This is a genomic window from Puerhibacterium sp. TATVAM-FAB25, from assembly GCF_046535855.1.
GTDB classification, from domain to species: Bacteria; Actinomycetota; Actinomycetes; order Actinomycetales; family Cellulomonadaceae; genus Puerhibacterium; species Puerhibacterium variabilis_A.
In genome coordinates, this window is sequence record NZ_JAXUAK010000002.1 from 171,699 (window position 1) to 284,726 (window position 113,028).

104 protein-coding genes, 3 tRNA genes, 1 other RNA gene, 1 pseudogene and 1 riboswitch (2 of these 110 running past the window's edge) are annotated in these 113,028 nt (G+C 75.4%); of the genes and pseudogenes, 47 read left to right on the top strand and 62 right to left on the bottom strand.

Annotated features, from left to right (window positions below):
- Window positions 1-178 carry the 3' portion of a right-handed parallel beta-helix repeat-containing protein gene (locus U5M74_RS03080; protein WP_410906054.1) on the top strand. It extends 1,793 nt beyond the left edge of the window, so 178 of the gene's 1,971 nt are visible here — the last part of the coding sequence; the start codon falls outside the window, past its left edge; it ends in the stop codon at window positions 176-178.
- 86 nt (window positions 179-264) lie between these two features.
- Window positions 265-1,200, top strand: coding sequence for an SMP-30/gluconolactonase/LRE family protein (locus tag U5M74_RS03085; protein WP_410906056.1), 936 nt, complete (start codon window positions 265-267; stop codon window positions 1,198-1,200).
- Window positions 1,201-1,213: 13 nt separating this feature from the next.
- On the opposite strand, the gene U5M74_RS03090 is transcribed toward U5M74_RS03085, so the two are convergent.
- The gene (locus U5M74_RS03090) at window positions 1,214-1,375 is read right to left on the bottom strand and encodes a hypothetical protein (protein ID WP_410906057.1); all 162 of its coding nucleotides are present in this window, start codon (window positions 1,373-1,375) and stop codon (window positions 1,214-1,216) included.
- 59 nt (window positions 1,376-1,434) lie between these two features.
- Between U5M74_RS03090 and U5M74_RS03095 the strand changes: the two genes are divergently transcribed.
- Both U5M74_RS03095 and U5M74_RS03100 read left to right on the top strand, forming a co-directional pair.
- Window positions 1,435-2,118 carry a hypothetical protein gene (locus tag U5M74_RS03095; RefSeq protein WP_410906059.1) on the top strand — a complete coding sequence of 228 codons (684 nt, stop codon included), beginning with the start codon at window positions 1,435-1,437 and terminating at the stop codon, window positions 2,116-2,118.
- Window positions 2,119-2,169: 51 nt separating this feature from the next.
- Window positions 2,170-2,337, top strand: a pseudogene (locus U5M74_RS03100) (alpha/beta fold hydrolase); the annotation flags it as partial.
- 213 nt (window positions 2,338-2,550) lie between these two features.
- On the opposite strand, the gene U5M74_RS03105 reads toward U5M74_RS03100, so the two are convergent.
- Window positions 2,551-3,174, bottom strand: a complete 624-nt coding sequence (locus U5M74_RS03105) for a GNAT family N-acetyltransferase (protein WP_410906061.1) — start codon at window positions 3,172-3,174, stop codon at window positions 2,551-2,553.
- A 35-nt stretch (window positions 3,175-3,209) separates the two neighbouring features.
- On the bottom strand, window positions 3,210-4,979 hold the full coding sequence (locus tag U5M74_RS03110; RefSeq protein ID WP_410906063.1) for an ABC transporter ATP-binding protein: 1,770 nt from the start codon (window positions 4,977-4,979) through the stop codon (window positions 3,210-3,212).
- A gap of 261 nt (window positions 4,980-5,240) precedes the next feature.
- Between U5M74_RS03110 and U5M74_RS03115 the strand changes: the two genes are divergently transcribed.
- Window positions 5,241-6,062, top strand: a complete 822-nt coding sequence (locus U5M74_RS03115; protein WP_410906065.1) for a hypothetical protein — start codon at window positions 5,241-5,243, stop codon at window positions 6,060-6,062.
- A gap of 14 nt (window positions 6,063-6,076) precedes the next feature.
- On the opposite strand, the gene U5M74_RS03120 is transcribed toward U5M74_RS03115, so the two are convergent.
- Window positions 6,077-6,613 (bottom strand): metallophosphoesterase family protein, encoded by a 537-nt coding sequence (locus U5M74_RS03120; protein ID WP_410906067.1) that lies wholly within the window; start codon window positions 6,611-6,613, stop codon window positions 6,077-6,079.
- Between the two features lie 66 nt (window positions 6,614-6,679).
- Between U5M74_RS03120 and U5M74_RS03125 the strand changes: the two genes are divergently transcribed.
- Complete coding sequence (locus U5M74_RS03125) at window positions 6,680-7,369, top strand: TMEM175 family protein (RefSeq protein ID WP_410906069.1); 690 nt, start codon at window positions 6,680-6,682, stop codon at window positions 7,367-7,369.
- Window positions 7,370-7,378: 9 nt separating this feature from the next.
- A complete protein-coding gene (locus tag U5M74_RS03130; protein WP_410906071.1) occupies window positions 7,379-8,614 on the top strand; it encodes an alpha/beta hydrolase family protein in 1,236 nt (411 codons plus the stop codon).
- On the opposite strand, the gene U5M74_RS03135 is transcribed toward U5M74_RS03130, so the two are convergent.
- From U5M74_RS03135 to U5M74_RS03145, 3 genes are all read right to left on the bottom strand, one after another.
- Complete coding sequence (locus tag U5M74_RS03135; RefSeq protein ID WP_410906072.1) at window positions 8,599-11,754, bottom strand: bifunctional [glutamine synthetase] adenylyltransferase/[glutamine synthetase]-adenylyl-L-tyrosine phosphorylase; 3,156 nt, start codon at window positions 11,752-11,754, stop codon at window positions 8,599-8,601. The genes U5M74_RS03130 and U5M74_RS03135 overlap by 16 nt on opposite strands.
- A gap of 62 nt (window positions 11,755-11,816) precedes the next feature.
- A complete protein-coding gene (glnA, locus tag U5M74_RS03140; RefSeq protein WP_410906073.1) occupies window positions 11,817-13,154 on the bottom strand; it encodes a type I glutamate--ammonia ligase in 1,338 nt (445 codons plus the stop codon).
- 97 nt (window positions 13,155-13,251) lie between these two features.
- Window positions 13,252-13,449, bottom strand: coding sequence for a hypothetical protein (locus U5M74_RS03145; RefSeq protein WP_069984142.1), 198 nt, complete (start codon window positions 13,447-13,449; stop codon window positions 13,252-13,254).
- 27 nt (window positions 13,450-13,476) lie between these two features.
- On the opposite strand from U5M74_RS03145, the gene ppgK reads away from it, so the two are divergent.
- Window positions 13,477-14,265, top strand: coding sequence for a polyphosphate--glucose phosphotransferase (gene ppgK, locus U5M74_RS03150; RefSeq protein WP_410906075.1), 789 nt, complete (start codon window positions 13,477-13,479; stop codon window positions 14,263-14,265).
- A gap of 32 nt (window positions 14,266-14,297) precedes the next feature.
- Here ppgK and U5M74_RS03155 read toward each other — a convergent pair whose 3' ends face one another.
- Window positions 14,298-14,648: an STAS domain-containing protein gene (locus U5M74_RS03155; RefSeq protein WP_410906076.1), complete on the bottom strand. Its 351-nt coding sequence runs from the start codon at window positions 14,646-14,648 to the stop codon at window positions 14,298-14,300.
- 194 nt (window positions 14,649-14,842) lie between these two features.
- An RNA gene (gene rnpB, locus U5M74_RS03160) (RNase P RNA component class A) lies at window positions 14,843-15,241 on the bottom strand.
- A gap of 68 nt (window positions 15,242-15,309) precedes the next feature.
- Here rnpB and U5M74_RS03165 point away from each other — a divergent pair.
- Window positions 15,310-16,851 carry an MFS transporter gene (locus U5M74_RS03165; protein ID WP_410906078.1) on the top strand — a complete coding sequence of 514 codons (1,542 nt, stop codon included), beginning with the start codon at window positions 15,310-15,312 and terminating at the stop codon, window positions 16,849-16,851.
- Window positions 16,852-16,938: 87 nt separating this feature from the next.
- Window positions 16,939-17,772: a YaaA family protein gene (locus U5M74_RS03170; protein ID WP_410906080.1), complete on the top strand. Its 834-nt coding sequence runs from the start codon at window positions 16,939-16,941 to the stop codon at window positions 17,770-17,772.
- A 44-nt stretch (window positions 17,773-17,816) separates the two neighbouring features.
- Here U5M74_RS03170 and U5M74_RS03175 read toward each other — a convergent pair whose 3' ends face one another.
- The 7 genes from U5M74_RS03175 to U5M74_RS03205 all read right to left on the bottom strand — a co-directional run bounded on the left by U5M74_RS03175 (window position 17,817) and on the right by U5M74_RS03205 (window position 25,055).
- Window positions 17,817-19,007, bottom strand: coding sequence for a bifunctional RNase H/acid phosphatase (locus U5M74_RS03175; RefSeq protein WP_410906081.1), 1,191 nt, complete (start codon window positions 19,005-19,007; stop codon window positions 17,817-17,819).
- Complete coding sequence (locus tag U5M74_RS03180) at window positions 19,007-19,753, bottom strand: zinc ribbon domain-containing protein (protein ID WP_410906082.1); 747 nt, start codon at window positions 19,751-19,753, stop codon at window positions 19,007-19,009. Before U5M74_RS03180 ends, U5M74_RS03175 begins: the two co-directional genes overlap by 1 nt.
- 60 nt (window positions 19,754-19,813) lie before the next feature.
- A complete protein-coding gene (locus U5M74_RS03185) occupies window positions 19,814-20,797 on the bottom strand; it encodes a Nif3-like dinuclear metal center hexameric protein (protein WP_410906084.1) in 984 nt (327 codons plus the stop codon).
- Between the two features lie 90 nt (window positions 20,798-20,887).
- On the bottom strand, window positions 20,888-21,457 hold the full coding sequence (locus U5M74_RS03190; RefSeq protein ID WP_410906085.1) for an NADPH-dependent FMN reductase: 570 nt from the start codon (window positions 21,455-21,457) through the stop codon (window positions 20,888-20,890).
- Window positions 21,458-21,562: 105 nt separating this feature from the next.
- Complete coding sequence (locus U5M74_RS03195; RefSeq protein ID WP_410906087.1) at window positions 21,563-22,477, bottom strand: M23 family metallopeptidase; 915 nt, start codon at window positions 22,475-22,477, stop codon at window positions 21,563-21,565.
- Window positions 22,474-23,139, bottom strand: coding sequence for an ArsR/SmtB family transcription factor (locus U5M74_RS03200; protein WP_410906089.1), 666 nt, complete (start codon window positions 23,137-23,139; stop codon window positions 22,474-22,476). The genes U5M74_RS03195 and U5M74_RS03200 overlap by 4 nt, the downstream gene beginning before the upstream one ends.
- 59 nt (window positions 23,140-23,198) lie before the next feature.
- Window positions 23,199-25,055: a bifunctional 3'-5' exonuclease/DNA polymerase gene (locus U5M74_RS03205; RefSeq protein ID WP_410906091.1), complete on the bottom strand. Its 1,857-nt coding sequence runs from the start codon at window positions 25,053-25,055 to the stop codon at window positions 23,199-23,201.
- A gap of 104 nt (window positions 25,056-25,159) precedes the next feature.
- Here U5M74_RS03205 and U5M74_RS03210 point away from each other — a divergent pair, with 104 nt between their 5' ends.
- From U5M74_RS03210 to U5M74_RS03220, 3 genes are all read left to right on the top strand, one after another.
- Entirely contained in the window at window positions 25,160-26,293 is a 1,134-nt protein-coding gene (locus U5M74_RS03210) for an FUSC family protein (protein ID WP_410906093.1), read from the top strand.
- 101 nt (window positions 26,294-26,394) lie between these two features.
- Window positions 26,395-26,994, top strand: a complete 600-nt coding sequence (locus U5M74_RS03215) for an NADPH-dependent FMN reductase (RefSeq protein WP_410906095.1) — start codon at window positions 26,395-26,397, stop codon at window positions 26,992-26,994.
- A 105-nt stretch (window positions 26,995-27,099) separates the two neighbouring features.
- Window positions 27,100-27,255, top strand: a complete 156-nt coding sequence (locus U5M74_RS03220; RefSeq protein WP_410906097.1) for a hypothetical protein — start codon at window positions 27,100-27,102, stop codon at window positions 27,253-27,255.
- 52 nt (window positions 27,256-27,307) lie between these two features.
- On the opposite strand, the gene U5M74_RS03225 is transcribed toward U5M74_RS03220, so the two are convergent.
- Both U5M74_RS03225 and U5M74_RS03230 read right to left on the bottom strand, forming a co-directional pair.
- A complete protein-coding gene (locus U5M74_RS03225) occupies window positions 27,308-27,952 on the bottom strand; it encodes an SDR family oxidoreductase (RefSeq protein WP_410906099.1) in 645 nt (214 codons plus the stop codon).
- Window positions 27,953-28,009: 57 nt separating this feature from the next.
- Entirely contained in the window at window positions 28,010-28,171 is a 162-nt protein-coding gene (locus U5M74_RS03230; protein WP_410906101.1) for a hypothetical protein, read from the bottom strand.
- 255 nt (window positions 28,172-28,426) lie between these two features.
- Here U5M74_RS03230 and U5M74_RS03235 point away from each other — a divergent pair, with 255 nt between their 5' ends.
- The gene (locus U5M74_RS03235) at window positions 28,427-28,900 is read left to right on the top strand and encodes a hypothetical protein (RefSeq protein ID WP_410906103.1); all 474 of its coding nucleotides are present in this window, start codon (window positions 28,427-28,429) and stop codon (window positions 28,898-28,900) included.
- A gap of 438 nt (window positions 28,901-29,338) precedes the next feature.
- Here the strand turns inward: U5M74_RS03235 and U5M74_RS03240 are convergent, their stop codons facing one another.
- From U5M74_RS03240 to U5M74_RS03265, 6 genes are all read right to left on the bottom strand, one after another.
- Complete coding sequence (locus tag U5M74_RS03240) at window positions 29,339-29,542, bottom strand: cold-shock protein (protein ID WP_069982467.1); 204 nt, start codon at window positions 29,540-29,542, stop codon at window positions 29,339-29,341.
- Between the two features lie 874 nt (window positions 29,543-30,416).
- Entirely contained in the window at window positions 30,417-30,704 is a 288-nt protein-coding gene (locus U5M74_RS03245; RefSeq protein WP_410906105.1) for a hypothetical protein, read from the bottom strand.
- Between the two features lie 130 nt (window positions 30,705-30,834).
- On the bottom strand, window positions 30,835-31,191 hold the full coding sequence (locus U5M74_RS03250) for a hypothetical protein (protein ID WP_410906107.1): 357 nt from the start codon (window positions 31,189-31,191) through the stop codon (window positions 30,835-30,837).
- Window positions 31,192-31,536: 345 nt separating this feature from the next.
- Window positions 31,537-31,613, bottom strand: a tRNA-Val gene (locus U5M74_RS03255).
- 96 nt (window positions 31,614-31,709) lie between these two features.
- Window positions 31,710-32,195, bottom strand: coding sequence for a peroxiredoxin (locus U5M74_RS03260; RefSeq protein WP_410906109.1), 486 nt, complete (start codon window positions 32,193-32,195; stop codon window positions 31,710-31,712).
- 28 nt (window positions 32,196-32,223) lie between these two features.
- Window positions 32,224-32,634, bottom strand: coding sequence for a DUF3052 domain-containing protein (locus U5M74_RS03265; protein WP_410906111.1), 411 nt, complete (start codon window positions 32,632-32,634; stop codon window positions 32,224-32,226).
- 404 nt (window positions 32,635-33,038) lie between these two features.
- Between U5M74_RS03265 and aceE the strand changes: the two genes are divergently transcribed.
- Window positions 33,039-35,786 carry a pyruvate dehydrogenase (acetyl-transferring), homodimeric type gene (gene aceE, locus U5M74_RS03270; protein WP_410906113.1) on the top strand — a complete coding sequence of 916 codons (2,748 nt, stop codon included), beginning with the start codon at window positions 33,039-33,041 and terminating at the stop codon, window positions 35,784-35,786.
- 128 nt (window positions 35,787-35,914) lie between these two features.
- Here the strand turns inward: aceE and U5M74_RS03275 are convergent, their stop codons facing one another.
- A complete protein-coding gene (locus U5M74_RS03275) occupies window positions 35,915-36,646 on the bottom strand; it encodes a hypothetical protein (protein ID WP_410906115.1) in 732 nt (243 codons plus the stop codon).
- Between the two features lie 160 nt (window positions 36,647-36,806).
- On the opposite strand from U5M74_RS03275, the gene U5M74_RS03280 reads away from it, so the two are divergent.
- From U5M74_RS03280 to U5M74_RS03300, 5 genes are all read left to right on the top strand, one after another.
- A complete protein-coding gene (locus tag U5M74_RS03280) occupies window positions 36,807-38,027 on the top strand; it encodes a PucR family transcriptional regulator (protein ID WP_410906117.1) in 1,221 nt (406 codons plus the stop codon).
- A 92-nt stretch (window positions 38,028-38,119) separates the two neighbouring features.
- Window positions 38,120-39,088: an ACP S-malonyltransferase gene (locus U5M74_RS03285; RefSeq protein WP_410906119.1), complete on the top strand. Its 969-nt coding sequence runs from the start codon at window positions 38,120-38,122 to the stop codon at window positions 39,086-39,088.
- A gap of 52 nt (window positions 39,089-39,140) precedes the next feature.
- Entirely contained in the window at window positions 39,141-40,145 is a 1,005-nt protein-coding gene (locus U5M74_RS03290; RefSeq protein WP_410906121.1) for a beta-ketoacyl-ACP synthase III, read from the top strand.
- 96 nt (window positions 40,146-40,241) lie between these two features.
- The gene (locus U5M74_RS03295; protein WP_069982448.1) at window positions 40,242-40,490 is read left to right on the top strand and encodes an acyl carrier protein; all 249 of its coding nucleotides are present in this window, start codon (window positions 40,242-40,244) and stop codon (window positions 40,488-40,490) included.
- Window positions 40,491-40,658: 168 nt separating this feature from the next.
- A complete protein-coding gene (locus U5M74_RS03300) occupies window positions 40,659-41,903 on the top strand; it encodes a beta-ketoacyl-[acyl-carrier-protein] synthase family protein (protein WP_410906123.1) in 1,245 nt (414 codons plus the stop codon).
- Between the two features lie 119 nt (window positions 41,904-42,022).
- Here the strand turns inward: U5M74_RS03300 and U5M74_RS03305 are convergent, their stop codons facing one another.
- Both U5M74_RS03305 and def read right to left on the bottom strand, forming a co-directional pair.
- A complete protein-coding gene (locus U5M74_RS03305; protein ID WP_069982446.1) occupies window positions 42,023-42,523 on the bottom strand; it encodes a DUF3145 domain-containing protein in 501 nt (166 codons plus the stop codon).
- A gap of 194 nt (window positions 42,524-42,717) precedes the next feature.
- Window positions 42,718-43,203, bottom strand: coding sequence for a peptide deformylase (gene def, locus U5M74_RS03310; protein ID WP_069982445.1), 486 nt, complete (start codon window positions 43,201-43,203; stop codon window positions 42,718-42,720).
- Between the two features lie 85 nt (window positions 43,204-43,288).
- Between def and U5M74_RS03315 the strand changes: the two genes are divergently transcribed.
- Window positions 43,289-43,365 (top strand) — tRNA-Ile (locus U5M74_RS03315).
- A gap of 76 nt (window positions 43,366-43,441) precedes the next feature.
- On the opposite strand, the gene U5M74_RS03320 is transcribed toward U5M74_RS03315, so the two are convergent.
- Window positions 43,442-44,158: a hypothetical protein gene (locus tag U5M74_RS03320; protein WP_410906125.1), complete on the bottom strand. Its 717-nt coding sequence runs from the start codon at window positions 44,156-44,158 to the stop codon at window positions 43,442-43,444.
- Between the two features lie 172 nt (window positions 44,159-44,330).
- Between U5M74_RS03320 and U5M74_RS03325 the strand changes: the two genes are divergently transcribed.
- From U5M74_RS03325 to U5M74_RS03340, 4 genes are all read left to right on the top strand, one after another.
- Window positions 44,331-45,140 (top strand): alpha/beta fold hydrolase, encoded by an 810-nt coding sequence (locus U5M74_RS03325; protein ID WP_410906127.1) that lies wholly within the window; start codon window positions 44,331-44,333, stop codon window positions 45,138-45,140.
- A gap of 56 nt (window positions 45,141-45,196) precedes the next feature.
- Window positions 45,197-45,706 carry a hypothetical protein gene (locus U5M74_RS03330; RefSeq protein ID WP_410906129.1) on the top strand — a complete coding sequence of 170 codons (510 nt, stop codon included), beginning with the start codon at window positions 45,197-45,199 and terminating at the stop codon, window positions 45,704-45,706.
- A gap of 114 nt (window positions 45,707-45,820) precedes the next feature.
- Window positions 45,821-45,893: transfer RNA gene (locus tag U5M74_RS03335), tRNA-Asn, on the top strand.
- A gap of 168 nt (window positions 45,894-46,061) precedes the next feature.
- A complete protein-coding gene (locus tag U5M74_RS03340) occupies window positions 46,062-47,549 on the top strand; it encodes an MDR family MFS transporter (protein WP_410906131.1) in 1,488 nt (495 codons plus the stop codon).
- A 52-nt stretch (window positions 47,550-47,601) separates the two neighbouring features.
- Here the strand turns inward: U5M74_RS03340 and U5M74_RS03345 are convergent, their stop codons facing one another.
- On the bottom strand, window positions 47,602-48,684 hold the full coding sequence (locus U5M74_RS03345; protein ID WP_410906133.1) for a DNA polymerase IV: 1,083 nt from the start codon (window positions 48,682-48,684) through the stop codon (window positions 47,602-47,604).
- Between the two features lie 47 nt (window positions 48,685-48,731).
- Window positions 48,732-49,841, bottom strand: a complete 1,110-nt coding sequence (locus U5M74_RS03350) for an NAD(P)-dependent alcohol dehydrogenase (protein WP_410906135.1) — start codon at window positions 49,839-49,841, stop codon at window positions 48,732-48,734.
- Window positions 49,842-50,039: 198 nt separating this feature from the next.
- Here U5M74_RS03350 and U5M74_RS03355 point away from each other — a divergent pair, with 198 nt between their 5' ends.
- On the top strand, window positions 50,040-50,639 hold the full coding sequence (locus U5M74_RS03355) for a TetR/AcrR family transcriptional regulator C-terminal domain-containing protein (protein ID WP_410906137.1): 600 nt from the start codon (window positions 50,040-50,042) through the stop codon (window positions 50,637-50,639).
- A gap of 24 nt (window positions 50,640-50,663) precedes the next feature.
- Here U5M74_RS03355 and dnaG read toward each other — a convergent pair whose 3' ends face one another.
- The 5 genes from dnaG to U5M74_RS03380 form a co-directional block, all read right to left on the bottom strand.
- A complete protein-coding gene (gene dnaG, locus U5M74_RS03360; protein WP_410906139.1) occupies window positions 50,664-52,643 on the bottom strand; it encodes a DNA primase in 1,980 nt (659 codons plus the stop codon).
- A gap of 70 nt (window positions 52,644-52,713) precedes the next feature.
- Entirely contained in the window at window positions 52,714-54,006 is a 1,293-nt protein-coding gene (locus tag U5M74_RS03365; protein ID WP_410906379.1) for a deoxyguanosinetriphosphate triphosphohydrolase, read from the bottom strand.
- A gap of 107 nt (window positions 54,007-54,113) precedes the next feature.
- Complete coding sequence (locus tag U5M74_RS03370) at window positions 54,114-55,037, bottom strand: sugar ABC transporter permease (RefSeq protein WP_410906141.1); 924 nt, start codon at window positions 55,035-55,037, stop codon at window positions 54,114-54,116.
- Window positions 55,037-56,638, bottom strand: a complete 1,602-nt coding sequence (locus U5M74_RS03375) for an ABC transporter permease subunit (protein WP_410906143.1) — start codon at window positions 56,636-56,638, stop codon at window positions 55,037-55,039. Before U5M74_RS03375 ends, U5M74_RS03370 begins: the two co-directional genes overlap by 1 nt.
- Before the next feature lie 73 nt (window positions 56,639-56,711).
- Entirely contained in the window at window positions 56,712-57,947 is a 1,236-nt protein-coding gene (locus U5M74_RS03380) for an extracellular solute-binding protein (protein WP_410906145.1), read from the bottom strand.
- A 195-nt stretch (window positions 57,948-58,142) separates the two neighbouring features.
- Here U5M74_RS03380 and U5M74_RS03385 point away from each other — a divergent pair, with 195 nt between their 5' ends.
- The 3 genes from U5M74_RS03385 to U5M74_RS03395 all read left to right on the top strand — a co-directional run bounded on the left by U5M74_RS03385 (window position 58,143) and on the right by U5M74_RS03395 (window position 62,936).
- Window positions 58,143-59,240 (top strand): LacI family DNA-binding transcriptional regulator, encoded by a 1,098-nt coding sequence (locus U5M74_RS03385; protein WP_410906147.1) that lies wholly within the window; start codon window positions 58,143-58,145, stop codon window positions 59,238-59,240.
- Complete coding sequence (locus U5M74_RS03390) at window positions 59,237-60,982, top strand: glycoside hydrolase family 13 protein (RefSeq protein WP_410906149.1); 1,746 nt, start codon at window positions 59,237-59,239, stop codon at window positions 60,980-60,982. The genes U5M74_RS03385 and U5M74_RS03390 overlap by 4 nt, the downstream gene beginning before the upstream one ends.
- Before the next feature lie 175 nt (window positions 60,983-61,157).
- The gene (locus tag U5M74_RS03395) at window positions 61,158-62,936 is read left to right on the top strand and encodes a bifunctional metallophosphatase/5'-nucleotidase (RefSeq protein ID WP_410906151.1); all 1,779 of its coding nucleotides are present in this window, start codon (window positions 61,158-61,160) and stop codon (window positions 62,934-62,936) included.
- A 24-nt stretch (window positions 62,937-62,960) separates the two neighbouring features.
- Here U5M74_RS03395 and dusB read toward each other — a convergent pair whose 3' ends face one another.
- From dusB to U5M74_RS03415, 4 genes are all read right to left on the bottom strand, one after another.
- A complete protein-coding gene (gene dusB, locus U5M74_RS03400) occupies window positions 62,961-64,178 on the bottom strand; it encodes a tRNA dihydrouridine synthase DusB (protein ID WP_410906153.1) in 1,218 nt (405 codons plus the stop codon).
- A 28-nt stretch (window positions 64,179-64,206) separates the two neighbouring features.
- A complete protein-coding gene (locus U5M74_RS03405) occupies window positions 64,207-65,217 on the bottom strand; it encodes an acetamidase/formamidase family protein (protein ID WP_410906155.1) in 1,011 nt (336 codons plus the stop codon).
- The gene (locus U5M74_RS03410) at window positions 65,214-66,656 is read right to left on the bottom strand and encodes an APC family permease (protein WP_410906157.1); all 1,443 of its coding nucleotides are present in this window, start codon (window positions 66,654-66,656) and stop codon (window positions 65,214-65,216) included. Before U5M74_RS03410 ends, U5M74_RS03405 begins: the two co-directional genes overlap by 4 nt.
- Before the next feature lie 98 nt (window positions 66,657-66,754).
- Window positions 66,755-67,786: an ABC transporter substrate-binding protein gene (locus U5M74_RS03415; RefSeq protein ID WP_410906159.1), complete on the bottom strand. Its 1,032-nt coding sequence runs from the start codon at window positions 67,784-67,786 to the stop codon at window positions 66,755-66,757.
- 45 nt (window positions 67,787-67,831) lie between these two features.
- On the opposite strand from U5M74_RS03415, the gene U5M74_RS03420 reads away from it, so the two are divergent.
- The 4 genes from U5M74_RS03420 to U5M74_RS03435 are packed head-to-tail and all read left to right on the top strand — an operon-like array spanning window position 67,832 to window position 70,813.
- Window positions 67,832-68,284, top strand: coding sequence for a MarR family transcriptional regulator (locus U5M74_RS03420; RefSeq protein ID WP_410906161.1), 453 nt, complete (start codon window positions 67,832-67,834; stop codon window positions 68,282-68,284).
- A 56-nt stretch (window positions 68,285-68,340) separates the two neighbouring features.
- Entirely contained in the window at window positions 68,341-69,189 is an 849-nt protein-coding gene (locus tag U5M74_RS03425) for a transporter substrate-binding domain-containing protein (protein ID WP_410906163.1), read from the top strand.
- Window positions 69,186-70,076, top strand: coding sequence for an amino acid ABC transporter permease (locus U5M74_RS03430; protein ID WP_410906164.1), 891 nt, complete (start codon window positions 69,186-69,188; stop codon window positions 70,074-70,076). The genes U5M74_RS03425 and U5M74_RS03430 overlap by 4 nt, the downstream gene beginning before the upstream one ends.
- Window positions 70,077-70,093: 17 nt before the next feature.
- Entirely contained in the window at window positions 70,094-70,813 is a 720-nt protein-coding gene (locus U5M74_RS03435) for an amino acid ABC transporter ATP-binding protein (protein WP_410906381.1), read from the top strand.
- 49 nt (window positions 70,814-70,862) lie between these two features.
- Here U5M74_RS03435 and U5M74_RS03440 read toward each other — a convergent pair whose 3' ends face one another.
- The 3 genes from U5M74_RS03440 to U5M74_RS03450 all read right to left on the bottom strand — a co-directional run bounded on the left by U5M74_RS03440 (window position 70,863) and on the right by U5M74_RS03450 (window position 75,539).
- Window positions 70,863-72,398 carry an aldehyde dehydrogenase family protein gene (locus U5M74_RS03440; protein WP_410906166.1) on the bottom strand — a complete coding sequence of 512 codons (1,536 nt, stop codon included), beginning with the start codon at window positions 72,396-72,398 and terminating at the stop codon, window positions 70,863-70,865.
- Window positions 72,395-73,960 (bottom strand): 2-oxoadipate dioxygenase/decarboxylase family protein, encoded by a 1,566-nt coding sequence (locus U5M74_RS03445; protein WP_410906168.1) that lies wholly within the window; start codon window positions 73,958-73,960, stop codon window positions 72,395-72,397. The genes U5M74_RS03440 and U5M74_RS03445 overlap by 4 nt, the downstream gene beginning before the upstream one ends.
- Before the next feature lie 178 nt (window positions 73,961-74,138).
- Window positions 74,139-75,539 (bottom strand): glycine--tRNA ligase, encoded by a 1,401-nt coding sequence (locus tag U5M74_RS03450; RefSeq protein ID WP_410906170.1) that lies wholly within the window; start codon window positions 75,537-75,539, stop codon window positions 74,139-74,141.
- A 251-nt stretch (window positions 75,540-75,790) separates the two neighbouring features.
- On the opposite strand from U5M74_RS03450, the gene U5M74_RS03455 reads away from it, so the two are divergent.
- The 8 genes from U5M74_RS03455 to U5M74_RS03490 all read left to right on the top strand — a co-directional run bounded on the left by U5M74_RS03455 (window position 75,791) and on the right by U5M74_RS03490 (window position 83,198).
- Window positions 75,791-76,741, top strand: a complete 951-nt coding sequence (locus U5M74_RS03455) for a metal ABC transporter solute-binding protein, Zn/Mn family (RefSeq protein WP_410906172.1) — start codon at window positions 75,791-75,793, stop codon at window positions 76,739-76,741.
- Entirely contained in the window at window positions 76,738-77,568 is an 831-nt protein-coding gene (locus U5M74_RS03460; protein ID WP_410906174.1) for a metal ABC transporter ATP-binding protein, read from the top strand. The genes U5M74_RS03455 and U5M74_RS03460 overlap by 4 nt, the downstream gene beginning before the upstream one ends.
- Window positions 77,569-77,609: 41 nt before the next feature.
- A complete protein-coding gene (locus tag U5M74_RS03465) occupies window positions 77,610-78,509 on the top strand; it encodes a metal ABC transporter permease (RefSeq protein WP_069984723.1) in 900 nt (299 codons plus the stop codon).
- Window positions 78,510-78,517: 8 nt separating this feature from the next.
- Window positions 78,518-78,904, top strand: coding sequence for a Fur family transcriptional regulator (locus U5M74_RS03470; RefSeq protein WP_410906383.1), 387 nt, complete (start codon window positions 78,518-78,520; stop codon window positions 78,902-78,904).
- A 94-nt stretch (window positions 78,905-78,998) separates the two neighbouring features.
- On the top strand, window positions 78,999-80,057 hold the full coding sequence (locus U5M74_RS03475) for a FecCD family ABC transporter permease (RefSeq protein WP_410906176.1): 1,059 nt from the start codon (window positions 78,999-79,001) through the stop codon (window positions 80,055-80,057).
- A gap of 4 nt (window positions 80,058-80,061) precedes the next feature.
- Window positions 80,062-81,144: a FecCD family ABC transporter permease gene (locus U5M74_RS03480; RefSeq protein WP_410906178.1), complete on the top strand. Its 1,083-nt coding sequence runs from the start codon at window positions 80,062-80,064 to the stop codon at window positions 81,142-81,144.
- 98 nt (window positions 81,145-81,242) lie between these two features.
- Window positions 81,243-82,061 (top strand): ABC transporter ATP-binding protein, encoded by an 819-nt coding sequence (locus U5M74_RS03485; RefSeq protein WP_410906385.1) that lies wholly within the window; start codon window positions 81,243-81,245, stop codon window positions 82,059-82,061.
- Window positions 82,062-82,151: 90 nt separating this feature from the next.
- Window positions 82,152-83,198 (top strand): iron-siderophore ABC transporter substrate-binding protein, encoded by a 1,047-nt coding sequence (locus tag U5M74_RS03490; RefSeq protein ID WP_410906179.1) that lies wholly within the window; start codon window positions 82,152-82,154, stop codon window positions 83,196-83,198.
- A 176-nt stretch (window positions 83,199-83,374) separates the two neighbouring features.
- On the opposite strand, the gene U5M74_RS03495 is transcribed toward U5M74_RS03490, so the two are convergent.
- From U5M74_RS03495 to hrcA, 14 genes are all read right to left on the bottom strand, one after another.
- Window positions 83,375-84,772: an enterochelin esterase domain-containing protein gene (locus U5M74_RS03495; RefSeq protein WP_410906180.1), complete on the bottom strand. Its 1,398-nt coding sequence runs from the start codon at window positions 84,770-84,772 to the stop codon at window positions 83,375-83,377.
- A complete protein-coding gene (locus U5M74_RS03500; RefSeq protein WP_410906182.1) occupies window positions 84,769-85,599 on the bottom strand; it encodes an isoprenyl transferase in 831 nt (276 codons plus the stop codon). The genes U5M74_RS03495 and U5M74_RS03500 overlap by 4 nt, the downstream gene beginning before the upstream one ends.
- Window positions 85,599-86,426 (bottom strand): DNA repair protein RecO, encoded by an 828-nt coding sequence (recO, locus tag U5M74_RS03505; RefSeq protein WP_410906184.1) that lies wholly within the window; start codon window positions 86,424-86,426, stop codon window positions 85,599-85,601. Before recO ends, U5M74_RS03500 begins: the two co-directional genes overlap by 1 nt.
- Window positions 86,427-86,628: 202 nt before the next feature.
- Window positions 86,629-88,398: a 2-isopropylmalate synthase gene (gene leuA, locus U5M74_RS03510; protein WP_410906186.1), complete on the bottom strand. Its 1,770-nt coding sequence runs from the start codon at window positions 88,396-88,398 to the stop codon at window positions 86,629-86,631.
- Between the two features lie 255 nt (window positions 88,399-88,653).
- The gene (locus U5M74_RS03515) at window positions 88,654-90,372 is read right to left on the bottom strand and encodes a hypothetical protein (protein ID WP_410906187.1); all 1,719 of its coding nucleotides are present in this window, start codon (window positions 90,370-90,372) and stop codon (window positions 88,654-88,656) included.
- A 210-nt stretch (window positions 90,373-90,582) separates the two neighbouring features.
- Window positions 90,583-92,148 (bottom strand): alpha/beta hydrolase family protein, encoded by a 1,566-nt coding sequence (locus U5M74_RS03520; protein WP_410906188.1) that lies wholly within the window; start codon window positions 92,146-92,148, stop codon window positions 90,583-90,585.
- Window positions 92,149-92,203: 55 nt separating this feature from the next.
- Window positions 92,204-93,169, bottom strand: coding sequence for a GTPase Era (era, locus tag U5M74_RS03525; RefSeq protein ID WP_410906190.1), 966 nt, complete (start codon window positions 93,167-93,169; stop codon window positions 92,204-92,206).
- On the bottom strand, window positions 93,166-94,494 hold the full coding sequence (locus U5M74_RS03530) for a hemolysin family protein (RefSeq protein ID WP_410906192.1): 1,329 nt from the start codon (window positions 94,492-94,494) through the stop codon (window positions 93,166-93,168). Before U5M74_RS03530 ends, era begins: the two co-directional genes overlap by 4 nt.
- A 14-nt stretch (window positions 94,495-94,508) precedes the next feature.
- Window positions 94,509-94,970: an rRNA maturation RNase YbeY gene (ybeY, locus tag U5M74_RS03535; RefSeq protein ID WP_410906194.1), complete on the bottom strand. Its 462-nt coding sequence runs from the start codon at window positions 94,968-94,970 to the stop codon at window positions 94,509-94,511.
- Window positions 94,967-96,109, bottom strand: a complete 1,143-nt coding sequence (locus U5M74_RS03540; RefSeq protein ID WP_410906196.1) for a PhoH family protein — start codon at window positions 96,107-96,109, stop codon at window positions 94,967-94,969. Before U5M74_RS03540 ends, ybeY begins: the two co-directional genes overlap by 4 nt.
- Before the next feature lie 107 nt (window positions 96,110-96,216).
- Complete coding sequence (locus U5M74_RS03545; protein WP_410906198.1) at window positions 96,217-96,567, bottom strand: HIT domain-containing protein; 351 nt, start codon at window positions 96,565-96,567, stop codon at window positions 96,217-96,219.
- 126 nt (window positions 96,568-96,693) lie between these two features.
- Window positions 96,694-97,473 (bottom strand): 16S rRNA (uracil(1498)-N(3))-methyltransferase, encoded by a 780-nt coding sequence (locus U5M74_RS03550; RefSeq protein WP_410906200.1) that lies wholly within the window; start codon window positions 97,471-97,473, stop codon window positions 96,694-96,696.
- A gap of 43 nt (window positions 97,474-97,516) precedes the next feature.
- A complete protein-coding gene (dnaJ, locus tag U5M74_RS03555) occupies window positions 97,517-98,641 on the bottom strand; it encodes a molecular chaperone DnaJ (RefSeq protein ID WP_410906202.1) in 1,125 nt (374 codons plus the stop codon).
- Window positions 98,642-98,663: 22 nt separating this feature from the next.
- Window positions 98,664-99,710 (bottom strand): heat-inducible transcriptional repressor HrcA, encoded by a 1,047-nt coding sequence (gene hrcA, locus U5M74_RS03560; protein WP_410906204.1) that lies wholly within the window; start codon window positions 99,708-99,710, stop codon window positions 98,664-98,666.
- A gap of 253 nt (window positions 99,711-99,963) precedes the next feature.
- On the opposite strand from hrcA, the gene U5M74_RS03565 reads away from it, so the two are divergent.
- The gene (locus tag U5M74_RS03565) at window positions 99,964-100,182 is read left to right on the top strand and encodes a hypothetical protein (RefSeq protein ID WP_410906206.1); all 219 of its coding nucleotides are present in this window, start codon (window positions 99,964-99,966) and stop codon (window positions 100,180-100,182) included.
- A 66-nt stretch (window positions 100,183-100,248) separates the two neighbouring features.
- Window positions 100,249-101,130: a DUF3097 domain-containing protein gene (locus U5M74_RS03570; protein WP_410906208.1), complete on the top strand. Its 882-nt coding sequence runs from the start codon at window positions 100,249-100,251 to the stop codon at window positions 101,128-101,130.
- A gap of 39 nt (window positions 101,131-101,169) precedes the next feature.
- Here the strand turns inward: U5M74_RS03570 and U5M74_RS03575 are convergent, their stop codons facing one another.
- On the bottom strand, window positions 101,170-102,114 hold the full coding sequence (locus U5M74_RS03575) for a hypothetical protein (RefSeq protein ID WP_410906210.1): 945 nt from the start codon (window positions 102,112-102,114) through the stop codon (window positions 101,170-101,172).
- Window positions 102,115-102,325: 211 nt separating this feature from the next.
- Here U5M74_RS03575 and U5M74_RS03580 point away from each other — a divergent pair, with 211 nt between their 5' ends.
- A complete protein-coding gene (locus tag U5M74_RS03580; protein WP_410906212.1) occupies window positions 102,326-102,898 on the top strand; it encodes a DUF4870 domain-containing protein in 573 nt (190 codons plus the stop codon).
- Window positions 102,899-103,007: 109 nt separating this feature from the next.
- Here the strand turns inward: U5M74_RS03580 and U5M74_RS03585 are convergent, their stop codons facing one another.
- The 3 genes from U5M74_RS03585 to lepA form a co-directional block, all read right to left on the bottom strand.
- Window positions 103,008-104,225: a cobalamin-independent methionine synthase II family protein gene (locus tag U5M74_RS03585; RefSeq protein ID WP_410906214.1), complete on the bottom strand. Its 1,218-nt coding sequence runs from the start codon at window positions 104,223-104,225 to the stop codon at window positions 103,008-103,010.
- Window positions 104,226-104,234: 9 nt separating this feature from the next.
- Window positions 104,235-104,333: riboswitch (SAM riboswitch) on the bottom strand.
- 111 nt (window positions 104,334-104,444) lie between these two features.
- Window positions 104,445-105,728, bottom strand: coding sequence for a radical SAM family heme chaperone HemW (gene hemW, locus U5M74_RS03590; protein WP_410906216.1), 1,284 nt, complete (start codon window positions 105,726-105,728; stop codon window positions 104,445-104,447).
- A complete protein-coding gene (gene lepA, locus U5M74_RS03595; RefSeq protein ID WP_410906218.1) occupies window positions 105,728-107,602 on the bottom strand; it encodes a translation elongation factor 4 in 1,875 nt (624 codons plus the stop codon). Before lepA ends, hemW begins: the two co-directional genes overlap by 1 nt.
- Window positions 107,603-107,770: 168 nt before the next feature.
- Between lepA and U5M74_RS03600 the strand changes: the two genes are divergently transcribed.
- The 3 genes from U5M74_RS03600 (at window position 107,771) to rpsT (ending at window position 109,555) form a co-directional block, all read left to right on the top strand.
- Window positions 107,771-108,337: a type 1 glutamine amidotransferase domain-containing protein gene (locus U5M74_RS03600; RefSeq protein ID WP_069984502.1), complete on the top strand. Its 567-nt coding sequence runs from the start codon at window positions 107,771-107,773 to the stop codon at window positions 108,335-108,337.
- 148 nt (window positions 108,338-108,485) lie between these two features.
- Entirely contained in the window at window positions 108,486-109,052 is a 567-nt protein-coding gene (locus U5M74_RS03605) for a type II toxin-antitoxin system PemK/MazF family toxin (RefSeq protein ID WP_410906220.1), read from the top strand.
- Between the two features lie 242 nt (window positions 109,053-109,294).
- Entirely contained in the window at window positions 109,295-109,555 is a 261-nt protein-coding gene (gene rpsT, locus U5M74_RS03610; protein ID WP_410906222.1) for a 30S ribosomal protein S20, read from the top strand.
- 161 nt (window positions 109,556-109,716) lie between these two features.
- On the opposite strand, the gene holA is transcribed toward rpsT, so the two are convergent.
- Window positions 109,717-110,748 (bottom strand): DNA polymerase III subunit delta, encoded by a 1,032-nt coding sequence (holA, locus tag U5M74_RS03615; RefSeq protein ID WP_410906224.1) that lies wholly within the window; start codon window positions 110,746-110,748, stop codon window positions 109,717-109,719.
- 80 nt (window positions 110,749-110,828) lie between these two features.
- Window positions 110,829-113,028 carry the 3' portion of a ComEC/Rec2 family competence protein gene (locus U5M74_RS03620; RefSeq protein WP_410906226.1) on the bottom strand. It continues 347 nt past the right edge of the window, so the window shows 2,200 of its 2,547 coding nt (coding positions 348-2,547); its start codon lies off the right edge, out of view — the gene reads right to left on this strand; its stop codon occupies window positions 110,829-110,831.

Here is a 113,028-nt window from a genome sequence, read left to right on the forward strand (position 1 = left end):
CACGACGGCGGACCTGCCGCCCGTGCGCTTCGCCGACGCCGACTTCGAGGAGCCGGACGGCAGCCCGGTGGTCCTGGACCGCGACCTGCTGGGCGCCCCGAAGGGGGCCGGGACGCTCCACCCGGCCGGGCCGCTGGCCGGCCTCGTCGAGGGCAAGTCACGCATCCGGCTCCGTTGAGCCATGGCCTCGCCCGGCTTTCGAGATCGCCCCTCCCCTGGTGGGATCGGCATCGTCAGGGACACCTACCCGAGGGAGCAGACGACGTGACGACGGCGGTGCAGGTCGCGAACCCGCAGGTCCACGAGCTGGCCGAGGGGCCCGTGTGGGACCCGGTGCGGGAGCGGCTGCTGTGGGTGGACATCCGGCGCGGGCTCGTGTTCTCGGGCGAGCTCCGGGACGACGGCACCGTCGACGTCGTCGACGAGGTGGCCTTCGGGGGCACCGTCGGGGCGGTGGCCGTCTCCGCAGAGGGCGACTGGGTCGTCGCGGGCGGCGAGCAGCTGCTGCTGCGCGACCCCGCCGGGGTGGTGCGCCCCGGACCGCGGATCCTGCCGCCGGGGTCCGGACGGCGGCTGAACGACGGCAAGCCGGACCCGGCCGGCCGGTTCCTCGTGGGGTCGCTGCACCTCGAGGACGACGACCCCACCGAGGAGCTGCTCGCCGTGCTGGACGCCGACGGGACGGTGCGGGTGCTCGACGACGACCTCACGCTGTCCAACGGCCTCGCCTGGACGGCCGACGGCACGCGCATGTACAGCATCGACACCCTGCGACGGACGGTCTACGTGCGCGACTACGGCGCGCGCACCGGGGCGGTCGGGCCGCGGACCACCTTTCTCACCGTCGACGACGGCCACCCCGACGGGATGTGCCTCGACGCCGAGGAGCACCTGTGGATCGCGATGTACGGCCTCGGGCAGGTCCGCCGCTACTCGCCCGCCGGAGAGCTCGTGGCGACCATCGAGGTCCCGGCGCAGAACGTCTCCTGCGTGGCCTTCGCCGGCCCCCGCCTGGACACGCTGGTGATCACGACCGCGACCCAGGACCTCACCCCGGACCAGCTCGCCGAGCTCCCGGACTCCGGCCGGCTGTTCACCGCCACGCCCGGCGTCCGCGGGCTCCCGCTGCCCCTGTGGTCCGGACCGTCGCGCTTCCGCTCCTCCGCAGCCCCGGACGCCGCGAGCGCCCCGCGCGGCTGAGCCCGGCCGCCCGTCAGTCGTCGTCCTCGCCCTCGCCCCCGTCCTCCTCCTGCTCCATCGACGGGCTGTCGCCGTCGTCGTCGCCGCCGGGGCAGCCGGCGAGCAGGAACGCGGACGCGGCCAGCGCGACCCCGGTGGTCGTGACGCGCGCGCGGCGGATGCCTCGGATGGTCATGGTCGCCTCCTGAGGGACGCTGAGGGTCCCTCCCACCGTACGACCGCTACGGTGTCGCCGTGCGGTGCGCGGGCGGGCGGTCCTGGCAGCTGTCGGTCGGCGACGACACGTCGCTCACGGCGGCGCTCGTCGTCCGGGACGCGGCCGGCATCGTCGTGCCGCACGACGGCGGCCGCGCGCCCGCCGACGTCCCGCCGCCGCTGCTCGACCCGCCGCCGCGCGACGACGCCCTCTCCACCGACGAGCGGGCCGCGGCCGGCGCGGACTGGCTGGCCTGGTACCGGGCGCTGCTGGGGCTGACGGTGCGCGACCACCACGACCCGCCGCCGCCGGGCGTCGGCAGGGCCTGGCAGCGCTGGGCGCAGGCACGGTCCGCCGCCCACGACGCCGTCGGGGCGGCGCCGGACTTCGCCGGGCTGGCGACCGCCCCGCTGCTGCGGCGCGCCGCCGTGGCGGCCTTCCGCGGCCCGGCTCGCGCGGACCGTGGCATCGCCGCGTCGCTGCCCGTGGACAGGACCACGTGGGCCGGCCAGCGGGCGATCGCCGACGAGATCGTCGCCCGCCGCCACGCCGACCCCGGCGAGCTGCACGGCGCCGTCGTGCTGCTGCCGGTGGCCGGCGTGTGGTGGCACCTCGCGGCGCCCGGAGTCGTCCTGGCCTCGGGCGCCGCCTACCGCGACGACGACCTCGGGCCGCGGCTGGTGCGGACGGCGCTCGAGTCCTCGCTCCCGTCCGGGATGTGACGGCCGCGGGCCTCCTCGCGGGGCCGCACGCCGGCGTGCCCGGGGCGCAGCGACAAGCCGCACCGCGGCTACACCGACGAGCGGCTCGCCGGGAACCTCGAGGCTCTCCTGACCGGGCTCGACCTGCGCGACGTCACGCTGGTCGGGTTCTCGACGGGCGGCGGCGAGGTCGCCCGCTACGTCACCGACCACGGCACCGACCGGCTCCGGTCGGTCGCGCTGTGCCTGCAGTCCGACAAGGACGCCGCGCTGGCGTGCACGGCGCTGTTCGGCCACACCGACCTCCGCGACGACCTCGCGCGGATCGCGGAGCTAGGCCTGCCCGCGCTCGTGCGGCGCTGCCCGACTTCCTCGCGGACTGACGCGCGCGGCGGCGCCTGGGTGGGCGTGGGTTGCTCAGCGGGCGCGGGTCGCTCAGCGGGCGCGGGCCCCTCAGCGCGCCGGCGTCGCCCCGGCGCCGTCGAGCCGGGCCCGCAGGCCCGCTTCGACCCGCGGCCACTCCTCGCGCAGCACCGAGTACACCGCGGTGTCCCGCCACGACCCGTCGGCCCGCCGCTGCACGTGCCGCAGCACCCCCTCGGGGTGGGCGCCGAGGCGCTCGATCGCGGCGCGGGAGCGCGTGTTGAGCACGTCGGCCTGCAGCCGCACGCGCTCGAACCCGTGGGCGAACGCCGCCGACAGCAGCAGGTGCTTGGCGTCGGCGTTGACCCCGCTGCCCCACACCCGCGGCGCGTACGCGGTCCAGCCGATGTGCGTCGCCTCGTGGCGCAGGTCGAAGTCGCCGAGCGTGGTGGTGCCGACGACGGCGTCGCCGGCGGCGCGCAGGCAGACGGCGTAGACGTTGCCGGTGCCCCACGGCAGGTACCCCCGCGCGAACTCGGCCCACGCGGCGTGGTCGCCGCGGTGCGCGGCCGGGCCGCCGCCCCACCCGCCGGCGAACACCTCGGGGTGGCCGACGGCGTCGAACAGCGCCGGCAGGTCGGCCTCCGTCAGGGCGCGCAGGCGCACCAGGACGCCGTCGAGCGGGGCGGCGGGATCGGGTCGGGTCGCGGGCACGCGGTCATCCTGCCAGCCCACCGGGCCGAGACCGGTCAGCCCAGGCCCGACTGCGTCAGGTGCAGGCGGGCGTAGCGCCCGCCGGCCTCGAGCAGCTCGTCGTGCCGGCCCTGCTCGACGACGCGGCCGTGCTCCAGCACGACGATCCGGTCCGCGCCGCGGATCGTGGACAGCCGGTGGGCGACCACCAGGGTGGTCCGCCCCCTCATCAGCCGCCCGAGGGCGTCCTTCACGAGCTCCTCCGACTCCGGGTCCAGCGCGCTGGTGGCCTCGTCGAGCAGCAGGATGCGCGGGTCGCGCACCAGGGCGCGCGCGATCGCCAGCCGCTGCCGCTGGCCGCCCGACAGGCGTGCCCCGCGCTCGCCGACGACCGTGTCCCAGCCCTGCGGCTGGTCCTGGACGAAGTCCCACGCGTTGGCGTCGCGCAGCGCCTGGGCCACCCGCTCGTCGCTGGCGTGCCGCAGGCCGTAGGCGACGTTCTCCCGGATGGTGCCCTCGAACAGCACCGACTCCTGCGGGACGACCGAGACGAACCGTCGGACCGTGCGCAGGTCGAGCTGCTGCATGTCGGTGCCGTCGAGCAGGATGCGCCCGCCGGTGGGCCGCAGGAAGCCCAGGACGAGGTTGAGCATCGTCGACTTGCCGGACCCCGACGAGCCGACGAACGCCGTCGTGGTCCCGGCGCGGACGTCCAGGTCGATGCGGTGCAGCGCGTCGGCGTCGGCGCCGTCGTACCGGTAGCTGGCCGCCTCCAGGCGGATCGCCCCGGTCACGGCGCCGACCGGGCGGCGGCCCGCGTTCTGCTCGAGGTCCGGCTCCTGCAGCACCTCGGCGATCGAGCGGACCGACTCCAGGCCCTTGGCGCCCACGGGGATGAGCATCAGCAGCTGGGTCAGGCCCTGGGTCAGCAGCGTGAAGTAGGTGGACAGCAGCACCACCTCGCCGGGCGTGATCGGCAGCAGGCCGGTGAGCGAGAAGACCGCGGCGAGCACCAGGCAGCCCACCCCGAGCAGCTGCATCGTGACCCAGGAGATCGACGCGACGTGCCCGTTGAGCATGTCGAGGTGCAGCCCCGCGCGCCGCACGCCGTCGGCACCGCTGGCCACCCGGGTCACGGCGGTCTGCTCCAGGCCGTGGGCGCGCGTGACCGGGATCAGCGACGCCATCTCCCCCACCCGCGCGGCGAGGGCCTCCATCTCCCGGCGGAACTCCTCGTTGCGCGCGCGCGAGCGCCGGCGCATGCCCGCGCGCAGCCCGATGGCGACCGGCACGGCGAACGCGTACACGGGCAGGAACTGCGGCACCGCCGCCGCGGTCATGGCCACCGCCCCGACCAGCACCATGGTGGCGGACAGCAGCGGGTGGGTGACCTGCTGCAGCATCACCTCGACGTTCTCGACGTCGCGCACCACCTTGGTCTGCACGATCGAGGAGCTCACGCGCGAGTGGTAGCCGATCGACAGCGACTGCAGCCGCGCGGCGAGCGCGTTGCGCAGGTCGGCGCCGGTGTCCCGCACCACCGTCATGAAGCAGCGCGTGTACAGCAGGTGGTTCGGGTAGTTCTGCGCGAGCAGCACCGTCGCGAGCCCGAGCCAGCCGAGCACCGCGGACACCTCGCCGTCGTCGGCGACGATGTCGATGATCGCGGCGGTGATCACCGGCAGGAACCACAGCGGGACCTCCTTGAGCGCGAAGGCGGCCACCGCGATCGTCATCCGCCACGGTCGCCGGCCGAGCAGGCGCAGCACCGACCAGGCCGGGCGGGCGCCGTCGACCAGCCCCTCGGAAAGCGCTTGCTCTCGCATGGTCGTCAGCGTACCGGTCGCGGCGGCCGCGCGCCGGGATCCCGAGGGCCCGGGTGTGCGGCCCGGGCCGCGGCGTCCCCCCGGCGCCCGCCCCGCCGGGCGCCGCCTCGACCCGCCGCCGCGGCGGGCCCACCATGGACGCAGGGACGACGCGCGGACGGTTCCCGACGCGGGCTCGTCGAGGGGCCCGCGAGGGCCACGACAAAGGCCACGACGAGGGGCACGAGGGACGGCTTGGGACGGCTTGGGACGGCGAGGATCATGGCCTGGTACACCCAGCACGTGGTCGACGCCGGCCGCGCGCCCACCCTGGTCGCGCTGCTGGCGTTCGTGGTGACGTTCGTCGTCGTGCGCGGCATCACCCGGCGGATCCGCTCGCGGTCGCAGGAGGACGCGGAGCGCGGCCCGGACCCCGCCGGCGGGGCGGCCCCGCGCCGACGCCGGCTGGTCGGCGACGTCACCATCGGCGGCGTCCACGTCCACCACCAGGTGTGGGGCATCCTCCTGGTGCTGACGACCGGCCTGCTGCTGCTGCGCTACGCCCCCGGGCCGCCGGCGTCCTGGCTGCTCGGTCTCTTCTTCGGCGTCGGCGCGGCGCTGGCGCTCGACGAGTTCGCGCTGTGGCTGTACGTGGACGACGTCTACTGGAGCCCCCAGGGCGAGAAGTCGGTCGAGGCGGTGCTCGTCGGCGCCGCCGTCGGCGCGGCGCTGCTGGTCGCCACCTCCCCCGTCGGCGAGACGCCCGACGAGGTCGAGGGCGGCCTGCGGGCCTACGCGGCCTCCGTCGTCGTCCACCTGGTGTGCGCGGTCGTGTGCTTCCTCAAGGGCAAGGTGGCCACGGGGATGGTGGGCATCGTCGTGCCCGTCGTGGCGGCGGTGGGCGCGGTGCGGCTCGCCAAGCCGTCGTCGTGGTGGGCGCGACGGCGGTACGCCGCCCGGCCGCGCCGGCGCGCCCGGGCCCAGGAGCGGTTCGGCGCGCGCTACCACGCCCGCCAGCAGCGGGTGCGGGCGTTCCTCGGCGGGGCGCCCAGCGCACCGGCCGAGGCGACCGGCCGCCCGACCGGCCCTGACCTACCGACCTGACCTACCGACCTGACCTACCGTCCTGACGCCCGCCCCTGGGGCTCCACCCGGCGCGGCACCGGGACGAGCTCCACGTCGTGGAGCCGGTCCCCGGTCACCGTCGCCGTCAGGTACGTCCCGACGGGCTGGCGCCGCCGGTCGGTGGGCGAGCCAGGGTTGAGCAGCCGCATCCCGGCGGGGCTCACCGTGTCCCACGGGATGTGGCTGTGGCCGAAGACGAGCACGTCGGTGTCCGGGAACGCACGGTCGGCGCGGGCCTCCCGCCCCTGCTTCGGCCCCGTCTCGTGCACGACGGCGAGCCGCACGTCCTCGACGGTGACCCGCGCCACCTCGCCGAGCCGGGCGTGCAGCCGCGGGCCGTCGTTGTTGCCGGCGACGCCGACGAGGCGCGCGGCCCGGGCGGCCAGCGCGTCGAGCAGCTCGACGGTCACCCAGTCCCCCGCGTGGACCACCACGTCCGCGGCGTCGACGGCGCGCCACACCTGCTCGGGCAGGGCGCGGGCGCGGGCGGGCACGTGCGTGTCGCTGAGCAGCAGCAGGCGGGTGGGCACGCCGTCACGATAGGCGCCCGCACCGCGGGCCTCGCCCCCGGGCGCGCCCGCCCCTACCGTGGACCCATGGCCGGGACCGAGCCCACCCGCCGGCGCGGGAGCACGCACGGGCTGGACCGTGTCCTGGCGTTCGCCGACGCCGTCGCGGCGATCGCCATCACGCTGGTCGTGCTCCCGCTCGTCGACCAGGCGATGCGCGCGGACTCCGCGCAGGCGTTCTTCGCCGACGGCTGGAGCGACCTGATCTCGGCGGGCATCAGCTTCGCGGTGATCGGCGCGTTCTGGCACGAGCACCACTGGCTCTTCGCGCCGGCCACGGGCTACAGCTCGCGCATCCTCCAGCTCGAGCTGCTGTGGCTGGCCACGATCGTCGCGCTACCCGTCGCCACCGTGCTCGACGTCGTGGTGGCGGACGACGCCGACCGGCTCGCCCTCGGCGTCTACATCGGCACGATGCTCCTCGGGTCGTTGTGCCTGGACGCCGAGGAGACGGCGCTGCGTCGCGGCGGCTTCCTGCCGACCGTGGCACGCGGGGCAGCCGTGGAGAGATGGTCGGTGTCAGGCCTGTTCGGGCTCGCGCTGGTGCTGGCGCTGCTCTTCCCGGGCGGCGGCGCGGCGTGGCTGCTCGTGCTGCTGCTCCAGCGCCCGATCGCGGCAGCGGCGCGCCGGCGCCGCGCCCGGGACCGCGCCCGGGACCGCGCCCGGGACCGCGCCCGGGACCGCCAGGCCGTGCAGGAGGACCGCACGACGACGTGAGGAGCCCTGATGTCCCACCACGACCCGTTCACCGCCGGATTCTCCGGGGACGACGACCACGACTTCGAGATCCGCACCGTCCTGGGCCACGCCTACAGCGGCGCGGCGGACGTCGGCGAGGTCCTGGCCGCGGTCGCCGGCGTCCGCGACGGTGACCCCGACGCCTGGTTCGCCGCGTGGGACGGGCTCGGCGACCGTGTCGCCGCGCTCGCCGAGGCCTCGGCCGCGGCCGGCCAGCACGCGAGCGCCGCCTCCGCCTGGCTGCGCGCGTCGGGCTACTACGGCGTCGCGGTCAACGCCGTGGCCGCCCTGCCGGCGGACGACCCGCTCCTGCCGACGTTCCGCAAGCATCGCGCCGCGTGGGACCGCTGGGTCGACACCGGTGGCCTGGCGGTCGAACGCCTCGCGATCCCGTGCGCCGGCGCGTCGCTGCCCGGCTATCTCTTCCGCGCGCCCGGCGCCGACGGCGAGGCCCGCCCCACGCTGGTCGCCGTGAACGGCTCGGACGGGTCGTTGACGTCGCTGTGGTCCGCGGCCGTGCACGGCGCGCTGCGGCGGGGGTACCACGCGCTGGTCTTCGACGGGCCGGGCCAGCAGTCGATGCTGTTCGAGCACGGCGTGCCGTTCCGGCCCGACTTCGAGGCGGTGCTGACGCCGGTCCTGGACGCCGTGACCGCCCGCGACGACGTCGACCCCGACCGCGTCGTCGTCTACGGCATCAGCCAGGCCGGGTACTGGGTCACGCGCGCGCTGGCGTTCGAGCACCGGCCCGCGGCGGCGGTCGTCGACCCCGGGGTGGTGGACGTGTCGGCCTCGTGGACCGCGCGGATCCCGCACCAGCTGCTCAAGCACCTCGACGCGGGCGACGACCACGCGTTCGACCGGGACATGGCGCTCGGCATGCGCCTGTCCCCGACCGCCGCCCGCACCTGGCGCTTCCGGGCCCGCCCGTACGGCAGCGACGGCTACGCCGCCACGGTGCGCGCCGTGCGCGAGTACGACGCGCGCGACGTCGCGCCGCGCATCACCACGCCGCTGCTGATCACCGACCCCGAGGACGAGCAGTTCTGGCCCGGCCAGCCCGAGCAGCTCGCGTCGCTCGCGCCGGACGTCGCCACGGTCGTGCGGTTCTCGGCCGCCGAGGGCGCCAACTACCACTGCCAGCCGCTGGCCCGCGCGCTCACCGAGCAGCGGATGTTCGACTGGCTCGCGGGCCTGCCCGGGCTCGGTCAACCCGCGTCGTAGAACACGCGGTCCACCACGGCCCGGGCGCGGCGGGCGGTGCGCAGGTAGGTCTCCTCGAGGTCCGCCCCGCCGCCCACGTCGCCCAGCAGCCGGGCGATGCCGGCCAGCGCCTGCCGGTCGTGCGGCAGCACGTCGGCCTGCGCGCCCGTCGAGCGCCCGGACCACAGCACCACCGCCGAGCGCAGCCGCGAGGCGAGGACCCAGGCCTCGCGCAGGTGCACCGCGTCGAGCGGGGCCACGAGCCCGGCCGCCTCGGCGGCGTCGAGCGCCGCGACCGTCCCGGTGGTGCGCAGCCCGGGCACCGCGTGGGCGTGCTGCAGCTGCAGCAGCTGCACGGTCCACTCGACGTCGGACACCCCGCCGGGCCCCAGCTTGAGGTGCCGGGCGGGCTCGACGCCGCGCGGCAGCCGCTCGGCCTCCACGCGCGCCTTGATCCGGCGCACCTCGCGCACGTCGCCGGCGGGCAGCCCGCCGGCGGGGTAGCGCCGCGGGCCGGCCAGGTCGGTGAACCGCTCGCCCAGCCCGTCCGCGCCCGGCGACGTCGCCACGGGTCGGGCCCGCAGCAGCGCCTGCGCCTCCCAGACGCTCGACCAGCGCTCGTAGTACTCCGCGTAGGAGGCCAGCGTGCGCACCAGCGGGCCCTGCCGGCCCTCGGGCCGCAGGTCGGCGTCGACCGGCAGCGACGGCTCCGGCCCGACGGCGCCGAGCAGCTCGCGCAGCCGCGTGGCCACCGTCAGGGCGAACCGGTGCGCGAGCTGGCCGTCCGCGCCGGGGACCGGCTCGTGCGCGAACATCACGTCGGCGTCGGACCCGTAGCCCATCTCCCGCCCGCCGAGGCGGCCCATCGCCACCACCAGCATGCGTGTCGGGCTCGCCGCCGGGTCCTGCGACAGGCCGAGCTCGACGCGGGCCACGTGCTCGGCCACCCGCAGCCCGCCGTGCAGCACGACGTCGGCCGCGTCGCTCACCGCGGCGGCCGCACCCACGGGGTCCAGCCGGCGCAGCAGCTCGGCGGCGCCGGTGCGGGCCAGCTCCCGGCGCCGCAGCGCCCGCAGCAGCACGGCCGCCGCCGCCGGGTCGTCGGCCCGGGTGAGGATCGCGTCGGCCTCGGCGTCGAGCCGCTCGGCGCCGCGCGGCTCGAGGCCGGCCGGGTCGGCGAGCCACTGCACCGACTCCGGCGAGCGGGCCAGCGCGTCCGCCAGGTAGCGCGACGAGGCCAGCACGTGGGCGAGGTTCTGCGCCGCTGACCCGGAGTCGCGCAGCAGCTTGAGGTACCAGTGGGTGCTGCCGAGCTCCTCGGACAGCCGCCGGAACGCGAGCAGCCCGGCGTCGGGGTCGGCGCCCTCGGCGAACCACCCGAGCAGCACCGGCAGCAGCTGCCGCTGCAGCGCCGCGCGGCGCGAGGTGCCCTCGGTCAGCGCCGTGACGTGCCGCATCGCCCCGTCCGGGTCGCGGTAGCCGATGGCGGCGAACCGGTGCCGCGCGGCCTCCGGCGCGAGCGCCACCTCGTCCTCGGACAGCTGGGCCGTGGCCGGCAGCAGCGGTCGGTAGAAGACCTCCTCGTGCAGCGAGCGCACCTCGCGGCGGGTGGCCCGCCACCGCTCGGTGAGCCCCTCGGCGCCCTCGGCCCGCAGGCCGAGCGACCGGGCCAGCCGCCGCAGGTCCTCCTCGCCGGTGGGCAGCAGGTGCGTGCGCCGCAGCCGGTAGAGCTGCACGCGGTGCTCCAGCGCCCGCAGGAACCGGTAGCACACGGCCATGCGGCCGGCGTGGTCGCGGCCCACGAAGCCCGCGGCGGCGAGCGCCGCCAGGGCGCGCAGCGTGTTGGGCGAGCGGATCCCCGGGTCCATCCGGCCGTGCACGAGCTGCAGGAGCTGCACGGTGAACTCGACGTCGCGCAGGCCGCCGCGGCCGAGCTTGATCTGCCGGTCCGCCTCGGCGGGCGGCACGTGCTCCTCGACCCGCCGGCGCATCGCCTGGGCGTCCTCGACGAAGTTCTCGCGCGACACCGCCTTCCACACCAGCGGGTCGACGGCCTCGCGGTAGGCCCGGCCCAGGTCCGCGTCGCCCGCCACCGGGCGGGCCTTGAGCAGGGCCTGGAACTCCCAGGTCTCGGCCCAGCGGTCGTAGTACGCGAGGTGGCTGGACAGGGAGCGCACCAGCGGCCCCTGCTTGCCCTCGGGCCGCAGCGCGGCGTCGACCTGCCACAGCGCCGGCTCGGCGGACGCGCCGGCGCAGACCTTCTGCAGCGTCGAGGCCAGCCGCGCGCCCACGGCCATGGCGTGCGGCTCGTCGACCGGCTGCCCGTCCGGTCCCACGCCCGGCTCGGCGACGTAGACGACGTCGACGTCCGAGACGTAGTTGAGCTCGCGCCCGCCGGTCTTGCCCATGCCGATGACGGCGAGGCGCACCTGCGCGTGGTCCGGGTGCTGGGCGCGCGCGACGGCGAGGGCCGCCTCGAGCGCGGCGGCGGCCAGGTCGGCGAGGGCGGCCGCGACGGCGGGCAGCAGGCCGAGCGGCTCGGCGGTGGTGAGGTCGGTGGCCGCGATGCGCAGCAGGCGGGAGCGGTAGGCCCGGCGCAGCGCGTCCGTCGCGCTGCGGGCCCCGGCGTCCGGCCACCCGTCCGGCTCCGCGCCCGCGACCGGCGCGGCGTCGTCGGGGTCCGCCCCCACGGCCGTCAGCAGCTCGGCGCGCACCTGGCGGGGGTCGACGTCGACGCCCGCGTCGCCGTCGCCGAGGACGTCGAGCAGCTCCGGGCGGCGCACCAGCTCGTCGCCGAGGGCGGACGACGCCCCGAGCACCGCCAGGAGGCGGGCCCGCGGCGCGCCGTCCCGCTCCAGCACGCCCGCGAGCGTGCCGGCGGCCCGGGTGCTCGCTAGGCGCACCAGCTGCAGGAGCGCCATGTCGGGGTCCGCCGTGCCGCCGAGCGCGGCCAGCAGGTCGTCCGCGGCGGACGTCTCCTCGTCGCGGCCCGGGCCCGTGGGCAGGACCGCCTCCAGGGCGGGGTCGGCCCACAGCTGCGCCGAGCGCGTCAGGTCGGCGAAGCCGGCTCGCAGGAGCCTTCGGGTGACGGTCTCGCGCCGCCCCGCGGCGCGGGGCGGGGGCGGCAGGTCCCCGGCTCCCGACGTCGTCGTGGTACCCACGGCCCGACCCTACGCCCGCGCCCGGGACCGGCGGCGGGCCGGTCCCGGGCCGGCGGCGCCGGTCACAGGAACTGCAGGAACCGCTGCAGCTCGAACGGCGTGACCTGCTGGCGGTAGCTCGCCCACTCCTGCTTCTTGTTGGCCAGCACGTAGCGGAACACGTGCTCGCCGAGGGTCTCGGCCACGAGCTCGGAGCGCTCCATCAGGGCGATCGCCTCGTCGAGCGACTGCGGCAGCGGCGCGATGCCGAGCGCGCGGCGCTCGGCGTCGGTGAGCTCCCACACGTCGTCGTCGGTGGCCTCCGGCAGGTCGTAGCCCTCCTCGATGCCCTTGAGCCCGGCCGCCAGCATGACGGCGAACGCGAGGTACGGGTTGGCCGCCGAGTCCAGCGCGCGGTACTCCACGCGCGAGGAGTTGCCCTTGCCCGGCTTGTACATCGGCACGCGCACCAGCGCGGAGCGGTTGTTGTGGCCCCAGCACACGTAGCTGGGCGCCTCGGAGCCGCCCCACAGGCGCTTGTAGGAGTTGACGTACTGGTTGGTGATCGCGGTGATCTCGCCGGCGTGCACCAGCAGGCCGGCGATGAACTGGCGCGCGGTCTTGGACAGCTCGAACTGGGCGCCCGGCTCGTGGAAGGCGTTGCGGTCGCCCTCGAACAGCGACAGGTGCGTGTGCATGCCCGAGCCCGGCTCCTCCGTGAGGGGCTTGGGCATGAACGTGGCGAACACGCCCTGCTCGAGCGCCACCTCCTTGACCACGGTGCGGAAGGTCATGAGGTTGTCCGCGGTGGTCAGGGCGTCGGCGTAGCGCAGGTCGATCTCGTTCTGGCCGGGGCCGGCCTCGTGGTGGGAAAACTCCACCGAGATGCCCATCGACTCGAGCATCGTGATCGCGGCCCGGCGGAAGTCGTGCGTGGAGCCGCGGGCCAGGTGGTCGAAGTAGCCGCCGCGGTCGACCGGCACCAGCGGGGCGTCCGGAGCGGCGAGCTGCTCGAACAGGTAGAACTCGACCTCGGGGTGCGTGTAGAACGTGAACCCCTTGTCGCTCGCCTTGGCCAGCGCCCGCTTGAGCACGTTGCGGGAGTCGGCCAGCGACGGCTCGCCGTCGGGCGTGAGGATGTCGCAGAACATGCGGGCGGTGCCGTGCCGCTCCCCGCGCCAGGGCAGCACCTGGAACGTGGTCGGGTCGGGCTTGGCGATCATGTCGGCCTCGTACACGCGGGTGAGGCCCTCGATCGAGCTGCCGTCGAACCCGATGCCCTCGGCGAACGCCTGCTCCAGCTCCGCCGGCGCGACCGCGACGGACTTCAGCACGCCCAGCACGTCGGTGAACCAGAGCCGGATGAAGCGGATGTCGCGCTCCTCGACCGTGCGGAGCACGAACTCCTGCTGCCTGTCCATGGGCACATCTTGCCCCACGCTTGTTACCGGCGGGTGACGCGCCGCGCACCGGACGGCGGCGGGCCGGCGAGCACCCGCGCGGGCCGGCGACGGCGCCTCAGCGCCGCCACTTCTCGTCGTCGCGGTCCCACGCCTCGGTGCGGGCGCGCGCCTTGTCGAGCGCCGCCTGCGCCTCCTCGCGCGTGGCGTACGGGCCCATGAGGTGGGACCAGCTCGAGAAGTGTCCCTCCTCGACCTGCCCGGTGCGGGTGTTGTACCAGTACTGGGTGCCGCCTGCGGCGTTCTCCTCGCTCATGCACCGATCCTGCCGCAGGATGAGCACATGGCGAAGCATGACCTGGCGTTCGGCATCGACATCGGCGGCTCGGGGATCAAGGGTGCGCCCGTGGACCTCGAGACCGGAGAGCTCGCCGCCGACCGCGTCCGCATCCCGACCCCCGAGGAGTCGACCCCCGACGCCGTGACCCGCGTGGTCGCCGAGCTCGTGGAGTCGTTCGACCTGCCCAAGGACGTCCCCGTCGGCGTGGCGTTCCCGGCACCGCTCGACCACGGCGTCGTGCGGTTCATCGCGAACCTGCACCCGTCGTGGAAGGGCGTGGACCTGCCCGCCGCGCTCAACGCCGCGACGGGCCGGTCGGTGACGGCGATCAACGACGCCGACGCCGCGGGCGTCGGCGAGCAGCGGTACGGCGCGGCGAAGGGCAAGGACGGCGTCGTCCTGCTCGCCACCCTGGGCACGGGCATCGGCTCGGCGCTCCTCGTCGACGGCGTCCTGGTGCCCAACACCGAGCTCGGCCACCTCGAGATCGACGGGCACGACGCCGAGAGCAAGGCGGCGGACTCCGCCCGCGAGCGCGAGAACCTCGACTTCACGCAGTGGGCCAAGCGCCTGCAGCGCTACTTCGAGACCGTCGAGATGCTGCTGTCCCCCGAGCTGATCGTCGTGGGCGGCGGCGTGAGCAAGCACCACGAGCAGTTCCTGCCGCTGCTGGACCTGCGGGCGCCGATCATCCCCGCCAAGCTGCGCAACAAGGCCGGCATCGTGGGCGCGGCCGCGATGGCCGCCTCCGTCGCGGGCCACCACAAGGACAAGAAGCACGCCAAGAAGTAGGGCCCGCGCGACCCCCGGTCAGGCCGGGGCGCTCAGAGCGCGCGCGGCGCGGCCGACGACTCGCCGTCGACGATGACGTCGTCGACGCCCACCATCCGCAGCACGTCGGCGACCACGGCGGGCGGGTTGCGCAGCGAGACCTGGAGCCCCTCGTCGCGCCCGATGGCGCACAGCTGGACGAGGAAGGCCACCCCGGCGGAGTCGATGAACGTCACCCGGGACGCGTCAACCACCACCGGGACGTCCCGCTCGAAGGCGCCGGCCAGTGCCGTGCTCGCCTCGGCCCGCAGGGCCGCGTCGATGTCGCCCCACATCGACACCACGCTGACGCCCGCCCTGGGCTCCAGCTCGATGCCGCCCGTCCTCGCGCTCGTGAGAGTCATGTCGCTCTTCTCCCTGTGCTCCGGCGTGCGACCGGCACCGATTCTTGGTACCGGACCCCTGGAGCTTGGCGACGGCTTCGTCGCCTGGTCCTGAACGGTACACCGACATTGCGCCGCGCGGGAAGGTCCTTGACCCTTGGTTTCCCCTTCAACGGTTGCCCCGTGAAAGTCGGTCCTCGGGGCGAGCGAGGGTGCGGACGAGCCGGTCTGTACGCCGGGTTCTGTGCCCGCGCCCGGTTGCCCCGGCGCGGGTGACGGTCATCCATCTAGGGCCTGCGTCGCCGCAGGCCTCGAGCGGTCTACCCGGGAGCTCGGGCGGGCCGCCCTCGAACGCTCCCTGTCTGACCTTGCTCCAGGTGGGGTTTACCTAGCCGCACCTGTCACCAGGTGCGCTGGTGGTCTCTTGCACCACCGTTTCACCCTTACCGCCCCGCTCGGCCCGTGGGCCGGGCAGGGAGGCGGTCTGCTCTCTGTGGCACTGTCCCGCGGGTCACCCCGGGTGGCCGTTAGCCACCACCTCGCCCTTCGGAGCCCGGACGTTCCTCGGCACCGGGGCCCGGAGACCCTGGCGACGCGACCGTCCGACCGACTCGTCCGCGCCGCCGAGTCTACCGGCCGGGCGGGCGCGCCGGTGCCGCCGGGCGCTGCCATGCTGAGGAGCGTGCCCCACGCCCGCCCCGCGGTGACCGCGCCGCACCCGACCGCCACCGACCTCTCGCCGCACCGCCGCTGGGCCGCCGTCGCCGTCCTGATGCTCGGCGCGGCCATCGCCCTGCTCGACACCACCATCGTCAACGTCGCGCTGCCGACGATCCGGTCGTCGCTGCAGGCCCCCGAGGCCACGCTGCAGTGGATCATCTCCGGCTACGCCCTCGCCTACGGCCTCGCGCTCATCCCGGCCGGGCGCGTCGGCGACCGCGTCGGCCACCGCTGGGTGTACCTCGCGGGCATCGCCGGCTTCACCCTCGCCTCCTGGTGGTGCGCCCAGGCGGGCGGCCCCACGGAGCTCGTCGTGGCCCGCGTGGCCCAGGGCCTGTGCGGCGGCATCTTCTTCCCCGCCGTCGGCGCCACCATCCAGGTGCTCTTCACCGGCCGCGACCGCGGCCGGGCCTTCGGCGCGCTGGGCGCCGTCATCGGCGTCGCCTCGGCGGCGGGGCCGCTCGTGGGCGGCGTGCTCATCGAGCAGGGCGCGAGCGACGACGCGTGGCGCTCCATCTTCTACGTGAACCTGCCGTTCGGCGCGCTCGCCGTGCTGGGCGCGCTGCTGCTCCTGCCCCGCGGCGCCGCCCGCCGCCCCGCCGGCCCGCAGGCCGGCGAACAGGCCGGCGCGCGGGCCGGCGAACAGGCCGGCGCGCAGGCGCCCGGCGGCACGGACCTCGGCGGGCTCGTGCTGCTCACGGCCGCGCTCGTGGCGCTGCTCGTGCCGCTCATCCAGGGCGAGGGCTCGGGCTGGCCGCCGTGGACCTGGCTCTCCCTCGCCGGCGGCGCGGCACTGCTCGCCGCGTTCGGCGCCTTCGAGGTGGGCGTGGCTCGCCGCGGCCGCGTGAGCCCGCTCGTGCCGCCCCGCCTGTTCAGCCACCGCGCCTTCACCGGCGGCGTCGTGCTCGCCCTCGTCTACTTCGCCGCGTTCACGTCGATCTTCTTCACCATCTCGATCCTGTGGCAGACCGGCCTCGGGCACAGCGCGCTCGAGTCGGGCCTGGTGTCCATCCCCTTCGCCCTGGGCAGCATCGTCAGCGCGGCGCAGTCGGCGCGGCTGGCCGAGCGGCTCGGCCGCGGCGTGCTGGTGCTCGGCGCGGGCATGGTCGCCGCCGGGCTGGTCTCGCTGTGGCTGCTGCTCGCCGTGCTGGACCCCCCCTCGCTGACGCACTGGACGCTGCTGCCCTCCCTGGCGGTGGCCGGGCTCGGCTCGGGGATGTTCATCGCCCCGAACCAGCAGTTCATCGTCGCCACGGTCGACCCCGAGGAGGCCGGGGCCGCCGCCGGCGTCATCGGGACCGCGCAGCGGATCGGGTCGGCGGCCGGCATCGCCGTCATCGGCTCCGTCCTGTTCGGCTCGCTCACGGTCGCCTCGGGCAGCCCCGCCGACCTGGCGGCGGGCTTCGGGCACGCCGCCGCGATGGCGATGGCGGTGAGCGCGGCGTTCTCCGTCGCGGCCTTCGCCCTGGTGTTCGCGCTCCCCCGCCGCCCCCGGCGCGGCTGAGGGCGCGTCCGGGGCGCCGCCGCGCGGCCCCTGGGAGCGGCCCCGGGGGCGTCCGGGGCGGCGTCGCGCGGCGCCTACCCTGGTCCGGTGCTCCTGCTCCTGCCGCCCTCCGAGGGCAAGACGCCCGCGCCCGCCGACGCCGCCCCGGTGGACCTTGCGGCCCTGACCGCTGCCGACGCGCTCACCGCGCGGCGCACGGCCGTCCTCGAGGCGCTCGCGGCCGTCAGCGCCCGGCCCGACGCCGCGCAGGTGCTCGCCGTGGGCGCGTCGCTCGGCGAGGAGATCGCCCGCAACACCCGCCTGCGCGCCGAGCCCGCCGCGCCGGCGTCGCGCGTCTACACCGGCGTGCTGTACGCGGCCGCGGGTCTCGCCGCTCTGCCCGACGACGCCGCCGCCCGCGCCGCTCGCACGGTGCGGGTCGTCTCGGGCCTGTGGGGCGTCGTCGCGCCGGGCGACCGCGTGCCCGCCTACCGGCTCTCGATGGGCGTCGACCTGCCGGGCGTCGGGAAGCTGGCGACCGCCTGGCGCGCGCCGCTGGCCGCGGCGCTGGACGCGCGCGCCGCGGGCGACGTCGTCGTGGACTGCCGCTCGGCCGCCTACCTCGCGGCGTGGAAGCCGCGCACCTCGGGCGACCGCGCCGCCGACTGGGTCACCGTGCGGGTGGTGCGCGAGGCGGACGGCAGGCGGTCCGTGGTCTCGCACAACGCCAAGCACACCCGCGGCGTGCTCACCGGCCACCTGCTGCGCCGCGCGGGCGAGCCCACCAGCGCGGCCGAGCTGCTCAAGGCCGCCGAGGAGCTCGTCGGCGAGGTGGTCGGCACGGAGGTGGGCAGCGGGCTGAGCTACCGCGTGCTGGAGGCGACGCTGCACGCCGCCACCGGCCGCACCGGCCCGCGGACGCTCGAGCTCGTCGTCGGCTGACCGCCCCGCGGCGCCCGGCGGCCGTGCCGGTGCCGGTGCCGAGGTCAGTCCCCCGTCGGGAAGCCCGACGTCGTCACCTCGGCGGCGCCGTCCGGCCACAGCCGCACGATCGACAGCGAGCACGGCGGCACGCGCAGCCGGTACCAGCGTGATGGCGGTGCGCCGGCCGCCTGGCCCACCGCGGTGCGCACGACGATCGCGTGCCCCACGACGACGACGGTGCGCCCGCCGCCGCCGGCGAGCAGGTCCTCGAGCCCGGCCCGGACCCGCGCGCCGACGTCCGCGTACGACTCGCCGCCCGGCGCGGGCGTGCCGCCGTCGGCGTGCCACCGCGCCAGCTCGCCCGGCCAGCGCTGCTCGATCTCGACCGCCGTCAGCGACTCCCACTCGCCGAACTCGCACTCGCGGAACCGGGCGTCGGTGCGCACCGGCACGCCCAGGCGGCGGCCGATCGCCGCGGCGGTCTCCTGGGTGCGGACCATCGGCGAGGCGACCACCTCGGTGGCGCGCGGCAGGTCCGGCCACAGGTCCTTGCCCACGCGGTGCACGGCGTCGGCGGCGCGCGCGGCCTGGACCTGCCCGTGCGTGGTGAGCGACGGGCCCGGCACGCCGCCGCCGGAGTAGCCGCCGGCGACCGTCAGCGGCGTCTGCCCGTGCCGCACCAGCACGACGGTCAGCGCCTCGGCGCCGTCGTAGCGCGCGATCGAGCCCGACGGGCGCACATGGGTGTCGCGCCCCGGCGCGGCGCCGGCCTCGTCGTCCTCGGCCCCGCCCGCGACGGCCGGGTGCCCGTGGGCCGCCCCGGCCGGGAAGTCGCGCGCGATGGTCGACCCGGTGTCCATGGCCTCGTTCGCCAGGCGGTCGGCGGCGGCGTTCTCGGCGCGCGGGACCCAGGTGTACGTCACCTGGTCGGCGGGCAGCAGCGCGGCGGCCTGGCGGGCGATGGCACGCAGCGCCTCGTGCTTGACCTGCCAGCGCCCGCTCATCTGCTCCACGACGAGCTTGGAGTCCATCCGCACCTGGACGTCGGCCGCCGGGTCGATCGCCGCGGCGGCGCGCAGCCCCTCGAGCAGGCCCGTGTACTCCGCGACGTTGTTGGTGCTCACGCCGAGGTACCCGGCCCGCTCGGCCAGGACGCGGCCCTCGACGCCGTCGCGCACGAGCGCGCCGTAGCCGGCCGGCCCGGGGTTGCCGCGGGATCCGCCGTCCGCCTCGACGACGAGGACGCGCGCCATCAGGCGGCGGAGGTCTCGGGCACGCGCACGAGGATGCGGCCGCACTCCTCGCAGCGCACCACCTGCTCCGGCGCGGCGCCGCGCGCGGCGGCGAGGTCGCCGGGGTTGAGCTCGAGGCGGCAGCCCTCGCAGCGGCTGCCGCGCAGCGCGGCGGCGCCGAGGCCGCCGAGCTGGCCCCGCAGCCGGTCGTACAGCGCCAGCAGGCCGGCGTCGAGACCCTCGGAGGCGGAGGCGCGCTCGCCCGCCACGGCCTGCGCGGCCGCGTCGATCTGCGCCCAGGCGGCGTCCCGCTCCTCCTCGGCCGCGCGGCGCGCGGCCTCGAGCTCGGCGTACGCGGCCTCGACCTTGGCCAGCGAGTCCTGGTGCGCCTCGAGCCGCTCCATCACCTCGATCTCGGCGTCCTCGAGGACGGCCTTGCGGCGCGCGAGCGACTCCAGCTCGCTGGAGACGGCCTGGGCGTCCCGGGCGCCGAGCGCGCCGTTGTCCAGCCGCTGCTGGTCCCTCGCGGCGCGGGCGCGCACCTGCTCCACGTCGGCCTCGGCCTTCGCGACCTCGCGCTCGAGGTCCGAGACGGCGGTGCGGGAGTCGACGAGGGACCCGTGCAGGTCGGCCATCTGCTTCTCCAGCTCGGCGATCCGGGCGAGCGCCGGGTGCGTCCTGCGCTGGTGGGCGAGCTGCTGGGCGCGGGTGTCCAGCGCCTGGACCTCCAGGAGCCGGAGCTGGTCCTCGGGCGGTGCAGTGGTCACCGTGGGTCCTTCCGTGAGTGCGGACCGGCCTGCGCCGCGGGCGCCGGGTGCGCCGCGGCGTCAGCGGCCGGGGCTGGCGACCCGCGCGGTCCACGGGTCGCTGACGAGCGTGCTGATCCTGGTGGTCACCGTACCGTCCGCGCCGCGCGCGGCGAGCAGCCGGGACACGCCCGCGGCCACGTCCTCGGCGGCGTACGCCAGCCACGGCCACTCCGACGCGAAGTGCGCCACGTCGACCAGGAACGGGGTGCCGGCGGCGCGGTGCTGCGCGGACGCCTCGAACTCCGCCCGCTCGCGCAGCTCCGAGGCCGGGTGGTGGCGCAGGTCGGCGGTGACGTAGACGTCGACGGCGGCCGCGCGCACCGCGTCGAACAGCGAGTCCCCCGAACCACCGACCACGGCCGCGGTGGTCACGGGCGCCGCGACGTCGCCGGCGACCCGCACCCCCTGCGCCGTGGCAGGCAGCGCGGCGGCGACCCGCTCCGCGAACGCGCCGAGCGTGACCGGCTCGGCCAGGCGCCCGACGCGCCCGATGCCCCGCACGGCGTCCGCGCCGCCGTCCGGCCCCGCTCCGCCCGGACCGCCAGGCGCCACGAGCGGTGCCCGGTCGACGATGCCGAGCAGGTCCGCGAGCGCGTCCGCGACGCCGCGCGGCGCGGCGTCGGCGTTGGTGTGCGCGCAGTACAGCCCGCAGCCGGCCGCGAGCAGCCGGTGCACCACCGAGCCCTTGAAGGTGGTGGCGGCCACCGAGTGCACGCCGCGCAGGAACAGCGGGTGGTGCGTCACCACGAGGTCCGCGCCCCACTCGATCGCCTCGTCGACGACGGCGGCCACGGGGTCGACGGCGAGGAGCACCTTGCGCACGGGCGCGGCGGGGTCGCCGGCCACCAGGCCGACGGCGTCCCACCCCTCGGCGGTCGACGGCGGGTAGAGGTCCTCGAGCACGGCGACGACGTCGCCGAGGCGGGCGACGCCGGGTCCGGCGGCGGGTCCGGCGGCGGGTCCGGCGGCGTCGGGGGCGGTGGGCTGGGCGGGGGCTGCCATGCGCCCGACCCTAGTGCTCGGCCCGGTGCTCGGCCCGGTGCTCGGCCCGGTGCTCGGCCCGGGGCTCGGCCCGGGGCTCGGACCCGATGCTCAGCCTCGCGGCAGCACGGTGAGCACCCGCTCGACGTGCGTGCGGAACTCCTGCATGAAGCCGGCGAGGAAGGCCGCGGTCGAGTCGTCGGTGACCTCGCCGTCGTCCTCGAACACCTCGGGCCGGTAGTGGACGTACGCCTCCGGCGCGGTCATCTGCCGGGCGTTGCAGTAGCTGAGCACGGCCCGCAGGCTCTGCTGCGCCACCGCCGTCCCGATCTGTCCGATCGACGCGCCGATCACCGCGGCCGGCACGTGGTCGAACGAGTTCTCGCCCCACGGGCGGGACGCCCAGTCGATGGCGTTCTTCAGGGCGCCGGGGATGGAGCGGTTGTACTCGGGCGTGACGAACAGCAGGGCGTCGGAGCGCGCGACCGCCGCCTTGAGCGCCGTCGCCTCGGGCGGGTACGCCGCGTCGAAGTCGGGGCTGTACAGCGGCAGCCCGCCGATCGGGATCTCGGTGAACTCCATGTCCTGGGGCGCCAGGCGGATCAGCGCCCGGCTGAGGACCCGGTTGATCGACGTCGACGAGAGGCTGCCGACGAAGTAGCCGACCTGGTAGGTACGCACGTCGCTCTCCCTCCGGACCGGGGACGGGCCGACGTCCGGGCGCGGCCCGTCCGGCTCCCCCAGTGTCGGCTCGGGCCCGCCGACCCACGACCGGGCGCCGGCGCCTCAGCGCGGCCCAGCGTGGAACACCTGCCCGTTGCCGGGCAGCCCGGGGGCACCCTCACCGTCGCGCGGCAGCCCGTACCGCGGCGCGACGACGCCGTGGTCGGTCTCGGCGCCGCGCCAGCGGAACGGCACGCCCGCGGCCTCGACCAGGGCAGGGCGGTCCATGAGCTGGAAGTGCAGGTGGGGCTCGGACGTGTTGCCGCTGCTGCCCACCTCACCGAGCCGCTGCCCGGCCCCGACGGCGTCGCCCGGACGCACCGCGACCGACCCGCGGCGCAGGTGCGCGTAGACCGCCCACACCCCGTCCCCCTGGTCGACGACGACGTGGTTGCCGAGGACGAACCGCACGCCGCCGACCTCCCGCACGAACCCCTCGACTGTCAGGTAGGGAAGGCCGGCCCAGGTGTTGCGGGCCCGGTGGTCGCGCTGGCCGGCCCCGGTGGCGACCACCGTGCCGGCGGCGGCCGCGTGCACGGGCGCGCCGAACGCCGGGAACTCCTGCGGCCGGGCGCCGACGCCCCAGCCGAAGCGCGGCCTGCCGTGCTCGGCGTCCGCGGGCTCCAGCGCCGCCGGCACGAGGACGTCGATGGCGTAGGCCTGACCGTAGGCGCGCGTGCCGTGGGCGGGGACCCGGGACCCGGGGCTGTTGAGGGCCACCCAGGTGCCGCGCACCGGCACGTCCACCTCCACCGGGGCGCGCTCCGGCGGGCGCGGGGCGAGCGCGGTGCACGCCGTCGCCGGCACCAGCAGGAGCACGACGACGAGCCAGAACAGCGCGCGCGGCACGTCGAGCACCGGCTGCAGGAGGATCCAGAGGGCGAAGGCGCGCAGGAGCCACGTCCCGGCGCGCACCACCTGGCGCCGCAGCCCGCTCCTCGGTTCCGCCCGCGTGGGGGTGGTCGCCGGCTCGCTCATCGTCGCCCTCCCAGGACCGTCGTCATCAGCGGCACGACGCGCTCGGCCGGCACCTCGTAGCGGCCGCCGCCCCGCACGCGGAGCCACCCGCCCGCCACGAGCAGCCGCAGGTGGTGGTAGACCTGCCCGGTCGTGCCCATGCCCTCGAGCTCGCTGAGCTCGCGCGCGGTGCCGACGCCGCGCAGGACCTCGCGCACGAGGCGCAGCCGCACCGGGTGGCCGAGCGCCGCGAGCGCCTCGGCGACCACGTCCCAGTCGTCGTCGAGGAGGTCGGCGGTGGCGGCCCCCAGCTGCCAGCCCGCCGTGCGCCCGTCCGGCAGCGTCACGTCGCCGACGATCATGACGGCGCCGGGCGCGGCCACCCGCTCCCGCACGCCCTCGAGCGCCCAGAACAGGTCGGACGGCACCGCGGCCGCCGCGTCGCCCTGGCCCTGGCCCTGTCCCTGTCCCTGGCCCTGGCCCTGTCCCTGGCCCTGTCCCTGCGGCACGACCACCCGGCCCAGGCGCGGTCGCGGTGCGTCCGGCGACGCGCCCAGTGATGCCGCGTCCGGGGACGCCGCACCCGGCAGCGCCGTCAGCAGCCGCTCGACGGCCGCCTCCAGCGCGGCGACGCGCGCCGCCAGACCGCCCTCCTCGACCGGGGCTCCCGACTCGTCGCTCACCGGACCGACATTACGCAATCACGTGATGTCGTACAAGGCCCGCGCTCCGAGCGGACGGGCTACTTCGCGTCGGCGTAGCTGCGCACGGTCGCGACCGTGAGCGGGAAGGCGACGGGGAAGTCGCCGAACAGCAGCCGCCCCGCCTCGGCGGCGGCCTCGCGCAGCGCCTCGGCGACGGCGTCGGCCCAGCCCTCGGGGGCGTGCACCACCACCTCGTCGTGCAGGAAGAACACCAGGTGCGGCCGCCGGTCGAACGGCGCCGGCGCCGCGCCGGCGGGGCCGCCGGACTCCCCCAGCGCCCACAGCCGGCGCCGCGCGGACGCCAGCCACGCGAGCGCCCACTCCGCGGCGGTGCCCTGCACCACGAAGTTCCGGGTGAACCGGCCCCACGACCGCGTCACGGACCGCGCCCGCGCCGCGGCGTCGGCCTCCCCGCCGGCCGGCGCGTCGGTCCCGCCCGCGTCGGCGGCGTAGGCGCCGGCCTGCGCCCGGTCCCACTCCTCGCCGGGCCGCGGCGACCCGCGCCCGAGCCAGGTGGACACCACCTCGCCGCGCTCGCCGGCGCGGGCGGCGTCCTCGACCAGCGCGATGGCCCGTGGGAACGCCGCGGCCAGGCGCGGCAGCACCTGGGCGCTGACGCCCGTCGTCCCGCCGTACATCGCGCCGAGCATGCCCACCTTGGCCAGCTCGCGGGTGGGCACGACGCCGGTCGCCACGATGCCGGCGTACATGTCGGCCCCGCCCGTCGCGGCGCCGTCCGCGATGCCCGCGCCACCCGGCGCCGTCCCGGCCGCCGCCATCGCCTCGTCGTGGCTCATCGCGGCGAGCACGCGCGGCTCGAGCTGCGCGACGTCGGCCACGACCAGGGTCCACCCGGGGTCGGCCACGACGGCGCGGCGCACGTCCTTGGGCAGCTGCAGCGCCCCGCCGCCGACGCTGGACCAGCGCCCGGTCACGACGCCGCCGACCAGGTACTCCGTGCGGAACCGGCCGTCGCGCACCCAGGTGTCCAGCCAGTGCCAGCCGTTGGCGCTGAGCAGCCGCTGCAGCCTCTTGTACTCCAGCAGCGGCGCGATCACCGGGTGGTCGAGCCGCTCGAGCTCCCACTTGCGCAGGCTGCGGGCACCGACGCCGGCGTACTGCATGGCCTTGAGCAGGTCCGGGTGCGAGTCCGGGTTGAGGCTCGCCGGGGCGTCGAGGGCCGCGCGGACACGGTCCGCCAGCGCCTCCAGCCGCACGGGGCGGTGGCCCTCGGGCGGCCGGGGGCCGAGCCGCTCGGTGAGGATCGCGTCGTGCAGGTCCGCACGCCACGGCAGCCCGGCGTGGTGCATCTCGGCGGCCACCAGGGCGCCGGCGGACTCCGCGGCGAGCAGCAGCCGCAGGCGGCCGGGGTCCGCGCTCCCGGCCACGGCGGCCTGCTGGGCGGCGAGCTCGGCCGCCGGGTCGAGGTCCGCCGCGGCCGCGGCGCCCGCCGTGAGGGTGCCGAGGTCGAACAGCGCGTCCGCGCCGGCGGCCGCCGGGGCCGTGGGCGACGCCGGCTCGAGCGCGTCCCACGGGCCCGCGGGCGCCGCGGCCAGGCGCGAGGCCGCGGCCAGCGGCGAGCGCCGCAGGACGGCGTGGGCGAGCCGCAGGTCGTGCCCGCGCTCCACGCGGACGCCGTCCGCGAGCAGCGCCGGGTACCACCGGTTCGTGTCGTCCCAGGTCCACCGCGGCGGCGGGACCGGCACCACGCCGGACCCGGCACCCGGCCCAGCACCGGCGCCGGCGCCCTCCTCGAGGCCGCGGACGACGGCGGCCAACCCGTCCCCGGGCACCCGCCGCTCCTGCGCCGCGCCTCCGTCGTCGGGCACGCGCAGGACGCGCACGGGCGCGGCGCGGGAGGACGCGCCGGGCGCGCGGGCGAGGACGAGGTGCACGCGCCCATCCTTCCCCCTGCCACCCACGTCCCGTCGCAGCGCCGCCCGACGCCGTGACCAGCGCCGGGACGCGCGACCGCGCGCAGGCTCGTACGGTGGCGGGCGTGGGGGGACGACTGGCACGCGTGACCCAGGAGGCCCGCCGGTCGCGCGCCGGCCGCCTGACCGAGCGCGCGTACCGCCAGTGGGTGCTGCACCCCTCCTGGGCGATGGCCGCGAAAGGAGCCACGGCGGCGGCGCTCGCCTGGTTCCTGGGGCTGCTCGCGCCGGCACCCTTCTCGGAGTACCCCTACTACGCGCCGATGGGCGCCGTGGTGGCCACGACGGGCACGCTGTCCCGATCGGCACGGGAGTCGGTGCAGGCGATCGGCGCGATCCTGATCGGCGCCGCGATCGCCCGGGGCGTCGACCTCGTGCTCGACCCCGGGGCGCCGGCGATCGCGATCGCCGTCGGCATCGCGCTGCTCGCCTCCGGGTGGCGTCGGCTGGGCAGCATGGGCAGCTGGGCCGTCACCTCGGCGCTGTTCGTCCTCATCCTCGGCGCCGGCGACCCTGCGTCCTACGTGGGCGCCTACGCGGGCCTCGTGGTGGCCGGCGCGCTCGTGGGGGTCGCCGTGAACTTCGCCTTCCCGCCGCTGCCGCTCACGCCGTCGGAGCTGGTGCTCGACCGGCTGCGGGACGTGCTCGCCGAGCAGCTGGAGGCGCTGGCGGACGGGCTGGGCGCCGACGAGCTGCCGTCGCAGGACGAGTGGGCGCAGCGCCGTCGCGAGGTCGAGCCGACCCTGGCGCAAGCACAGGAGGCGGTCAGCCGGAGCAAGGAGGCCGTGCGGGCCAACCGCAGGGCCCGTCGCTACCGGGACTGGACGACCTCGCAGGTGCGCCGCGGCGGGCTGCTGCACACGCTCGCCGCCGTCGTCGACGACACCACGCGCCTCGTCGCGGAGTGGGAGAACCGCGAGCTCGACGAGGTCGCCCTCGGCCCGCCGCTGCGGCCCCCGGCGGCCCGAGCGCTCACGGCGCTCGCCGCGGCCGTGCGCTCGCTCGACTCCGACGGCACCGACCCGGAGGCGCTCACCGCCCTGGCCGAGGCCACCGACGCGTTCCACGACGCCGTGCGCGAGACGCGCGGCCGCAGCAGCAACCAGGACTACTTCGTGGCCGGCGCCATCGTGCTGGCGCTGCGGCGGTCGCGCCGCGCGCTGGCCACGGAGGTCACGACGCTGGGCGAGCCTCGCTGACGCCGCGGCCCCTCGCCCCCGCTCGCCAGTCGCTCGCCGCCCGCGCACCGTGGAAGAGGCCCGCCGACGCGGGGTCGGCGGCGCGAGGCACGGGAGACACCATGACCTACCAGATCGGCTACCTCGTGGGCAGCCTCGCCAAGGGCTCGATCAACCGCACGCTGTCCAAGGCGCTCGTCCGGCTCGCCCCCGAGGACCTCGAGTTCACCGAGATCCCCATCGGGAACCTGCCGCTGTACAGCTGGGACTACGACGACGACTTCCCGCCCGAGGCCCGGGCGTTCAAGGAGGGCGTCGAGGCCTCCGACGGGATCCTGTTCGTCTCGCCCGAGTACAACAGGTCCATCCCGGGCGCCCTGAAGAACGCCATCGACTGGGGCTCGCGCCCCTGGGGATCCAACTCCTTCGCCCGCAAGCCCACCGGGATCATCGGCGCCTCGGTGGGCGGCATCGGCACCGCGGTGATGCAGTCGTCGATGCGCGCCGTCCTGAGCTTCCTCGACGCCCCGCAGCTCAACGCCCCGGAGGCGTACATCCAGTTCGACCCCGAGGCGTTCGGCGACGACGGCGAGGTGCGGAACGAGGGGACGGCGAACTTCCTGCGGCACTACATGGACGAGTACTGCGCGTTCGTCCAGCGCGTCCTCGCGGCAAACGCCCCCGGGCACATCGGCGACCGCGACCCCGCGTCGGCCAAGTAGCCGGCCGCGAGGGACACGGCACCGCGGTCCCCGTCGACACGCTGCATTGACCCGTGGCTCTCGACGCGGAACGCTGGAGGTCTCGTCTCCAGCGAAGGAGGCACCGTGAAGAACCGACCGCTCGCCATCCTCCTCGCCGTCCTGGCCGTCGTGTTCCTCGTCCTGAACTTCACCGTCGACGCCGGGACGATCTTCCTGATCCTCGCGGTCGCCGCGGCGCTCGGGTGCGTCGCCCTGCTGACCGTCGCCCGCGCACGGTGACGGTCAGCGGGGCGAGCCGGCGCGGTCCGCGCCGCTCGCCGGGGACGCTCGCCTAGCCGGCGACCGCCTCGGCGATCGGCGTGCCGCCGTTGCCGAACTCGATCGTGCGCCCGACCGTCGACGGGTCGGCCAGCACCGCGGCGATCACCGCGGCGACGTCCGCGCGGGTCACCTCGCCGTCACCGCCCGGGTCGACCTCGATGCTGCCGGTCGGCTCGTCCAGCGTGAGGCGGCCGGGGCCGAGGATCGTGTAGTCCAGGCCGGAGGCCCGCAGGTGCTCGTCCGCGGCCGCCTTCGACTCCGCGTAGGGGAAGAACGAGTGCGACTCCGGGACCCCGTGGTCCGGCCGGGCCCCGAGGTACGACACCATGACGTAACGGCGCACGCCCGCCGCCGTCGCGGCGTCCATGGACCGGATCGCGGCGTCCCGGTCGATCGCGAACGTCCGCTCGGGGCTGCCCCCGCCCGCGCCCGCCGACCACACGACGGCGTCGTGGCCGCGGAGCAGCTCGGCGAGCCCGTCGACGTCCAGCTCCTGGACGTCCGCGACCACGGGCGTCGCGCCCGTGGCGGCCACCTCCGCCTCGTGGTCGGGGTTGCGGAACACCCCGGTCACCTCGTCGCCCCGCTCCACCAGGAGGGGCGCGAGGCGCAACGCGACCTTGCCGTGGCCACCGATGATCAGCACGCGTGACATCTGGTCTCCTTCGTCGGTTCCCGGCAGCCTACGGACCCGCCGATCCGCACGCAGCGGTCACGGCGGCGTCGCGCGGTCCGATGGGGGAGCCCCGCCCGCGCGCGCCCTGATCTCCTCGAGCGCCCGGGCGGCGCGCCCGTCGCGCTCGGGGAGGACCACGGCGGCCAGCGGGCCGACGAAGACGAACGCGTGGTCGTCCGTCCCCTCGAGGCGGTCCACGCCGTCCCGGCGTGTCGACGTCGTCGTCCCGGCGATCTCCTCGCGCAGCCCGGTGTCCCTGCCGCAGCACGCCGATCAGCACGACGGCGGCCTACGGCGACCAGGACGGTCCCGAGCACGCGCGTGCGCGCCGCCTGGGCCCGGAGTGTGGCAGACGCCGCGCCGCCACTGCGCAGCGCCACACGGGCGGCACGGCGCAGCCGGGACCGCTGGCGGTGCGACGATGGCGCCGACCGGCGACGAAGGGACGTCCCCATGGACACCAGGCACGAGCGGTGGGTCGCGACGGGGACGACCGCGCTCGTCGTGGCGGTGGCGGCCGCGACGTGGGCGACGACCGAGAACGCGCTCGCCTGGCGCGACACCTTCCGGCTCGAGGACCTCGCCTACGCCCGCGGCGACCACGCCGACTTCGAGGCGTACCGGCCCGGCTGGATCGGGGAGTCGACGACCGCGTGGTCCGCGATGGGCGTGCTGACGGTGGCCGTCGTGGTCACGGTCGTCGCCGGCGTGCGCGCCCGCCGGTGGCCTCCCCTGCGCGCCACCGTCGGCGCTCTCGGGAGCGTCACCGTCGTCGCGTCGTCAGGCGTGCTCTTCCCCTGGGTGCACGTGGCCCTGCCGCTCGTCGTGGTCGGGGCGACGCTCGCGCTGCGCGCCCTAGCCCGCCCGGCGCCCCCGAGCAGCGCCGGTGGAGCGGCGTCGCGGCCGGTGAACGGTCCGCCCTCCTGACCGGCGTTGGACATCAGCTCACTCGTCACCAGCTCCACCGCCGCGACAGTGCGTGCGGGTTCGCCGCGCGCACGCGCCTGCGCCGTCATCCAGTGCCGCGCCGTGGCGATGGGTTGCGTCGCGGCGGGAAGCGAACACTCTGCTTCGACGCCACCGCGGCTGGCAAGCAGGCACCGGGCGCCGGGACCGACTGGGCCGCTGACCGAGAGGTTCTGGTCCCTTGCCAGCGTCAGGCCGATGACCCGGGCCGAACCGCTGATCCCGGATGCATGCCATGCCAGTCAGAGCGGCACGCCGACACCCTGCGCACCGAGGCCGTCGCAGGCCGGCTGGCACAGGCACCGGCCCGGTGCCTGCAGACGTCGAAGGGCCACGCAACGGGTTGCGTGGCCCTTCGCCTGTCATGCCGTCGGCGCGGTGTGCGTCGACGGCATCAGGTCACAGTGCGCGGATGTTCGTCGCCTGCGGGCCCTTGGGACCCTGGGCGACGTCGTAGGCCACGCTCTGGTTCTCCTCCAGCGAGCGGAAGCCGGTGGCCGCGATCTCGCTGTAGTGGGCGAACACGTCGGCGGTGCCGTCGGAGGGCGCGATGAACCCGAAGCCCTTCTCGGCGTTGAACCACTTCACAGTACCGGTAGCCATGATGTCTTCTTTCGTCGGTGCGATCGGCCCACGTGCGCGGGTCCGGGGGCTGCGCCTGGTGAGGCGCAGTGGTGTGTGGGGCTTTGCCCGCGCGGAGCCGTCCTTGCCGCGCGAAGCGGCGAGGAGCCAGGTCGCGTGGTCGAGCGCGGCAACGATCCTGAGGGGTCGCGTGTAGCGGTCGTGGACCTGGAAACCGTCGGGATGCTGGGTGACCAGCCCGGCGTACTCGCCGTTCGACGTCGCGACCCACAGGTCGTCGTCGGCGCGGCGCAGCACGACGCTCGGTTGAGGTGTTCCCTCGGCCGCGGCTGCGGCCTCGGGACGTTCGATGATGGAAGAAGTGATGTTCTCTGCTCTCGCTCCGCGCTCTGGGGCGCGGAGATCGTCTGATGGCAGCTTCTGCTGCCCGGCGCGTGGCCTAGCTCCGATGCTGGGACCGAAACGTCGCGGATACGTTGTTCCACGACCAGAGCGCGAACCTCGACCCTACAGCATCCATACCCAGCTCCTTGCACGGGCAAGGTCGGCTACGCGTCTGCTTTGAGCCTGCCGAGGCGGAGCGGCAGTCCGCGCCGGCTCCGGTCGAGGTGCCTGAACTGAGGGCAAGTCGCGACCCTCGTGGGACGGCGCCCCCCAGGATGCCCGCGGGGCGCTGGCGGGGCACTGGCGGGGCCTGGGCGGGGCCACGAGGGGCTATTTCTGGGTGTCCGCGTCCCCGCGCGTCCTCGACACCCGTCAGCAAACGTGCAGGTCAGCGGCAGACAACCGCTGGCGGTGGGCCCGGCCGGGTCCGAACCGACGACATCCACGGTGTCGTCGCTGAAAGCGACCCTGACCTGCCTCCACCGGCGCAGATGGGAGCGCTGTCCGTTGCTCAGGGCTGCTCGGTCGTCGTCTCCACTGGCTCAACCGGCTCACCCCGCCGGGACCGCATCGGCAGCAGGGAGCCCACTGCTGCCGTGATGCAGAAGCCGGCGAACAGAGCCGGGACCCTGGACGTCGCGTCGGCGTCGCCAGCGCTCAGCCAGTAGATGACGAGGGCTAGGACCATGACGCTGCCAGCGGCCAGGAGTCTGCCGGTGGGGCTCTTCCGGTGCGGGTGTGCGGCGACGAAGCCTGCCCCGAGGCCGATACCGATCAGCGCCATCAGCACGACGACCATGCGGTCACCCTACGTGCGCGAATATCGGCGCCACCGGACGTCGCGCTCGACGGTCCTGTCGATGCCAAGCCCCACACGCCCGGGGGGGATCCGGTGAGGGCACCGGACGCCCTCCTTGTACTTGTCCTGGCTATCCGAAGATATCGCCGTACCAGGCTTCCAGAGCGACGCTGCGTTCCGACTCCACCTTCACCGACCAGCACACTTCTCTGAACTCGGGGACCCGGAACACGCATCGCTCCCCCTGGTCTGCAGACCGACCCATCGCCTCGGCCAGCGCCTCAGCGGTCGACGACGAGGGCGCCGCGACCGAGATCGTCCTCCAGCAGCCTCCGGACCCGCACTGCTTGCCGGTGGCCATCACCGTGGCACTCGCGGGCAGGGGGACTTGGGCGACCTCGGGCATCGCTCCCTCATCCACCATCCGCCACGCAAGGACGCTCAGGACGACGGCGCCGATCACAGCTGCGACAACCAGCGCGGGCATCAGAAGGCTGCGAAGCCGCCTTCCCGACCTCTTGCCGGCGCCCTCAGTTTGGACCGGCCAACTCGCCGCGGACATCAGGCCCCCTGCCGACATGGATCTGAGGCTGCAGGATACGGACCGCGATCACCCCGGCGGCCAGGGCCTCGTCGAGGCCCGGCTCCTGCACTCTCGTCCAGGTAGCGGCTGCCGATCGACGGGTCGACGTAGGGACGCGAGAACCACGCCCCCTGCGAGGTTCAGCGGGGGGCGTGGCGGGGGTACGGGTGACCGCCCGGGGTCTCTGCGTCCCCGCGTGTCCTCGACACCGGTCAGCAAATGTGCAGGTCAGCGGGAGAAATCCGCTGGTGGTGGGCCCGGCCGGGTTCGAACCGACGACATCCACGGTGTAAGCGTGGCGCTCTGACCAGCTGAGCTACAGGCCCCAGTGCACTGCGTGAGTGCGGACGGCAAGGATACCGGCCACGAGGGGCGCCCCGGCCGCGGCGTCCAGGCCGCTCCCCCGTGCGCCGTCCGCGGGGTCACAGCCGCGCGACGGCCTCCCGGTATGCCTGCAGGTCGCGGGCCTTCCCGCGCGGGCTGAGGATGCTCCACCGGACCACGCCGTCGGCGTCGAGCAAGAACGTGCCGCGCAGGGCGTGCCCGGTGGTCTCGTCGAAGACGCCGTACGCGCGGGCGGCCTCGCCGTGCGGCCAGAAGTCGCTGAGCAGGTCGAAGCCGAAGCCCTCCTGCTGCTGCCACGCCTTGAGCGTGAAGACCGGGTCGGTCGAGACGGCCAGCAGCCGCACCCCGGCGCCCTCGAAGTCCTCGACGTTGTCGCGCAGCTCGCTCAGCTCGCCGGTGCACACCCGGGAGAAGGCGAACGGGTAGAACACGAGGAGCACCGCCTCGCCGCGCAGGTCGCCCAGGTGGACGGGCGTGCCGTGCGTGTCGGGCAGCGTGAAGTCGGGGGCTGCGTCGCCCGCCCCCGGGACGGCGGCGAGGCCCACGGCCGGCGCGTGCGTCATGCGCCCATCGTGCCCCACCGGCCGTGGCTCAGCGCCCGCGCCCCCGGTTGGCCAGCTTGGTGGCCGACCAGTCCGACGCGACGGCGAACGTCGTCATCGCGTGCAGGCCCGCCGTCGTGGCGGCCTCCTGGATCTCGTTGTGGCCGACGTGGCCGTCGCGGCCGGGCTTGGGCGTCAGCAGCCACACGAGGCCGCCGTCGTCCAGCACGGTCAGGGCGTCGACCAGCATGTCGGTGAGGTCACCGTCGCCCTCGCGCCACCACACGATCACGCCGTCGGTGACGTCGTCGTAGTCCTCGTCGACGAGCTCGGACCCGACGACGTCCTCGATCGCGGCCCGCAGGCCCTCGTCGACGTCCTCGCCCCAGCCGAACTCCTGCACCACCTGGCCGGGCCCGAACCCGAGGCGAGCCGCCAGGGGATCCGTCTGCTGTCCCACGTGGTTCGTCGTTCCTTCCGTCGTCTTCGCTCGTCCGAGTCTCCCGGGAGGGCTTCCGGAGCGCCGCCCGTGTGCGCAAACGTAGTCCACGGCGGCCCGTCGTGCCTCACTTCGCTCCCTCACGCCCCGGCGCGCCGCCGCCGGGGCGTGCCGGCGGCTGCTCCGGCCCGCCCGGCGGACGCATGACGCACATCACTCTCTCTTGACCCCGGCCTGGTGCGACCCGGGAAGATGAGGGGACACAATAGGTGGGATCACCACCTGTGCGCGCGACGCGGCGCACCCGCACGGACACGGTCACGGCGACCGGCACCGGGCCAGCGGGGAACCTGCGCGCACGGGACGACGACAGGGCGGGCCCGGTGCTGACCCACCGGCCCGACCTGACAAGAGAGAGGTTGCTGGTGGCTTCGTACGACGAGACCGGACCGCTGACCAACGGTCTGCTCAGCTCGGTCCCCGACATCGACCCGGCCGAGACGGCCGAGTGGGTCGAGTCCCTCGACGGCCTGATCGACGACAAGGGCGGTCCTCGCGCCCGCTACGTCATGCTCAACCTGCTGCGCCGCGCCCGTGAGCGCAACGTGCACATCCCGGCCTCCTTCGCCACGCCGTACGTCAACACCATCGGCGTGCACGAGGAGCCGTTCTTCCCGGGCGACGAGTCCCTGGAGCGCAAGTACCGCTCGTGGATCCGCTGGAACGCCGCCGTGATGGTGACGCGCGCGCAGCGCCCGGGCCTGGGCGTCGGCGGGCACATCTCCTCGTACGCGTCGGTCGCGACGCTGACCGAGGTGGGCCTCAACCACTTCTTCCGCGGCAAGAGCCACCCGGGCGGCGGCGACCAGGTCTACTTCCAGGGCCACTCCTCCCCCGGCATGTACGCCCGCGCGTTCCTCGAGGGCCGGCTCAGCGCCGACCAGCTCGACGGGTTCCGCCAGGAGCACTCGCACCCGGGCGGCGGCCTGCCGTCGTACCCGCACCCGCGCCTCATGCCGGACTTCTGGGAGTTCCCGACCGTCTCCATGGGCCTCGGCCCGGCGTCGGCGATCTACCAGGCGTGGACCAACAAGTACCTGCAGAACCGCGGCATCAAGGACACCAGCCAGCAGGACGTCTGGGCGTTCCTCGGCGACGGCGAGATGGACGAGCCGGAGTCGCGCGGCATGCTGCAGCTCGCGGCGCACCAGAAGCTGGACAACCTGACGTTCGTCGTCAACTGCAACCTGCAGCGCCTCGACGGCCCGGTGCGCGGCAACGGCCAGATCATCCAGGAGCTGGAGGCCCAGTTCAAGGGCGCCGGCTGGAACGTCATCAAGGTGATCTGGGGCCGCGAGTGGGACGCCCTGCTCAACGCGGACAAGGACCGCGCGCTGGTCAACCTGATGAACACCACGCCCGACGGCGACTACCAGACCTACCGGGCGGAGTCGGGCGCGTTCATCCGCGAGCACTTCTTCGGCCGCGACCCGCGCACCAAGAAGCTCGTCGAGAACATGACCGACGAGGACATCTGGAACATGAAGCGCGGTGGCCACGACTACCGCAAGATCTACGCGGCGTACGCGGCGGCGCGCTCCCACGAGGGCCAGCCGACCGTGATCCTCGCGCAGACGGTCAAGGGCTACGGCCTGGGCTCCGGCTTCGCCGGGCGCAACGCCACCCACCAGATGAAGAAGCTCAAGGCCGACGAGCTCAAGGCCCTGCGCGACTCGCTGCACATCCCGATCAGCGACGAGCAGATCGACGCCGACCCGTACCAGCCGCCGTACTTCCACCCGGGCACCGACGACCCGGCGATCGAGTACATGCTGGAGCGCCGCCGCAACCTGGGCGGGTTCGTGCCCGAGCGCCGCACCACCTCCAAGGCACTCACGCTGCCGCAGGAGAAGTCCTACGAGCTGCTCAAGAAGGGGTCGGGCACCCAGGAGGTCGCCTCGACGATGGCCTTCGTGCGCCTGCTCAAGGACCTCATCAAGGACAAGGAGTTCGGCAAGCGCATCGTGCCGATCATCCCGGACGAGGCGCGCACGTTCGGCCTGGACTCGATCTTCCCGAGCGCGAAGATCTTCAACACCCAGGGCCAGCACTACCTCGCGGTCGACCGCGAGCTGATGCTGAGCTACAAGGAGTCCGAGTCCGGGCAGATCATGCACACCGGCATCAACGAGGCCGGCTCCGCCGCCGCGTTCCAGGCCGTCGGCACGGCGTACGCCACGCACGGCGAGCCGATGGTGCCCGTCTACATCTTCTACTCGATGTTCGGGTTCCAGCGGACCGGCGACCAGTTCTGGGCCGCCGGCGACCAGATGACGCGCGGCTTCGTCATCGGCGCGACCGCCGGGCGCACCACCCTCACGGGTGAGGGCCTGCAGCACGCCGACGGCCACTCCCCGCTGCTGGCCGGCACCAACGCCGCGTTCGTGCAGTACGACCCGGCCTACGGCTACGAGATCCGCCACATCGTGCGCGACGGCATCGAGCGCATGTACGGCGACGGCTCCGACGGGCGCGACCAGAACGTCATGTACTACCTCACGGTGTACAACGAGCCGATGGTCCAGCCGGCCGAGCCGGAGGACGTGGACGTCGAGGGCATCCTGCGCGGCATCCACCGCATCGCGACGTCCGACGTCGACGGCCCCAAGGCGCAGCTCCTCGCCTCCGGCGTGGGCGTGCCGTGGGCGCTCGAGGCGCAGCAGCTCCTCAAGGAGGACTGGGGCGTGGCCGCCGACGTCTGGTCGGTCACGAGCTGGAACGAGCTGCGCCGCGACGCGCTCGCCGCGGAGAAGGCGGCGTTCGTCGACCCGTCCGCCCCGGCGCGCACGCCCTTCGTCACGGAGCGGCTCTCGGGCGCGCAGGGTCCGTTCGTCGCCACCAGCGACTACGACCACCTGGTCCCCGACCAGATCCGCAAGTGGGTCCCGGGCGACTACGAGGTGCTGGGCGCCGACGGCTTCGGGTTCTCCGACACCCGCGCCGCCGCCCGCCGGCACTTCCTCATCGACGGCCCGTCGATGGTGGTCAAGACGCTGCAGGCGCTCGCCCGCCGCGGCGAGGTCCCGGCCGACGTCGTGGCCAAGGCGATCGAGAAGTATCGCCTGCTCGACGTCACGGCCGGCACGTCCGGCAACGCCGGCGGCGAGAGCTGACGGTGGCGCCGACGGCCTGACACGGCCCGCGCAGCACGACGGCGGCCGGTCACCCCGCGAGGGGTGACCGGCCGCCGTCGTCGTGCCGCGGGCGCAGGCGTCGGGAACGGTGCTGCCCGGAGCGGTGCTTACGGGCGCGGGTCGGCGTCGGACGGCGAGGAGGTCACCGCGGCGTCGCCCGCCTCGTACGCCTCCACGACCGGGCGCAGGTCCGCCTTGATCTGCGCGACGGTCTCGGCGTCGGGGTACATGTCGAGGCTGGCCAGGTGCTGCTTGGCCTCGAACAGCCGGTCGGCCTCGAGCGCGGCGAGCACGAGCTGGCGCCCCACCTCCGGGGTGTGCTCGCGGGCGCGCCAGTGGCCGACGCCGAGGCCGAGCGCCTCGACCGGCATCGCGGCGTCGCGCAGGATCTCGAGCCCCTCGGCGAGGGCACGGCCCTCGGGGTCGCGCTCGGCGGCGGTGGCCAGGCGGCGCACGGCGCCGTCCGGGTCGGAGTGCAGCGACAGGCGGCCCAGCTCGAGGAGCGGGTACCAGCCGCGCGGGTGCCCGGCGAGCTCCTCGGCCAGCGACCAGACGGCGAGGTCCGCCGCGCGCTCGCGCTGCTGTGCGACCGTCTCCTCGTCCGCGGCCGTCAGCGGGTCCTCGTAGCTGGGCGGCTCCGCGGCCCGGCGCCGGACGATCTCGGCCAGGGCCTGGAAGGCGCGCACGTCGTTCGGGTCGTCGACGAGCATCGCGCGCAGCGCGTCCTCGTGGACGGTGTCCCCGCGCCGCTGGGCCGCCGACGTCGGCCGGCGCGCTCCCACGGTGGAGGCGGAGAAGGGCCGACGGAGGAGCTCGCGGAGCCGGGGCATCAGAGCCATGCCCCGACCATAACCACAAAGCCGGGACCCCGGCAGGAGCGGCGTGCGGCCCCGCGGCACCCCCGCGCCCCGGCGCGCGGACGCGGTGGGGACCGCGGGGTTTGTGGACACCCGACAACCGACGACGGCGTCCGGTGCCGTGCGCACGTATCCTCGTCGGGTGCCGACCTCCACCGAGCCCGCCACCGCGGGCGCCTCGCCGGGCAGCCCGGACGCCGCCGGCCCGCGGGCCGAGGACCACGCCGCCACCGTCCAGCGCATCCGGGAGGGCACCGGCTTCCTCGCCGCCGCGGCGCTGCGCCACCTCGACGAGCGGCTGGCCTGGTACCGCGACCTGCCCGCCGAGGACCGCTCCTACGTCGGGCTCGTGGCCCAGACCGGCATCAAGGCGTTCGTCTCGTGGTTCGCCGACCCCTCGGCCCCGCCCCACGGCGTCGGCGAGATGTTCGCCGCCGCGCCGCCGGAGCTGACCCGGTCGATCTCCCTGCAGCACACGCTGCAGCTGGTGCGGATCGTGGTCGACGTCGTCGAGACGCACTCCGACCAGATCGCCGCGCCGGGCACGGAGCGGGAGCTGCGCGAGGCCGTGCTGCGCTACTCGCGGGAGGTGGCGTTCTCCGCCGCGGAGGTCTACGCGCGCGCCGCGGAGGTCCGCGGCGCGTGGGACGCGCGGCTGGAGGCCCTGGTCGTGGACGCGCTGGTGCGCGGCGACGGCGACGACTCCGTCCGCTCGCGCGTGTCGGCGCTGGGCTGGAGCGGGCGCGGCAAGGCGCTGGTCGTGGTCGGCGGGGCGACGACGGGGCTGGACGACGTGCGCACGGCCGACCTGCGCCGGGTCGCGCGCCGCGCGGCCGGGGACGCCCTCGTCGGGATCCACGGCGACCGGCTGGTGCTGCTGCTCGGCGGCGAGGGCGACCTCGTCGCGGCGGCGACCGGCCTGCTCAGCCGGTTCGGGCCCGGGCCCGTGGTGATCGGCGCCGTCGTGCCGAGCGTGGCGGAGGCCTCCCGCTCCGCGGCGGCGGCCCTGGCCGGGCTCGCCGCGGCGCCCGCGTGGCCGCAGGCGCCGCGGCCCGTCATGGCCGACGACCTGCTGCCCGAGCGCGTGCTCACCGGCGACGAGAGCGCGCGGCGCACGCTGGTGGCGCAGGCGTACGAGCCGCTGCGCGAGGCGTCCGGCGCCGTGCTGGAGACCCTGTCGGCCTACCTCGGCACCGGGCGCTCGCTCGAGGCCGCCGCCCGTCGCCTGTACGTCCACCCCAACACCGTGCGCTACCGGCTGCGCAAGGTCTCCGAGATCACCGGCTGGGACCCGCTCGACGCGCGCGAGTCGTTCGTGCTCCAGGTGGCGCTGGCGCTGGGGCAGCTCGAGTCCCGTCGCTGACCGGCGCCTTGTCGGGTTCCCACAACCGCCCCGATCGAGGATGGTGCGGGTCGCCACGCCTCGGGGCCGGGGCGGCATGACACCGTGGACCCGTGCTCGCCGTCGTCTGCCCTGGACAGGGCTCTCAGACCCCCGGGATGCTCGCGCCCTGGCTCGACCTGCCCGGCGTCGCGGACAGCCTGGCCGCCTGGTCCCAGGCCGCCGGCACCGACCTCGTCGCCCACGGCACGACGTCGGACGCCGACACCATCCGGGACACCGCGGTCGCCCAGCCGCTCATCGTCGCCTCGTCGCTGCTGTCGCTGCACGCGATCCTCGACGGTCGTGACGCCGCCGCGGTGGTCGACGTGACCGCCGGCCACTCCGTCGGCGAGCTCGCCGCCGCGGCCGTCGCGGGCGTCCTCGACGACGCCGGTGCCGTCGGCCTGGTCTCGCGCCGCGCCCGCGCCATGGCGGACGCGGCCGCGGCCGCGCCGTCGGGCATGAGCGCCGTCGTCGGCGGCGACCCGGCGGAGGTGCACGCCGCGATCGAGGCCGCGGGCCTGTGGCCGGCCAACGTCAACGCGAGCGGCCAGACCGTGGCCGCCGGCGCGCTGGAGGACCTCGCCAAGCTGGCCGAGAACCCGCCGGCCCGGGCGCGGGTGATCCCGCTGCAGGTGGCCGGCGCCTTCCACACGCCGTTCATGGACGCCGCGCGCGAGGTCTTCGAGCCGGTCGCCACCGGGTGGGCCGCCGCCGACCCGCGCCTGCCGCTGCTGTCGAACGCCGACGGCGCGGACTACGGCTCGCGCGAGCCGGGCGAGCACGGCCACGGCGCCGCGGCCGACGTCCTGGCCCGCCTGGCGGCGCAGGTCACCGCCCCGGTGCGCTGGGACCTGTGCACGGAGACGCTCGCGGCGCGCGGCGTCACCGCGATCCTCGAGCTCGCCCCGGGCGGCGTGCTCACCGGCCTCGCCAAGCGCGCCCTCAAGGGCGTGGAGCTGGTGGCCGTGAAGTCGCCGGACGACGTCGAGGCCGCGCGCGACCTCGTCGCCCGCCACTCCGACGCCGCCCGCCGCTGAGCCCGCGCCGCCCCGCCGCGCCGCCGTCTCGACACGACAGGAGACCCCTCGCATGACCGTCCGCCTCCAGCAGGCCGAGCCCGTCCGGTTCTCGCGCATCCTCGGCCTCGGCGCCGAGCGCGGCGAGAACGTCGTCACCAACGACGACATCGCCGGGCCGATCGACTCGTCCGACGAGTGGATCCGCCAGCGCACCGGCATCGCCACCCGCCGCCGGGCGGGCGCCGACCGCGACGTGCTCGACCTCGCCGAGGCCGCCTCGGTCAAGGCCCTCGCCGCCGCGGGCATCGCGCCGGCCGACGTCGACGCGGTGATCGTCTCCACCGTCACCTACTGGGCGCAGACGCCGGCCGCCGCCGCCGTGCTCGCCGACCGCATCGGCGCGAACCCCGCCGCCGCGTACGACATCTCGGCCGCCTGCGCCGGGTACTGCTACGCCGTCGGCCAGGCCGACGCCCTGGTGCGCTCCGGCATCGCCCGCCACGTGCTCGTGGTCGGCGCCGAGAAGCTGTCCGACTTCGTGGACCCGACCGACCGGTCGATCTCGTTCCTGCTGGGCGACGGCGCCGGCGCCGCGGTGGTCGGCCCGTCCGACGTGCCGGGCATCGGCCCGACGGTCTGGGGCTCGGACGGCTCCAAGGCCACCACGATCCGCCAGACGCACTCGTGGGACCAGCTGCGCGAGGACCCGTCGCTGGGCTGGCCGACGCTGCGCCAGGACGGCCCCACCGTGTTCAAGTGGGCCAGCTTCCAGGTGGGCCAGTTCGCCCAGCAGGCGATGGCCGCCGCGGGCGTCGGGCCGCAGGACATCGACGTGTTCGTCCCGCACCAGGCGAACATGCGGATCATCGACCAGATGATCAAGCAGCTCGGGCTGCGCGAGGACGTCGTCGTCGGCCGCGACATCGCCGAGACCGGCAACACGTCGGCCGCGTCCGTGCCCCTGGCCACCGAGCGGCTGCTCGCCGAGGGCCAGGCCAAGTCCGGCGACATCGCGCTGCAGATCGGCTTCGGGGCCGGTCTCGTGTACGCCGCCCAGGTGGTCGTGCTGCCGTAGTGTCGCCCCGCGGGCGACCCGGCCCACCCGGCCGAGGCCGCCCACCCGTCCGTCCCGGTGCCGACGGCTCCGGACCCACCGAAGAGAAGGAACATCATGGCTAACACCGAGCAGGAGATCCTCGAGGGCCTCGCCGAGATCGTCGCCGAGGAGACCGGTCTGCCCACCGACGCCGTCGTGGCCGAGAAGTCGTTCACGGACGACCTCGACATCGACTCGCTGTCGATGATGACGATCGTCACCCACGCGGAGGACAAGTTCGGCGTCCGCATCCCCGACGAGGAGGTCAAGAACCTCACGACCGTCGGCGACGCCGTGAAGTTCATCGCCGGCGCCCAGGGCTGAGCCTCCGCCCACGCACGGCTCGCGCGGCCACCGCACGCGCGGGCACGCCGACGGCGGCCGGGCCGGTGACCCCGGCCCGCCGCCGTCGCTCCTCCCTCGCGGCCCCGCACGCCGGGCGCGCCACGCACCACCCCCATCCCTCCTTCCTCCGACTACGGGAGCAGTCTCATGACCGCAGCACGCGACGTCGTCGTCACCGGCCTCGGCGCCACCACGCCCCTGGGCGGCGACGCGCCCTCGACCTGGGCCGCGGCGCTGGCGGGCGAGTCGGGCGCGCGCACCATGGACAACGACTGGGCCGAGCGCTACGAGCTGCCGGTGACGTTCGCGGCCACCATCAAGGTCGCGCCCTCCGAGGTGCTGCCCCGGCCGGAGATCAAGCGGATGGACCCCTCCGCGCAGTACGCGATGATCGCGGCGCGCGAGGCCTGGGCCGACGCCGGCGCCCCCGAGGTGGACGGCGAGCGGCTCGGCGCCGTGGTCTCGTCGGGCATCGGCGGCATCTGGACCACGCTGGACGGCTGGGACACCCTCAAGGAGCGCGGCGCGCGGCGCATGCTGCCGATGACGGTGCCGATGCTCATGCCGAACTCCCCCGCCGCGTACGTCTCGCTCGAGCTCGGCGCCCGCGCCGGCGCGCACGCCCTCGTCTCGGCCTGTGCCTCCGGCGCCGAGGCCATCGGCTACGCGCTGGACATGATCCGCACCGGCCGGGCCGACGTCGTGGTGGCCGGCGGCACCGAGGCGACCATCCACCCGATGCCGATCGCCGCGTTCGCCGCCTCGCGCACCCTGTCGCTGCGCAACGACGACCCGCAGCGCGCCTCGCGCCCGTACGACGTCGACCGCGACGGGTTCGTCATCGGCGAGGGCGCCGCCGTGCTGGTGCTGGAGTCCGCCGAGCACGCTGCCGCCCGCGGCGCCCGGGTCTACGCCCGCATCGCCGGCGTGGGGCTCTCGGCCGACGGCTACCACATCACCTCCCCCGACCCCGAGGGCAGGGGCCAGGTCGCCGCGATGCGCCGGGCGCTCGAGGACGCCGAGGTGACCGGCGCCGACGTCGTGCACGTCAACGCGCACGCGACCTCCACCAAGGTCGGCGACCTCACCGAGACGAAGTCGATCCGCACCCTGCTCGGGGCCGACGCCGACCACGTCCAGCTGTCGGCCACCAAGTCCATGACGGGCCACCTGCTCGGCGGTGCCGGCGCGCTCGAGACGCTCTTCGCGGTCAAGGCCGTGCAGGAGCGCCTCGCCCCGCCGACCATCAACGTCGACAACCCCGACCCGGAGCTGCAGGTGCCGCTCGTGCGCGACACCCCCGAGAAGCTGCCCGACGGCGACGTCGTCGCGGTCAACAACTCGTTCGGCTTCGGCGGCCACAACGTGGCGCTGGTCGTGGCCAACGCCTGAGCCGCGCCGCTCAGCACCGAGCCCCCCGGACGTCGCGTCCGGGGGGCTCGGCGCTTGCTGGGGCCGGTGCTCTGCTGGGATCGGCGTCTGCGCTGCGGACGGGCGCCTGCGGCGGCGCCTCAGCCCACGCGGTGCAGCCAGCGCACCGGCGCGCCGGCCCCGGCGTACCGGAACGGCTCCAGCTCCTCGTCCCACGCGGTGCCCAGCGCGAGGTCGAACGCCTCGCGCATCGCCTGCGGGTCGTGGGCGAGCTCCAGCGCGGCGCGCACCCGGTCCTCGGGCACGACGACGTTGCCGTGCACGTCGGTGGTGGCGTGGAAGACGCCGAGGTCGGGCGTGTGCGACCAGCGCCCGCCGTCCGCCCCGTGGCTGGCGTCCTCCGTCACCTCGAAGCGCAGGTGCTCCCACCCGCGCAGCGCCGAGGCGATCCGCGCACCGGTGCCCTGGGCACCCTGCCAGGAGTGCTCAGCACGAAAGAGCCCGCGTGCTGCCGGCTGGGGCGTCCAGTCCAGCGACACGCGCGCTCCGAGGACGTTCCCTGCTGCCCACTCGATGTGGGGGCACAGGGCACGGGGCGCGGAGTGCACGAAGAGCACACCGCGCGTGATGGCACCGCCCATGTCTTCCTCCCTGGGTCGAGGTCCGTCTTCCCCTACGTCCTCGATCAGGTCGGCCACGGTGGGCGCTCACCTGCGGTGCTGCCTTCCTGTGTGCGGCTCCGGAGCCCGTCTGTCCGAGCACATCCTGCCGGAGTACGGCGCGGTGCGCGAGAGGACAAAGAGGTGAAAACCGGACGCGCTGCGGCGTCGCGCCGTCAGAGCCGCTCGCGCAGCTCCCGCATCGCCTTCTTGCGCACGCTGCGCTCGAGACGGTCCAGGTAGAGGTGGCCGTCGAGGTGGTCCACCTCGTGCTGGAGGCAGCGGGCCATGAGCCCGGTGCCCTCGACCTCGACCGGGTTGCCCTCGAGGTCGATCCCCTCGACGCGGGCGTACCAGGCCCGGGACGTCGGGTACCACAGGCCCGGCACGGACAGGCAGCCCTCGTCGCCGTCCTGGAGCTCCTCGGACAGCTCGACGATCCGGGGGTTCAGGACGTAGCCCACCTCGTCGTCGATGTTCCAGGAGAACGCCCGCAGGTTCACGCCGATCTGGTTCGCCGCGAGCCCGGCACGGCCCTCGGCGTCCACGGTCTCCAGGAGGTCCGCCACCAGCCCGCGCACGCCGTCGTCGATCGTCGTGATCTCGTCGCAGACGGTCCGCAGCACGGGGTCGGGGACCACGCGGATCTCTCGCATCGCCATGGGCGGCATTGTCCCATGTCGCGGCCGCCGGGCCGGACCCGCGGGCGCCCGGCGGCGGCCGGCGCTGGAGTAGGCTCCTCGCCGCGCCCCGTTAGCTCAGCTGGTCAGAGCAGGAGACTCATAATCTCTCGGTCGCGGGTTCAAGTCCTGCACGGGGCACCATCGTCGCGCCGCCGGCACCGCCGTTCCCGGCGCCGCCATCGCCGTCCGGCACCGCCATCGCCGCCCTGCGCCGCCGTCAGGCGGGCCGGGCCGGCGCGTCCGCGCGCGTCGAGGCCGCCTCGGGCCTGCGGACCTCGCGCGGCAGCCGCACGGCCAGCAGCACCGCCACCACGGTGAACAGCGCCGCCACCACCGGCTGGAGCGCCGAGAACGCGATCGACACGACGGCGAAGAGCGTCAGCGTGCCGGCGTAGCCGACACCGAGCCAGCGCAGTGGGCGGGCCGTGCGGGCGACCGCGACGCCCAGCACGACCGCGCTCGCCACGAGCAGCAGCGTGGCGGCCATCGCGGTCAGCACCCGCGGCGCACCGTAGACGGTGTCGGCGTTCAGGTCCGCCATGCCGGCGACGCCGGCGAGGTGGGCGCGGCCGATGCCGGGCTGGGCGAACACGGCGCCGCCGAACGTCGCCGCGAGCAGGACGGCGGCCAGGATCGTCAGCGCCGCACCGGTCAGGGCGCCGGCGGCGTGCCGGGTCCGGGCCAGCAGCACCGCGACGCCGACGGCCCCGACCGCACCCAGCCCCGCGCCGACGATGCTGCCGACGAGGTGGCTCACGACGAAGACGTCGGTGGTCACGTAGCGGGCGTACCCCTCGAAGTCGGTCGCCCGGTCGGGCTCGTGGGTCAGCGTGCTCAGCGCGAGCAGGAGGCCGAACACGGGCAGGAGCCACAGGCTCCCGGCCGCGAACCGCTCCGCCGTCGCGCCGGCCGACCCGGATCCTGCATGCGCCATCGCACACCTCGCCGCGGGCTGGTCGAGCCGGGAACCGGCCGCCCGGGGGGCGGTCGGCACCGCCAGTCTGCGCCCCGCCGGCCGCGGCCCACAAGGCGCCCGCCCGGGTCCGGCGCGGCGTAGCGTCGACGGTGTCGACGGCGGTGGCCGCGCCGCCGGGAAGGGCTCCGCCGTGGGTGCGATCACCGTCAGGTCCGCCGCCCTGGCCACGGGGACCACCGTCCCTTACGCCGAGACGGGTGACGCGGCCGCCCCGCCGGTCGTGCTCGTGCACGCCTACGTCGAGTCCTGGCGCTACTTCGAGCCGGTGCTGCGCCGCCTCCCGGCCACCCTCCACGCCTACGCCCCCACCCAGCGCGGCCACGGCGGGGTGCCCGCACCGGGCGGCCTCGCGCCCGAGGACTTCGCCGCCGACCTCGTCGCGTTCCTCGACGCGCTCGGCCTCGAGCGCGCCGCGCTGGTCGGCGCCTCGAGCGGGGGCCTCGTCTGCGCGCTGCTCGCCGCGACCCGGCCGGATCGCGTCACGGCGCTCGTCCTGCTGAGCAGCCCCGCCTCGCTGGCGGACAAGCCGACCGCCCGGACGATGAGCGAGGCGCTCCAGGCGCTGCGCGGCCCGCTCGACCGCGGCTTCGTCGAGGGCTTCGTGCGGGACACCTCCCCCGCGTCCCTGCCCGACGACGTCGTGGCCCGCCTCGTCGACGAGACGCTCCAGGTCCCCGCGCACGTGTGGCGGGAGGCGCTGCGCGGGCTGCTCGCCGCCGACGTGACGGCGCTGCTGCCCCGGATCGAGGCGCCGACGCTGCTGGTCGCCGGGGAGGACGACGCCCTCGTGGGACCCGACCAGCAGGTGCTGCTCCGCACGGTCCCGCGGGCACGCCTGCTTCGCTACCCCGGGGTCGGGCACGGGGTCCACCTCGCGCTGCCCGACCGCGTCGTCGACGACGTCGCGGGCTTCCTCGCCGCGGTGGCGCCGGGACGCTGAGGCCCGCCCGGCTCCGCCGGCACGTCACCGCGGCGCGACCCCGCTACGGTGGCGCCATGCTCCGGCGCACCCGCCTGCCCGACGACGTCCGCGCGGCGCTCGACCTGCCGCGGGGCGAGCGCCCGCTCGCCGCGGGTGCCCTGGCGCCCGGCGGCTGGGCGGTGGCGACGACCGCGGAGCTCGCCGTGGTCGACGCCGGCGGAGCCGTGGTGGTTCGGCGGCCGTGGGCACAGGTCGCCCGGGCCGCGTACGACCCGCAACGCCAGGCGGTCACCGTGGAGTGGGTGGACCGCTCCCCCGACACCCGGCTGGTGCTGCCGGACGTCGACCGGTCCGCGCTGCCGCTGGTCGTCCGCGAGCGGGTCCAGTGGTCCGTGGTGCTCGCCGAGGAGGTGGCGCTGCCCGGCGGGCGGTCGGCACGGGTGGCGGTCCGCCGCGCGGCCGACGGGACCCTCTTCTCCCAGGCCCTCGCGGGTCGGGGCGTGGACCTCGACGCCCCGGACGTGGCACCGCTCGTCGACGCGGCGGAGGACCGGGTGCGGGCGGCGGCCGGCCTGCCGCTGTGACCACGCGTGCCGCTGCGCGCGCCGGGGCGTGACCCGGTCCACAGCCCGACGGCGTCCGGAGCACCGCCGTCGGGCTGGTAGAGTTCTACCCGGCCTCGACGCGAGGCCACGCGATCCCGCGTAGCTCAGCTGGCAGAGCATCCGACTGTTAATCGGACGGTCGTAGGTTCAAGTCCTACCGCGGGAGCATCGGAAGGCCCGGATCCTCGGATCCGGGCCTTCGTCGTTCCCCGGCCACGGCCCCACGCTCGATCCTGTCAGGGTCGGTTCCGCCTCGGGCCCCGTCCCGGAACCATCCCTGACGAGATCCGCCTCCCGGGGAATAGGAAGCGGTTGCCCGAGGCTTGTTGTTTCCGTGCCCTCCCCCACGCGAACCTCCTCCGGCGTCGGACTCCGCTCCGAGCGCGGCCCGGTCCTCCTGGCGCTGATGCTCTCGACGGCGCTGGTCGCGCTGGACTCCACGATCATCGCGACGGCGTCGTCGACGATCGCCCGCGAGCTCGGCAGCTTCGAGCAGCTCCCCTGGCTGTTCTCCACCTACCTGCTGGCACAGGCCGTCAGCACGCCGCTGTACGGGCGCCTGGCCGACATCCTGGGCCGCAAGCGGCTCATGCTCGTGGGCATCGGGCTGTTCTTCGTGGGCTCGGCGGTGGCCGGCGCGGCGCCGACGATGGAGGTGCTCATCCTCGGGCGCGTCCTGCAGGGCCTCGGCGCGGGCGCCGTCATGCCCGTGTCCATGACCATCACGAGCGACATCTACACGCTCGAGGAGCGCGCGAAGACGCAGGGCTACCTGGCGTCCGTGTGGGGCATCTCCTCGGTGGTCGGCCCCACGCTGGGCGGTGTCTTCAGCGAGTTCGTCAGCTGGCGGTGGATCTTCTGGGTCAACCTGCCGCTCGCGGTCCTGGCCGCCGTGATGCTGGCCCGCCGCTACCACGAGTCGCAGCACGAGCCCACGCGCGAGCCGATCGACTACGTCGGCGCCGCGCTGCTGACGACCGGCAGCACGCTGCTGCTCCTGGGCCTGCTCGAGGGCGGCACCACGTGGGCGTGGGGCTCCGCGCCCTCGGTGACGATCCTCGCCGTCGCCGTCGCGCTGCTGGCCGCGTTCGTGCTGCACGGCCGGCGCACGGCCCACCCGATCATCGACCTGTCCCTGCTGCGCCGCCGCGTGGTCGGCGCCTCGACCGCCGCCTCGCTGCTCATCGGCGTCATCGTGCTGGGCCTGTCGACGTACGTGCCGATCTACGCCCAGGAGGAGATCGGGGTCGGCCCGCTCGTGGCCGGGTTCGCGCTCGCCGCGCTCACGCTCGGCTGGCCGCTGTCGGCGTCGAACTCCGGGCGCCTGTACCTGCGCATCGGCTTCCGGCTCACCGCGGTGATCGGCTCCTCCCTGGTGCTCGTCGGCTCCGCGCTGACGCTGCTGTGGCAGTCCGGCTCGTCGATCTGGCTGGTGGCGGCGTTCTGCTTCGTGATCGGCGCCGGCATGGGCCTGACGGCCGTGCCGACCCTCATCGCCGCGCAGACGTCCGCCGCCGGGCACGAGCGCGGCGCGGTGACGGGCACCAACATGTTCGCCCGCTCGATCGGCTCGGCCGTGGGCGTGGCCGTGTGCGGCGCCATCGTCAACGCGCACACCCGGCTCGGCGCCGACGGCACGCCGCAGGGCGAGGGCCTGATGACCGCCCTGCACCTGGTGTTCCTGCTGCTCGCGGCGTGCGCCGCCGGGCTGCTCGTCTTCGCCGCGCTCATGCCGGCCGACCGGCGCGCCGCGGCCGAGCGACGCCGCAGCCTCCTGGCCGCGCAGGAGGAGGCGCAGGAGGGCGAGCCGGCCGCGGCCTGAGCCCGGCGCGCCCGCCACGTCCGCCCGCCACGTCCGCCCGCCACGTCCGGCGCTACAGCCGCCCGCGCACCGGCGTGCGCTCGACGGGGTCGCCCTCCTCGGGCATCACCATCTCCGCCCGCACACCGAGCAGCCGCACCTCGCGGCCCGGGTCGAGGCGCCCGGCGAGCGCCACCGCGGCGTCGACCACGTCGTCGCGCGCCGACGTGGGCGCCGGCAGCTTGCGGCCCGTCACCTTGGTGATGAACGGGGCGTAGCGCACCTTGAGCGTCACCCGGAACACCGGGCGGCCCTCGCGCGCGGTGTCCTCCCACACCTGCGCCGCGAGCTCCCGGACGGCCGCCTCCACCTCGTCCGGCGTCGTCAGGTTGCGCTGGTAGGTGGTCTCGCGGCTGTGCCCGCGGGCCACCCACGGGCTGTCGTCGACGACCGCCGACCCCAGACCTCGGCCCAGCTCGGCGTACCAGAGCCCCATCCGCGGCCCGAACTCCGCGACGAGCGTCTCGACCGGGGCCGCGGCGAGCTGGTCGACCGTCTCGACGCCGAGCGCGGACAGCCGCCGGGCCACGCGCGCGCCCACGCCCCACAGGTCGCGCGTGGGGCGCGGGCCCATCACCGCGGGCCAGTTGTCGGCCGTGAGGCGGAAGATCCCGCGCGGCTTGCCGAAACCGGTGGCGATCTTCGCCCGCACCTTGTTGTCACCGATGCCGACCGAGCAGTGCAGCCCCGTGGCGGCCAGGACGGCCTGCTGCGCGCGCCGGGCGAGCGCCTCGGGGTCGTCCGTCACCGCGCCGAGGAACGCCTCGTCCCAGCCGAGCACCTCGACCACCGCGCCGAGGCCCCGCAGCGTCCCCATCACCCGCTCGGACGCCGCCTCGTAGGTCGGGGCGTCGACGGGCAGGAACACGGCGTCCGGGACCCTGCGGGCGGCGGTCCGCAGCGGCATCCCCGACCCGACGCCGTACTGGCGCGCCTCGTACGAGGCGGTGGACACGACGGCCCGCTCGGTCGGGTCGCCGCGCCCGCCGACCACGACCGGGCGCCCGGCGAGCTCCGGGCGCCGCAGCACCTCGACCGCCGCGATGAACTGGTCGAGGTCCACGTGCAGCACCCAGGGCCTGGCGCCGTCGCTCATGGCACGAGTGTGGCGGGACCGCGCGGCGGCGGCACGTCGTCCGGCCGTCAGGGGATGACGGCCACCTTGCCCCGCACGGACCCGCTCTCGAGCGCGCGGACCGCGTCGGCGGCCTCGGCCAGCGGGTACGTGCGGTCGAGCGCGGGGACGACGTCGCCAGCCTCGAGCAGCGCCGCGAGACGGTCGAGGTCGGCGGCGCGGGTGACGCCGAGGACGACGGCGAGCCGCTCGCGCACGAACGGCGAGGCGGCGAAGGCCGACAGCTGCCGCCCCAGCCCGCCGGTGAGGCGGCCGCCCTCCTCGCCGCCGACGATGACGGCGGCGCCCCCGGGCGTCAGCGCGCGCCGCAGGCTCGAGACGGGCGGGTTGCCCGCGACGTCGAGGACGACGTCCCAGCGGCGGGCGCCGTCCGCCCAGTCCTGGGTGGTGCGGTCGAGCGGCTCGACGCCCCACGCCGCCACGAGGTCCGTCTTCGCGGTGGAGGCCACGCCGGTCACGCGCGCGCCCCGCGCCCGGGCGAGCTGCGCGGCGAAGCTCCCGACGCCGCCGGAGGCGCCCGTCACCAGGACGTCCTGGCCCGCCGCGGCGCGGGCCAGGTCGAGGGCCTGCAGGGCCGTGCACCCGGACACGGGCACGATCGCCGCCTGCGCGAAGGAGAGGTTCGCCGGCTTGCGGGCCAGCTGCTCCTCGCTCGCGACGGCGAGCTCGGCGAAGGAGCCCCGCCCGGCGCCGTAGACCTCGTCTCCCGCCACGAAGCGCGTGACGTCCGGCCCGACGGCGACGACGGTGCCGGCCAGCTCCATGCCGAGCACCGGGTGGCGCGGCCGGCGCAGGCCGAAGGCCAGCCGGCCGAGCAGCGGCAGGCCGGTCATGAGGTGGACGGTCCCGCGGTCCAGGCCCGCGGCGCGCACCTCGACGAGCACCTCCCCGCGCCGCGGCAGCGGGCGCGGGACGTCGGCGACGTGCACGACGTCGGCGCTGCCGTAGCGCTCCCGCACGGCGGCACGCATCGTGCCCGCCGCCGCCGGCGACGGTCGGTGACGGGACGGCTCGGACGCCTCCTTGGTCGACAGCCCGGTCGACTCCTTGGTCGACGGCTCGGCAGACAGTTCGGCAGACAGCTCGGCAGACAGCTCGGCAGACAGCTCGGCAGACATGGCTCGCTCCTCGTGCCCGGCGGCGGGGCCTCCTGCTCCGCCGTACTTAGTAAGGCACGCTAGCCTGACTTAGTACGCTCGTCGAGAGGGGTGACGGTATTGGTGCGCACGAGTTCGGGACAGGCGGGGACGGGAGGGGCGGGGACGGGAGGGGCGGCTCGCGAGCCGCTCACCCGGGAACGCGTCCTCAGCCGGGCGGTGGCCATCGCCGACGAGCAGGGTCTGGCGGCGCTGACGATGCGGTCCCTGGCCGACGCCCTCGGCGTCAAGGCGATGTCGCTGTACCACCACGTCGCGGGCAAGGAGGCGATCCTCGACGGCATCGTCGACATGGTGTTCGCCGAGATGGAGCTGCCCGTGCCGGGCGGCGACTGGCGCGCCGAGCTCTCGCGGCGCGCCCGCTCGGCCCGTGGCGTGCTGCGCCGGCACCCGTGGGCCGTGCCGCTCCTGGAGTCCAGGGCCACGCCGGGGCCGGCGAACCTGCGCCACCACGAGGCGGTGCTCGCCACGCTGCGCGGCGCGGGCTTCTCGGTGCCGATGACGGCGCACGCCTACGCGCTGCTGGACGCGTTCGTCTACGGGTTCGCGGTCCAGGAGGCGGCGCTGCCGTTCGACGCGAGCACGGCGCCCGAGGTCACCGAGGCGATCGCCGCCCAGTTCTCCCCGGCCGACTACCCGCACATGGTCGAGCTCGCCGTCGAGCACGTCATGCAGCCGGGCTACGACTTCGGCGACGAGTTCGAGTACGGGCTGGGCGTGATCCTCGACGCCCTGGCGGCGTCGCTGCCCGGCGCCTGAGGCGCCCGGCGCCCCCACGCACCGTCAGGCGCTCTCGCGCAGCGTGCGGCGCTCGGCCTCCATCTGCAGCAGCGCCTCGAAGGCGGCGCGGTACGCGTCGGGGTCGGCGCCGGGGTCGAGCCGCTGCAGGCGGCTCTTGGCGTCGGCGATGCGCCGGGTCAGCCCCAGGTCCTGCACGGCGCGCACGACGTCGGACACGAAGCGGCCGATGACGTCCTCGCGGTCCTCGGGCAGCGGGGCCACCGCGAGCTCGTCGACGAGCGGGGCCACGGTGGCCGGCGCCTGCTCGGCGACCGCCTCGATCCACCGCCCGCCCGGCAGCCCCCGGCCGGCGCCGACGCCTCCGGCGGCGCGGACCGCCGCGTGCACCGCGCGCCATGCCGGCACGCCGAAGGCGTCCTCCCCCAGCGCGTCGAACGTGTCCGGCACGTGCTGCGGGTACTGCAGCACGGCCACGAGGGCCAGCCGCTCCCTCTGGGCGACGGGGTCGCGCGGGTCCGGCATCGGCAGCACGGGCGCGGCCGGCGCCGCACCGTCAGGCGCCTCCGGCGCGCCGCCCGGCCGGCCGCCGCGCGCGCCGGCGTCCTGCCCCCGCCCGTCCTGCCCGCGGCGCTGCACCGGCCCGGGGGTGGCCGCCGCGCGGGAGACCTCCCGGCGCACCTCCTCGGTGTCGATGCCGATCCACCGCGCGAGGTTGCGGGCGTAGCCGAGCTGCATGGCGCGGTCGCGGATGCCGGCGATCAGCGGCGCGGCGGCGCGCAGCGCGCCGACGCGGCCCTCGACCGTGTCGAGGTCGTAGCCGGCGAGCGTGGTGCGGATGACGAACTCGAACAGCGGGACGCGGCCGTCGACCAGCGCCTTGACCGCCTGCGGGCCGCGCGCCATGCGCAGGTCGCACGGGTCCATGCCGCTCGGCTCCACGGAGACGAACGTCTGGGCGTGGAAGCGCTGGTCCTCGCCGAACGCGCGCACGGCCGCCTTCTGCCCGGCGGCGTCGCCGTCGAACGTGAAGATCACCTCGCCGCCGAGCGACTGGCCGGACGCCAGCTGCAGGCCGCCGCCGGCGGAGTAGTCGCCGAGCAGCCGCCGCACCACCCGTGCGTGGTCGGGGCCGAACGCGGTGCCGCAGGTGGCCACGGCGACGTCGACGCCGGACAGGTGCGCCGCCATCACGTCGGTGTAGCCCTCGACGATGACCACGCGCTTGCTCTGCGCGATCGCCTTCTTGGCCAGGTCGATGCCGTAGAGCACCTGGGACTTCTTGTAGAGCGACGTCTCGGGGGTGTTGAGGTACTTGGGCCCCTGGTCCTCGTCGAACAGCCGGCGCGCGCCGAAGCCGATGACGGCACCGGTGGTGTCGCGGATCGGCCACACGAGGCGGCCGCGGAACCGGTCGTAGACCCCGCGCTGACCCTGGCTGACCAGGCCCGCGGCCACGAGCTCGGCCTGCGTGAAGCCCTTGCCCTGCAGGTGGCGGGTCAGGGAGTCCCAGCCGGTCGGGGCGAACCCGACGCCGAAGCGCTCGGCGTCCGCGCGGTCGAAGCTGCGCTCGGCGAGGAACTTGCGCCCCGCCGCGGCGCCGGGGCCGAAGAGCTGCTCGGCGTAGAACTCCGCCGCCACGCGGTGCGCCTCGAGCAGGCGCTGGCGGCGGCCCGGCTCCTCGCGGCGCGCGGGCGCGGAGGACACCCCCGTGCGGGAGTCCTCGTACCGCAGCTGGATCCCCACCCGGTCGGCGAGGTACTCGACGGCCTCGGTGAAGCTCATCCCGTCGATCTTCTGCACGAACGAGATGACGTCGCCGCCCTCGCCGCAGCCGAAGCAGTGCCAGCGGCCCACCCCGGGCCGCACGTGGAAGGACGGCGTGCGCTCGTCGTGGAAGGGGCACAGGCCCTTGAGCGAGCCGACGCCCGCGCCCTTGAGCGTGACGTGCTGGGAGACGATCTCGTCGATGCGGGCGCGCTCGCGCACCGCCTCCACGTCCTCCCGCTTGATCAGCCCCGCCACGGGGCAGAGTCTAGGCCTCGGCGGGGACGCGCCCGGCCGGGGCCCCGTCAGGCCGCGAGCGCCAGGACCGTCAGAGGCCGCGGACCAGCCGGGCGTGCCACTGCGTCGCCGAGACGTCGGTGAGCGACGCCACCTGGTCCACGACCACCCGCAGCCGCTCGCCGTCGTCGGCCGCCGCGTCCCAGTCCGCCGCGAAGGGCGGCTCGAGCGCGACCGGCGCGCGGTCGGACAGCACCTTGACCAGGTCCGTGACGATCTCCCGCTGCGCCTGGTAGACGGGCTCGCGCTCGCGGGGCGCCATCACGTAGGTGACGGCCACGCCCTTGAGGGCGAGGATCTCCAGCTGGGTCGCGTCGGGCACCACGAGCTGCGCGGCGTACCGCGTGAGCGGCCCGTCGCCGTACTGCTCGCGCGTGGCCTGCTGCGCTGCGCCGCTGAACCGGCCGATGAGCGAGCTGGTCAGGTCCTTGAGCCGCGCCAGGGCGCGCCGCGAGCCGTCGAAGTCGGTCATGAGCAGGCCGCCGGCGCGCAGGCGCTGCAGCGCGTCCTCGATCCCGTCGGCCGGGTGCCAGTCGCCGTACCAGGCCTGCACGGCCGCGGCCACGCGCGCCCGCTCCCCGGCGTCGTCGAGCAGCCCCAGGTCGAGGCGGCCGCCGACGACGGCGTCCTCGACGTCGTGCACCGAGTAGCTGATGTCGTCGGCGAGGTCCATGACCTGCGCCTCCATCGACTTCACGCCGTGCGGGGCGTCGCGGCGCAGCCAGGCGAAGACCGGCGCGTCGTCGGGGTACACGCCGAACTTCGACGAGACGCTGCCGTCCGGGCGGCGCGGCCCGCGCCCGTGCGCCCACGGGTACTTCACGCTCGCGTCCAGCGACGCGCGCGTGAGGTTGAGGCCGACGGGGCGCCCGTCGTCGGTGAAGATCTTCGGCTCGAGCCGGGTGAGCAGCCGCAGCGTCTGGGCGTTGCCCTCGAACCCGCCGATGGTCTCGCTCAGGTCGGCCAGCGCCCGCTCGCCGTTGTGCCCGAACGGCGGGTGCCCGAGGTCGTGGGTGAGGCACGCGGTGTCGACCAGGTCGGGGTCGCAGCCCAGCGCCCGGCCCATCTCGCGGCCCACCTGCGCCACCTCGAGGGAGTGGGTCAGCCGGGTGCGCACGAAGTCGTCGGTGCCCGGCGCCAGCACCTGCGTCTTGGCGCCGAGCCGCCGCATCGCGGAGGAGTGCACCACGCGGGCGCGGTCGCGCTCGAACGGGGTGCGCGACCGCTTCTTCGGCGGCTCGGGCCAGTACCGCTCGACGTCGGCGTCGCCGTACGAGGGGGTGGCCTCCTCCCCCGTCGCCGGGCGCGGCACCCGGCCCAGCACCTCGGGGTCGAACGCACCCTGCTCGAACGGCACGGGCTCGAAGGTCTGCACGGCCCCAGCCTATCGACGGCCTGTGACGCGGGACGCCGTCCGGCGCGGCGGCCCGGTCAGCCCTTCACCGCGCCGGCCGTCAGCCCGCCGACGATGTACTTCTGCAGGAACAGGAACAGCGCCAGCACCGGCACGGCCGAGATCACGGCCCCCGCGGCGAACAGGCCCCAGTTGGCGTCGAGCTGGTCGGAGACCCACCCGTACAGCCCCACCGCGAGGGTCCAGCTCGACTCCGACTGCAGCAGCACGCGGGCGATGATGAACTCCCCGAACGTGCTGATGAAGCTGAGCAGGCCCACCACGGCGAGGATCGGCGACGCCAGCCGCAGCACGATCGTCCAGTAGACCTGGGTGTGCGTGGCGCCGTCGATCTTCGCCGCCTCGTCCAGCTCCCGGGGCACGGTGTTGAAGAACCCGTACATGAGGAACGTGTTCACCCCGAGCGCGCCGCCGAGGTAGACGCACACCAGGCCCAGCTTGCTGTTGAGCCCGAGCGCCGGGAGCACGTCGTCGACCGCGAGCATCAGCAGGAACACGGCGACGAACGCCAGCATCTGCGGGAACATCTGGATGACCAGCAGGGCGGTCAGGCCCGCGCGCCGGCCGGCGAACCGGAACCGGGAGAAGGCGTACGCCGCGGCGGCGCCCATGAGCACGGTGCCGACGGCGGTGACCACCGCGACCTCGAGGGTGTTGACCACCCACGTCCAGAACCGGGTGCCCCCGAGCGCCGCGTAGTTGGCGCCGCTGACGGTCGCGAACAGGCGGTTGGAGCCGGTCAGCGTGCCGCCGGACGCGAGCGACGCCGAGAGCACGTAGGCCAGCGGGAAGGCGGCGTAGGCGACGGCGACGACGCCGACGACGTGGCGCCAGCCGAGCTCGCGGGCCCAGCGCCCGAAGGGCATGCGCGTGCGCAGCGTCCGGACGGGCGCCGGCGTCCCGGCCCGGGTGGCGGGCGCGGCGGGGTCGAGCACGGCCATCAGACGACCTCCTCGAGCTTGCGGGTCTGGCGGAACGCGATCGCGGAGACGGTGCCGACGATCAGGAAGATGACGATGGACAGGGCGCTGGCCAGGCCGTAGTCCTTGGCGGCCGTGCCGTCCAGGCCGGAGACGGAGTACACCATCGAGATGAGGATGTCCGTGTGACCCAGCGGCACGGAGGCGTCGTCGAACCGCGGGCCGCCCCGGGTGAGCATGTAGATCAGGGTGAAGTTGTTGAAGTTGAAGGCGAACGACGAGATGAGCAGCGGCGCCGTCGACACGAGCAGCAGCGGCAGGGTCACCGAGCGCCACGTGCGCCAGCGCCCGGCGCCGTCGATCCGGGCGGCCTCCAGCACGTCGGACGACAGCGACTGCAGCGCCCCGGTGCACACCAGGAACATGTACGGGAACCCGAGCCAGAGGTTCACGCCGAGCACGGACAGCTTCGCCAGCCACGGGTCGGTCAGCCACGGCACCTGCGCGCCGCCGAGCAGCACCTGGTTGACGAACCCGAAGCTGCGGTTGAGCAGGCCCGACCACAGCAGCGCGGCCAGGAACCCGGGGATGGCGTACGGCAGGATCAGCAGCGTCCGGTAGGCCCGGCGGCCGCGCAGGCGCACGTCGTCGAAGACGATCGCCAGGAACAGCCCCAGCAGGAACGTGCTGACCACCGACAGCACGGCGAAGGCCACCGTCCACAGCAGCACGCGCAGGAACGGCCCGGCGTACCGGTCGTCGGTGAACGCCGTGGCGTAGTTCTCCAGGCCGACGGGCACGCGCCAGCCGACGTCGAGCGTGCTGCCGTCCTCGGCGGCGAACAGGCCCTCGTCGGTCGGCCGGTACACGGTGCCCGTCGTCGTGTCGGTCAGCGTGTCGGCCTGCTCGTCGTGCTGCAGCGTCGGGGTGAACGCGTAGCCGGTGCGCGCGTCCTGGGTCCGCACCGACCCGTCGCCGGGGTCGTCGGAGACGGGGACCCGCAGGGCGGTGACCTCCTGCTGGCGCTCGAGCACGTCCTGGTAGGCGAGCACGGTCCAGCCCGGGAGCTCGGCGACCCGGCCGTCGGTGACGGTCGCGCCTGCCACGGGCTCCAGCGGGCGCTCGGCCGTGCCCGCGGCGACGTCGCCGTCCGGCTCGACGACGGCGAAGCCGAGAGCGTCGCCGTCCGCCACCACGGTCAGCGGGTAGGTCTCGGAGCCCTCGACCCGCCGCTCGTGCTGCGCCAGCAGCGCCTCGACGGCGTGCTGCTTGGTGGAGTTGTGGCCGTCGCCGTAGTTGGTGAAGGACACCCAGGCCGTGTAGGCCACCACGTAGATCTGGAAGACGAGCAGGAACGCCAGGCCGGGGTAGATGTACTTGGCCGGCAGCGTCCGCCGCGCGAAGTAGACGTAGTTGGCCACCACCAGCAGGGCGGCCAGGGCGGCGAGGATGCCGTAGGAGCCCTCGCGCCAGCAGGCCAGCAGGCCGTAGACGCCGAGGGCGTCGACGGCGGCCATGAGCCCGAGCTTGACGAGGAAGCCGGGCCCGTAGTCGCGGGCGTGCGAGAGGTGGGGGCGGGTGGCGGCGGCGAGGCGGCGCGCGGGACGCGTCGAGGTGCGCATCGTGACCTCCGGAGGGTGCGGACGGGACCGGCGGGGCGGCGCCGGGCGCGCGGCCCGGCGCCGCCCGGACGGGTCAGCCGTCGATGGCGCCCTGGATGTCGGCGACCATCTTGTCCCAGGCTGCGACGGGCTCCTGCTGGCCGGTGAGGATCGCCGCCTCGGTCACGCCCCAGAAGGCCCAGACCGAGCCCATCTCGGGGATCGACGGCATGGGGACGGCCTCGGCGCCGACCGTCTGGAAGCCGGCCACGACCGGGTCGCTCGCGGCCTTCTCCGCGGCGGCCGTCAGCGCCGGCGGCCGGCCGCCGGCCTCGAACAGCGCGGTCTGCGCCTCCTCGGTGGACAGGTAGTTGACGACGAAGTCGTTGGCGAGCAGCTTGTTCTGGCTCTGCGCCGAGACGAAGAAGCCCTGCACGCCCACGAACGGCCGGGCCGGCTCGCCGCCGGCGCTCGGGATCGGGTCGATCGCGAGGTTCATGCCCTCGAACTGCTCGAGCATCCACGGGCCGCCGACGATGAACGGGGACTTGCCGTTCTTGAAGGCGTCCACGGCGATGTCGTAGGTGACGTCCGGGCTCAGCACGCCGGCCTCGCCCTGGGCGGCGAGCCACTCGGCGAACGCGTGGCCGCCGTCGCCGCCGAGCGCGAGCTCGGGCTCGTACGAGCCGTCCGCGTTCTGCGTGAACACCGGGGCGCCGAACGACGTCTGCAGCGGGTAGTACGTGTACGGGTCGCCCTCGGCCCCGGTCTGCAGCAGCACCGGGTACTCCGCGCCGGCGGCCTCGCCCGCGGCGACGGCGTCGTCCCACGTGGCCGGCGCCTGGTCGGCGAGGTCGGCGTTGCGGATCAGGGCGATGTTCTCGATGGCGTAGGGCAGGCCGTAGACCTGGCCGTCCTGGGTGAACGCCTGGATCGAGACCGGCTCGAAGCCGGCGGCCTTGTCGCCCAGCTCGAGCGGCTCCACGACGCCGTTCGTGGTCAGCTCGCCGAGCCAGTCGTGGGCGCCGACGGTGACGTCCGGGCCCTTGCCGGTCGGCACCTGGGCGAGGAAGTCCGGGCGGATGTCGTCGTAGTTCTTCTGCACGATCTCCACGGTGGTGTCCGTGGCCTCCTCGAACGCCGCGGCGGCCTCGGTGACGGCGGCCTTGCGGGTCTCGTCGGTCCAGACGGTGAGGGTCGCGCCGGCGGCCGCGGAAGGGCTGTCCGAGCCCTCGGCGGCGGCGTCGGTCTCGGCGTCGCCCCCGGACGAGCAGGCGGCGAGCGCGAGGGTGGCCGTCGTGGCCACGGCCAGAAGGATGCTCCGTCGCATCGAACACTCCAGTGTGCTGGTTCGTCGCCCGGCGCGGCACTGCCCCGAGCGCTGACGCGGCTCAACGTAGGGGGCGGGACGCCGGTTCGGCAACCATTGCGGCAAGGTTGCACGGACCGTTGCAGGATCGTTGCACACCCTGGCAGGATCGCCCCCGCGCCGCCTGGCGCCCCGACCACGGAACGAGGAGGTCCCGTGCCGCCTTCCCACGGCCGCACTCGGCTGGTGGACGTCGCCGCCCTCGCCGGCGTCTCGACCGCCACGGTCTCGCGGGTCCTCAACGGCAAGGGGACGATCGCGCCCGAGACGCGACAGTCCGTGCTCGCGGCGCTCGACACCCTCGGCTACGAGCGCCCGAGCGCGCCCGCCAGCTCGGCCGGGCTCGTGGGGCTCGTCGTGCCCGAGCTGACGAACCCCGTCTTCCCCGCGATGGCGCAGACGGTCGAGACGCTGCTCGCGCAGTCCGGCTACACCCCGCTTCTGTGCACGCAGTCGCCCGGCTCCACCACGGAGGACGAGTACATCGAGACGCTCGTCGAGCGCGGCGTGGCCGGCATCGTCTTCGTCTCCGGCCTGCACGCCGACACCACCGCCGGCCGCGAGCGCTACCTGCGCCTGCAGGAGCGCGGGGTGCCGTTCGTGCTGGTCGGAGGCCACGCGCCCGAGGTCGACGTGCCGCAGGTCTCCCCCGACGACGCCGAGGCGGTGCGCCTCGCGGTGCGGCACCTGGTGTCCCAGGGCCACCGCCGGATCGGCCTGGCGATCGGGCCCGAGCGCTTCGTCCCTGCCCGGCGCAAGCGCGCGGCGTTCCTCGCGGCGCTCGTCGAGCACGGGCTCGCGGCCGACGAGGCCGGCGCCGCGTCGCACGTGGTCTCCGGGCTCTATACGGTGGAGGGGGGCCGGGCCGCCGCGGCCGAGCTCCTCGACGCGGGCCACACCGGGCTCGTGTGCGGCTCCGACCTCATGGCGCTCGGCGCCGTGCGCGCGGCGCGCTCGCGCGGCCTGCGCGTGCCCGACGACGTCTCCGTCGTCGGCTACGACGACTCGCCGCTCATGGCCTTCACCGACCCGCCCCTGACCACCGTGCGGCAGCCCGTGCAGACCGTCTGCCGGGCCGCCGTCGGGGCGCTGCTCACCGAGATCCGCGGCGAGCGAGCCCCGCGCTCGGAGCTGCTCGTCGAGCCCGAGCTCGTGGTGCGAGGATCGACGGGGGCCGCCCCCGCCGGCGCCCCGCCGCCCGCTCCGGAGCCCACCTCACCGTCCACCCCACCGCCCGCCGAAGGAGAAGCATGACCCAGGTCCACGCCGCGTTCCCGACCGCCGAGTGGTGGCGCACCGCCGTCATCTACCAGGTGTACCCGCGCTCGTTCGCGGACTCGGACGGCGACGGCGTCGGCGACCTGCCCGGCATCACCGCGCGCCTGGACCACCTGGCGCGCCTCGGCGTCGACGCGGTGTGGCTCAGCCCCTTCTACCGCTCGCCGCAGAAGGACGCCGGCTACGACGTCGCCGACTACCGCGACATCGACCCCGTGTTCGGCACGCTGGACGACGCCGACGCGATGGTCGCCGCCGCCCACGAGCGCGGGCTGCGCGTGATCGTCGACCTGGTGCCCAACCACACCTCGGCCGACCACGCGTGGTTCCGGGCGGCGCTGGCCGCCGCCCCGGGCTCGCCGGAGCGCGCGCGCTACCTGTTCCGCGACGGCAAGGGCCCGGACGGCACCGAGCCGCCCAACGACTGGCGCTCCGTCTTCGGCGGCCCCGCCTGGACCCGCGTCACCGAGCCCGACGGCACGCCCGGCCAGTGGTACCTGCACCTGTTCGACTCCTCGCAGCCGGACCTCGACTGGACCCACCCCGAGGTGCGGGCGGAGTTCGTCTCGGTGCTGCGGTTCTGGCTGGACCGCGGGGTCGACGGCTTCCGCGTCGACGTGGCGCACGGCCTGGTCAAGGCCGAGGGTCTGCCCGACTGGGGCCGCGAGGTCGAGATGGTCGGCGGCACCGTCGACGCGGCGGGCGACCCCGCCGCCGACGCCGCGGCGGCCGGCGAGGACGCCGACGTGGTGACCGGCGCCGGGGACCCCGGCCCGATGTTCGACCAGGACGGCGTGCACGAGATCTACCGCGAGTGGCGCAAGGTCGTCGAGGAGTACGACGGCGAGCGCGCCCTGGTCGCCGAGGCCTGGGTGGAGCCGCTGAGCCGGCTGGCCCGGTACGTGCGCCCGGACGAGATGCACCAGGCGTTCAACTTCACCTTCCTCACCACCCGGTGGGACGCCGCCGCCTACCGCCGCGTGATCACGGCGTCGCTGCGCGCCAACGACGCCGTCGGGGCGCCGACCACCTGGGTGCTGTCCAACCACGACGTGGTGCGCCACCCCTCGCGGCTCGGGCTGCCCGACCCCGGTTCCCGCCCGCACGGCATCGCGGCGACCGACGTCCAGCCGGACGAGGAGCTCGGGCTGCGCCGCGGCCGCGCCGCGACGCTGCTGATGCTCGGCCTGCCGGGCTCGGCGTACGTCTACCAGGGCGAGGAGCTCGGTCTGCCCGAGCACACGACCCTGCCCGACGAGGTCCGCACCGACCCGGCGTTCTTCCGCACGCGCGGCACGGCCGAGGCGGAGGCCGGCCGCGACGGCTGCCGCGTGCCGCTGCCGTGGCAGGCCGACGCCCCGGCGTTCGGCTTCTCCCCCACCGGCGCCTCGTGGCTGCCGCAGCCGCGGGAGTGGGCGCGCTACGCCGCCGACGCCCAGGACGGCGTCGAGGGCTCGACGCTGGAGATGTACCGCGCCGCGCTGCGGCTGCGCCGCGAGCGCCGGCTGGGCGCCGGCGGGCTCGAGTGGGTCGACGCGCAGCCCGACGTCGTGGCCTTCCGGACCGTGGACGCCGACGGCCGCGGCACGGCCGTGGTGGCCAACCTCGGTGCGACGCCGGTGCCGCTGCCGGCCGGCGCGCGGGTGCTGCTCGCCTCGGGGCCGCTCGGCGACGACGGCACGGTCCCGGCCGACACCACGGTCTGGCTCGACGCCTGACGGCGGGCCGCGAGCGTCGCGGTTCCCCGGTTCCCCGGGTCGGGAGGCCGGGGACCGCGACGCTCGCGGGGGGTCACCCGGCGGTGTGCTGCGCGTCACCTCGATGTCACCCGCACCTCCTAGGGTGTGCGCGGCCGGACGAACCGGTCATCAGCACGTCGAGGGGGGACCTCCCGTGAAGACCCGTACCACCGCCGCGGTCACCGCCGCGCTCCTGGCCGCCTCGGGCGCCGCAGCGCTGCCCGCCGCCGCCTCGCCGCCGCCGAAGGTGTCGGACACGCTGGACCTGACCATGCTCGCCACCACCGACCTGCACGGCCGCGTGGCCAGCTGGGACTACTTCCGCGACGCGCCCTACTCCGACGCCGCGGGCGACCGCGTGGGCCTGGCCTCGGTCGCGTCCGTCGTCGACGAGGTGCGCGCCGAGGTGGGCGACGACCGCCTGCTGGTCGTGGACAACGGCGACGCGCTCCAGGGCACGCCGCTGAGCTACTACTACGCCGTCCAGGAGCCGGTCGACGAGACCGGCGCGGTGCACCCCATGGCCGCCGCGTACGACGCCATCGGCTACGACGCGCAGGTGGTCGGCAACCACGAGTTCAACTACGGGCTCGACCTGCTCGACGCCTACACCGAGGACGTCGGCTTCCCCGTGCTGGGCGCCAACGTCCTCGACGCGGCGACGGGCGAGCCCGCGCTGGCCCCGTACACCCTGGTGCGCAAGCACGTGAAGGGCCACAAGCCCGTGACCGTCGGCGTGCTGGGCCTGACCACGCCGGGCTCGGCGATCTGGGACAAGGCCAACGTCGAGGGCCGGCTGGAGTTCCAGGACATGGCCGAGGCAGCGCGCACGTGGGTGCCGCGGGTGCGCGCGGCCGGCGCCGACGTCGTGGTCGTGCTCTCCCACTCGGGCACCGGCGCCTCGTCCTACGACGAGAGCGTCGCGCCGCCGGAGAACGCGTCCGACGTCATCGCCCGCACGGTGCCCGGCATCGACGTCATGGTGGTCGGCCACACCCACCTCGACCGGCCGTCGCAGGTCGTCACCAACGAGGTGACCGGCGAGGACGTGCTCCTGACGCAGCCGTACCGGTTCGGCTCGACCGTCTCGCGGGTCGACCTGTCGCTGGCCAAGGTGCGGGGGAGGTGGACCGTCGCGTCGACGTCGGCCACGGCGATCCGCACCAAGGACTACCCGGAGTCGCAGGAGGTCCTCGACCTCGTGGGCGAGCAGCACCGCACCACCGTCGACTACGTCAACCAGGTGGTCGCCACCTCGGCGCAGGAGCTGTCGGCCGCGACGTCCCGCTACGAGGACACCCCGATCATCGACTTCATCCAGCAGGTGCAGACCGACACGGTCGACGCCGCGCTGGACGGGACCGCCTACGCCGACCTGCCGGTCCTGTCGGTCGCCGCGCCCTTCTCCCGCACGGCGGTCTTTCCCGCCGGCGACGTGTCCGTGAAGGACATCGCCGGGCTGTACGTGTACGACAACACGCTGCAGGCCGTGGCGATGACCGGCGCGCAGGTGAAGGACTACCTGGAGTACTCCAACAGGTACTTCGCGACCGTCCCGGCGGGCGGCACGTTCGACCCCGCGCGCGACACCGCCGCCGGCGGCACCCCGGACTACAACCTCGACCTGCTGTCGGGCGTGCGCTACGAGGTGGACCTGTCGCAGCCGGTCGGCTCGCGGGTCGAGAGCCTCACCCTGGCCGACGGGACGCCGCTGGCCGCCGACGCCGAGGTGGTCGTCGCGGTGAACAACTACCGCCGCTCGGGCGGCGGCGGGTTCCCGCACGTCGCGTCCGCGCCGGTCGTCCACGACGAGCAGCAGGAGATCCGCCAGCTGCTCATCGACTGGGCCCAGGACCGCGGGGCGATCGACCCGGCCGACTTCTGGGACGAGTCCTGGTGGCTGACGGTGGACGGCGAGCGTGTCTCGGGCTGACGCGGCAGTCGAGGAGGGCGGGGGTCAGCCGCCGCTGACGCTGAGCTCTGCCTCGCGAAGCTTGGCCTCCCACTCGGCGTCGAGCTCGCGCGAGTCGAGCCAGCCGTACGGCAGGTGCGGCGTCTTGGGCGAGCCGGCGCGGCCGCGCTGGCCCTCGGCGGCCTCGCCCGGGTAGGGCGCGTCGAGGTCGAGGGCGTCGAGCCGCTCGCGCAGCTCGGCCAGCGTGGAGACCATGGCCAGGGCGTGGCGGGCGTCGCCGCCGACGGCGTAGCCCTTGAGGTACCAGGCCATGTGCTTGCGCAGGTCGCGCATGCCCTTGCCCTCGTCGCCGTCGAAGAACTCGATCATCAGCTCGCCGTGCCGGTAGATGGTCTCGGCGACCTCGCGCAGCCCGGGCCGCACCCGCACGACCTCGCCGTGGAACGCGGCGGCGAGGTCGGCGAACAGCCACGGCCGGCCCTGGCAGCCGCGGCCGACGACGACCCCGTCGGCGCCCGTCTCGCGCACCAGGCGGATCGCGTCGTCGGCCGACCAGATGTCGCCGTTGCCGAGCACCGGGATGCGGGTCACGACCTCCTTGAGGCGGGCGATCGACTCCCACTCGGCCTCGCCGGAGTAGTGCTGGGCGACGGTGCGCGCGTGCAGCGCCACCGCGGCCGCGCCGGCGTCCTGCGCGATCCGGCCGGCCTCGAGGTAGGTGAGGTGGTCCTCGTCGATGCCCTTGCGCATCTTGACGGTCACCGGCACGCCGTACGGCTCGGCCGCGCGGACCGCCGCGCGCACGATGTCGGTGAACAGCTGCCGCTTCCACGGCAGCGCGCCGCCGCCGCCCTTGCGGGTCACCTTGGGCACGGGGCAGCCGAAGTTGAGGTCGACGTGGTCGGCGCGGTCCTCGGCGGCGATCAGCCGCACCGCCGCCGCGACCGTCGCGGGGTCGACGCCGTACACCTGCACCGACCGCGGCTGCTCCTCCGGGCCGAAGGTCACGATGCGCAGCGCCTCGGGGTTGCGCTCGACCAGGGCGCGGCTGGTGACCATCTCGGCCACGTACAGGCCGGGGTCGTGGCCGGTCGACGCGCCGGCCTCGCGGCACAGGGTGCGGAAGGCGGTGTTCGTCACGCCCGCCATCGGCGCCAGCACCACCGGGGTGTCCACGGTGATCGGGCCGATCTGCAGCGGCGGCAGCACCCGCTCGCCGGTGGCGGGGGCAGCCTGGTCCTTCGTGTCCAGGGTCGCGGTCATCCGTCCATTGTCGCCCCCGGGGCCGTGCTCAGCGGGAGGCCAGGTACTCGGCGCCGGCCGCCCGCAGCCGGGCGTGCACGTCGCCGTAGGCGCCCGCGCCGCCCAGCACCGTCTTGGGCAGCTTCGCCACCATCGTGTAGTTGGGGTCGCACACGTTGGCGGCCGGGGCGAGCCCCGCCTGGCTGACGAGCTGGTAGGAGTCGAGCACGTCCATGCCGGTGAGCTCGCCGGTCCAGTCGACCAGCTCCTTCTGGCTGATGCGGAAGGCGTCCTCCAGCGGGCGGACCGACCCGGTGGTCATGAGGAAGTCGTCCGACTCCAGCCGCGGCCAGGCGGGCGCCGCGCCCTTGACCAGGTCGACCGCCACGACGGTGTGCATCGCGCTCTCGAGGCCGGTGCCGCAGACCTCGCCCTCGCCCTGGCGGGCGTGCCCGTCGCCGATGGACAGCATCGCGCCCGGGACGTTGACCGGCAGGTACAGCGTGACGCCGGCGCGGACCTCGGGGGTGTCCATGTTGCCGCCGTGGGTGGACGGCGTGCTCACGAGGCGCACCTCGCCGCCGGCCGGCGCGACGCCGACCGTGCCGTGCATGGGGTCGAGCGGCAACCGCACCTCGTAGTCGCTGGTGCGGGCGCGGAAGGTGGCGGTCCACGACTCGAGGTCGATGTCGTAGAACCACACCCGCTCCTCGAGCGGCGCGTGCAGCATCGCCGTCTCGTGCGTCGTCGTCAGCGCCCCGAAGTGCGGGAACGTGCTGGATATCGCGTACGGGCGCGCCGGGACGATGGACACGAAGTGCACGGCGAGCAGGTCGCCGGGCTCGGCGCCCGCCACCTCGATCGGGCCGGAGACCGGGTTGAGCTCGGTGAACGGCACGACGTCGGAGGGCAGCTGGTCCGGGGAGGTGACCCGGCCGCCGAAGCAGTCCTCGGTGCTGACCTCGACGAGGTCGCCGGGGCGCACCGCGAGCCGCGGCTCGGCGCCGCCGAAGGTGTACGAGTACTCCCCCGGGCCGGGGTCCAGGCGGTGGACGGTCATCGGACGGTCTCCTTCGCGTCGTCGGCGTCGGTGACGGAGCCGGCGGCCACAGGGGTGGTGGCCGGCTCCTCGGGCAGGTCGATGCGCCCGCGGCGGCGCAGCACGACGGCCAGCACCACACCGACGGCGAGCCACACCAGGCCGATCGCCTGGGCGTACGGGCGGGCGTTGAGCATCACCGCGGCGATCACCAGGAAGCCCACCACGGGCAGCACCACGTGCACGCCCCAGCGCCGCGAGCGCTGCTTGACCACAAAGAACCACACCACGGTGGCGTTGAGCATGAGGAAGGCGGTCAGCGCGCCGAAGTTCACCAGCGTGGAGATGGTGGCCAGGCCGTCGGGCAGGTAGGTCAGCCAGATGCCCAGCACCAGGGAGACGCCCGCCACGAGGAACGTGGCGTTGACCGGCACGCCGTGCTTGGGGTGGACCTTCTTGAGGAAGGCGGGCAGCTGCCGGTCGCGCGCCATCGCGAACAGCAGGCGGGACGTGGCCGCCTGGGCCACCAGCGCGTTGGCGAAGCCCCACGCGACGGCGGTCGCGGCGGCGGTGAGCACGTACAGCCAGTGCCCGCCGGCGACCTCGGCCGCCTCGTAGAAGGCGACGCCGTCGGGGTCACCGTTCGCCACGAGGCCGGCGGGGTCGGGCACGAGCATGGACGCGACCCAGGTCTGGGCGATGAAGACCAGGCCGACGACGAGCAGCGCCAGGAACATGGAGCGGCCGAGCTGCTTGGTGGTGCCGGTGTGCTCCTCGGCGAGGGTGGAGATGCCGTCGAAGCCGAGGAACGACAGCACGGCGATGGACACGGCCGCCAGGACGATGCTCGGCGTGAACGTCTCGGGGTTGAAGAAGGCCTCGAGCGAGAAGCCGTTGCCCTTGCCCTGCGCGACGGCGACCACGCCGATGACGAGGAAGATGGCGAGCACGACGAGCTCGGCGGCGAGCATGACCTTGTTGGTCAGCGCCGTCAGCGTGATGCCGAGGTAGTTGATCGCGGTGTTGAGCACGATGAAGCCGACGACCCACGCCCACACCGGCACGGCCGGCACCATGCCTGCCATCGCCATGCCCGCGGCCAGGTACAGCAGGCTCGGGATCAGCACGTAGTCGAGCAGGATCATCCAGCCGGCCACGAAGCCGAGCGGGCGGGTCGCCCCGCGCCCGACGTAGGTGTAGACCGAGCCGGCCATCGGGAACGCCTGCGCCATCTGGGCGTAGGAGCTGGCGGTGCACATCATGGCGAGCATGCCCACGACGTACGCCAGCGGGGGCATGCCGCCGCTGGTCTGGTAGACGCTGCCGAAGATCGCGAACGGCGCGATCGGCACCATGAAGACCAGGCCGTAGACGATGAGGTCGGAGTAGCTGAGCCGGCGGCGCAGCTCCTGGGAGTAGCCGAACTGCTCGACGCCGCTCGTCGGTGCCGTGCTGGACATGGGCGGTTCCTTCGCGAGTGCGAGTGACGGGACGCACGCATGTTTCCATCCGGAAATGTCGTCCACGTTACGCGCCCGCATCGCGGACGACGCGGGCGTCAGCCGCCCACGACGCGCAGCTCGGTCCCCTCGGCCCGGGCCAGCACGGCGGCCGCCCCGGCCGACGGCGCCGCGAGCGCCGCGCCCGGCACGCCGGCGCACAGCCCCAGCACGACGCCGGTGCCGCGGTAGCAGCCCTCGGCGTACGCCCCGGGCACGGGGGCGTCCGGGCCGAACCGTGCGGTGTACGCCTCGAGCAGCCGCAGGTGCTCGTCGTCCTGCATCGCCAGGAACGTCGGCATCGCCGTGTAGAGCCGCCCGGAGTCGTCGCCGCCCACCGCGTACAGGCAGCTCTCGTCGAGCGCGGTGCACAGCCGCAGGAAGTCCTCGCCCACCCCGGCCTCCGCGACCGCCCGGTGGAAGCGCACGCCGTCGCGCCCCACGAGCGAGACCAGCACGCCGTCCGCGCCGGCCGCGGCGATGGCGTCCAGCGCGGCGGCCGGCTCGTGCCCGCCGAGCGGGGACAGCCGCTCGCCGACCACCTCGTGCCCCAGGTCGCGCAGGATCGCGACGGCGGCGCGGTGCACGTGCCGGGGCCACACGTAGTCGTTGCCCACGAGGAACCAGCGCCGCGCCCCCTCGCGGCGGGCGAGCCGGCCGAGCGCCTGCCGCAGCTGCCCCACCGGGTCGACGCCGGTGAGCACCGACGCCGGCTGCGGCCGGGCGAACTCGTGCGGCGGGGTGAAGACGTACGGCACCCGCCCCTCGACCGCCTGCGCGACGCTCGAGCGCACGTCCGACGTGTGCGCCCCGACCAGGCCGTCGACGGCGCCGCCCAGCACGAGCGACCGGGCCTGCGCCGCCACGGCGGCAGGCCGGTCGCCGGCGTCGACCAGGACGAGCTCGACCGGCCGGCCGGTGCGCTCGGCGAACTGCTCGGCCGCCAGCCGGGCGCAGTTGACGACGGCGGAGCCGACGATGCCCATCACCCCGGACAGCGGCGTGAGCAGCCCGACGGCGACGGCGCCCGCGGCGCGGCCGCGCAGCGTCGCCTCCAGGGCGAGCACTAGGCTGACCGGCGACGAGTCCACGTGCCCCAGTATCGGGGCACGCCCCGCCCCGATCCCGGAGGACGCGTGACGCCCACGACCGGCGACGACCGGCCGCTCACCGCGAGCGAGCTGCTCGTGGTGGCCGAGCGGCTGCAGCGCCGGCTCGCGGCGGGCCTCGCGGTGGCGCTCGCCGACGAGGCCACCACCGTGGACCAGTGGCGCACGCTGGAGCTCGTCGACCGCCTCGACGGCCCGACGATGGGCCGGCTCGCCGAGGCGTCCGGCCTGCCGAACGCGACGCTGAGCCGGGTGGTCGACGCCCTGGAGGACTCGGCGGCGCTGTTCCGGCTGCCCGACCCGGGCGACCGACGCCGCCTGACGGTCCGCCTCACCGACACCGGCCGCGACCGGCTCGGCCGGCTGCGCCACCTCGTCGCGGCGTGGGACGCCGCCGTCGCCGAGGAGCTCGCGACGCCCGACGCCGCGCGGGTCCGGCGCGCGGCCGGCGGCCTCGCCGGGGGCCCCGCGGCGCGGTGACGCGCCGCGCGGGACGGGGTCTCCTGCGACGTGCCCGCATGCGCCACACTGTCCTCATGCGCGCCGCCCGCCTCGCCGCCTCCGCCCTGTCCGTCGCCGCACTGCTCGCCGTCGCGGCCTGCTCCCCCGCCGACGACGGCGCCACGGGCGACGCCTCGAGCGCGGGCCCCGACGCCGGCTACGTCACGCCGGGCAAGCTGACGGTCGCCACCGGCGAGCCTGCCTACTCCCCCTGGGTCGAGGACGACGACCCCGCCTCGGGCCAGGGGTTCGAGGCCGCCGTCGCCTACGCCGTGGCCGAGGAGCTGGGCTTCGCGCAGGACGACGTCGTATGGGTGCGCACCGGGTTCGAGCAGGCGATCGCGCCGGGGCCGAAGGACTTCGACCTCAACGTCCAGCAGTTCACCATCACCGACGAGCGCCGCACCGCCGTCGACTTCTCGACGCCGTACTACACGACGGCCCAGGTGGTGGTGACGCTCGAGGGCACCCCGGCGGCCGGCGCCACCTCGCTCGCCGAGCTCGAGCCGCTGGCGGTCGGCGCGGCGTCGGGCAGCACGAGCTTCGAGGCGGCCGAGGCGCAGATCGCCCCCGCCGCCGGCGTGCAGGTGTTCAACACCAACGACGACGCCAAGCTCGCCCTGCAGAACGGCCAGGTCGACGCGATCGTCGTCGACCTGCCCACCGCGTTCTACCTCGTCGGCGCCGAGCTCGAGGGCGGCGTGATCGTGGGCCAGCTGCCCGACTCGGCCGGCGGCGACGAGCTCGGGTTCGTGCTGGAGAAGGACTCCCCGCTGACCGACGACGTGAGCGCGGCCGTCGACGCGCTGCGCGAGGACGGCACGCTCGCCGCGCTGGAGGACGAGTGGCTCGGCTCGGCCGGCGCCGCGCCGGTGCTGCAGTGACCGAGCCCGCGGTGTCCCGGCCTGCCGTGGCCGGGCCGGCGACGCCCCACGCGCCCAGCGCGCTGGAGCTGCGGCGCCGCGCGTTCCGCAAGCGCCAGGGCTACCGCTCCGTCGTGGTGAGCCTGGTCAGCACGCTGGTGTTCGTCGCGGTCGTCGTGCTCGTGCTGCGGGCCACGCCCGGGTGGCCGCGCGTGGCCGACGCGTTCTTCGACCCCGAGGCGGCGTGGCGCTCCCTGCCGCGGGTGCTCGAAGGGCTGTGGCTGAACGTCCGCGTGCTGCTCGTGGCCAGCGTCGGCGTCGTGCTGCTCGCCCTGCTCGTGGCGAGCGTGCGCACGCTGCGCGGCCCGGTGTTCTTCCCCTTGCGGGCCCTGGCCGCGGGGTACACCGACCTGTTCCGCGGCATCCCGCTGATCATCGTGCTGTACCTGGTCGGCTTCGGCGTCCCCGGCCTGCGGTTCTTCCCCCGGATGGACGCCGCCGTCTGGGGCACCATCGCCCTGGTGCTCGTGTACGGCGCCTACGTGGCCGAGGTGTTCCGCGCCGGCATCGAGGCCGTGCACCCGTCCCAGCGCCTGGCCGCGCGCGGGCTCGGCCTGAGCCACGGGCAGACGATGCGCCGCGTCGTGCTGCCGCAGGCCCTGCGCAAGGTGACGCCGGCCCTGATGAACGACTTCGTCGCGCTGCAGAAGGACGTGGGCCTGATCTCCGTGCTCGGCGCCGTCGACGCGGTGCGGGCGGCGCAGATCGAGACGTCGCGGTACTACGACTTCACGCCGTACGTGGTGGCCGGCCTGCTGTTCGTGCTGCTCGCCCTGCCGATGATCCGGCTGACCGACTGGTACTCGGCGCGCGTACGCGCCCGCGAGCAGATGGGGAGCGTGGTGTGAGCGAGCCGGTCCTGCGGATGAGCGGGGTGTGGTGCGCGTTCGGCGACCACGAGGTGCTGCGCGGCATCGACCTGGAAATCCAGCGCCACGAGGTGGTCGCGCTCATCGGCGCGAGCGGGTCGGGCAAGTCGACGCTGCTGCGCACGGCCAACCTGCTCGAGCACATCGACGACGGGCAGATCTTCCTCACCGGCGAGGACGTGTCGGACCCGCGGGTCGACGGCGACGCCGTCCGCGCCCGCATCGGCACGGTGTTCCAGTCCTACAACCTGTTCCCGCACCTGTCGGTGCTGGACAACGTGACCCTCGCGGCGCGCGTGGTGCACAGGCGGCCCCGGGCCGAGGCCGAGGCGCGCGGCCGCGAGCTGCTCGCGTCGATCGGCCTGGCCGCCAAGGCGGACGCCTACCCCGACACGCTCTCGGGCGGCCAGCAGCAGCGCGTGGCCATCGTGCGCGCGATCGCCACCGACCCGGAGCTGCTGCTGCTCGACGAGATCACGAGCGCGCTGGACCCGGAGCTGGTGGGCGAGGTGCTCGACCTGGTGCGCTCGCTCAAGGCCCGCGGCGCGACGATCCTCATGGCCACCCACGAGATGGCCTTCGCCCGCGACGTCGCCGACCGCGTGGTGTTCCTCGACGCCGGCCGCGTGCTGGAGCAGGGGCCGCCCGCCGAGATCCTGGTCGCGCCGCGTGAGCCGCGCACCCGCGAGTTCCTGGCCCGCGTGCTCACGCACTGAGCGCGGGCGCCCGGAACTGCTCGGGCGCCCGGGCGCCCGGCCCGGACGGTCAGGCGAAGGTGACGCCCTGCGCCAGCGGCAGCTCGGTCGAGTAGTTGATCGTGTTGGTGGCCCGGCGCATGTACTGCTTCCACGCGTCCGACCCGGACTCCCGGCCGCCGCCCGTCGACTTCTCGCCGCCGAACGCCCCGCCGATCTCGGCGCCCGAGGTACCGATGTTGACGTTGACGATGCCGCAGTCCGACCCGGCCTCCGACAGGAAGACCTCGGCCTCCCGCGCGTCGAGCGTGAAGATCGCGCTCGACAGGCCCTGCGGGACGGCGTTGTGCAGCTCGATGGCCTCCTCGAGCGTGTCGTAGGCGAGCACGTAGAGGACCGGGGCGAAGGTCTCCCGGCGCACGACGTCGCCCTGTCCAGGCACCCGGACGATCGCCGGGGCGACGTACGTGGCCCGCGGCGCGCCGTCGACCTGGACCGCCTGCCCGCCGACGACCAGCTCGCCGCCGTCGGCCACCGCCTCGGCGACGGCCGCGGCCATGGCGTCGCCCGCCGCGGCGTCGACGAGCGGCCCCACGAGCACCCCCTCGGTGCGCGGGTCGCCGACGCGCAGCGACCGGTACACGGCCGCCAGCCGCTCCACCAGGTCGTCGACGACGGACCGGTGGGCGATGACGCGCCGCAGCGTGGTGCACCGCTGCCCGGCGGTGCCGGCGGCGGCGAACACGATGCCGCGCACCGCGAGGTCGAGGTCGGCCGACGGCGTCACCACGGCGGCGTTGTTGCCGCCGAGCTCCAGCAGGTAGCGGCCGCCGCGCGCGGCGACGACGGGGGCGACCTGCCGGCCCATCCGCTCCGAGCCGGTGGCCGACAGCAGCGCGACCCGCTCGTCGGCCACGAGCACCTCCCCCGCCGCGCGCCCGCCGAGGACGAGCCGGTGCACCCCGGCGGGGGCCCCGGCCTCGGTCAGCGCGCGCTCGAGCAGGGTCGCCGCGCCGAGGGCGCACAGCGGCGTGCGCTCCGAGGGCTTCCACACGACGGTGTCGCCGCACACGAGCGCCACCGCCGTGTTCCACGCCCACACCGCCACGGGGAAGTTGAACGCGGTGACGAGGCCGACGACGCCGAGCGGGTGCCACGTCTCCATGAGCCGGTGACGGGGCCGCTCGGACGGCAGCGTGCGCCCGCCGAGCGAGCGCGAGAGACCGACGGCGAGGTCGCAGACGTCGATCATCTCCTGGACCTCGCCGAGCGCCTCGGCGGTGATCTTGCCCGCCTCGATCGTCACGAGCTCGGCCAGGTCGGCCCGGTGCTCGGCGATGAGCTCCCCCAGGCGCTTGACGACCTGGCCGCGGACCGGCGCGGGCACGGAGCGCCACGTGCGGAACGCCTCGGCGGCCTCGCCCACCGCCGCCGAGGCGTCGCCGGCCGTGGCCTCCCGCACGTGCAGCATCGGCTCGCCGGACAGGGGCGAGACCGCCGCCAGCCCCGCGTCGGCGGCGGGCGGCGTGGCGCCCAGCCGCTCGAGCGCGGCGAGCGCCGCGTCGCGCAGCTCGGCGGTGAGCATGGACGGGGTGGTCGTGGTCATGCCGGTGCTCCCTGGGGCGGGGTCGGGACGGAAGGGTCCGAGGGGTCGAGCGCAGCGGGGTCGTGGGCGTCGAGGGCGGTCGCCCGCTCCAGCACGTCCGGGGCCACGCCCAGGCGGCCGGCCGCCGCCATCAGGGAGTCGGCCACCTGGGCGGCGTAGAGGGCGAACGGGTCGTGCAGCTCGCGGCCGACGGCGCCGGACATCCAGTCGGCGTCGCGCTCGGCGCCCTCCTGGGTGGCGTCCTTGGCGCCCTCGTCGGTGAGGTTGGACTGGAAGATGCCGGCGGCCGAGCGCGGCAGGAAGTCCTCGTAGACGACGGGCTCGCGCCGCACCCGCGCCGCGAGCCGGGCGGCGGGGTCGCGGACACCGTCGTCGGCCGCGCCGCCGCCGTCGGCCGCGTCGTCGACCGCGTCGTCGACCGCGTCGTCGACCGCGTACGTGAAGTACCCCAGGCCGCGCGCGACGAGCCCCGCCTCCGAGGCCGGGAAGGCGGCGCGCCACACCGCGCGGGCCAGGTCCTGGCGGGCGGCCTCCCCCAGCCCGGCGGCGCGCTCGTCGACCTCGACGACGGCGGCGTCGTACACGGCGCGGCCGGCCGGGGTGAGCGCGATGCCGCGCGCCTCGACCTCGCCGAACCGGACGCGCAGCGCGTCCTCGACCACCGCGCCGTCGGGCGTGCGGAACAGCCGCGGCTCGGCGAGCGCCCGGAAGGACGTCTGGCGCAGCAGCACGTCGGGCCCCTCCCACCGCGGCGGTCCCTGGATCGCGGGGATCATCGTGATGCCGCGCGCCTGCATGCGGGCGTAGAGGTCGTCGATGTCCAGCACGCGCGGGGTCAGGTGGTTGATGTGCGTGCTGGCGACGCCGCCGATGTCCGCGGCGACGGCCGAGACGGCCTCGAGCTCGCGGTACCAGGCCTGGTCGACGGGCTCGCGCGAGAGCTCGAACGCCTGCGTGGCCAACCGCAGGAACTCCTCGGCGTCCGCGGCGGCCAGGCCGCCGTCGGCCTCCGCGCGGTCCGCGAGCGCCAGCAGCGCGGGGCCGAACAGCGTGCGGGCGTCGAGGAACCGCTCGAGCCGCGCCTGCAGGTCGGCGCCGAAGAACCGGCGGTCGGACGGCACGAGCATCGAGGTGAAGACCCGGAACGGGTTGCGCGCCAGCTCGGCCCGCTCGACGGGCCGGAACGCCGTGGAGATCACCGGGACCGACGACGAGGAGGCGTCGCGCAGGTCGTAGAAGCCGACCGGGTGCATCCCCATCGCGCCGAAGACCCGCGCCACCTGCGCCAGCTCGCGCGGGGTGCCGACGCGGATGGCGCCGTGGCGCTCGGCGGTGACGCGCTCGATCGACCCGAGGCGCTCGGCGTCGGCGCCCCGCGCGGCGGCCACGTCGGCGTTGACCTCGTGCGCCACCTCCAGCAGCGTCGTGTAGGCCGGCACCTCGTGGCCGTACATGTCGGACAGCGAGCGGGCGAACGCCGCCCGCAGCTGCCAGGGCTCGAGGAACCCGGGTCCGGGCCCGACGGACCCGGGCTCGCGGCCCCCGGCGGTCGGTGCGGGCATGGCGTCCCTCCACGTCGTCGTGTCCCCTCACGGGAACGTAGCACCGACGAATGTCCCGCGGGTATGCCCGACGGCCGGTGGATCTCCGGCGGGACGGCGAAGGGCCCGGACAAGCACCGTCCCGCGAGGGGATGGTGCCCGTCCGGGCCCTCGAGCCGGGTGCGGCCGGCGCGCCGGGTCAGACCCCCGGCAGGCGCTGCGCCAGGTAGCCGGCCACCTGGTCGAGCGCGACGCGGTCCTGCGCCATCGTGTCGCGGTGACGGATGGTGACCGCCTGGTCCTCGAGCGTGTCGAAGTCGACGGTGACGCAGAACGGCGTGCCGATCTCGTCCTGGCGGCGGTAGCGCTTGCCGATCGCCTGGGTGACGTCGTGCTCGACGTTCCAGTGCTCGCGCAGCTCGGCGGCCAGCTTCTCCGCGGTGGGCAGCAGGTCGGCGCTCTTGGACAGCGGCAGCACGGCGGCCTTGACCGGAGCGAGGCGCGGGTCCAGGTGCAGGACGGTGCGCTTGTCCACGCCGCCCTTGGTGTTGGGCGCCTCGTCCTCGTCGTAGGCCTCGACGAGGAAGGCCATGAGCGAGCGGGTGAGGCCCGCGGCCGGCTCGATGACGTACGGGTAGTACTTCTCGTTCGAGACCGGGTCGCGGTACATCAGGTCCTTGCCCGAGTGCTCCGCGTGCGTCTTGAGGTCGAAGTCGGTGCGGTTGGCGATGCCCTCGAGCTCGCCCCACTCCGAGCCGGTGAACCCGAACCGGTACTCGATGTCGACCGTGCGGGTCGAGTAGTGGGACAGCTTCTCCTGGGGGTGCTCGAACAGCCGCAGGTTGTCCTCGCCGATGCCGAGGTCGCGGTACCAGGCCATGCGGGTGTCGATCCAGTACTGGTGCCACTCGGCGTCCGAGCCCGGCGCCACGAAGAACTCCATCTCCATCTGCTCGAACTCGCGGGTGCGGAAGATGAAGTTGCCCGGCGTGATCTCGTTGCGGAACGACTTGCCGATCTGCGCGATGCCGAACGGCGGCTTCTTGCGGCTCACCGACGCGACGTTCGCGAAGTTCACGAAGATGCCCTGGGCGGTCTCCGGACGCAGGTAGTGCAGACCGGACTCGTCCTCGACGGGGCCGAGGTAGGTCTTGAGCATCATGTTGAAGTCGCGCGGCTCGGTCCACTGCCCGCGGGTGCCGCAGTTGGGGCACGCGAGCGTGTCGAGGGAGACCGACTCCGGGTCCTCGATGCCCTTCTTCTCCGCGTGCTCCTCCTGCATCTGGTCGACGCGGTAGCGCTTGTGGCAGCTGAGGCACTCGGTCAGCGGGTCGGTGAAGACCCCGACGTGGCCGGAGGCCACCCACACCTGGCGCGGCAGGATCACCGAGGAGTCGAGGCCCACGACGTCGTCGCGCCGGGTCATGGCCTTCCACCACTGGCGCTTGATGTTCTCCTTGAGCTCCACGCCCAGCGGGCCGTAGTCCCAGGCGGAGCGGGTGCCTCCGTAGATCTCGCCCGACGGGAAGACGAAACCTCGGCGCTTGGCGAGGGAGACGACGGCGTCGAGGCGGGCGGTGGCGGAGGGCGCAGCGGCCACGGGGATCACTCCTGGAGGGGACGGGCCCGCAGGTGGCTCCTGCGGGCCGACGGAGAGCCGGCGCCCCGGGCCGCGCCGGGCCACGACAGGTCAGGTCAGGACAGGTCATGGTCGGCGAGGACGGCGGGACGGGCCGGGACGGGTGAACAGCCCGACCAGCCTACCGGCCGGGACGCCGCCGCGGCGCCCGCCGCACGGGCCGGCCCGCCGGAACTTGACAATCGTTCTCACGGCTCCTGAGAATGATTCTCATGCATCGTCGACACCCGGCCCTCCTCGCCGTGCCCGCGCTCGCCCTCCCCCTGGCCCTCGCGGCCTGCTCGAGCGGCGCCGCCGGCGACGACGGGACGGTGCGGGTGCTCGCCTCCTTCTACCCGCTGCAGTACGTCGCCCAGCAGGTCGGCGGCGAGCACGTGCGGGTCGACAACCTGACGCCGCCGGCCGCGGAGCCGCACGACCTCGAGCTCTCCCCGGCCCAGGTGCGCGAGATCGGCACCGCCGACGTCGTGCTCTACCTGTCGGGCTTCCAGAGCGCCGTCGACGAGGGCGTCGAGGCGCGCGCGCCCGAGCACGTGCTCGACGCCGCCGACGTCGTCACCCTCGAGGCGCACGGCGCCGCCGAGGAGCACGAGGAGCACTCCGCGGACGACGGCCACGACCACGGGGCGCTCGGCGAGCTCGACCCGCACTTCTGGACGGACCCGAACCTGCTGGCCGAGCTCGCCGCCCCGGTGGCCGAGCAGCTGTCGGCCGCGGACCCGGAGCACGCCGCGGACTACGAGGCCGGCGCGGCGGCGCTGGAGCAGACGCTGGCCGACCTGGACGCCGAGTACGCCGAGGGCCTCGCCGCCTGCTCGGGCGCCACGCTGGTCACGTCGCACGCCGCGTTCGGCTACCTCGCCGAGCGGTACGGTCTGGAGCAGGTGGGCATCAGCGCCCTGGACCCCGAGGCGGAGCCCTCGCCGGCCCGGCTGCGCCAGATCGGCGCCGTCGTGCAGGAGAGCGGCGTGTCCACCCTCTTCAGCGAGACGCTCGTCAGCCCGAAGGTCACCGAGACCCTCGCGGCGGACCTCGGCGTCGCGACGGCGGTGCTCGACCCGCTGGAGGGCCTGTCGGAGGACGCCGTGGCGTCCGGGGAGGACTACGTGAGCGTGATGCAGAGCAACCTCGAGACCCTCGAGCAGGGGCTGGTGTGCGGATGACCGCGGTGACGGCGGGCGCCGGCGTCGCGCCGGCCGCCGGCGCGGGCGCCCCGGTCATCGAGGCGCGCGGCGTGCACGTGCGCCTCGGCGCCAGCCACGTGCTGCGCGGCGTCGACCTGGCCGTGCGCCCCGGCGAGGTCGTCGCGCTGCTCGGCGCCAACGGCTCGGGCAAGTCCACGCTCGTGCGCACGATCGTCGGCGTGCTCCAGGCCGAGTCCGGGACCGTCACGGTGCCCCCGCTCGAGCGCGTCGGGTACGTGCCCCAGCGCGTCAGCGCCGGCGGCGGCGTGCCGTCGACGGCGGAGGAGGTCGTCGCCTCCGGGCTGCTGCACCCGCGCCGGCTCCGCCCGCCGCGCGGCTGGCGCACCCGCGTGCGCGAGGCGCTCGACCAGGTCGGCCTGGCCGACCGCGCCCACGACGCCATCGGCCAGCTCTCCGGCGGCCAGCAGCAGCGCGTGCTCATCGCCCGCGCGCTCGTGCGCCGCCCGGAGGTGCTGGTGCTCGACGAGCCGGTCGCCGGCGTCGACCGGCCCTCGCAGGAGCAGTTCGCCCGCACCATGGCCGCCCTGGTCGACGGCGGCCTGACCGTGCTGGTGGTGCTGCACGAGCTCGGCGAGCTCGCCTCGCTGGTGACCCGCGCCGTCGTGCTGCGCCACGGCCGCGTGGTGCACGACGGCCCGCCGCCCGCGGCGCTGGGCGACCACTCCGCCCTGGACCACGACCACGTGCACCCGCACGCGGGCGACGACATGGCCCCCCGGCGGGGCGAGCCGGGCGGCAGGCTGCTCGACCCGGCGCTCGGCATCGAGACGGAGGTGCGCCCGTGAGCCCCGCGGACGAGGTCGTGGCCCTGCTGACCGACCCCTTCATGCGGCGCGCGCTCCTGGCCGCGCTGCTCGTCGGCGCCGCCGCGCCGGTCGTCGGGACCTACCTGGTGCAGCGCCGGCTGTCGCTGCTCGGCGACGGCATCGGGCACGTGGCGCTCACCGGCGTGGCGCTGGGCTGGCTGGTCGGCGCCGCCATGGGCCTGGCCCCGAACGACGCGCTGGCGATCCCGGGGGCCGTCGTGGCCGCCGTGGTCGGCTCGGTGCTGATCGAGGTGGTGCGCCGCCGGGGCCGCACGTCCGGCGACCTCGCGCTCGCGCTGATGTTCTACGGCGGCATCGCCGGCGGCGTGCTGCTCATCGGCATCGCGGGCGGCTCCTCGGGCAGCCTGATGTCCTACCTGTTCGGCTCCATCTCCACCGTGACCACCGGCGACCTGGTCACCACCGTGGTGCTGTGCGCGGTCATCCTCGCGGTCGGCGTCGGCCTGCGCCCCGCGCTGTTCGCCGTGAGCCACGACGAGGAGTTCGCCGTGGCGGCGGGCCTGCCCGTGTGGCTGCTCAACATGGCCGTCGCCGTGCTCGCGGCGCTCACGGTGACCGTGTCGATGCGCGTCGTGGGGCTGCTGCTCGTCTCGGCGCTGATGATCGTGCCCGTCGCGGTCGCCCAGCAGCTCACGCACGCGTTCCGGCGCACGATGGCGGTCGCCGCCGCCGTGGGCGTCGTCGTCTGCGTCGCCGGCCTCACCATCACCTACTGGAACAACGTCTCGCCCGGTGCGACGATCGTCGTCCTGGCCATCGGGGTGTACGTGCTCGCGGCCGCCGCACGGCCGCTGCTGGCGCGCCGCGCGCCGGCGCACGACCCGCACCCGGACATCCCGGACGACGTCGCCGTGACGCCCGCGCCCGCGGTGGCCGGGGGGAAGGAGTGCGAGCCGTGACCGTCCGCATGACCCGGCAGCGTGCTGCCGTCGCCGAGGCGCTCGACGAGTCCACCGAGTTCCGCAGCGCCCAGCAGCTGCACGAGACCCTGCGCGCGCGCGGCGACGGCGTCGGGCTCGCCACGGTCTACCGCACGCTGCAGGCCCTGGCCGACGGCGGCGAGGTCGACGTGCTGCGCACCGGCGAGGGCGAGAGCCTCTACCGCCGCTGCGCGCGCCGCGAGCACCACCACCACCTGGTGTGCCGCTCCTGCGGCCGCACCGTCGAGATCGACGGGCCCACCGTCGAGGCGTGGGCCTCGGCGATGGGCGCCGCGCACGGCTTCGCCGACATCGAGCACACCGTGGAGCTGTGGGGCACCTGCGCGGACTGCCGCGCCGCCGCGACCGCGTGACCGCCTGACCGCGCCGGGCCGGCCACGACGACCGCGGACGTGACCCGGGACACACCCGTTCCCCGGGGCGCCTCCGCTGTGCGATTCTTAGGTAATGCTTACCTCGCCTGCGACCGGGGCGTCCGCCCCGGTCGCGCGTGTGCCGGCGACCCCGCCGGACCTGCGCGGACGCGCCCGACGCCACCTGCTCGTCGTCGCGGGCGCCGTCGTCGTGCTCGCGCTCGTCGTCGTCGCGAGCCTGCTGCTCGGCGTCCGGACGATCGCGCCCGCGAACGTCTGGGCCGCGTTCACCGCACCCGACCCCGACGACGTGGACCAGGCCGTGGTGCTCGGCCAGCGCGTGCCGCGCACGGTGCTCGGCCTGCTCGCCGGCGTGGCGCTCGGCTGCGTGGGCACCGTGATCCAGGGCGTGACCCGCAACCCCATCGCCGACCCGGGCCTGCTCGGCATCACCCCGGGCGCGTCGCTCGCCGTGGTGCTGTCGGTGTCGTTCCTCGGGGTCACCACCCCGCTCGGGTTCGTGTGGTTCGCGTTCGCCGGCGCGGCCCTGGCCGCCGTCGTCGTCTTCTCCGTCGGCGGCGCCCACCCCGCGCGGCTGGCGCTCGTGGGCGCCGCGCTCACCGCATTCGTCACGCCGGTCATCGCGCTCGTCCTGCTCCGGGACGTCGACGCGTTCGACGCCTACCGGTTCTGGGCGGTCGGCTCGCTCACCGGCCGCGGCATGGATGCCGTGACGGCGCTGTGGCCGTTCCTGGTCGTCGGCGTCGTGCTCGCCGCGCTGCTGGCCCACCGGCTCACGCTGCTCGCGATGGGCGACGACGTCGCCGCCGCGCTCGGCCAGGACGTGCGCGTCACGCGCGGCCTCGCCGCGGTGGCCATCGTCCTGCTCGCCGGCACGGCGACCGCGTTCGCCGGCCCCATCGCCCTGGTCGGCCTCGCCGTGCCGCACGCCGCCCGCCGCCTCGTCGGCACCGACTACCGCTGGGTCATGCCGCTGGCCGCCGTGCTCGGCCCGGTGATGCTGCTGGGCGCCGACGTCGTCGGGCGCCTGGTGGTGCCGCACTCCGAGCTCGAGGCGGGCGTCGTCGCGGCCCTGCTCGGCGCGCCCGTGCTCGTCGCCGTCGCCCGCGGCCGCTCCGTGGCGGGGGTGTGACGCGATGACCGTCTCCTCCCCCGCCCCCGCGCGCGGCGCAGCCGCCGCAGCCGCCGCGGCCGACAGGGTCGCCGCCCTGCGCCAGGCGCGCCGCCGCCGGCACGCGCTCGTGCTGACCGTGACGCTCGCGCTCGGCCTCGCCCTGGCCGCCGTCGCCCTCGCGCTCGGCGCCGCCGGGCTCACGCCGGGCCGCGCCCTCGCCGGCGCCCTGGGCCTCGGCGACCCCGGGGACGTCTTCGTGGTGCAGCGCCTGCGCCTGCCGCGCGTGCTCGCCGCCCTGTTCGCCGGCGCCGCCTTCGCCCTCGCCGGGGCGCTGTTCCAGTCCACCCTGCGCAACCCGCTCGCGAGCCCCGACATCCTCGGCGTCTCCACCGGCGCCAGCCTCGGCGCCGTGTGGGCGCTGCTCGGCCTGGGCGTGCAGGGCGTGGCCGTGGCCGGCTTCGCGTTCGGCGGGGCCCTGGCCGCGGCCCTGGCGATCTGGCTGCTCGCCTGGCGCCGCGGGCTGCACTCGATCCGCTTCGTGCTGGTCGGCGTCGGCGTCGCGTACGTGTGCGGCTCGCTGCTCGCCTGGCTCATGGCGCGGGCCGAGGTGCGCGAGGCCCAGACGGCGCTGCGGTGGACCATCGGCTCCGTGGCCGACGTGCGCGGCACGCCCCTGGCGCTGCTCGTGGTCGGCGTCGTCGTCCTGGGCGCGGCGGCCGTCGCGGTCTCCCGCACCCAGCCCGCCCTCACGCTCGGCGACGACAACGCCCGGGCCCTCGGCGTGCGCGTCGACGCCGCCCGCGTCACGACGCTGCTGGTCGCCGTCGGGCTCGTCGCCGTCGCGACGAGCGCCGCCGGGCCGATCGCCTTCGTCGCCCTCGTCGCGCCGGCCGTCGCCCGCGGGCTGCTCGACGACGGCGGCTCCGACCTGGTGGCCTCCACGGCCGTCGGCGCCGTGCTCGTCCTGGCCGCCGACGTCGTGGGCCAGCACGCCCTCGGGTCCCTCGTCGCGCCCGCCGGCGTCGTCACCGGCATCGTCGGCGCCCCGTACCTGCTGTGGCTGCTCAGCGGCCGCTCGTCCTCCGGAAGGAAGGTCCGCGCGTGACCCGGAGCCCGTCCCCGTCGGCCGTCGGGCCGTCCGCCGCCGCGCACGCCGCGGCGCCCGCCGACCCCGCCGACCCTGCCGCGCCCGGCGGCCCCGCCGTGCCCGGGCCCGCGACCGCGCCGTCGCTGCGCGCCGCCGGCGTGAGCATCGGGTACGACGGCCGCCGCGTCATCGACGGCCTCGACCTCGAGCTGCCCGCCGGCCGCGTCACCGCGATCGTCGGGCCCAACGCCTGCGGCAAGTCGACGCTGCTGCGCGGCCTGGCGCGGCTGCACCCGCTGGAGTCCGGCCGCGTGCTGCTGGGCGACCGGGACGTCACGGACGTGCCGCGCAAGGAGCTGGCGCGCAGCGTGGGCGTGCTGCCGCAGTCGTCCGTCGCGCCGGACGGCGTGCGCGTCGCCGAGCTCGTGGGCCGCGGCCGCTACCCGCACCAGGGGTGGTTCGGGCGGCACTCGAGCGACGACGACGCCGTGGTGGCGCGTGCGATGACGGCCACCGGCGTCGCCGACCTGGCCGACCGCCCCGTCGCCGAGCTGTCCGGCGGCCAGCGCCAGCGGGTCTGGATCGCCATGGTGCTCGCCCAGGAGACCGACGTCGTGCTGCTCGACGAGCCGACGACGTACCTCGACGTCGCCCACCAGGTGGACCTCCTCGACCTGCTGGCCGACCTCAACGCCGAGCGCGGCACCACCGTGGTCATGGTGCTGCACGAGCTCAACCTCGCCGCCCGGTACGCCGACCACCTCGTGGTCATGTCGGCCGGCGCCGTCGTGGCGCAGGGGGCGCCGCAGGACGTGCTGACCCAGGAGATCGTGAAGCGCGCCTTCGGGCTCGACGCCACGGTCGTGCCGGACCCGGTGTCGGGCACGCCGCTCGTCGTGCCGATGGGGCGCCACCGCTCCGGCGCCGACGGCTGAGACGGCCGCTTCGCCCGTCGGCGAACGTAGGTTAGCCTTACCTCATCATCAGCGTCTCACGGTCCTCCGTGAGCTCACCGAGGAGTGCACGTGCGCCTTCGCCGTTCCCTCGCCGCCGCGACCGGTCTCGTGGCCGCGGCCGCCCTGTCCCTCGCGGGCTGCTCGTCGTCGTCCCCCTCGGGCGGCGAGGAGGTCTCGCCCGCCTCGAGCAGCGCCGGCGGCGCCACCGACACCTTCCCGATCACGATGCAGTCCGCCCTGGGCGACGTGACGATCGAGGACGAGCCGCAGCGCGTGGCCACGTGGGGCTGGGGCTCCACCGAGGCCGCGATCGCGGTCGGCGTCTACCCCGTCGCCGTCGGCGAGCAGCGCTACACCGTGGGCGAGGGCAACCTCCTGCCGTGGGTCGAGGAGGCCTACGACGAGGCGGGCGTCGAGCACCCGGCGATGCTCACCGACGACGGCACCGGGGCGGAGGTGCCCTACGAGGAGTTCGTGGCGGCCGAGCCCGACCTCATCCTCGCGCCCTACTCGGGCCTCACGCAGGAGCAGTACGACCTGCTCAGCGAGATCGCGCCCGTCGTCGCCTACCCCGAGGCGCCCTGGACCACGCAGTGGGACGAGGAGATCTCCATCGTCGCCGAGGCGCTCGGCCGCAGCGAGGCCGGCGACGAGGTGCTGAGCGGCATCGACGACTTCCTGGCCGAGCAGAAGGCCGCCCACCCCGAGTTCGAGGGCAAGACCTTCGCCGGCATCTGGGACGGCGACGGGTACGTCTCCGTCTACACGCCGGCCGACCCGCGCGTGAACATCCTCGAGGAGCTGGGGCTGCAGATCGCCCCCGCGGTCTCCGAGCTCGACACCTCGGACGGCGGGTTCTACTACGACCTCAGCGACGAGGAGCTCGACAAGCTCCAGTCGGACTTCGTCATCACCTACTCGAACACCGAGGAGGAGGCGCAGGCCGCGCTCACCGCGCCGGAGCTGCAGGCGATCCCTGCCGTCAAGGCCGGCGCGGTCGCGCAGGTCTTCGACCCCGTCACGGTGTCGTCCGTCTCCCCGCCGACGGCGCTCACCTTCACCTGGGAGGGTGGCCTCCCGACGCTGATCGACAAGATCTCCACCACGCTGGGCTGACGCGCTGCCTGGCGCCGGACGTCTGGCGCCGCTGCGCTGACGCACGGAGGCCCCGTGCGGACCGAGAACCTCGGTCCGCACGGGGCCTCCGCCGTCCTGCCGAGATAGAGAGCTCCTTCGCCGAGATAGAGAGCTCTCTATCTCGGCGAAGGACCTCTCTATCTCGGCGGGAGGGGTCACCGTCTCGCGGTGACGGAGGCCAGCGCCTCCGGGAGCGTCACGGCCCACCAGGCGGCGTCGTGGCCGCCGGCCACCTCCCGGTAGCCCAGCCGCTCGCAGCGCTCGGCGAGCAGGTCGCGCAGCCACCGGGTGGGCTCGAGGAGGACCCGCTCCTGCGTGCCGACCTCGAGGTGCACCCGGCCCAGCCGCCAGGCGGGGTCCGCGGCGACCTCGGCCACCGCGCGGGGCAGCCAGCCCGCGTCGTCCCCGGACGGCCACCACCACGAGCCGGACTGGCACACCGACGCCCCGAACCAGCCCGGCGCGACGCACTGGGCGTACAGGGCGGTGAGGCCGCCCAGGCTCTGGCCGGCGACCGTGGTGCGCCGCGGGTCGTGCGCCACGGGGGCGCCGACGACGTCCGCCGCCGCGTCCACGAGCCCGACGAGGGTCCGCACGAAGCCGGGCGAGCAGGTCAGGTCGCGCGAGCGCACGGCGGCGTCGGCGTGCTGCACGAGCAGCGTGACGGTGGGCCGCAGCAGCCCCGTGGCCGACAACCGGTCGAGCACGCGCGCGCCGCGCGTGCGCCACGGGCCGCCGTCGAGCAGCACGAGCACGTCGTAGCCGCCCGGACCGGGCGGCACCGGCGGCACGTGCCACCAGGCCTGCACGCCGCCGTCCGGCGGGAGGCCCGGCACGGGCACCATCCGTCCCCGCCCGGCGGCGCCGAGCGGCGTCCCGTGGGCCGCGAGCGCGGCGTCCGGGTCCTCGTCCGCGAGCGGGCCGGGCAGGCGCGGCGCGTGCGGGCCCACGACGACGGACGTCCCGGCGGCCAGCAGCGCCTCGTCCCGGGCCAGCGGGTCGGGCCCGGAGCGCCGCAGCAGGTCGTACCAGGCGTCCAGGTCGGCGTGCAGCGCCGGGTCGGAGACCGCCCGGGCGCGGGTGCGCCGCCGCTCGAGGTCGGCCAGCCGGGCCGCGGCGTCGGCGTCCTGCTCCAGCGCGAGCGGCACGGTGCCGTCGTCGACGGCGAGGCCGTAGGTGGCGCGCCAGCCGGCCGGCATCCGCAGCGCCAGCGCCCACAGCGTCGTGCCGGGCACCTGCTCCATGAGCGCCTCGCGGTAGGTGCCGGCGTCGACGAGCTTGTTGACGTCCAGCAGCGCCGCCCGCGAGCCCGGGGCGCCGGCGTGGACGAACGTGTAGACGCGATGGTCCGGGTCGTCCGCGGCGTCCACGAGGGGGGTGCCCTCCTGCGCCACCCGGCGCATCAGGGCGTCGCGGTGGGCGCGTGAGGGGTCGGCGAGCACGTCCGCGAGCGCCGGGCTCGCCACGCGCGGCACCGGGGCCGGGCGGCCGGTCTGCGGCGGCACGCCCGCGCCCGCCGCGGCGGGGCGCGGCGGGCTGTCGAAGGGGCTCACGCGACGGGCCCGGGGCCGCCCGCCTCGGGCGCGTCCGTCCCGGCCGCGGCCGGGACGGCGTCGACCGCGCCGCCGTAGCGCCGGTCGCGGCTCGCGTACTCCTGGCACGCGCGCCAGAAGTGGCGGCGGTCCACGTCGGGCCACGGCTCGGGCATGAACACCATCTCGGCGTACGCGGCCTGCCAGATCATGAAGTTCGACGTGCGCTGCTCCCCCGACGAGCGCAGGAACAGGTCGACGTCCGGCAGGTCCGGCTCGTCGAGGTAGCGCTGGATCGTCTTCTCGTTCACGCGGGCGGGGTTGAGCCGCCCGGCGGCGGCGTCGCGCGCGATGGCGGCCGCGGCGTCGGCGAGCTCCGCCCGCCCGCCGTAGTTGACGCACATGGTCAGCGTGCAGCGGTCGTTGTCGCGGGTCATCTCCTCGGCGATCTGCAGCTCCTTGACCACCGAGCCCCACAGCCGTGGCTTGCGCCCGGCCCAGCGGATCCGCACGCCCCAGGAGGACATCTCGTCGCGGCGGCGCCGGATGACGTCGCGGTTGAAGTTCATGAGGAAGCGCACCTCGTCCGGCGCGCGCTTCCAGTTCTCCGTGCTGAACGCGTACGCCGAGACGTGCTTGACGCCCAGCTGCACCGCCCCGGCGACGACGTCGAGCAGGGACTTCTCCCCCTGCTTGTGCCCCTCGATGCGCGGCAGCCCGCGGGCGTTGGCCCACCGGCCGTTGCCGTCCATGACGATCGCCACGTGGTTCGGCAGCAGCTCGGCCGGGATGGCCGGCGGCGTGGCACCGGACGGGTGCGGGTACGGCTCGGCGTAGGTGCGGGGCATCAGGCCTCTCTCCAGGGCAGGGGGTCGGGCACGGGGTCGGGCACGGGGTCGGACGCGGCGTCGGGCACGGGTGCGGGTGGGGCGACGACCGCGACCGGCTCCCGGTCGACGTGCCGCAGCGCCCGCAGCGTGCGCTCGAGGTAGTACTGCGAGTACGCCGCGACCAGGCCCGAGGCCTCCTTGCGGTGGCGCTCGACGGAGGCGTCGGCCGCGCCCCAGTCGCCGGTCAGCAGCGCGGCGAGCAGGTGGAACGTCTCGGGCGCCGGTGCCGGTGAGCCCGGCGGGCGGCAGCGCGGGCACACCGCACCGCCGGAGGCGACGTTGAAGGAGTGGTGCGGGCCCGGCTCGCCGCAGCGGGCGCAGTCGGTGAACGACGGCGCCCAGCCGGCCACGGCGAGGGCGCGCAACAGGTAGGAGTCGAGCACGAGGGCCGGGGTGTGCACCCTCTGCGCCAGGGCGCGCAGCGCGCCCGCCAGCAGCCAGTACTGCTGGACGGCAGGCTCGTGCTCGGCGGCCACGAGCCGGTCGGCGGCCTCGAGCATCGCCGCGCCGGCGGTGTACGCGGCGTAGTCCTCGCAGATCGTGCGGGCGTAGGCGCCGACGGTCTCCACCTGCGTCACCGTGTCGAGCGAGCGGCCGGTGTGCAGCTGCAGGTCCACCACCATGAACGGCTCGAGCCGGGCGCCGAAGCGGGAGGTGGTGCGCCGCACGCCCTTGCCGACGGCGCGGACCTTGCCGTGCTCGCGGGTCAGCAGGGTGACGATGCGGTCGGCCTCGCCCAGCTTCTGGGTGCGCAGCACGATCGCGTCGTCTCGGTACAGGGGCACCCGACCATTCTCCCCCCGGGCGCCCACACCGGGCGCGCGACGCCGGCGCGTTCACAGCGGGCCGAAGAGCTCCCGCAGGGCCTGCACGACGAGGTCCGTCGCGCGCGCCGCTCGATCTGTTCGGCAATTCCTCGGCAGATCGGCGGTCCGGACCACCGATCTGCCGACGAGTCACCGAACAGTCGCGCAGCCTGACCGCGCGTCAGGCGCGCTCGGCCCGGTTCACCGCCGACACGATCGCCTTGAGGGAGGCCGTCGTGATCGACGGGTCGATGCCCACGCCCCACAGCACGTCGTCGCCCACCTGGCACTCCACGTAGGCCGCCGCGGACGCGTCGCCGCCCTCGCTCAGCGCGTGCTCGGCGTAGTCGCGCACCCGGACCTGGACGTCGACCTTGGCGACGGCGTCCACGAACGCCGCGATCGGGCCGTTGCCGGTGCCGGTCAGCGTGAGCTGCTCGCCGCGGTCGACGACGTCGACCGACAGCGTGGTCGTGCCGTCCTCCGCCGCGGTGGTGCGGGTCTCGCGCAGCTTGAGCCGGCCCCACGGCTCGAGCCCGGCGGCGTTCCCGGCCTCGACCGGCAGGTACTCGTCGGTGAAGATGCGCCAGATGTCGTCGCCCGTGACCTCGGTGCCCTGGGCGTCCGTGTGCTCCTGGACGGCGCGGGAGAACTCGATCTGCAGGCGGCGCGGCAGGTCCATCGCGTGCTCGGACTTGAGCAGGTAGGCGACCCCGCCCTTGCCGGACTGGCTGTTGACGCGGATGACCGCCTCGTACGAGCGGCCCACGTCCTTGGGGTCGATGGGCAGGTAGGGCACGCCCCACACGAGGTCGTCGACGCCGACCCCGGCCTCGCGGGCGCGGGCCGCCATGTGCTCGAAGCCCTTCTTGATGGCGTCCTGGTGCGACCCGGAGAACGCGGTGAACACCAGGTCACCCGCGTACGGGTGCCGCTCGTGCACCGGCAGCTGGTTGCAGTACTCGACCGTGCGGCGGATCCCGTCGATGTCGCTGAGGTCGACCTGCGGGTCGATGCCCTGGCTGAACAGGTTCATGCCCAGGGTCACCAGGTCCACGTTGCCCGTGCGCTCGCCGTTGCCGAACAGGCAGCCCTCGATCCGGTCGGCGCCGGCCAGGTAGCCCAGCTCGGCGGCGGCGACAGCGGTGCCGCGGTCGTTGTGCGGGTGCAGCGACAGGACGACGTTCTCGCGGTGGTTGAGGTGGCGGCTCATCCACTCGATCGAGTCGGCGTAGACGTTCGGCGAGGCCATCTCGACCGTCGCGGGCAGGTTGATGATCACCGGCCGCTCGGGCGTCGGCTCGAAGACCTCGAGCACCTCGTTGCAGATGCGGGCGGCGAACTCGAGCTCGGTGCCGGTGTACGACTCCGGGGAGTACTCGTAGAACACCGTGGTGCCCGGGACCGTCTCCTCGTACTTGCGGCACAGCCGCGCCCCGGTGAGGGCGATGTCGACGATGCCGTCCATGTCCGTGCGGAACACGACCTCGCGCTGCAGCACCGACGTCGAGTTGTACAGGTGCACGACCGCCTGCCTGGCGCCGCGGATCGCGTCGTACGTGCGCTCGATCAGGTGCTCGCGCGACTGGGTGAGGACCTGGATCACCACGTCCTGCGGGATCCGGTCCTCCTCGATGAGCATCCGGACGAAGTCGAAGTCGGTCTGGGACGCCGACGGGAAGCCGACCTCGATCTCCTTGTAGCCCATCCGCACGAGCAGCTCGAACATGCGCAGCTTGCGCTCGGCGTCCATGGGCTCGATGAGCGCCTGGTTGCCGTCACGCAGGTCGACGGCGCACCAGCGCGGCGCCTTCGTGGTCGTCCGGGTCGGCCAGGTGCGGTCGGGCAGCGAGACGGAGATCTGCTCGTGGAACGGCCGGTACTTGTGGACCGGCATGCCCGACGGGCGCTGGGGGTTGGTCTCGGCGATGCCGCGGGGTTCGGTGGTCATGCTCTCCTGCTCCTCCTGCTGGGTGCGTCAGCCCCGGGAGCGTTCCGCCGTGGCGGGGCTGCAGGCCGGCACACCGAGGTCGCCGCGGCGAGGGACCGGCCTCAGTGGGTCTCGCCGCGGCACAGAAGGAGGAGGCTCACCGTGCGCCGCACATCGTCACTGTACCCCGGGGTGCTTGTGTCACCCGTCACGTCCGCGATGTGGGAACCGGGGCGGGAACCTGGAGCAGGGACGGCGAGGTCCGGCGCGGGCCCGTCAGCGGCCGCGGGCGCGCAGCGCCGCGTCCACCGCCGGGTCGCCGAGCGCGCCGAGCCAGTCGAGCAGCGCCGGGTACGTCGACGGGTTCGCCGCGACGTGCGGGCGCAGGTGCGGCGCCTCCTGCACGATGACGGCGAGGTCGGCCAGCGGCGTCGCGGGGTCGCTGGCCTGTGCGACGGTCCAGCGCGCACCCGGGACGTCGACCACGGGTGGCAGCACCTGGGTCTGCGAGGCGTCCGACGACGGCCGCCGCTGCGGCCGGGTGTACGGCGGCTGGCCCGGGCGCGCGCCCGGGGCCGCCGCCGGCGCGACGGGCTGCTCCGCCGTCGGCTGGGGTGCCGTCGGCTGCTGCGGCGCCGGCTGGGGTGCCGTCGGCTGCTGCGGCGCCGGCCGGGGTGCGGCCGGGCCCTCCCCCGGCACCGGGGCCAGGACCGCGGTGGCCTCCGCGTCCGACTCCGCGGGACGCGGGCCGCCGTCGCGCCCGGCCGGCGCGGCAGGACCCGCCGGCGCAGCCGCGGGCGCGGCGTCGGAGGCCTCGGTCGGGGCGGCGGGGGCCTCGGCCGGGGCGGACCGGTCGCGCAGCTCGCGCAGGGACGGCGGCACCAGCAGGGTGGCCAGCACCATCGCGGGCAGGCCGAACGCGAGCAGGACTTCCTCGGCCGTCGAGCGCGTCGAGACGCCCGTGCGGGCGACGGTGATCACGATCCCGAGCACGACGAGCACGATGGCCGTCCCGACGGCGGTGGCGTGGCCGGCGGTCACGTCGCGGTGCAGCGCGCGCCAGCCGATGACCGCCACGGCGGCGGCCAGCAGCCCGACGACCAGGCGCAGCACGAACTCCACGCTGATGCCACGCAGGGCGAGGCCCGAGACCGCCACGAGGGCGACGTAGACCGACACGACGGCGGCCAGGAGCAGGGACCGGCGGGCGACGCCGGCCCACAGCTGCGGCTCCGCGGGGCTGACGACGGCGTGCTCGACGGTGCGCGGCAGCGCCACGGCGGCGACCACCGGCAGCAGCAGGACGCCGAAGCGGACGCCGTGCAGGCTCTCCACCCACGGCCCCTGCTCGCTGCCCGCGAGCAGCCCGGCGGCCAGCGCGACCGTGGCCCCGACGCCCACGAGGGTCACCAGCGCGTCCGGCGCACCGCGGCGCACGTGGTCGCCGACGGTGAGCGCGAGGACGGCCAGCACGAGCAGCGCGCTGAGCACCGCGTCGGTCACGTCCGCCGGGCCGCCGCCGTCCGCGGCGGTGAGCACGGGGGTGACGACGGCGCCGAGGGCCAGCAGGCCCGCCGCCAGGGGCAGGGCGCCGGGCCACGTCGGCACCGCCACGAGCAGGGCGCCCGCCACCGCCAGCCCGAGCCCGGCGCCGACGCCCTGGCCCCCGCCGGGCACGAGGTCGACGACGATCTGCACCAGCGCGGCCACCAGCAGCGGCGCGGCGCCAGCGACGCGGGTGCGGCTGCCCGCGCCGCCGAACCGGGCCCACCACAGGCCGGCGCGCCGCGCGTAGGGGGCGACGACGGTCACCAGCGCCACGACCGTCACGAGGACGACGACCAGCATGTCCGCGCCCCGGTGGGCGGCGTCCCACGGCAGCGCGAGGCCGACGAAGAGCGCGACCACCGCCACCACGTCGCGCACGACGTCGCGGACCGGGACCCCGGCGAAGGGCTCGCGGGGGGCGACGGCGTCGGGTGCGGTGGCGGTCATGGGCTGCTCCTCGGTGCGGCGAGCGGGTCGGTCGGGCCGGTCGGGCCGGTCGCCGCTGCCCTGTCGGGTTGCGCTGCCGGGGCGCGGCGGGTCGGACGGCGGACTTACGGCGAGCGGACGGCCCCCCACGTTTCTACCCGGTGCGACCGGGCGCGGCAGGCCGGACGCGGCAGGCGCGTCGTGCGGAAATCGTGGGGGCTTTGCGCAGGCTCAGATGCCCAGCTGGAACACGCCCCAGTAGGTGAGCCACAGCAGCAGGGACGCCGCCCCCACGAGCGTGCACCACAGCGTCAGGACGGCGGGCCAGCCGCGGGCCACGACGGCGTCGTGGTCGCCGGCCCGGCGCGCGGCGCGCACGTCCACGGCCCGCTGCACGACGATCGCCGCGGCGACCACCGTGACCAGCCCCAGCACGCGCACCCCGATCCAGCCGCCCTGCACGACCAGGTCGTCCTGCTCGTAGTCGAGGGCCAGCCGCGCCACGGCCATGAGGTAGACGACGAGCGCCACCGTGGTCAGCACCGAGCCGAGGCTCAGGCACAGGAGGGCCCGGCGCAGGCCGCGCGCCAGGTGGGAGCGGGCGACGGCGTCCGGGACGCCGCGGCCGACCGCCATGAGCCGCCGCACGAGCGCGACGGCGCCCCACACCACGGGGCCGAGCACGAGCAGCACGATGCCGCCCGCCACGGCGCCCACGATGATGTCCCCGTTGCCCCACCACGCGGGCCGCGGCAGCGGCTCGGCGAGGAAGAGCTGGTTGGGGGTGGCGCCCGCCACCCGCGGCGGCGCGTCGGCGGTGGCCGGCAGGCCGGCGATCCAGACGGCGAGGTCGCGCGGGAACTCCGGCACGAGCTCGCCGCCGACCCGCAGGCCGTGGTTGGCGTCGGCGTAGTAGCGCACCGTCACCGGCGCGGAGCTGCCGCCCACGGCGGTGTCCGCGATGACCTTGCGCGCGCCCTGCTCGACCGGCATGGAGGGGTCGCCTGTGCCGTAGACCACCAGCACGGGCGCCGTCTGCTGCTCCAGGTACGGCGTGACGTCGAAGTCGGCGTAGTCGAGCCCGCCGCCCGGCACCTGCATGCCGACGGCGCGCGGGATGGCGCGGAACACCTCCTCGGGCACGTGGGTGTTGCGCAGGTAGTTGTCGACGGCGAACGCGGCCTGCTGGCGGGGCTGCACGACGGGGGCCGACGCCAGCACGGTGAACGCGATCGACGGGTCCGCGGCCTGCATGACCGGCACGATCCACGTGCCCTCGGACTCGCCGTAGACGCCGACGGCGGCCGGGTCGACCGTCGGCACCTCGCGCAGGTGGTCCACGGAGCGCTGGTAGTCGGCGGCCATCGCGACGTAGTCGCGGTGCAGCGTGGTGTAGGTGTCGAGCCGCTTGTCCGGCACGAGGGTGACGACGCCGGCGCTGGCGACCTCGCTCGCGACGTCGGTGAACGCCACGCTCGCGAGGCCGGTGCCGGCGCCGTGCACGAACACCATGCCGGGCAGGTCCTCCCCCGCGCCGACGGGCTCGCGCAGGATGCCGTCCACCTCGGTGCCGTCGAGCCGGATCGTCACGTCGGTCTCGCGGACCTCGAACGTGCCCGGCGCGTGCACCGCGCCCGCGGCCGCGAGCTCCGCGGCGCCGCCGATCGCGGTGTCCGACGTCGCCGGCTGGAGGTGGTCGACGACCGGGACCGGGTCCCAGGACGGGCCCGCCAGCGACCCGATCACCGCCAGCCCCACCAGGAGCGCCGCGCTCGTCGTCACCGTCCGCACAATCACCCCGGGAGCCTACCGACTCCCGGGGCGGCCCCGGCGCGGCGTCGGGACGCCCGGGTCAGAACCCCAGCCGGCGCAGCTGCTTGGGGTCGCGCTGCCAGTCGCGGGCGACCTTGACGTGCAGGTCGAGGTAGACGCGGGCGCCGAGCAGCCGCTCGATGCCCTGCCGGGCGCGGGTGCCGACGTCGCGCAGCCGCGCGCCGCCGCGGCCGATGACGATGGCCTTCTGCGAGTCGCGCTCCACGTACAGGTCGACGCGCACGTCGAGCAGGGGCGGCCGGCCCGACTTCTCGTCGCCGCTGCCGGGCCGCTCGACGATCTCGTCCACGACCACGGCCAGGGAGTGCGGCAGCTCGTCGCGCACGCCCTCGAGGGCGGCCTCGCGCACGAGCTCGGCCACCATGACCTGCTCCGGCTCGTCGGTGAGCTCCCCGCCCGGGTACAGCTCGGGCCCCTCGGGCAGGTGCTTCACGAGCACGTCCGCGAGCTCGTCGACCTGGTAGCCGTCGCGGGCGGAGACCGGCACGATGTCGGCCCACTCGCGGTCCACCTCGCCCGCGAGCGCCTGCACGGCCAGCAGGTGCTCGACGAGCGTGGCACGGTCGACCAGGTCGGCCTTGGTGACGACGGCCACGACGGGCACCGCGCGGCGGCCGGTCATCAGGGGCGCGAGCTGGCTCGTGATGAACCGGTCGCCGGGGCCGACCTTCTGGTCGGCGGGCAGGCAGAAGGCGATGACGTCGACCTCGCCCAGCGTCTCCTTGACCAGGTCGTTGAGGCGCTGGCCCAGCAGGGTGCGGGGCCGGTGCAGGCCTGGGGTGTCCACGAGGACGAGCTGGGCGTCGGGGCGGTGGACGATCCCGCGGATCGTGTGGCGCGTCGTCTGCGGCCGCGCGGACATGATCGCGACCTTCTCCCCCACCAGCGCGTTGGTGAGCGTGGACTTGCCGGCGTTGGGCCGCCCCACCAGGCAGGCGAACCCGGAGCGGTGGGCGGCCTCGGTGGCGGTCTCGGTCTGGGTCACGGGTGCTCCCTCTGGTCGGACGTGCGCGCCTCGGCGCCGTCTGCTGTGTCCTGCTCGGTGGTCTCGGCGCGGCTGACCAGGAGCGTCGCGAGCTGCTTGCGCCGCCCCTCCACCCGGTCGGCCACGAGGTGCAGCCCGCCGACGTCGGCGGCGGAGCCGGCCAGCGGCACCTTGCCGAGCGCCTTGGCGAGCAGGCCGCCGGCGGTGTCGACGTCGTCGTCGTCGAGCCGCAGGTCGAACAGCTCGCCGAGCTCGTCGACGGGCAGCCGCGACGGCACGCGCCACACGCCGTCGCCGAGCTCCTCCGGCTCGACCACGGCGACCCGGTCGTGCTCGTCGGTCAGCTCGCCGACGAGCTCCTCGAGCACGTCCTCGATCGTCACCAGGCCGGCCGTGCCGCCGTACTCGTCGATGACGACGGCGATGTGCGCGGAGGTCTGCATCTGGCGCAGCAGGTCGTCGACCGGCTTGGACTCCGGCACGAACACCGCCGGGCGCACCACCTCGGCCACGGGCCGGTCCCCCGCCGACGGGTCGGTGTCGAGCACGCGCGCGACGTCCTTGAGGTAGGCGACCCCGACGAGGTCGTCCACCGACGCGCCGACGACCGGCAGCCGTGAGAACCCGGACCGCAGGAACAGGCGCATCACCTTGCGCAGCGGCGTGTCCCGGTGGGTGGTGACCATGTCGGTGCGGGGCACCATGACCTCCCGGGCCAGCGTGCCGCGCAGCTCGAGCACGGAGCGGAACAGCTCGCGCTCGTCCTCCTCGAACACCTGCGACTCGCCGACCCGCTCGACCATGTCCCGCAGCTCGGCCTCGGTGGGCGGCGCCTCCGGCTCGCGCTGCACCGAGCGGCGCACCGCCCACGCCGTCGCGCGCGCGACCACGGTGAGCAGGCCGGACAGGGCGAGCAGCACCCGCAGCGGGCGCCGGTGCCCGATCCGGCGCGGGCTGACCCGCACGGTCACCAGCCCCGCGACCACGCCGAGCACGAGCAGCACCAGGAGCGTCTGCCACCAGGCGGGCAGCCAGCCCGCCAGGGCGAGCGTCAGCGCGCCCAGGGCGACGATCTCGGCCGCGGCCCGCACGATGCCCAGCGCGGCGACCGTCCCGGGCGGGTCGAGCAGGAGCGCCTGCGCGGCGCGGGCGTGGTCGGCGCGCGTCTCGGACCGCAGGCCCTCACCGGCCTCGGCCTCCGTGAGCGCGTCGACGAGCGAGGTGCGCGTGACCCGCAGGACGGCGGCCTCGCCGGCGGCGAGCAGCGCGGTGAGCGTCAGCCCCGCGGCGGCGACGACCAGCAGCAGGAGGGTGGGGGCGTCCATCGGTGCGGCCGGGCTCACCGGCCCGCGAGGAAGGTCAGCAGCAGGCGGCGCTGCAGGCCGAACATCTCCCGCTCCTCCTCCGGCTCGGCGTGGTCGTAGCCGAGCAGGTGCAGGATCCCGTGCGCGGTCAGCAGCAGCATCTCCTCGACGGTGGAGTGCCCGGCGACGACGGCCTGCTTGGCCGCCACCTCGGGGCACAGCACGATGTCGCCGAGGGTGCCGGGCGGGGTGACCTCGCCCTCCCGGCCGGGGCGCAGCTCGTCCATGGGGAAGGACATGACGTCGGTGGGGCCGGGCTCGTCCATCCAGCGCACGTGCAGGTCTGCCATGACGTCGGCGTCGACGAACAGGATCGACAGCTCGCTCAGGGGGTGCACGTGCAGCGCGTCGAGCACGAACCGCGCCAGGGCGGCGAACTCCGCCTCGTCGAGCCCCTCGACCGCGTACCCGGACTCGTTGTTGACCTCGATGCTCACCGGTCCTCCACCGCCGCGTCCCGCGCCTGGCCGTCGCGGCCCTCGCCGTCCCGGCGCTCGCCCCCGCGGCCCCCGCCGCCCGCGACCACCCGGCGCGCCGGGGCGCGCCGCGGGCGGTCCGGCCGGTCCGACCGGCCGCGCGCCGAGGTGGTGTCCCAGCGCGCGTAGGCGTCGATGATGTCGCTCACCAGCCGGTGGCGCACCACGTCGGACGACGTGAGGCGGCAGAACTCGACGTCGTCGACGCCGGTGAGGATGTCCTGGACCACGCGCAGGCCCGAGGCGGTGCCGCCCGGCAGGTCGACCTGCGTCGCGTCGCCGGTGATGACCATCCTCGAGCCGAAGCCCAGGCGGGTGAGGAACATCTTCATCTGCTCGGACGTGGTGTTCTGCGCCTCGTCCAGGATGATGAACGAGTCGTTGAGCGACCGGCCACGCATGAACGCCAGCGGCGCCACCTCGATCGTGCCGGCCTCGATGAGCTTGGGGATCGAGTCGGGGTCGACCATGTCGTGCAGCGCGTCGTACAGCGGCCGCAGGTACGGGTCGATCTTCTCGGTCAGCGAGCCGGGCAGGTAGCCGAGCCGCTCGCCGGCCTCGACGGCGGGGCGGGTGAGGATGATGCGGTTGACCTGGTGCGACTGCAGCGCCTGCACGGCCTTGGCCATCGCGAGGTAGGTCTTGCCCGTGCCGGCCGGGCCGATGCCGAAGGTGATCGTGTTGACGTCGATCGCCTCGACGTAGCGCTTCTGCCCCACGGTCTTGGGCCGGATGGTGCGCCCACGGCTGGACAGGATGTTGAACGTCAGCACCTCGGCCGGCCGCTGCGCCGTCTCGGCGGTCAGCATGCCGACCGAGCGGCGCACCACGTCCGGGGTGAGCTCGGTGCCCGCCTCGACCACCTCGACGAGCTCGTCGAGCAGGCGGGAGACGAGCGCGACGTCGCCGGCGGGGCCGGCGACGGTGATCTCGTTGCCGCGGGCGTGCACGTTCACCTGCGGGAAGCCGTCCTCGACGGCTTTGAGCACCGAGTCGCGGCTGCCGAGCAGCGCCACCATCGGCACGTGCGGCGGTACGACGATGCGGTGCTCGCTGGGGTGCTCCACGCGGGAGTCGGGTCGGGGTGATGTGGCGGTCATGGGCCGGCTGGACGCCGCTGCACGCTCCTCGTTCGACGGTTCGCTCGACGGTCTCCCATTCTATCGGCGCCGCCCCGCCGCCCACCACGCGATAGCCGGGGCACCGGTCAGGCGGGCGTCCAGCCGAGCTGCTTGCCGGAGATGACGTGCCCGTGCACGTGGAAGACGCTCTGGCCCGCGCGCGGCCCGCTGTTGAAGATCAGCCGGTACTGGCCGTCGGCCAGGTCCCCGGCCACCTCGTCGGCCAGCGCGACCAGGTCCGCCAGCAGCAGCGGGTCGGCCGCCGCGAGCACCGCCACGTCGCCGTGGTGCTCCCGGGGCACCACCAGGCAGTGCACGGGCGCCTGTGGGTCGATGTCCCGGAAGGCGACCGACCGCGGGGTGGTGGCCACGACGTCGGCCGGCACCTCCCCGGCGACGATCTTGCAGAAGAGGCAGTCCTCGGTGTCGGCGCTCATGCAGCAGAACCTACCGCCGGGTGGTCGCCGCCCTCATCCGCAGCGCCACGGCGGCGCGGACCGGCCACGACCCAGCCCCGGCGCCACAGCCCCGGCGCCACAGCCCCGGCGCCTCGGCCCGGTCCCTCAGCCCCAGCGCCCGAGCCGCTCGCTGAGCAGCGCGACGGCGACCGGCCCGGCCGTGGAGGTGCGCAGCACGTGCGGCCCGAGCCGCGCGGCCGTGGCGCCGGCCTCGACCAGCGCGGCCAGCTCCGTCTCGGCGATGCCGCCCTCCGGCCCGACGACGACGAGCAGCTCCGGCACCGGACCGCCCGGCGTCGCCGCCGGCAGCGGCACGGCCGCCAGCGGCGTCGTCGCCTCCTCGTGCAGCACGACGACGGCGCCGCCCGCGGCGACGACCGCCCGGGTGCGCGCGGCGAGCTGCTTGGTGGTGTGCGCGTCGTCGACGGGCGGGAGCCAGGCCCGGCGAGCCTGCTTGGTGGCCGACCGCACGGTGGCCACCCAGCGGGCGTGCGACTTCGCGGCGCGCTCACCGCGCCAGACCACGACCGAGCGCTCGGACTGCCACGGGACGACGGCGTCCGCGCCGACCTCGACCGCCGCCTCGACGGCCAGCTCGTCGCGGTCGCCCTTCGCCAGGGCCTGCACCAGCGTCACGACGACGTCGGGCGCGGGCTCGTGCACGACGTCGTCGACCGTCAGCGTGAGGGTGCCGCCGTCGGCCTGCACCACCGTGCACCGCAGGCGGGTCCCGGCGCCGTCGACCACGTCGACGCGCTCGCCGGCGCGCTTGCGCTGCACGACGCCGGCGTGCCGGCCCTCGGTGCCGCCGAGCGTGTACGTGGCGCCCGGGGCGACGGCGGCGACCGGCGCGCCGCCGTCGGCGAGGAACACCGGCGCGCTCACGCGCCGCCCGCCGTCCGCTCCCCCGCGCCGGCCCGCGGGCGCGTCACCGGCCGCTCAGCTTGTCGCGCAGGCGGGAGAAGACGCCCGGGTGCGCGGCCGCGAGCCGCGGTTCGGGGCGCTCCTCGCCGCGCAGCGCGGCGAGCTGGCGCAGGAGCGCCGCCTGCTCGTCGTCCAGCGCGGAGGGCACCTGGACCTCCACGTGCACGTGCAGGTCGCCGCGCCCGCCGGTGTGCAGGTGGCCGACGCCGAGGCCCTTGAGCACCACGACCTGGCCGGGCTGCGTGCCCGGGCGCAGGTCGATCTCCTGGGCGCCGTCGAGCGTCTCCAGGTCCAGCACGGTGCCCAGCGCCGCCGCCGTCATCGGCACCGGCAGCGTGCAGTGCAGGTCGTCACCGCGTCGCACGAACGTCTCGTGCGGCTTCTCGCGGACCTCGACGTACAGGTCGCCCGCCGGCCCGCCGCCGGGGCCGACCTCGCCCTGCGCGGTGAGCTTGATGCGGGTGCCGGTGTCGACGCCGGCCGGCACGTTGACGGTCAGCGTGCGGCGCGAGCGGACGCGGCCCTCGCCGGCGCAGTCGGGGCAGGGCTCCGGGATGACGGTGCCGTAGCCGCCGCACGCGGAGCACGGCGCGGTCGTCATGACCTGGCCGAGGAACGAGCGGGCGACGCGCTGGACGTGGCCGCGGCCCTGGCAGACCTCGCACGTGCGCAGCTCGGTGCCCGGGCGCGCGCCCTTGCCGGTGCAGGTGGAGCACACGACGGCGGTGTCGACCTGCAGCTCGCGCTTGGTGCCGAACACGGCCTCGGCGAGCTCGACGTCCATGCGCACCAGGGCGTCCTGGCCGCGGCGGGCACGGGGCACGGGCCCCTGGGTTGTCTGCCCGCCGCCGAAGAACGTCTCGAAGATGTCCTGGAAGCCGAAGCCGGCGCCGAAGCCGCCGCCCGCGCCGCCGCCCGGCGCCGTCGGGTCCACGCCCATGTCGTACTGCTGGCGCTTCTCGGGGTTGGACAGCACCTCGTAGGCGCGCGCGACGTCCTTGAACCTCTCCTCGCCCGCCTCGCCGGCGACGTCGGGGTGCAGCTCCCGGGCGAGCTTGCGGTACGCCTTCTTGATCTGCTCGGACGTGGCGTCCCGCGGGACGCCGAGGGTCTCGTAGTAGTCGGCCACAGGTCTCTCTTGGGTCGGGGGGTCAGTGGGGCAGCACGCGCGAGAGGTACCGCGCCACGGCGCGGACGGACGCGATGGTGCCGGGATAGTCCATGCGGGTGGGCCCGATGGAACCGAGGATCGCGACGGGGTCGCCGCCCTCGTCGCCGGAGCCGTAGCCCGACGTCACCACGGACGCCTGGGCGAGCCCCTCGAGGCGGTTCTCGTGGCCGATGCGCACGGCGACGCCGTCCACGGCCATCTCCGTGAGCAGCCCGAGCAGCACGACCTGCTCCTCGAGGGCCTCGAGCACCGGGCTCAGGCCCTGCTCGAAGCGCATGCTCGCGCGGGCGAGGTTCGCCGTGCCGGCCAGCACGATGCGCTCCTCGTTCTCCTCGCCGAGCGTCTCGACGACGGTCTCGGCCACGGCCGTGGCGAGACCGACGAGCGTCGGGTCGAGGCGCTCGACGACGCGCGCGAACGCGACCGGCAGGTCCGTCAGGCCCTTGCCCGCCGCGGCGGCGTTGAGCCGCGCGCGCAGCTCGCCGAGCGTGACGTCGTCGAGGACCGGGCCGTCGTCCGGGTCGGCGGGGCGCGGCACCTCGAGGTAGCGCTGCTCGACACGGCCGGTGTCGGTGATGACGACGACGAGCAGCCGCTCGGCGCCGACCGGCACCAGCTCCAGGTGGCGCAGGCCCGAGCGCCGCAGCGACGGGTACTGCACCACCGCGACCTGGCCCGTGAGCTGGGCGATGAGCCGCCCCGCGCGGGTCAGCACGTCGTCGAGGTCCACGGCCTCGGACAGGAACGTCTCGATGGCGCGCTTCTGCGGCGACGTCAGGGGCCGGACCTCGGCGAGCCGGTCGACGAAGAGGCGGTAGCCCTTGTCGGTGGGGATGCGCCCCGCCGAGGTGTGCGGCTGCGCGATGAGGCCGGCCTCCTCGAGGGCGGCCATGTCGTTGCGGATCGTGGCGGGCGAGACGCCGAGCCGGTGACGCTCGGTGAGCACCCTCGAGCCGACGGGCTCGCGCGTCGAGACGTAGTCCTCGACGATCGCGCGCAGCACCTCAAGACGGCGTTCCTCGCTCACGAGCCCTCCTTCCCGCGGGGCAGCTCTTAGCACTCCTGCCTTCCGAGTGCCATCCTACGCGGGGGCGCCGACCTCGCCCGTGCCCCGTCGGTCACAGTGCGTCGGGCACGGCGCGTCGGGCACGGCGCGTCGGGCACGGCGCGTCGGGCACGGCGCGTCGGGCACCGCCTGAGGTACCCAGGCCGGAGGTCCCGCCCCGGAACCGGTCGGATGACCGATCCGCTGGCCTACCTCAGAGGCGCAGCGTGGAGCCATGAGCGCTGAGCTGTACCACGACACGTTCCGCCGGCACGAGGCCGAGGTCGCCCGCCGGCTCGAGCTGCGACGCCGCGCCGCCGAGCGCACCGCCGCCCCGCCCGCGGTGCGGGGCACGGCGGCCGGCGCACGGGCCCGGCGCGCCGCCGCGGGCCCGCTCGGGGGCGCGCTGCGGGGCGCCGTGCGCGGCCTGGCGACCCGCTACCACCACGCGTGACCCGCCCTCGTCGCGCGGGGCGTGTCGGTCGGCACCCCTGCGCGGCGTCGTCCTAGGCTCGCCGCCGTGCACGACCGCTACGGCTCCGACGTCCTCGCCTCCTCCGGCTCCAGCGTGCCCGGGCGCGTGAACGCCGTCCAGCACCACCGCGCGCGGCCCACCTCGCGACCGCAGGCCGCCGAGCCGGGGCTGGTGGTCGAGGAGGTGCAGACCGGCTGGGTCGGCGCCGTCGTGCGGGTCGAGAAGTCCGGTGGCGTGCACCTCGTGGTGCTCGAGGACCGCGCCGGCCGCACCCGCTCGTTCCCGCTCGGGCCGGGGTTCTGGGTCGACGGCGAGCCCGTGGTCCTCACTCCCCCGGTCACGTCCCGTGCGCCCGTCGCGCCGGGCCGCACGGCGTCCGGCTCTGTGGCCGTGCAGGGCCAGCGGGCCCGCGTGGCGCGCGGCTCGCGCATCTGGGTCGAGGGCAAGCACGACGCCGAGCTCGTCGAGAAGGTCTGGGGCGACGACCTGCGCGTGGAGGGCGTGGTCGTCGAGATGCTCGACGGCGTGGACAACCTCGCCGAGGCGCTCGCCGAGTTCGGCCCGACCCGCGAGCGCCGGGTCGGCGTGCTGGTGGACCACCTGGTGCCCGGCTCGAAGGAGCAGCGGCTCGCGGACGTGGCGCTGCGCACCGTGCCGGCCGGCACCGTGCTGGTGCTCGGGCACCCGTACGTCGACGTGTGGCAGGCGGTGAAGGCGGAGCGCCTGGGGCTGGAGCGCTGGCCGGTGATCGAGCGGGGCACCGAGTGGAAGCGCGGCGTCCTGCGCGAGCTGGGCTGGCCCGCCGCCGAGCAGGCCGACGTCGCGCGCGCCTGGCAGCGCATCCTGCGCAGCGTGCGCGACTACCGCGACCTCGACCCGGCCCTGCTGGGGCGGGTCGAGGAGCTCATCGACTTCGTCACGGCCTGACGGTACGGCACCCGGTCCGACACCCGGTCCGGCGCCCGGTCACACGGCCACCCGGCGGCCGTTGAGCCGCGTGTGCACGTACGCGCCGAGCAGCACCGCGACCGGCACGGCGACGAGCAGCCCCACGCCCAGGAGCAGCGCGCCGACGACGACCGTGACGGCGCCGAGCAGCGCGGCCAGCAGCGTCACCCCGAGGTTGCCCGTCACCTGCCGCACGCTGGAGCGCATCGCCGCCACGGCGTCGGCGCCCTGGTCGACGACGAAGTAGAGCGAGTAGTACAGCAGGACCGCCGCCACGAGCACGAGGATCCCCCCGAGGAGCGGGAGCAGCCCGAGCACGAGGTTGACCAGGCCCAGCAGGATCGCCAGCAGCACCACGTTGCCCGCGTTGCGGAGGCGGAAGAAGTCGCCGAGGCGCACCCGCCCCTGTCGGGCGGCGACCACGGCCCCCTGGACGAGCAGCGCGTACAGGACGAAGGCGACGATCTGCCCGACGGCGGAGACAAGCACGTCACCGAACGTCATCGCGGCGGCGGCGGCCGTCCGCAGCTCCTCGGGGTCGGCGTCGCGCACCGCGGAGACGCTCTCGCGGAGCTGGACGTTGGTGAGCGTCTGGACGACGGCGGCCAGGACGCCGACGAGCAGCGTCGCCAGGAGCCACCAGCCGGCGCTGCGGCCGAACGCCGACCACGCCCAGGAGTACCCCGTGCCGGCGGAGACCGGCCCGCCGTTGAAGCGGTCGCCGTACCCGCCGTACCCGCCGTACCCGCTGGGGCCGGCGCCCGGCGGGACCGGGGACGCGGCGGGCACGCCGTACTGCCCGTACCGCGGCTGGTCCGGCGGGCCGTACCCGGGCGGCGGGCCGTACCCGGGCTGCCCGGTGGCCGGCTGCTGCGGGGCGCCCGGGGGCGGCGGCTCGCCGGGCCGCGGCGGCTCGGGCCGGGACGGGTCCTGCGGCGGGACGCCGCCGGTGCTCTCGCTCATCGTGATCCCCTCGCGGTGCGGTCGCGGCCCCCTTGCGGCCACTCTCGCGCGCCGCGGCGGCCCGTGCCACCCTGCCGCCCGGCCTGCCCACGACCGCCGCGCTGACCTGCGGCGCGGCTCTGCGCGACGGGGCCCCACGGCGGTACGTTGGGCGTGCGGGGTCGGTCGGGAGGACCGGTCCGCGCGCCCACCGACGTCCCCAGGAGGCATCGTGTCCGAGCCGTCAGACCGCCCCGTGCCGCCGGGCGGTCCCGAGCAGCCCGCGCAGCCGGGTCCCGGGGCGCCGCAGCCGCCGTACGGGAGCCCGCAGCCGCCGCCCGCCGGCGGGCCCTACGGCCAGCAGCCGCCGTACGGGTCGCCCTACGGCCAGCAGGGGTACGGCCAGCAGGGGTACGGCCAGCAGGGGTACGGCCAGCCCACGCCGCAGCAGCCCTACTCCGGCTACGGACCGCGCCCCATGACGCAGGGTGACGAGAAGACCTGGGCGATCCTGGCCCACCTCGGCGGCGCCTTCCTGTCGTTCCTCGTGCCGCTGGTGATCTGGCTCGTGTTCCGCGAGCGCAGCCGGTTCGTCGACCAGCACGGCAAGGAGGCGGTGAACTTCCAGATCACCCTGGCGATCGGCTACGTCGCCAGCGTGCTCCTCATCCCACTGTTCTTCATTGGGGCACTCACATTTGCTGGCGTCTGGGTCTGCTCGGTGATCTTCTCGATCCTCGCCTCGGTGGTGGCCTCGCGGTCCGAGCCGTACCGCTACCCGGTGAACATCCGCGTCATCCGCTGAGCACCGCGGCCCGCCGCCCGGCGGGGTGCCGCACCGACGAGGGCCCCGACCGCGTGCGCGGTCGGGGCCCTCGTCCGTCAGCCTCGTCGTCGGACCTGCCGGCGGGCGGTCAGCCCCACAGGCGGCGCGAGGCGATCTCGGCGCCGCGCGCGAGCGTCTCGAGCTTGGCCCAGGCGATCTGCGGGTGCACGCGCCCGCCGAGGCCGCAGTCGGTGGAGGCGACGACGTTCTCGCGGCCCACCAGGCGGGCGAAGCGCTCGATGCGGTCGGCCACCAGCTCCGGGTGCTCCACGACGTTGGTCGCGTGCGACACCACGCCCGGCAGGATGACCTTGCCCTCCGGGAGCGTGCGGTCCTCCCAGACGCGCCACTCGTGCTCGTGCCGCACGTTGCCGGCCTCGAAGCTGTACGCGCCGGCGTCCACCTGGAGCACCTGGTCGACGATGTGCTCGAACCCGAGGTCGGTGGTGTGCGGGCCGTGCCAGGAGCCCCAGCACACGTGCAGCCGCACGCGGTCGGCGGGCAGCCCGCGCAGCGCGTGGTTGAGCGCCTCGACGCGCACCTGCAGCCAGCGCTGGTAGTCCTCGACGGCCGGCTCGGGGTTGACCTGGTCCCACGACTCGGCGAGCGACGGGTCGTCGATCTGCAGCACCAGCCCGGCGTCGAGGATCGCGGTGTACTCCTCGCGCAGCACGTCGGCCCAGGCGTAGAGGAACTCCTCCTCGCTGCCGTAGTGCCGGTTCGAGATGCGCGCGGCCGAGCCCGGCGACAGCGCCGCGACGAAGCCCTCGGCGGCGCCGGCGTCGCGCACCGCGCGGACGAGGTTGTCGACGTCGGCGGCGACGTCGTCCTGCCCGACGTACCGCAGCGGGCCGGTGGCCGTGGGGAACGCCGGCGGCGGCAGGTCGGGGTCGGCCAGGTGGATGCCCGAGCGCGGGTCGGTGTACGCCTCGGCGAACGCGGCGAGGTCGCGCCGGTCCAGGAAGCTGGTCAGCTCGACCGCACCGGGCTGCGACCGCTTCGGGGCGTCGAGGTCCGGGTCGTCGACGAGCTCCAGGCCGCCGGTGCGGTCGAAGGAGTAGGTCCACCAGGCGCCGTAGTCGATCGACTGCGTGCTGGCGTGCCCGTACTCGCCGTCGTTGACGACGTCGATCCCGGCCTGCACCTGGCGGCGCACGACGCCGGCGACGGCGTCGCGCAGGGCCTTGCGGTGCTGCTCGGGGGCGAGCGCGCCGTCCGCGCGGGCGGCGTTGGCCTCGAGCAGCTCGGGGCTGCGGGGCAGGGAGCCCACGTGGGTCGTGAGGATGCGGTCGGTGCTGCGGAGCATGCCGGGTCCTTTCCATCGGTCCTGGCGGTAGCACCGAGGGTGGCCCGGGGGCCCACCGGGTTGCTGCGGCGTCGTCGAGCCAGGTCTCTCGGCCGCTCTGGATGGGGTCGGCCCTATCTGACCACGCCGGGGCGCCGGACGGCGGTTCCTCACGGCGGCGGGTCCCCGACGGGGGCGCGGCGCACCGCCGTCGTGCCCCGGCCCGGCCCGGGCCGGGGCCTAGTCGGTGAGCTCGCGCACGACCGCGTCGGCCAGCAGCCGGCCGCGCAGCGTCAGCACCGCCCGGCCCCGGACGGCCGCGACGCCGTCGAGCAGACCGCGCGCCACCAGGCCCGCGACCGCGCGACGGCCGCCGTCGGACAGCACGCGCAGTTCGAGGCCCTCGCGCAGGCGGACGCCGAGCAGCACCCGCTCCAGCGCCGCCTCGCCACCGGTGAGCAGCTCGCGCCCGGCCCCCGGGGAACCGCCGGCCTCCAGCATCGCGGCGTAGCGCCGCGGGTGCTTGACGTTCCACCAGCGCACGCCGGCGCCGGCGTCCGGCGCCGCGGTCCCGGCGGCCGAGCCGGCCGTCCCCGCGGCCACGTACGAGTGCGCCCCCGGCCCGATCCCCCACCAGTCGTCCCCGCGCCAGTAGGCGAGGTTGTGGCGGCAGGCGCGCCCCGCGCCGCGGGCCCAGTTGCTCACCTCGTACCACTCGAACCCGGCGGCGGCGAGCAGCTCGTCGGCCAGCTCGTACTTGGCGGCCTGGTCGTCCTCGTCGGGCAGGGTCAGCTCGCCGCGGCGCACCTGCGCCGCCATCTTCGTGCCCGGCTCGACCACGAGGGCGTACGCCGAGACGTGGTCGACGCCGGTGGCGAGCACCGCCTCGAGGGACGCGCGCCAGTCGGCGAGCGACTCCCCCGGGGTGCCGTAGATGAGGTCCAGCGAGACCTCCAGGCCGGCGTCGCGCGCCCAGCGCACGGCGTCGGGCACGCGCCGCGGGTCGTGCGTGCGCTCCAGGGTGGCCAGCACGTGCCGCACCGCCGACTGCATGCCGAACGACACGCGGGTGAACCCGCCGTCGGCCAGCGCACGCAGCGACCCCGGCGTCACCGAGTCCGGGTTGGCCTCGGTGGTCACCTCGGCGCCGTCGGCCAGCCCCCAGGCGTCGCGCACGCCGTCCAGGACCCGCACCAGGTCGGTCGCGGGCAGCGAGGTGGGCGTGCCGCCGCCGAAGAACACCGTGCTCGCCGGGCGCGGCGTCACCGCGGCGTCGGCGAGGACCTTGCGCGCCAGCTCCACCTCGCGCAGCGCCGTCGTCGCGTACGCGACCTGGGAGGCGCCCCCGCCGAGCTCGGCGGAGGTGTAGGTGTTGAAGTCGCAGTAGCCGCACCGCACCGTGCAGAACGGCACGTGCACGTAGACGCCGAACGCCCCCGTGCGGGGTGCGTCCGGGGCGTCCGCCGCCCAGGCCGGCAGGGCGCCGTCGGCCGGGACGGGGACTCCGTCGGGCAGCGCAGGCACTACTTCTTCTTGTCCTTGGCGTCCTTGGCGCCGCCCGAGTCGCTGGAGAGGGCCGCGATGAAGGCGTCCTTCGGGACCTCGACGGACCCGATGGTCTTCATGCGCTTCTTGCCCTCCTTCTGCTTCTCGAGCAGCTTGCGCTTGCGGGAGATGTCGCCGCCGTAGCACTTGGCGAGCACGTCCTTGCGCATGGCGCGGATGGTCTCGCGGGCGATGACCCGGGCGCCGACGGCGGCCTGGATCGGCACCTCGAACTGCTGGCGCGGGATGAGCTCCTTGAGCTTGGCGGTCATGGCGACGCCGTACTCGTAGGCCTTCTCCTTGTGCACGATGGCGCTGAACGCGTCCACCTTGTCGCCCTGCAGCAGGATGTCGACCTTGACCAGGTCGGCCTCCTGGTCCCCCGTGGGGTCGTAGTCGAGGGAGGCGTAGCCGCGGGTGCGGGACTTCAGCTGGTCGAAGAAGTCGAACACGATCTCGGCCAGCGGCAGCGTGTAGCGCAGCTCGACCCGGTCCTCCGACAGGTAGTCCATGCCCTGCATGGACCCGCGGCGGTCGGTGCACAGCTGCATGACCGTGCCGACGAACTCGCTCGGGGTGAGGATCGTGGCCTTGACCACCGGCTCGCGGACCTGGCGGATCTTGCCGCCGGGGAACTCCGACGGGTTGGTCACGTTCACCCAGGTGCGGTCCTCGAGCTCGACGTCGTAGATGACGTTGGGCGCGGTGGAGATGAGGTCGAGGTTGAACTCGCGCTCCAGGCGCTCGCGCACGATCTCCAGGTGCAGCAGGCCGAGGAACCCGACGCGGAAGCCGAACCCGAGGGCCACCGACGTCTCCGGCTCGTAGTTGAGCGCGGCGTCGTTGAGCTTGAGCTTGTCCAGGGCGTCGCGCAGCACCGGGTAGTCGGAGCCGTCGATCGGGTAGAGCCCGGAGAACACCATCGGCTTGGGGTCCTCGTACCCGCCGAGCGCCTCGGCGGCCGGCTTGGCCGAGTTGGTGACGGTGTCGCCGACCTTCGACTGGCGCACGTCCTTCACGCCGGTGATGAGGTAGCCGACCTCGCCGACGCCGAGGCCCTTGGTGGGGTTCGGCTCGGGCGAGATGACGCCGATCTCGAGCAGCTCGTGGGTGGCGCGCGTGGACATCATCGCGATGCGCTCGCGCGGGCTGAGGTTGCCGTCGACCACGCGCACGTACGTCACGACGCCGCGGTAGATGTCGTAGACGGAGTCGAAGATCATGGCGCGCGCCGGGGCGTCGGCGTTCCCGACGGGCGCGGGCACCGTCCGGACGATCCGGTCCAGCAGCGCCTCGACGCCCTCGCCGGTCTTGCCCGAGACGCGCAGCACGTCCGCCGGGTCGACGCCGACCAGGTTGCCGATCTCCTCGGCGTACTTCTCCGGCTGCGCCGCCGGCAGGTCGATCTTGTTGAGCACCGGGATGATCTCGAGGTCGTTCTCCATCGCCAGGTACAGGTTGGCGAGGGTCTGGGCCTCGATGCCCTGGGCCGCGTCGACGAGCAGCACCGCGCCCTCGCACGCCGCCAGCGACCGGGAGACCTCGTAGGTGAAGTCGACGTGGCCGGGCGTGTCGATCATGTTCAGCGCGTACGCGGTGTCGTCGACCTGCCACGGCATGCGCACGGCCTGCGACTTGATGGTGATGCCGCGCTCGCGCTCGATGTCCATGCGGTCGAGGTACTGCGCGCGCATGGCGCGCGCCTCGACGACGCCGGTGAGCTGCAGCATCCGGTCGGCGAGCGTCGACTTGCCGTGGTCGATGTGCGCGATGATGCAGAAGTTGCGGATGAGCTCGGGCGCGGTGGCGTTCGGCTCGATGCTCGCGCTCAGCGCGGGTCCGGGGATGGGCAACGCGATCGGGCTCCGTCTCGTCTGGCGGGGTGCGCCCGTCCGGGGTGCGGGCCCGCCGTGCTCGGCGCGACCCCGTCCGCGACGGGCCAGGCCATTGTCCCACGGGTGCGAGGGCCGGGCGGCGGTGCCTACGGTCGGACGACCGAAGGCACTGGAAGGAGCACACCGATGGCACACCTGACCGGCAAGCGCGTCCTGGCGATCGTCACCAACTACGGCGTGGAGCAGGACGAGCTGGTCGTCCCCGTGGAGCGGCTGCGCGAGCAGGGCGCGGAGGTCACCGTGGCCGCCGCCGAGCCCGGCGAGGTCCAGACGCTGACCGGAGACAAGAACCCCGGCCGCGTGGTGACCGCGGACCTGACCCTCGACGCCGCGGACTCCGACGGCTACGACCTGCTGCTGGTCCCGGGCGGCACGATCAACGCCGACACCCTGCGGCTGCAGCGGCCGGCCGTCGACCTGGTCCGGTCGTTCGCCGCCTCGGGCCGCCCAATCGCGGCCATCTGCCACGGTCCGTGGGCGCTCGTGGAGGCCGACGTCGTGCGCGGCGCGACGCTCACCTCGTACTGGTCGCTGGCCACGGACGTGCGCAACGCCGGCGGCGAGTGGGTGGACAAGTCCGTGGTCCGCGACAACGGCGCGGGCTACCTGCTGGTCACCTCCCGCACCCCGGACGACCTCGACGACTTCCTCGGCGAGATCGCGGTGGTGCTGGAGGCGCAGGCCACGGAGTGACCAGCGGCGGGTGACCGGCGGCGGGTGACCGGCGGCGGGTGACCGGCGGCGGCACGTCCCCACCGGGGCGTGCCGCCGTCGTGTCGCGGGGCGGCCGTCGCCCCGCCCCGTCACGCCGTGGGCGCGCCCGCGGCGTAGCCTTGCGGCCGTGGCGAGGCGATGGACGGACCTGCTGGCAGGAATGGCGCGCGCGGTGCTGCGCGCCTCGACGTCGACGTCGCGGACGACGCCGCGCGGGACGGCCCCGCGCCCGCCCGCGCCCCGCGCGGGCACCCGCCCCGCCCCCGCCGGACCGCCGGCGCCCGGCGCCACCGGCTACCCGGGCGACTTCACGGGCCGCTTCACCCCGTCCTACTCGCCGCACGCCGACGCCCAGCCCGACCCCGGCGAGGTCGTGTGGACGTGGGTGCCGTACGAGGAGAACCACACCCAGGGCAAGGACCGTCCCGTGCTGCTCGTCGGCCGGGACGGGCCCTGGCTGCTCGCCCTGCAGCTGACGAGCAAGGACCACGACCGCGACACCGACCAGGAGGCCCGCGACGGCCGGCTGTGGATGGACGTCGGCACCGGGGCGTGGGACCGGCAGCGGCGCCCCAGCGAGGTGCGGCTCAACCGGGTGATCCGCGTGGCCCCGGACGCGGTGCGCCGCGAGGGCGCGATGCTCGACGAGGCGCTGTTCCGGCGCGTCGTCGCCGCCGTGCCGCAGGCCCGCTGAGCCGTCTCCGCTGAGCCGCCCTGCCTGCGCGCCGGGCGCCGGCCGCCGCCGCGCAGGCGGGTCGCGACGCGGGTTCCCGGTGACCGGCGGGGTCTGATATCGTCGGTGGTTGCGTGTCCGCCCAGGTCGGCGGGCACAGTCGCAGTTCCTCTCCACGGGTTCCCCACCCCAGTCCCGGAGCTGTGACCGCCCTCTACGACCTATCCGCTCGCCGGCAGGCGAACACACCAGGAAGTCCACCAGTGGCAAACATCAAGTCCCAGCTCAAGCGCATCAAGACGAACGAGAAGGCCCGTCTGCGCAACAAGTCCGTCAAGTCGGAGCTGAAGACGCACGTGCGTCGCGTCCGCGAGGCCGTCGCCGCCGGCGACAAGGACGCCGCGCAGGCCGCGCTGTCGACCGCCTCGAAGAAGCTCGACAAGGCCGTCTCGAAGGGCGTCATCCACGCGAACCAGGCCGCGAACCGCAAGTCGGCCATCGCGAAGGTTGTCAACTCCCTCTGAGTCGCCGCACGGCACAGAGACGTCGAGGGCGTCGCTCCCGCTCGGGAGCGGCGCCCTTCGTCGTCCCCGGACGCCTCCCCGGCGCGAGCCCGGGCGCCGCGGTCCGCGGCGCCGGCATCAGCGGCGCCAGGCGCCGGCGTCAGCGGCGTCGGGCGCGGGCGTCAGCGGCGCCGGGCGCGGGCGATCGTCAGCACCGCCCGCTCGACCGCGAAGACGGGGTCGCGCCCGGCGCCCTTCACGTCGGCGTCGGCCTGGGCCACGGCGGTGATGGCGGCGGCCAGCCCCTCGGGCGTCCAGCGCTGCAGGTCCCGCTGCGCGTTGCGGACCTGCCAGTCCTGCAGCCCCAGCTCCCGCGCCGTGACCCCGCCGCCGCGGATCGCCGCCACCTTGGCGAGCGTGCGCAGCCGCATGGCCAGGGCGGCCACGAGAGGCACCGGGTCGGCCCCGGTGGCCAGCGCGTGGCGCAGCAGCGCGACGGCGGTGCCGGCGTCCCCGGCGACCGCGGCGTCGGCGACCTTGAAGCCCGTGGCCTCCACCCGCCCGCCGTAGTACCGGTCGACCAGCGGCGCCGTGATCGTGCCGGTGGTGTCCGCGACGAGCTGCGCGACGGCCGCGGCGAGCTCGCGCAGGTCGGCACCGAGCGCGTCGACGAGCGCGCGCACGGCGTCCGGCTCGGCACGCCGGCGGGCGGCGCGCAGCTCGCGCACGACGAAGTCCGCCTTCTCGGCGTCGCGGGCGATCGGGTCGCACTGCAGCACCGGCGCGCCCGACCCGACGACCGTGTCCAGCATCTTCTTGCCGCGCTGCCCGCTCGCGTGCACCACCACGACCGTCGTCTCCGGGTCGGGCGCGGCGACGTAGTCGAGGAGGTCCGCGTAGAGCTCGTCGGTGCCGGCCTCGGCGCCGGCGACCACGACGAGCTTGGCCTCGCCGAACAGCGACGGGCTGGTCGCCACCTGGAGCATGCCCGCGCCGTACGTGGCGCCCTCCAGCTCGACCTTCTCCGTCTCCGGGTCGCGCTCGCGCGCGAGCCGCAGCACGCCCTCGGCGGCCCGCTCGCGCAGGAGGTCCTCCGGGCCGCGCACCAGCACGACGGGGGCGAGCGCGGGCTCGTCCCAGGAGCGGACGTTGCCGGCGGGCGCCTTGCGGGCGCCGCCGGAGCGGCGGCCGGTGGTGGGGGCTGCGGGAGGCACGCGCCCACTCTGCCACGAGCCGCCCACGCCCCCGCGCGCCGCCCTCCTCGCGGTGATCGCGGCCGGGACGGGGCGCCCGGTCACCGGCACGCCAGCGCGAGACCGCCCGCCCGCAGCACGAGGACGGCGGTGCCGCACCGGTCGGTGCGCACCACCGCGGCCCCGAGCCCCTCGAACAGGCCCAGGGCGCGCTCGGTCGGGTGCCCGTAGGTGTTGTCCGCGCCGGAGCTCACCAGCGCCACGCCGGGGTGCAGGAGCGCAGCCAGCCCGTCGGACTGCGACGCCGAGCCGTGGTGGGCCACCTTGACGACGTCGACGCCGTCGAGGACGCCGCCGGCCACCCCCTGCTGGCCGGCGCTCTCGAGCCGCGACCGCAGGGCCTCCTGGCCCGCCTCCTCCAGGTCGCCGAGCGTCACGACCTCCGCCGCCCCGCCCGGGGCGACCACGCGCAGCGCGACGGCGAGGCTCGCGTCGTTCGCGCCGTCGCCCTCCTCCCCGCCCGAGCCCGCCGCCGCGGGGCCGAGCGCCGCGCTGCCCGCGCCCAGCACCCGCCACTCGACGTGCCGGTCCGCGCTCCCGGCCGCGCCGGGCTCCCCCGCCGTGCCCGACTCCCCCGCAGCGGGCACCCGGGCCGCCACCCCGGCGGCCTGCAGCGCCGCGAGGGTGCGGCGCGCCTGGCCCGCGGGCTCGGCCCGCGGGGAGACGAGCGCGCCGGCCACCTCCCGGCCGGCCAGCACGGCGGGCAGCCCGCCGACGTGGTCGGCGTGGAAGTGGCTGAGCACGAGCAGGTCCACCCGCTCGACGCCCAGCGCGTCGAGGCACCGCGCGGCGGCCAAGCCGTCGGGGCCGACGTCGACGACGACCGCCGAGCTCGGGCCGCTGCGCGCCACGAGCGCGTCGCCCTGCCCGACGTCGCACGCCGCGAGGCTCCAGTCGGGCGGCACGCCGCCCGACGCGACGGTCCGCACGGCCGCGGTCGTGGCCCCCGACACGGCGAGCAGCACGACCACGAGCGCGCCGGCGGCCGCCGTGCGGTCGCGTCGCGTCGCCAGCCCCGCGCGACGACGGGCGCCCGCGGCCCGCGACCACGCCGCCGCGTCGCGCAGCACCCGGCGTGGCCGGTCGGCCCACCCCACCGGCCAGCCCTCCCCCGGCGGGCGCCGCAGGACCAGCACGCCGAGCGCCACCGTCGCGGCGGCCATCGCCAGCAGCCCGCCGACGCCGCCCGGCCACGGCAGCAGCGCGCCGGGCAGTCCCGCGCACCAGCGCGCGACCGCCGCGATCCAGCCGGTGGCGAGCCCGGCGAGCCAGCCGAGCGCCCCGGCCGCCGCGGGCCACCACGGGGCCGTCACGGTCGCGGCGAGGCCGAGCAGGGTGGCGGGGGCGACCGCGGGAGCGGCGAGCACGTTGGCCAGGACCGACGTGGTGGCCAGAGCCGGGTCGAGCAGCACGAGCACCGGACCGCAGGCCGCTTGGGCCGCGAGCGGCACGGCGAGGGCGAACGCCGCCGGGCGGCCGGTCCACGGGGCCAGCCGGCGCACGAGCGGCGGGGCGAGCAGCACCAGCCCGGCCGTCGCCGCGCACGAGAGGACGAACCCGTACGTGCGCGCCAGCCACGGGTCCGCGAGCAGCAGCACCGTCGCCGCCGTGGCCAGTGACGGGACCGACGCCGCGGGCCTGCCGAGCGCGACCCCGGCGAGCGTGACCGCGCACATGGCGGCGGCCCGCTGCACGCTCGGCTCGGGCCGCACCAGCAGCACGAACGCGGCCGCGACGGCCGCGACCAGCACGACACGGCCGGCCCGGGGCAGGCGCGCGGCACCCGCCACGGCGGTGACCAGCGCCAGGACGATGGCGAAGTGGCCGCCGGAGACGGCCGTCAGGTGTGTCAGGCCCGTCGTGCGGAACGCCTCGTCGAGGTCGGGCGGAAGGCGGGAGGTGTCGCCCACCGCGATGCCGGGCACCAGCCCGCGCGCCTGCGGCGACAGGCCGTCGGTGGCGGCGAGCAGGGCCGTGCGCATCGTCGTGGTCGCCGTGACGACGGCGGGGGCGGGCGCGACCGTCCGCGCCAGGCGGTCGGCCCGGGCGGTGGCGGCCTCGGCGGCGCCGGCGTCCGCCGCGTCCAGCTGCGCGCGCACCGCGACGCGCTCGCCGTAGGCGGGGGCCGGCCGGGGGCCGGTGACCTCGACGGGTGCCCGCACCGCGAGGGTGACGCCGCGAGCGGTCACCCGCTCGACCGCGAGCGTCCAGCGCACGCCGTCGCCGAACGCCGCCGGCTGC

Coding starts and splice junctions, on each gene's coding strand:
- U5M74_RS03445 (WP_410906168.1), bottom strand. CDS start 73,960: ATGCCCGCACCGACCGCCGGGGGCCGCGAGCCCGGGTCCGTCGGGCCC.
- U5M74_RS03470 (WP_410906383.1), top strand. CDS start 78,518: ATGACCCGGCAGCGTGCTGCCGTCGCCGAGGCGCTCGACGAGTCCACC.
- U5M74_RS03195 (WP_410906087.1), bottom strand. CDS start 22,477: ATGAGCGAGCCGGCGACCACCCCCACGCGGGCGGAACCGAGGAGCGGG.
- U5M74_RS03185 (WP_410906084.1), bottom strand. CDS start 20,797: ATGGCAGCCCCCGCCCAGCCCACCGCCCCCGACGCCGCCGGACCCGCC.
- U5M74_RS03500 (WP_410906182.1), bottom strand. CDS start 85,599: ATGCCCCGCACCTACGCCGAGCCGTACCCGCACCCGTCCGGTGCCACG.
- U5M74_RS03115 (WP_410906065.1), top strand. CDS start 5,241: ATGGCCTGGTACACCCAGCACGTGGTCGACGCCGGCCGCGCGCCCACC.
- U5M74_RS03275 (WP_410906115.1), bottom strand. CDS start 36,646: ATGGCTCTGATGCCCCGGCTCCGCGAGCTCCTCCGTCGGCCCTTCTCC.
- U5M74_RS03440 (WP_410906166.1), bottom strand. CDS start 72,398: ATGACCACGACCACCCCGTCCATGCTCACCGCCGAGCTGCGCGACGCG.
- U5M74_RS03110 (WP_410906063.1), bottom strand. CDS start 4,979: ATGCGAGAGCAAGCGCTTTCCGAGGGGCTGGTCGACGGCGCCCGCCCG.
- U5M74_RS03125 (WP_410906069.1), top strand. CDS start 6,680: ATGGCCGGGACCGAGCCCACCCGCCGGCGCGGGAGCACGCACGGGCTG.
- U5M74_RS03305 (WP_069982446.1), bottom strand. CDS start 42,523: ATGGGCGGTGCCATCACGCGCGGTGTGCTCTTCGTGCACTCCGCGCCC.
- U5M74_RS03215 (WP_410906095.1), top strand. CDS start 26,395: ATGACCTACCAGATCGGCTACCTCGTGGGCAGCCTCGCCAAGGGCTCG.
- def (WP_069982445.1), bottom strand. CDS start 43,203: ATGGCGATGCGAGAGATCCGCGTGGTCCCCGACCCCGTGCTGCGGACC.
- U5M74_RS03565 (WP_410906206.1), top strand. CDS start 99,964: ATGAGCGCTGAGCTGTACCACGACACGTTCCGCCGGCACGAGGCCGAG.
- U5M74_RS03295 (WP_069982448.1), top strand. CDS start 40,242: ATGGCTAACACCGAGCAGGAGATCCTCGAGGGCCTCGCCGAGATCGTC.
- U5M74_RS03345 (WP_410906133.1), bottom strand. CDS start 48,684: ATGAGCGACGGCGCCAGGCCCTGGGTGCTGCACGTGGACCTCGACCAG.
- U5M74_RS03390 (WP_410906149.1), top strand. CDS start 59,237: ATGACCCAGGTCCACGCCGCGTTCCCGACCGCCGAGTGGTGGCGCACC.
- U5M74_RS03155 (WP_410906076.1), bottom strand. CDS start 14,648: ATGACTCTCACGAGCGCGAGGACGGGCGGCATCGAGCTGGAGCCCAGG.
- U5M74_RS03370 (WP_410906141.1), bottom strand. CDS start 55,037: ATGGCCGTGCTCGACCCCGCCGCGCCCGCCACCCGGGCCGGGACGCCG.
- U5M74_RS03585 (WP_410906214.1), bottom strand. CDS start 104,225: ATGCTCCGCAGCACCGACCGCATCCTCACGACCCACGTGGGCTCCCTG.
- U5M74_RS03240 (WP_069982467.1), bottom strand. CDS start 29,542: ATGGCTACCGGTACTGTGAAGTGGTTCAACGCCGAGAAGGGCTTCGGG.
- U5M74_RS03425 (WP_410906163.1), top strand. CDS start 68,341: ATGCGCGCCGCCCGCCTCGCCGCCTCCGCCCTGTCCGTCGCCGCACTG.
- U5M74_RS03330 (WP_410906129.1), top strand. CDS start 45,197: ATGCTCCGGCGCACCCGCCTGCCCGACGACGTCCGCGCGGCGCTCGAC.
- U5M74_RS03245 (WP_410906105.1), bottom strand. CDS start 30,704: ATGGTCGTCGTGCTGATGGCGCTGATCGGTATCGGCCTCGGGGCAGGC.
- ppgK (WP_410906075.1), top strand. CDS start 13,477: ATGGCGAAGCATGACCTGGCGTTCGGCATCGACATCGGCGGCTCGGGG.
- U5M74_RS03465 (WP_069984723.1), top strand. CDS start 77,610: ATGCGGCGCGCGCTCCTGGCCGCGCTGCTCGTCGGCGCCGCCGCGCCG.
- U5M74_RS03435 (WP_410906381.1), top strand. CDS start 70,094: ATGAGCGGGGTGTGGTGCGCGTTCGGCGACCACGAGGTGCTGCGCGGC.
- U5M74_RS03145 (WP_069984142.1), bottom strand. CDS start 13,449: ATGAGCGAGGAGAACGCCGCAGGCGGCACCCAGTACTGGTACAACACC.
- U5M74_RS03235 (WP_410906103.1), top strand. CDS start 28,427: ATGGACACCAGGCACGAGCGGTGGGTCGCGACGGGGACGACCGCGCTC.
- U5M74_RS03460 (WP_410906174.1), top strand. CDS start 76,738: ATGACCGCGGTGACGGCGGGCGCCGGCGTCGCGCCGGCCGCCGGCGCG.
- U5M74_RS03260 (WP_410906109.1), bottom strand. CDS start 32,195: ATGACGCACGCGCCGGCCGTGGGCCTCGCCGCCGTCCCGGGGGCGGGC.
- U5M74_RS03410 (WP_410906157.1), bottom strand. CDS start 66,656: ATGTCCAGCACGGCACCGACGAGCGGCGTCGAGCAGTTCGGCTACTCC.
- U5M74_RS03290 (WP_410906121.1), top strand. CDS start 39,141: ATGACCGTCCGCCTCCAGCAGGCCGAGCCCGTCCGGTTCTCGCGCATC.
- U5M74_RS03225 (WP_410906099.1), bottom strand. CDS start 27,952: ATGTCACGCGTGCTGATCATCGGTGGCCACGGCAAGGTCGCGTTGCGC.
- U5M74_RS03405 (WP_410906155.1), bottom strand. CDS start 65,217: ATGACCGTCCACCGCCTGGACCCCGGCCCGGGGGAGTACTCGTACACC.
- U5M74_RS03320 (WP_410906125.1), bottom strand. CDS start 44,158: ATGGCGCATGCAGGATCCGGGTCGGCCGGCGCGACGGCGGAGCGGTTC.
- U5M74_RS03350 (WP_410906135.1), bottom strand. CDS start 49,841: ATGTCTGCCGAGCTGTCTGCCGAGCTGTCTGCCGAGCTGTCTGCCGAA.
- U5M74_RS03175 (WP_410906081.1), bottom strand. CDS start 19,007: ATGGCGCGCGTCCTCGTCGTCGAGGCGGACGGCGGATCCCGCGGCAAC.
- U5M74_RS03600 (WP_069984502.1), top strand. CDS start 107,771: ATGGCACACCTGACCGGCAAGCGCGTCCTGGCGATCGTCACCAACTAC.
- glnA (WP_410906073.1), bottom strand. CDS start 13,154: ATGGACAGGCAGCAGGAGTTCGTGCTCCGCACGGTCGAGGAGCGCGAC.
- U5M74_RS03515 (WP_410906187.1), bottom strand. CDS start 90,372: ATGACCGCCACCGCACCCGACGCCGTCGCCCCCCGCGAGCCCTTCGCC.
- U5M74_RS03090 (WP_410906057.1), bottom strand. CDS start 1,375: ATGACCATCCGAGGCATCCGCCGCGCGCGCGTCACGACCACCGGGGTC.
- leuA (WP_410906186.1), bottom strand. CDS start 88,398: ATGACCACCGAACCCCGCGGCATCGCCGAGACCAACCCCCAGCGCCCG.
- U5M74_RS03545 (WP_410906198.1), bottom strand. CDS start 96,567: ATGAGCGCCGACACCGAGGACTGCCTCTTCTGCAAGATCGTCGCCGGG.
- U5M74_RS03380 (WP_410906145.1), bottom strand. CDS start 57,947: ATGCGACGGAGCATCCTTCTGGCCGTGGCCACGACGGCCACCCTCGCG.
- U5M74_RS03130 (WP_410906071.1), top strand. CDS start 7,379: ATGTCCCACCACGACCCGTTCACCGCCGGATTCTCCGGGGACGACGAC.
- U5M74_RS03300 (WP_410906123.1), top strand. CDS start 40,659: ATGACCGCAGCACGCGACGTCGTCGTCACCGGCCTCGGCGCCACCACG.
- U5M74_RS03375 (WP_410906143.1), bottom strand. CDS start 56,638: ATGCGCACCTCGACGCGTCCCGCGCGCCGCCTCGCCGCCGCCACCCGC.
- U5M74_RS03575 (WP_410906210.1), bottom strand. CDS start 102,114: ATGAGCGAGAGCACCGGCGGCGTCCCGCCGCAGGACCCGTCCCGGCCC.
- U5M74_RS03540 (WP_410906196.1), bottom strand. CDS start 96,109: ATGACCGCCACATCACCCCGACCCGACTCCCGCGTGGAGCACCCCAGC.
- U5M74_RS03530 (WP_410906192.1), bottom strand. CDS start 94,494: ATGGACGCCCCCACCCTCCTGCTGCTGGTCGTCGCCGCCGCGGGGCTG.
- dusB (WP_410906153.1), bottom strand. CDS start 64,178: ATGACCGCGACCCTGGACACGAAGGACCAGGCTGCCCCCGCCACCGGC.
- U5M74_RS03250 (WP_410906107.1), bottom strand. CDS start 31,191: ATGCCCGCGCTGGTTGTCGCAGCTGTGATCGGCGCCGTCGTCCTGAGC.
- U5M74_RS03480 (WP_410906178.1), top strand. CDS start 80,062: ATGACCGTCTCCTCCCCCGCCCCCGCGCGCGGCGCAGCCGCCGCAGCC.
- U5M74_RS03455 (WP_410906172.1), top strand. CDS start 75,791: ATGCATCGTCGACACCCGGCCCTCCTCGCCGTGCCCGCGCTCGCCCTC.
- U5M74_RS03475 (WP_410906176.1), top strand. CDS start 78,999: ATGCTTACCTCGCCTGCGACCGGGGCGTCCGCCCCGGTCGCGCGTGTG.